General features: G+C 73.4%; 85 protein-coding genes and 1 pseudogene (2 of these 86 cut by a window edge). 43 read left to right on the top strand and 43 right to left on the bottom strand.

Going from position 1 to position 115,343, the window contains the following annotated elements; translation table 11 throughout:
• The 3 genes from B056_RS39705 to B056_RS0125590 form a co-directional block, all read left to right on the top strand.
• Positions 1 to 501, top strand: partial view of a protein kinase domain-containing protein gene (locus B056_RS39705; RefSeq protein ID WP_051105734.1) — the final stretch only. The gene continues 1,302 nt to the left of window position 1, outside the view; the window shows 501 of its 1,803 coding nt (coding positions 1,303–1,803); the start codon falls outside the window, past its left edge; it ends in the stop codon at positions 499 to 501.
• Positions 502 to 709: 208 nt separating this feature from the next.
• On the top strand, positions 710 to 1,651 hold the full coding sequence (locus B056_RS0125595; RefSeq protein WP_026240146.1) for a ParA family protein: 942 nt from the start codon (positions 710 to 712) through the stop codon (positions 1,649 to 1,651).
• 31 nt (positions 1,652 to 1,682) lie between these two features.
• Positions 1,683 to 2,264 (top strand): oxidoreductase, encoded by a 582-nt coding sequence (locus B056_RS0125590; protein WP_230203182.1) that lies wholly within the window; start codon positions 1,683 to 1,685, stop codon positions 2,262 to 2,264.
• A gap of 39 nt (positions 2,265 to 2,303) precedes the next feature.
• On the opposite strand, the gene B056_RS0125585 is transcribed toward B056_RS0125590, so the two are convergent.
• Positions 2,304 to 2,711: a PPOX class F420-dependent oxidoreductase gene (locus B056_RS0125585; protein WP_018504708.1), complete on the bottom strand. Its 408-nt coding sequence runs from the start codon at positions 2,709 to 2,711 to the stop codon at positions 2,304 to 2,306.
• Between the two features lie 713 nt (positions 2,712 to 3,424).
• Between B056_RS0125585 and B056_RS0125580 the strand changes: the two genes are divergently transcribed.
• Positions 3,425 to 4,288 carry a hypothetical protein gene (locus B056_RS0125580; RefSeq protein ID WP_018504707.1) on the top strand — a complete coding sequence of 288 codons (864 nt, stop codon included), beginning with the start codon at positions 3,425 to 3,427 and terminating at the stop codon, positions 4,286 to 4,288.
• A gap of 74 nt (positions 4,289 to 4,362) precedes the next feature.
• Here the strand turns inward: B056_RS0125580 and B056_RS0125575 are convergent, their stop codons facing one another.
• Both B056_RS0125575 and B056_RS0125570 read right to left on the bottom strand, forming a co-directional pair.
• Positions 4,363 to 5,070: a hypothetical protein gene (locus B056_RS0125575; protein WP_020572711.1), complete on the bottom strand. Its 708-nt coding sequence runs from the start codon at positions 5,068 to 5,070 to the stop codon at positions 4,363 to 4,365.
• A 658-nt stretch (positions 5,071 to 5,728) separates the two neighbouring features.
• Complete coding sequence (locus tag B056_RS0125570) at positions 5,729 to 5,965, bottom strand: DUF397 domain-containing protein (RefSeq protein WP_026240144.1); 237 nt, start codon at positions 5,963 to 5,965, stop codon at positions 5,729 to 5,731.
• 1,596 nt (positions 5,966 to 7,561) lie between these two features.
• Between B056_RS0125570 and B056_RS0125565 the strand changes: the two genes are divergently transcribed.
• From B056_RS0125565 to B056_RS0125550, 4 genes are all read left to right on the top strand, one after another.
• Entirely contained in the window at positions 7,562 to 8,428 is an 867-nt protein-coding gene (locus B056_RS0125565; protein WP_018504703.1) for a helix-turn-helix domain-containing protein, read from the top strand.
• Positions 8,429 to 8,736: 308 nt separating this feature from the next.
• Positions 8,737 to 9,201 carry an anthrone oxygenase family protein gene (locus B056_RS0125560; protein ID WP_018504702.1) on the top strand — a complete coding sequence of 155 codons (465 nt, stop codon included), beginning with the start codon at positions 8,737 to 8,739 and terminating at the stop codon, positions 9,199 to 9,201.
• A 350-nt stretch (positions 9,202 to 9,551) separates the two neighbouring features.
• Complete coding sequence (locus B056_RS0125555; protein WP_018504701.1) at positions 9,552 to 13,802, top strand: DUF3418 domain-containing protein; 4,251 nt, start codon at positions 9,552 to 9,554, stop codon at positions 13,800 to 13,802.
• 278 nt (positions 13,803 to 14,080) lie between these two features.
• Positions 14,081 to 14,995: an alpha/beta hydrolase family esterase gene (locus B056_RS0125550; RefSeq protein WP_018504700.1), complete on the top strand. Its 915-nt coding sequence runs from the start codon at positions 14,081 to 14,083 to the stop codon at positions 14,993 to 14,995.
• Between the two features lie 4 nt (positions 14,996 to 14,999).
• On the opposite strand, the gene B056_RS0125545 is transcribed toward B056_RS0125550, so the two are convergent.
• Positions 15,000 to 16,367, bottom strand: a complete 1,368-nt coding sequence (locus tag B056_RS0125545; protein ID WP_018504699.1) for a UDP-glucose--hexose-1-phosphate uridylyltransferase — start codon at positions 16,365 to 16,367, stop codon at positions 15,000 to 15,002.
• 226 nt (positions 16,368 to 16,593) lie between these two features.
• Here B056_RS0125545 and B056_RS43075 point away from each other — a divergent pair, with 226 nt between their 5' ends.
• The 4 genes from B056_RS43075 (at position 16,594) to B056_RS0125525 (ending at position 19,856) form a co-directional block, all read left to right on the top strand.
• Positions 16,594 to 16,776, top strand: a complete 183-nt coding sequence (locus B056_RS43075) for a PD40 domain-containing protein (protein WP_018504698.1) — start codon at positions 16,594 to 16,596, stop codon at positions 16,774 to 16,776.
• Positions 16,777 to 16,828: 52 nt separating this feature from the next.
• Positions 16,829 to 17,296 carry a redox-sensitive transcriptional activator SoxR gene (soxR, locus tag B056_RS0125535; protein ID WP_018504697.1) on the top strand — a complete coding sequence of 156 codons (468 nt, stop codon included), beginning with the start codon at positions 16,829 to 16,831 and terminating at the stop codon, positions 17,294 to 17,296.
• Between the two features lie 224 nt (positions 17,297 to 17,520).
• Positions 17,521 to 18,276 carry an NADPH-dependent FMN reductase gene (locus tag B056_RS0125530; protein WP_018504696.1) on the top strand — a complete coding sequence of 252 codons (756 nt, stop codon included), beginning with the start codon at positions 17,521 to 17,523 and terminating at the stop codon, positions 18,274 to 18,276.
• Positions 18,277 to 18,608: 332 nt separating this feature from the next.
• Positions 18,609 to 19,856 carry an ABC transporter substrate-binding protein gene (locus B056_RS0125525; protein WP_018504695.1) on the top strand — a complete coding sequence of 416 codons (1,248 nt, stop codon included), beginning with the start codon at positions 18,609 to 18,611 and terminating at the stop codon, positions 19,854 to 19,856.
• Positions 19,857 to 19,892: 36 nt separating this feature from the next.
• Here B056_RS0125525 and B056_RS0125520 read toward each other — a convergent pair whose 3' ends face one another.
• The 6 genes from B056_RS0125520 to B056_RS0125495 form a co-directional block, all read right to left on the bottom strand.
• Positions 19,893 to 20,633 (bottom strand): ABC transporter ATP-binding protein, encoded by a 741-nt coding sequence (locus tag B056_RS0125520; protein ID WP_018504694.1) that lies wholly within the window; start codon positions 20,631 to 20,633, stop codon positions 19,893 to 19,895.
• The gene (locus tag B056_RS37930) at positions 20,630 to 23,869 is read right to left on the bottom strand and encodes an ABC transporter permease subunit (RefSeq protein ID WP_018504693.1); all 3,240 of its coding nucleotides are present in this window, start codon (positions 23,867 to 23,869) and stop codon (positions 20,630 to 20,632) included. The genes B056_RS0125520 and B056_RS37930 overlap by 4 nt, the downstream gene beginning before the upstream one ends.
• Positions 23,870 to 24,383: 514 nt before the next feature.
• Positions 24,384 to 25,361 (bottom strand): CAP domain-containing protein, encoded by a 978-nt coding sequence (locus tag B056_RS0125510; protein WP_018504692.1) that lies wholly within the window; start codon positions 25,359 to 25,361, stop codon positions 24,384 to 24,386.
• Positions 25,362 to 25,508: 147 nt separating this feature from the next.
• On the bottom strand, positions 25,509 to 26,612 hold the full coding sequence (locus tag B056_RS0125505) for an amidohydrolase family protein (protein WP_035752710.1): 1,104 nt from the start codon (positions 26,610 to 26,612) through the stop codon (positions 25,509 to 25,511).
• Between the two features lie 70 nt (positions 26,613 to 26,682).
• Positions 26,683 to 27,054 (bottom strand): hypothetical protein, encoded by a 372-nt coding sequence (locus B056_RS0125500; RefSeq protein ID WP_020572709.1) that lies wholly within the window; start codon positions 27,052 to 27,054, stop codon positions 26,683 to 26,685.
• Between the two features lie 619 nt (positions 27,055 to 27,673).
• On the bottom strand, positions 27,674 to 28,606 hold the full coding sequence (locus tag B056_RS0125495; RefSeq protein ID WP_018504689.1) for a LysR family transcriptional regulator: 933 nt from the start codon (positions 28,604 to 28,606) through the stop codon (positions 27,674 to 27,676).
• Between the two features lie 137 nt (positions 28,607 to 28,743).
• Here B056_RS0125495 and B056_RS0125490 point away from each other — a divergent pair, with 137 nt between their 5' ends.
• The 4 genes from B056_RS0125490 (at position 28,744) to B056_RS0125475 (ending at position 33,788) form a co-directional block, all read left to right on the top strand.
• Entirely contained in the window at positions 28,744 to 29,403 is a 660-nt protein-coding gene (locus B056_RS0125490; RefSeq protein WP_407672423.1) for a succinate dehydrogenase cytochrome b subunit, read from the top strand.
• 1 nt (position 29,404) lies between these two features.
• Complete coding sequence (locus B056_RS0125485; protein ID WP_035752707.1) at positions 29,405 to 31,369, top strand: fumarate reductase/succinate dehydrogenase flavoprotein subunit; 1,965 nt, start codon at positions 29,405 to 29,407, stop codon at positions 31,367 to 31,369.
• A gap of 123 nt (positions 31,370 to 31,492) precedes the next feature.
• Positions 31,493 to 32,236 (top strand): succinate dehydrogenase/fumarate reductase iron-sulfur subunit, encoded by a 744-nt coding sequence (locus B056_RS0125480; protein WP_026240141.1) that lies wholly within the window; start codon positions 31,493 to 31,495, stop codon positions 32,234 to 32,236.
• Positions 32,237 to 32,468: 232 nt separating this feature from the next.
• Positions 32,469 to 33,788 carry an NAD(P)/FAD-dependent oxidoreductase gene (locus tag B056_RS0125475; protein WP_018504685.1) on the top strand — a complete coding sequence of 440 codons (1,320 nt, stop codon included), beginning with the start codon at positions 32,469 to 32,471 and terminating at the stop codon, positions 33,786 to 33,788.
• A 173-nt stretch (positions 33,789 to 33,961) separates the two neighbouring features.
• Here the strand turns inward: B056_RS0125475 and B056_RS39700 are convergent, their stop codons facing one another.
• The 3 genes from B056_RS39700 to B056_RS37915 form a co-directional block, all read right to left on the bottom strand.
• Complete coding sequence (locus B056_RS39700; protein WP_018504684.1) at positions 33,962 to 35,326, bottom strand: hypothetical protein; 1,365 nt, start codon at positions 35,324 to 35,326, stop codon at positions 33,962 to 33,964.
• A gap of 98 nt (positions 35,327 to 35,424) precedes the next feature.
• Positions 35,425 to 37,458, bottom strand: a complete 2,034-nt coding sequence (locus B056_RS0125465) for a DUF4012 domain-containing protein (protein WP_018504683.1) — start codon at positions 37,456 to 37,458, stop codon at positions 35,425 to 35,427.
• The gene (locus B056_RS37915) at positions 37,455 to 39,683 is read right to left on the bottom strand and encodes a polysaccharide biosynthesis tyrosine autokinase (RefSeq protein ID WP_018504682.1); all 2,229 of its coding nucleotides are present in this window, start codon (positions 39,681 to 39,683) and stop codon (positions 37,455 to 37,457) included. Before B056_RS37915 ends, B056_RS0125465 begins: the two co-directional genes overlap by 4 nt.
• Positions 39,684 to 39,798: 115 nt before the next feature.
• Here B056_RS37915 and B056_RS0125455 point away from each other — a divergent pair, with 115 nt between their 5' ends.
• Positions 39,799 to 41,796, top strand: a complete 1,998-nt coding sequence (locus tag B056_RS0125455) for a nucleoside-diphosphate sugar epimerase/dehydratase (RefSeq protein WP_230203180.1) — start codon at positions 39,799 to 39,801, stop codon at positions 41,794 to 41,796.
• 46 nt (positions 41,797 to 41,842) lie between these two features.
• Here B056_RS0125455 and B056_RS0125450 read toward each other — a convergent pair whose 3' ends face one another.
• The gene (locus tag B056_RS0125450; RefSeq protein WP_026240138.1) at positions 41,843 to 42,817 is read right to left on the bottom strand and encodes an NAD-dependent epimerase/dehydratase family protein; all 975 of its coding nucleotides are present in this window, start codon (positions 42,815 to 42,817) and stop codon (positions 41,843 to 41,845) included.
• 212 nt (positions 42,818 to 43,029) lie between these two features.
• On the opposite strand from B056_RS0125450, the gene B056_RS0125445 reads away from it, so the two are divergent.
• The 9 genes from B056_RS0125445 (at position 43,030) to B056_RS0125400 (ending at position 52,312) form a co-directional block, all read left to right on the top strand.
• A complete protein-coding gene (locus B056_RS0125445) occupies positions 43,030 to 43,770 on the top strand; it encodes a NeuD/PglB/VioB family sugar acetyltransferase (RefSeq protein ID WP_018504679.1) in 741 nt (246 codons plus the stop codon).
• Between the two features lie 7 nt (positions 43,771 to 43,777).
• Positions 43,778 to 44,533: a tyrosine-protein phosphatase gene (locus B056_RS0125440; protein ID WP_018504678.1), complete on the top strand. Its 756-nt coding sequence runs from the start codon at positions 43,778 to 43,780 to the stop codon at positions 44,531 to 44,533.
• Positions 44,534 to 44,639: 106 nt separating this feature from the next.
• Complete coding sequence (locus B056_RS0125435; protein ID WP_018504677.1) at positions 44,640 to 45,170, top strand: transglycosylase SLT domain-containing protein; 531 nt, start codon at positions 44,640 to 44,642, stop codon at positions 45,168 to 45,170.
• Positions 45,171 to 45,244: 74 nt separating this feature from the next.
• Complete coding sequence (locus B056_RS0125430) at positions 45,245 to 46,903, top strand: helix-turn-helix domain-containing protein (RefSeq protein WP_230203179.1); 1,659 nt, start codon at positions 45,245 to 45,247, stop codon at positions 46,901 to 46,903.
• Positions 46,904 to 47,147: 244 nt separating this feature from the next.
• Positions 47,148 to 48,134: an ACP S-malonyltransferase gene (locus B056_RS0125425; RefSeq protein ID WP_018504676.1), complete on the top strand. Its 987-nt coding sequence runs from the start codon at positions 47,148 to 47,150 to the stop codon at positions 48,132 to 48,134.
• Positions 48,131 to 49,069: a beta-ketoacyl-ACP synthase III gene (locus B056_RS0125420; RefSeq protein ID WP_026240136.1), complete on the top strand. Its 939-nt coding sequence runs from the start codon at positions 48,131 to 48,133 to the stop codon at positions 49,067 to 49,069. The genes B056_RS0125425 and B056_RS0125420 overlap by 4 nt, the downstream gene beginning before the upstream one ends.
• Positions 49,070 to 49,256: 187 nt before the next feature.
• Entirely contained in the window at positions 49,257 to 49,505 is a 249-nt protein-coding gene (locus tag B056_RS0125410; protein WP_018504673.1) for an acyl carrier protein, read from the top strand.
• Positions 49,502 to 50,728 (top strand): beta-ketoacyl-ACP synthase II, encoded by a 1,227-nt coding sequence (gene fabF / locus B056_RS0125405; protein WP_018504672.1) that lies wholly within the window; start codon positions 49,502 to 49,504, stop codon positions 50,726 to 50,728. The genes B056_RS0125410 and fabF overlap by 4 nt, the downstream gene beginning before the upstream one ends.
• 180 nt (positions 50,729 to 50,908) lie before the next feature.
• Positions 50,909 to 52,312, top strand: a complete 1,404-nt coding sequence (locus B056_RS0125400) for an acyl-CoA carboxylase subunit beta (RefSeq protein ID WP_018504671.1) — start codon at positions 50,909 to 50,911, stop codon at positions 52,310 to 52,312.
• 191 nt (positions 52,313 to 52,503) lie between these two features.
• Here B056_RS0125400 and B056_RS0125395 read toward each other — a convergent pair whose 3' ends face one another.
• On the bottom strand, positions 52,504 to 53,124 hold the full coding sequence (locus B056_RS0125395; protein ID WP_230203178.1) for a DUF222 domain-containing protein: 621 nt from the start codon (positions 53,122 to 53,124) through the stop codon (positions 52,504 to 52,506).
• A gap of 207 nt (positions 53,125 to 53,331) precedes the next feature.
• Here B056_RS0125395 and B056_RS0125390 point away from each other — a divergent pair, with 207 nt between their 5' ends.
• Positions 53,332 to 54,816 (top strand): MFS transporter, encoded by a 1,485-nt coding sequence (locus B056_RS0125390; RefSeq protein WP_026240135.1) that lies wholly within the window; start codon positions 53,332 to 53,334, stop codon positions 54,814 to 54,816.
• A 208-nt stretch (positions 54,817 to 55,024) separates the two neighbouring features.
• Here the strand turns inward: B056_RS0125390 and B056_RS0125385 are convergent, their stop codons facing one another.
• Complete coding sequence (locus B056_RS0125385; protein ID WP_018504668.1) at positions 55,025 to 57,448, bottom strand: AAA family ATPase; 2,424 nt, start codon at positions 57,446 to 57,448, stop codon at positions 55,025 to 55,027.
• Positions 57,449 to 57,450: 2 nt separating this feature from the next.
• Positions 57,451 to 58,116, bottom strand: coding sequence for a hypothetical protein (locus B056_RS0125380; protein ID WP_018504667.1), 666 nt, complete (start codon positions 58,114 to 58,116; stop codon positions 57,451 to 57,453).
• Positions 58,117 to 58,521: 405 nt separating this feature from the next.
• On the opposite strand from B056_RS0125380, the gene B056_RS0125375 reads away from it, so the two are divergent.
• On the top strand, positions 58,522 to 58,956 hold the full coding sequence (locus B056_RS0125375; protein WP_026240134.1) for a hypothetical protein: 435 nt from the start codon (positions 58,522 to 58,524) through the stop codon (positions 58,954 to 58,956).
• An 82-nt stretch (positions 58,957 to 59,038) separates the two neighbouring features.
• Here B056_RS0125375 and B056_RS0125370 read toward each other — a convergent pair whose 3' ends face one another.
• The 3 genes from B056_RS0125370 to moaA are packed head-to-tail and all read right to left on the bottom strand — an operon-like array spanning position 59,039 to position 61,067.
• Positions 59,039 to 59,362 (bottom strand): DUF6457 domain-containing protein, encoded by a 324-nt coding sequence (locus B056_RS0125370; protein ID WP_018504665.1) that lies wholly within the window; start codon positions 59,360 to 59,362, stop codon positions 59,039 to 59,041.
• A complete protein-coding gene (mobA, locus tag B056_RS0125365; protein WP_230203177.1) occupies positions 59,362 to 60,015 on the bottom strand; it encodes a molybdenum cofactor guanylyltransferase in 654 nt (217 codons plus the stop codon). The genes B056_RS0125370 and mobA overlap by 1 nt, the downstream gene beginning before the upstream one ends.
• A 56-nt stretch (positions 60,016 to 60,071) precedes the next feature.
• On the bottom strand, positions 60,072 to 61,067 hold the full coding sequence (moaA, locus tag B056_RS0125360; RefSeq protein ID WP_026240133.1) for a GTP 3',8-cyclase MoaA: 996 nt from the start codon (positions 61,065 to 61,067) through the stop codon (positions 60,072 to 60,074).
• A gap of 277 nt (positions 61,068 to 61,344) precedes the next feature.
• On the opposite strand from moaA, the gene ppgK reads away from it, so the two are divergent.
• The 4 genes from ppgK (at position 61,345) to B056_RS0125340 (ending at position 66,468) form a co-directional block, all read left to right on the top strand.
• Positions 61,345 to 62,172 carry a polyphosphate--glucose phosphotransferase gene (gene ppgK, locus B056_RS0125355; protein ID WP_026240132.1) on the top strand — a complete coding sequence of 276 codons (828 nt, stop codon included), beginning with the start codon at positions 61,345 to 61,347 and terminating at the stop codon, positions 62,170 to 62,172.
• A gap of 415 nt (positions 62,173 to 62,587) precedes the next feature.
• Complete coding sequence (gene sepH, locus B056_RS0125350) at positions 62,588 to 64,840, top strand: septation protein SepH (RefSeq protein ID WP_018504661.1); 2,253 nt, start codon at positions 62,588 to 62,590, stop codon at positions 64,838 to 64,840.
• A 156-nt stretch (positions 64,841 to 64,996) separates the two neighbouring features.
• The gene (locus B056_RS0125345) at positions 64,997 to 65,197 is read left to right on the top strand and encodes a DUF7455 domain-containing protein (RefSeq protein WP_020458878.1); all 201 of its coding nucleotides are present in this window, start codon (positions 64,997 to 64,999) and stop codon (positions 65,195 to 65,197) included.
• Positions 65,198 to 65,352: 155 nt separating this feature from the next.
• Positions 65,353 to 66,468 (top strand): YihY/virulence factor BrkB family protein, encoded by a 1,116-nt coding sequence (locus tag B056_RS0125340; RefSeq protein ID WP_407672418.1) that lies wholly within the window; start codon positions 65,353 to 65,355, stop codon positions 66,466 to 66,468.
• 64 nt (positions 66,469 to 66,532) lie between these two features.
• Here B056_RS0125340 and B056_RS37910 read toward each other — a convergent pair whose 3' ends face one another.
• The 3 genes from B056_RS37910 to B056_RS39690 form a co-directional block, all read right to left on the bottom strand.
• Positions 66,533 to 68,188 (bottom strand): LCP family protein, encoded by a 1,656-nt coding sequence (locus B056_RS37910; protein ID WP_230203176.1) that lies wholly within the window; start codon positions 68,186 to 68,188, stop codon positions 66,533 to 66,535.
• A gap of 797 nt (positions 68,189 to 68,985) precedes the next feature.
• On the bottom strand, positions 68,986 to 69,210 hold the full coding sequence (locus B056_RS46190; protein ID WP_018504657.1) for a CoA transferase: 225 nt from the start codon (positions 69,208 to 69,210) through the stop codon (positions 68,986 to 68,988).
• A complete protein-coding gene (locus B056_RS39690; protein ID WP_018504656.1) occupies positions 69,210 to 69,437 on the bottom strand; it encodes a CoA transferase in 228 nt (75 codons plus the stop codon). The genes B056_RS46190 and B056_RS39690 overlap by 1 nt, the downstream gene beginning before the upstream one ends.
• A 524-nt stretch (positions 69,438 to 69,961) precedes the next feature.
• Between B056_RS39690 and B056_RS0125320 the strand changes: the two genes are divergently transcribed.
• Positions 69,962 to 71,368, top strand: coding sequence for an aminopeptidase P family protein (locus tag B056_RS0125320; RefSeq protein ID WP_018504655.1), 1,407 nt, complete (start codon positions 69,962 to 69,964; stop codon positions 71,366 to 71,368).
• A 256-nt stretch (positions 71,369 to 71,624) separates the two neighbouring features.
• Here B056_RS0125320 and B056_RS0125315 read toward each other — a convergent pair whose 3' ends face one another.
• From B056_RS0125315 to B056_RS0125295, 5 genes are all read right to left on the bottom strand, one after another.
• The gene (locus B056_RS0125315; RefSeq protein WP_006542630.1) at positions 71,625 to 71,966 is read right to left on the bottom strand and encodes a histone-like nucleoid-structuring protein Lsr2; all 342 of its coding nucleotides are present in this window, start codon (positions 71,964 to 71,966) and stop codon (positions 71,625 to 71,627) included.
• Between the two features lie 1,822 nt (positions 71,967 to 73,788).
• Positions 73,789 to 74,616 (bottom strand): ABC transporter ATP-binding protein, encoded by an 828-nt coding sequence (locus B056_RS0125310; protein ID WP_020572704.1) that lies wholly within the window; start codon positions 74,614 to 74,616, stop codon positions 73,789 to 73,791.
• A gap of 205 nt (positions 74,617 to 74,821) precedes the next feature.
• Positions 74,822 to 79,024: a SpoIIE family protein phosphatase gene (locus B056_RS0125305; protein ID WP_018504653.1), complete on the bottom strand. Its 4,203-nt coding sequence runs from the start codon at positions 79,022 to 79,024 to the stop codon at positions 74,822 to 74,824.
• Positions 79,021 to 81,789 carry a bifunctional acetate--CoA ligase family protein/GNAT family N-acetyltransferase gene (locus B056_RS0125300; RefSeq protein ID WP_018504652.1) on the bottom strand — a complete coding sequence of 923 codons (2,769 nt, stop codon included), beginning with the start codon at positions 81,787 to 81,789 and terminating at the stop codon, positions 79,021 to 79,023. The genes B056_RS0125305 and B056_RS0125300 overlap by 4 nt, the downstream gene beginning before the upstream one ends.
• Positions 81,786 to 83,300, bottom strand: a complete 1,515-nt coding sequence (locus B056_RS0125295; protein ID WP_018504651.1) for an acetoin utilization protein AcuC — start codon at positions 83,298 to 83,300, stop codon at positions 81,786 to 81,788. Before B056_RS0125295 ends, B056_RS0125300 begins: the two co-directional genes overlap by 4 nt.
• Positions 83,301 to 83,422: 122 nt before the next feature.
• Between B056_RS0125295 and B056_RS0125290 the strand changes: the two genes are divergently transcribed.
• The gene (locus B056_RS0125290) at positions 83,423 to 85,021 is read left to right on the top strand and encodes an AMP-binding protein (RefSeq protein WP_230203174.1); all 1,599 of its coding nucleotides are present in this window, start codon (positions 83,423 to 83,425) and stop codon (positions 85,019 to 85,021) included.
• 241 nt (positions 85,022 to 85,262) lie between these two features.
• Here the strand turns inward: B056_RS0125290 and B056_RS0125285 are convergent, their stop codons facing one another.
• Entirely contained in the window at positions 85,263 to 86,537 is a 1,275-nt protein-coding gene (locus B056_RS0125285) for an RNA polymerase sigma factor (RefSeq protein ID WP_018504649.1), read from the bottom strand.
• Between the two features lie 1,521 nt (positions 86,538 to 88,058).
• Here B056_RS0125285 and B056_RS0125270 point away from each other — a divergent pair.
• Complete coding sequence (locus tag B056_RS0125270; RefSeq protein WP_035752756.1) at positions 88,059 to 89,468, top strand: amylo-alpha-1,6-glucosidase; 1,410 nt, start codon at positions 88,059 to 88,061, stop codon at positions 89,466 to 89,468.
• Positions 89,469 to 89,635: 167 nt separating this feature from the next.
• Here B056_RS0125270 and B056_RS0125265 read toward each other — a convergent pair whose 3' ends face one another.
• Positions 89,636 to 90,118, bottom strand: a complete 483-nt coding sequence (locus tag B056_RS0125265; protein WP_035752753.1) for a GNAT family N-acetyltransferase — start codon at positions 90,116 to 90,118, stop codon at positions 89,636 to 89,638.
• A gap of 186 nt (positions 90,119 to 90,304) precedes the next feature.
• On the opposite strand from B056_RS0125265, the pseudogene B056_RS46185 reads away from it, so the two are divergent.
• Positions 90,305 to 90,415 (top strand): annotated as a pseudogene (locus tag B056_RS46185) (HipA N-terminal domain-containing protein); the annotation flags it as partial.
• A gap of 84 nt (positions 90,416 to 90,499) precedes the next feature.
• Entirely contained in the window at positions 90,500 to 90,868 is a 369-nt protein-coding gene (locus B056_RS40055) for a HipA domain-containing protein (RefSeq protein ID WP_020572701.1), read from the top strand.
• 298 nt (positions 90,869 to 91,166) lie between these two features.
• Here B056_RS40055 and B056_RS0125250 read toward each other — a convergent pair whose 3' ends face one another.
• From B056_RS0125250 to B056_RS44745, 3 genes are all read right to left on the bottom strand, one after another.
• The gene (locus tag B056_RS0125250; protein WP_018504642.1) at positions 91,167 to 94,154 is read right to left on the bottom strand and encodes a vitamin B12-dependent ribonucleotide reductase; all 2,988 of its coding nucleotides are present in this window, start codon (positions 94,152 to 94,154) and stop codon (positions 91,167 to 91,169) included.
• Positions 94,155 to 94,867: 713 nt separating this feature from the next.
• Entirely contained in the window at positions 94,868 to 95,428 is a 561-nt protein-coding gene (nrdR, locus tag B056_RS0125245) for a transcriptional regulator NrdR (RefSeq protein ID WP_018504641.1), read from the bottom strand.
• A 425-nt stretch (positions 95,429 to 95,853) separates the two neighbouring features.
• Positions 95,854 to 96,099 carry a LysM peptidoglycan-binding domain-containing protein gene (locus B056_RS44745; protein ID WP_230203173.1) on the bottom strand — a complete coding sequence of 82 codons (246 nt, stop codon included), beginning with the start codon at positions 96,097 to 96,099 and terminating at the stop codon, positions 95,854 to 95,856.
• A 921-nt stretch (positions 96,100 to 97,020) separates the two neighbouring features.
• Here B056_RS44745 and lexA point away from each other — a divergent pair.
• Positions 97,021 to 97,764 (top strand): transcriptional repressor LexA, encoded by a 744-nt coding sequence (gene lexA / locus B056_RS0125235; RefSeq protein WP_018504639.1) that lies wholly within the window; start codon positions 97,021 to 97,023, stop codon positions 97,762 to 97,764.
• Positions 97,765 to 97,929: 165 nt separating this feature from the next.
• On the opposite strand, the gene hflX is transcribed toward lexA, so the two are convergent.
• The 6 genes from hflX to miaB form a co-directional block, all read right to left on the bottom strand.
• On the bottom strand, positions 97,930 to 99,441 hold the full coding sequence (gene hflX / locus B056_RS0125230) for a GTPase HflX (RefSeq protein ID WP_026240128.1): 1,512 nt from the start codon (positions 99,439 to 99,441) through the stop codon (positions 97,930 to 97,932).
• A gap of 245 nt (positions 99,442 to 99,686) precedes the next feature.
• Positions 99,687 to 100,604 (bottom strand): diaminopimelate epimerase, encoded by a 918-nt coding sequence (gene dapF, locus B056_RS0125225; RefSeq protein ID WP_018504637.1) that lies wholly within the window; start codon positions 100,602 to 100,604, stop codon positions 99,687 to 99,689.
• A 26-nt stretch (positions 100,605 to 100,630) separates the two neighbouring features.
• On the bottom strand, positions 100,631 to 101,647 hold the full coding sequence (locus B056_RS0125220; RefSeq protein WP_018504636.1) for an EAL domain-containing protein: 1,017 nt from the start codon (positions 101,645 to 101,647) through the stop codon (positions 100,631 to 100,633).
• A 153-nt stretch (positions 101,648 to 101,800) separates the two neighbouring features.
• Positions 101,801 to 102,724, bottom strand: coding sequence for a tRNA (adenosine(37)-N6)-dimethylallyltransferase MiaA (miaA, locus tag B056_RS0125215; protein WP_018504635.1), 924 nt, complete (start codon positions 102,722 to 102,724; stop codon positions 101,801 to 101,803).
• A complete protein-coding gene (locus B056_RS0125210; RefSeq protein WP_018504634.1) occupies positions 102,721 to 103,566 on the bottom strand; it encodes a class III extradiol ring-cleavage dioxygenase family protein in 846 nt (281 codons plus the stop codon). The genes miaA and B056_RS0125210 overlap by 4 nt, the downstream gene beginning before the upstream one ends.
• Positions 103,563 to 105,092, bottom strand: coding sequence for a tRNA (N6-isopentenyl adenosine(37)-C2)-methylthiotransferase MiaB (gene miaB, locus B056_RS0125205; RefSeq protein WP_018504633.1), 1,530 nt, complete (start codon positions 105,090 to 105,092; stop codon positions 103,563 to 103,565). Before miaB ends, B056_RS0125210 begins: the two co-directional genes overlap by 4 nt.
• A 528-nt stretch (positions 105,093 to 105,620) precedes the next feature.
• Here miaB and B056_RS0125200 point away from each other — a divergent pair.
• From B056_RS0125200 to B056_RS0125185, 4 genes are all read left to right on the top strand, one after another.
• The gene (locus B056_RS0125200) at positions 105,621 to 106,355 is read left to right on the top strand and encodes an amino acid ABC transporter ATP-binding protein (protein ID WP_018504632.1); all 735 of its coding nucleotides are present in this window, start codon (positions 105,621 to 105,623) and stop codon (positions 106,353 to 106,355) included.
• 255 nt (positions 106,356 to 106,610) lie between these two features.
• Complete coding sequence (locus B056_RS0125195) at positions 106,611 to 107,591, top strand: glutamate ABC transporter substrate-binding protein (protein ID WP_018504631.1); 981 nt, start codon at positions 106,611 to 106,613, stop codon at positions 107,589 to 107,591.
• Between the two features lie 150 nt (positions 107,592 to 107,741).
• Entirely contained in the window at positions 107,742 to 108,392 is a 651-nt protein-coding gene (locus B056_RS0125190) for an amino acid ABC transporter permease (RefSeq protein WP_051105733.1), read from the top strand.
• A complete protein-coding gene (locus B056_RS0125185) occupies positions 108,389 to 109,261 on the top strand; it encodes an amino acid ABC transporter permease (protein WP_018504629.1) in 873 nt (290 codons plus the stop codon). The genes B056_RS0125190 and B056_RS0125185 overlap by 4 nt, the downstream gene beginning before the upstream one ends.
• A 75-nt stretch (positions 109,262 to 109,336) precedes the next feature.
• On the opposite strand, the gene rny is transcribed toward B056_RS0125185, so the two are convergent.
• The 4 genes from rny to B056_RS0125165 all read right to left on the bottom strand — a co-directional run bounded on the left by rny (position 109,337) and on the right by B056_RS0125165 (position 114,523).
• Complete coding sequence (rny, locus tag B056_RS45825) at positions 109,337 to 111,886, bottom strand: ribonuclease Y (RefSeq protein WP_018504628.1); 2,550 nt, start codon at positions 111,884 to 111,886, stop codon at positions 109,337 to 109,339.
• A gap of 355 nt (positions 111,887 to 112,241) precedes the next feature.
• On the bottom strand, positions 112,242 to 112,856 hold the full coding sequence (recX, locus tag B056_RS0125175; RefSeq protein ID WP_018504627.1) for a recombination regulator RecX: 615 nt from the start codon (positions 112,854 to 112,856) through the stop codon (positions 112,242 to 112,244).
• A gap of 71 nt (positions 112,857 to 112,927) precedes the next feature.
• On the bottom strand, positions 112,928 to 113,965 hold the full coding sequence (gene recA / locus B056_RS0125170; protein ID WP_018504626.1) for a recombinase RecA: 1,038 nt from the start codon (positions 113,963 to 113,965) through the stop codon (positions 112,928 to 112,930).
• A gap of 363 nt (positions 113,966 to 114,328) precedes the next feature.
• Positions 114,329 to 114,523, bottom strand: a complete 195-nt coding sequence (locus B056_RS0125165; RefSeq protein ID WP_018504625.1) for a DUF3046 domain-containing protein — start codon at positions 114,521 to 114,523, stop codon at positions 114,329 to 114,331.
• A 95-nt stretch (positions 114,524 to 114,618) separates the two neighbouring features.
• Between B056_RS0125165 and B056_RS0125160 the strand changes: the two genes are divergently transcribed.
• Positions 114,619 to 115,343, top strand: partial view of an ATP-dependent helicase gene (locus B056_RS0125160; RefSeq protein ID WP_154677230.1) — the beginning only. 4,078 nt of this gene lie beyond the right edge of the window; only the first 725 of its 4,803 coding nucleotides appear in the window; the start codon lies at positions 114,619 to 114,621; its stop codon lies off the right edge, out of view.

Below are 115,343 nucleotides of genomic sequence, written 5' to 3'. Positions count from 1 at the left end.
GCCCCCGACTCCCCCGGCGCGGCGCCGGACGGCACACCGGGCCCGGGTGGGCCGAGCCCCTCGGCGGGCACACCGGGCGCGCCGGCACCGACCGCCCCGGCACCCGCGCCCGCACCGTCCCAGGCCCCGCGGCTGCCACCGGCCACGCCGCTCTACCGCTACTACAACGGCCAGGACCACGCCACGCTCACGAGCGCGACGCCGGCCGCCGGCTTCCACCTGGAGCAGGTGCTGGGCAACCTGTTCACCAGCGGGGACGTCCCGGGGACGGTCCCCGTCTACACGTGCCTCGACGGGTCGGAGTCGTTCACCTCCCTGGCGTCCTCGTGCGAGAGCCGCACACCCGTGGGCGTGCTGGGCTGGATCTACGCGGCGAAGCCGGCGGAGCCGGCCACCCTGGCGGTGTACCGGTGCCGTATCGGTGCGGATCATTTCGATTCCCCCCGGGCCGACTGCGAGGGCCAGACAGCGGAGGGGCTCATCGGCTACGCGCCGCCCTGACGGCCGGCAGGCCGGTCCGCCACGCTTTCCGTCAGGCGGAACGGCGCACCCGGCGTGGCGAATCCGCCCGGTCCCGGCCCCGCCACGCAAACACTCTCCGCACAAACCCGCTCCGCGCGAATCTCCGCGTGCGCCCCGCCGCACGAATCTCACGCCGGCGTGTGGTTTCCTCTTACCAGCACCGGCGGGATACGGGAGCGAGGATGCCGTGAAAGTCGTGGCAGTCGTCAATTACAAGGGCGGGGTGGGAAAGACGACGCTCACCGCGAACATCGGCGCGGACATCGCCCGCTGGGGAAAGCGCGTCCTGATGATCGACCTCGACCCGCAGGCGAGCCTCACGTTCTCGTTCTACCGCCCGGAGGAGTGGCGGGCGAATCTCGCCGACGACCGGACCATCAAGGAGTGGTTCGAGGCCTGGCGCGGCGAGTCCTACGTTCCGCACCTCTCGCCGTTCGTCACGACCCCGCCGGTCGTCAACGCGGCCATCACCCACAACGGCGGCGGGCTCGGGCTGGTCGCGTCGCACCTCTCGCTCGGTGACGTCGAGATGAACCTGGCGGCGCGGCTCGGCGGGGCGCAGGTCCGCCGCTCGACCCGGTACTACTTCGACGTCTACCAGCGGCTGGCGGCCGGGCTGGCGACGTTCCACCCCGCCGACTACGACCTGGTGCTCATCGACTGCCCGCCGAACTTCGGTGTGATCACCCGCATGGCGGTCGCCGCCTGCGACTTCCTGCTCGTCCCGGCCCGGCCGGACGAGCTGTCGACGCTGGGCATCGAGCACCTGATCACCCGGCTGCGCCGCTTCGCGTGGGAGTACAACCGGGTCGCGGACATGCAGTCGGACCGCTACCCCGGGGTCAAGCGGCTCGACCCGGAGATCCTGGGCATCGTGTTCACCATGGTGCAGTACTACGGCGGCCAGCCGATCGCCGCGATGCAGCCGCACATCGAGCTGGCCAGAGGCCTCGACGCGCCGGTGTTCGAGGCGATGCTCCGGGAGAGCAACAGCTACTTCGCCGGCGCGGCCGGGACCCAGCTCCCCGTCGTGCTCTCCGAGCGCATCCCCCGTGGACTCGCTCTCGAGCTGCGCACACTGGTCGACGAGTTCCTCCGACGGATCGGGGCTGCCAACCGTGGGTACTGACCCGGACACGCCGGGCACAGATTCCGGCGACGTGAACGCCGGCGACACCGCCGCCGGCCCCGTGTGTGCCGGTCCCGTGTGTGCCGGCCCCGTGGATGTCGACTCGACGGGTGCCGGCTCGGCGGGTGCCGGCTCGGCGGGTGCCGACGCCGGCGCGTCACCCGCGGACCTCGGCGCGCTGCTGCTGGGCCAGGTGGCCCGGCTGCTGGCCGGCCTCGACGGCCGCCAGGTCGCCGACCTGGTGGCGGGCCGCGCCCGACTCACGGTGGTGACCACCGCCACCGCACGTCCCGCGGGCCCGGCGACGGACACCGCGGGCCGAGCGGCGAGCGCCGCGGGCCGGGCCCAGGTCGTCGAGGTACCCGGCGGAGCCGACCTGGAGGAGCTGCGCCGATCCCTGCTGGGCGCGCCCAGCCGCGCGGCCGCGGAACAGCTCCTGGACGACCTCGGCCCGCTCCCGGTGACGCGGTTGCGGGAGCTGGCCGCCAACCTGGGGATCAAAGGCGTCGCCAGCCGCGACCCCCGGGCCACCGTCCAGCGGAAGATCGTGGACCAGACGGTCGGCCGACGGCTGCGGTCGGCGGCGATGTCCGGGGGCGTCCACGGCACGTGAGGCCGCCGCCCCGGTACCGGCTGGCGGGTGCCGGCCGGGCTACCAGCCGGGCAGGGTGATCCGGATGGCGGTCTGCGTCTCCGGGGGGCGACGGCGTACCGCGCGCACCGCCTTCGAGACGGTCGAGACCAGCGGCGCCGCGACCCGGTAACGGCGGTGCACCATGGCCCGCGCGGCACCGGTACGTTCCGGGACGACCTCGGCCATCACCTCCACCGGGCTCTCCGCCGCCTTTCCGCGGGCGTCGCACGGGGCGACCGTCGCCCGCGGGGAGTTACGCAGGCGGTGCACCTTTCCGCTTTTCTCGTCGGTGAGAACGAGCAGCTCGGCACCGTTGACCACGAACCACACCGGCGTCGCGACGGATCGCCCGTCACTGCGGAAGGTGGTCAGCGACAGGTACTTCGACGTTTCGGTCCAGGCAGGCAGGGTGACGGCTGACGGCATGCGCGGAACGTAGCCCGGGCCGCGCCGGGCCGCCCGCCGGGTGGCGGAGAAGCCCGAAAGATCCCCGGCGTGAATCCGCGGCCCGGCCGATTCACCACCCCGGCGGGATGATTCCGATATGCCGGAGAAACACCCTCGCGCGCCAGAACGTCCCGGTCGGTACCCCCGATGGGGTCTCGACCGGCCCTCGTCTCCGGCCGTCCACCCGTGCCCACCGACGTCCGGCACGGCCGCGCGGCGGCGACCCGGCACCGGTCGGTCCCCCATGCCACGGGCGGACGTCCGGCCACGGCGCGGGCCCGCGGCCGGTACGGGCGGGAGCGGGTTCACGGAAAGCAGTCGCGGGCCGGACCGGGCGAATACCGATCCCGGGCCGGATGAGCACTTGACAGCGTTCGCCCGCTTGGCAGAATTGGGCCCTCCGGCAGACGACGGCACATCGGATGAGGAATCGGCGTCCTCATCCGTGGGATCGACCGATACCACCGTGTGCCTTTGCCCCGGAGGCGAATATCCCGGAGGCGGAACCCCACCTCCCACATCCCGCACGGTGTCAGACCCACCTCACCGCGGGTGCCGCCGAACAGCCAGAGAATAATCCTCTACATAAATTTTTTGCTCGATTCGGCCGCGGGACGACCCTCGCGGCGACCGGGCCGGCCTGGAGGCGGCATCCGATCCGGAGCCCAGGGAAGGGCACACAGATGAGCCAGATGACCAGAAAGGAACGATCCGACAAGGGCAGCATCCGCATCAACGCGCGTGACTTCCGGTGTCTGAGCTGGTTGCTGGAGATGAGCTCGGCCTACGAGGAGGATCTCGCCATCGTGCTCGACCCGGCGCGGCTGACCTCCCCGAACGCGGCGAAGGCGGTCCTGCGGCGCTGGAGGCAGGCGGATCTCGTCCAGGCGGAGGGGCTTTTCGCCAACCGGGGCCGGATCGTGCGCCTCACCGACGACGGCGCGCGCCTGGTCGGCGAGGTCGATCACAGCGCCGCGGGCCCGGTGACCGCCGCCGTGCACACCGCCGAGGTGGCTCGTACCCGGCTGCTGCTGGAACACCGGCCGCCGCTGGCCGGCATCCCGGTGGTGGGGTGGGTGGGCGCGCGCCACTGGCGGGACGAGCACGAACCGGCGGTGCTGGCCGGCGCGCATGTTCCGGACGGGGTCGCCCGGCTCGCCGACGGCTCCTGCGCCGCCGTGCAGGTCGAGCGGGTCAACCACGGGATCAGCGCGGCGATCGACGTCGCCACCGACCTGCTGCGCAGGTTCCCCCGGGTGGTCTACGCCGTCCCGGCGATGAGCGGCGGGGTGGCGGCGGTGATCGAGTCGGCCGTCGCGGCGGCGGCGCGGGAGATCCGCTTCGCGGGGGCGGAGCCGGCCACGGCGCTGGTGATCAGCATCCCCGACCGGCTCCGCGGGGCGTTGGAGGACCAGCCGGACGGCGGCTGGTCGGCCCGGGCCGGCGGCTGCCACGACCCTGCCGGTGACACGAAAGCCGGTGACATGAAAAGGCCGCCCGGGGTACGGGGGGATCCCCGGGCAGCTAGTACATGTTTGCACCGCCCCACCGGGTGATGCAACGGTCTGCGGACGACGAGATGGTCACACGTGGTCGAGCGCCTGTGCCAGACCGTTCGCGGTGCGTGGCCTCAGGCTGCCGCGGCCGCGGCGAGTGGCAGCACGACCCGGGGGCAGCGGTGGATCAGCCGGGTCGACAGCGTCCCGCCTTCGAGGACGTCCAGCAGGGCACCGGCCCGCCGGCGGTCGAGCCGACCGGACCGGTGCAGCCCGCGCAGGCGGAGCAGGCCGGGGAGGTGGGCCTCGATCGCGTGCTGGTCCGGCCGGGGGGCCCCGTCGAGCCACACGTCGAACTGGACGTCGGTCATGACCTCCCAGACCACGGTGTCGGCGATCGCGCCGGTGGCGTCGGTGACGGTGACCAGGTGCGGAATGCGCACCAGGTCCGCGAGGCCGGTCAGGTCTGGGCGGACACCGGCGGTGACCACATGGGTCTCCCGCCCGCTGCGCAGCAGCATCGACCGCAGGTGGGAAGCGAACGCGAGGGCCAGCGCGCTGCGGCCGGGCAGCCCACCCTGCACATGCATCACGACCGCGTCGATCCCGGGGCCGCGGACCCGCTCGGCGGCAGCCCGGGCCAGCCAGCTCGGCTCCACCATCACGAAGCCCACCTGTGCACGCCGCCGCTCGCCGACGGAGTCACCGCCGTCCTCGGCCAGTGCCCGCACCACGACAGGCTCGTGGAACCATCTACAGGTGATCAGCCCGTCGGCCTGTGGGAGGGACAGGAGCGGGAGATCCCCGGACGTGAAGATCCGATCCATGGTCAGGGTCGTCATTCGGCTCTCCGGTGCGCGTACAGGGCATGGCAGCGCTCGCGTCAGCCCCGGGGGTCGGTGTCGCATCGGTACGTGGTGCGGCGGGTCTTCCGGGTCTCGCGTCGGCGGTCGGGCGCTTCGGTGCTGCGGGTGCACGGGCGTGGATCCGGCGGTCCACAGGCCGTCCTGCGACCTGGCAGGTGCTGCCGAGGCTCTTGGGGGGGTGCCGCCCACCCCCGTGTCGGCGCCTGGCGACGGGCCGCGGCCCGCGCAGGGCGTCACGGAGACGGTCTGGCGGAATCTCCCAGCCACACATCTCACCTTGCGATCATGACCGGACGCCGGTGTCCGGTCGTGATCCGGAGCGAGACGGACTACAGCGGGATCCGTCTAGCTCGTCCTGGTGCTGATCGAGCGGCCGGCGCCGGTGGGCCCGGTGCCTCGTTCGTCAGCGGTGATGGTGCGGCCGGGCACTAGTCGCCCAGGCGGAGGTTCGTGGCGCCGGTGGTGCGTGGCGCGGAGTCCCGTTCGTGCGCCGCCTGGAGATCGCTTGGTGCGTTTACCAGTTCACTGTCCGTTAGTTCACACGTGCCGTACGACACCCCGACGGATGCCTGGTCACCACCCCCGAGGGCGACCACAACGCCACGTGCTGGGGACCCCCGTGAGACCGCCCCGCTCAGATGAGCAGGTTGTCGAAATCCCCATCCTTCGCGCCCAGGATCAGCGCCTCAATCTCAGCCCGCGTGTAAACCAGCGCGGGCCCGTCGGGATGCCTGGAGTTTCTAACGGCCACCTCGTCCCCAGGAAGCCGCGCCATCTCGACGCAGTTGCCCTGCGAATTGCTCCGTCGACTCTTCTGCCAGGTAACCCGTTGTAGGGCCGTGGCAGGCATACCACTGTAGATCTTGGACAAGGTCGGTCTCCTGAAGATTCGTCCGGAGCCAGGCGATCGCTACCGCGGTCGGGGCACCTTTCCGCTCGAGCAGCTCGCGGCTCGTCCGCGGCCACAGAACCGCTCCGCCACAGGGAAGCCTCGGCCGATGAGAGGCCTCGTCCCACCTCCCTCCGGGGGTCGGCGCGTGCGCTTGCACGGACTTCGGCTCACGATACAGCACGCGCGTGTGCACGTGCATCCGACCTGCGCCCGCGTGCACACGACTTTCGACCGGCACGGATCACCCCTTTCGGGCAGCACTCACAACCAACGATGTGGCCACACGACATCCACACCAGGACACACGGAACGCCCTACGGAATACCGCCCACCGAACGTCGATCCCATGTTCCATCCACATTTCGTCGTCGTTACGTGCACGGATCATCCCGGGATCCTCGGTGGTGTAGGACTTTCTCCGGCAGCGAAGAAGATCGGAAGGAAGAGAGTCCGCCACGGACCCACAGCCCACCGGCCGCGCCCCGGCGCGCCCGGCCCCGCCAGACCAGCCGGACCCGGCTGGCCCCGGCCCTGCCGACCCCGACCCGGCGCCCGCCCGATCGGCACCCGACCGACCGGTCCTCAGCCAGCCCGGCCCGACTCGACCCGGTCGACGCCGGTCCAGCCGCCCAGCGCGAGTCGGCCGAGTCGGCCGAGTCGGCCGCCCGAAGGATCCATTGCGACGATCACCCGATCGTGCCCACTCGCAGGCGCCGGGGGTGGTGGTGAACGGCCCGTCCGACTCCGGCCGCGGCGGCACTCGTCCGGCCTGCCGACAGCCCGCCCGCGCCTGCCCCGAGCAGCGTTTCCACCTGAATCCCGGCGCGCGCGAACCGGGCTCCGGGCCGCGGCGCCGGACCGCCCTACATGTCGAGGCGAAGGTCCCGATCACGCCCGGCGGCCCCGCGGGGACGCTGTACGGTCGACCCGACGCCCGATTCCGGCCCGCCGAAGCGGATCCCGGACCGAACGCGGCGGCACCGTGGGCGAGCACCGTGGGCGAGCGGAGAAATGATGCGTGCTCCGCGCCGCCAACAGGCGCTGTCGCGGTCCCGGCGACGGGATCACCGGTGAGGAGATCAGAGGTGCACTCCGACGGCCGGCAACTGCTCGACCCTGCGTGGTCTTTCTGCCACAGTGGCGACCGAGCAAGGCTGATCCGGTCAAGGGGGATCCGGATGGAAGCAGGCGCTACCAGACCTCCTCCGGTAGTTCCACCGCGGGGGATGCCCGATGGCGGGGGGTAACGGCAGCCGACCCAGGGGCCGGCCGGGCTGACACGGGTTACCGCCCGCTAACCGGGCTTCGCCGGACCCGGCCGCGCCCGCACGACCTCGGAATGCATACCCAGCGTGGGATGCAATGACCGGGCAGTATGCGGAACGGCCGCACCGGGTCCCGTACCCCACCGTAATTGGGAGTCGGTCGCGAGCGCTCTCCGTCAACCGTGTATACGTATCTCGTTCGCACCGAGAGACGTGACTGAGTTGAACGGGGCGGAGAAGGCGCGAGGTGAACGAGGGTAGAAGATCGAATGCCGTACTCTTGCATTGACCTATGGCGAGGGGGCCGACAGTGACGACCACTCAGCTGGGTGGCGGTCCGACCGTACGTCGGATCCTGCTCGGCTCACAGCTCCGTCGGCTTCGGGAGGAAAAGGGCATAAGCCGCGAGGACGCCGGTTACCACATCCGGGCCTCGGAGTCGAAGATCAGCCGCATGGAACTAGGGCGGGTGAGCTTCAAGGAACGCGACGTCGACGATCTCCTCACCCTGTACGGGGTGACGGACAGCGCCGAGCGCGCGCCGCTGCTCTCGCTCGTCCGGGAGGCCAACCGGCCCGGCTGGTGGCACAGCTTCGGCGACGTGCTCCCGAACTGGTTCCAGCCCTACATCGGGCTGGAGGAGGCGGCGCAGCTCATCCGGACCTACGAGCTCCAGTTCATCCCCGGGCTTCTCCAGACGGAGGAGTACGCCAGGGCCGTGATCACGCAGGGTAACATCGGCGTACCCGCGGAGATCATCGAGCGTCGGGTCAACGTGCGCATGAACCGGCAGAAGGTCCTCCACCGCGAGAACGCGCCCCGGCTGTGGGTGGTGGTCGACGAGGCCGCCCTGCGGCGCCCGATCGGCGGCCCCAAGGTGATGCGCAGCCAGCTCGAGCAGCTGATCGCCCTGTGCGACCTGCCGAACCTGACCCTGCAGATCATGCCGTTCGCCTTCGGCGGCCACGCGGCCGAGGGCGGCGCTTTCAGCATCCTGCGTTTTCCGGAGTCGGACCTCCCCGATGTGGTCTACCTGGAGCAGCTCACCGGCGCCGTCTACATGGATAAAAGAGAAGATGTGGACATTTACGCCGAAGCGATGAACCGGCTGACGGTGGACAGCCCGCCGCCGGCCACCACGCCCGAGCTTCTCAGCCAAATCATCGCCGAGCTCTGAAGTCGGCCGGGCGTACCACAACGAGATTCACCCCAACGCCGGAGAGGCCAGCCAGTCATACGGTGCCGCCCGGCGGCACGAGGCAGGCCCCGGCTCGGAGGGACCAGGCCGCCCGGCCACCTCGCGCCCACGGCGCGAGCGGCTCCGGCCGCCGCGCCGTTCCGGCCGCCGCGGCGCTCCGGCGGCCCCGGCGCTCCGGCGGGCGTCAGCAACCGGCCTTCATTCGGGCAACGGCTTCCGGGCACTCCTCCAACTTGGTATGAATGCACCCATTCAGCCATGCCCAAAGGATGGAGAGCCGGAAAACCATGGTCTCGGCGCTTGTCGTGATCTCCCTCGTCCTGACCGGGCTCGTCGCGGGAACCATGGCCGTCGGCCTGGTCGCCGTCCGGCCCGCGATGCACTCCCTGCCCCCGACTTCGTATGTGCTGGTCAAGCAGGCGTTCGACGTCAGCTACCCGAAGCTGATGAAGCCGCTCCAGATCAGCAGTCTGCTGTCGACGGTCGTGCTGGCCGTCGCGGCCGCGGTGGACGGAGCGTCCACCTGCGCGATCATCGCCGCCGTCGCAGCCGTCGCCGTGTTCACCAACATTCTCGTCACGGTGCGGGGCGACCTCCCGATCAACAACGCGATGGCCACCTGGCGACCGGAGGCCCCACCCGCGGACTGGGAATCCCAGCGGGCCCGCTGGGACTTCTTCAACTCGATCCGCACCACCGCCGCCGTCGGCGCGCTGGTGCTGCTCGCGCTGGCGGCGACCACGAGCTACTGACCTCGGCACCCACCGATCCCGGCCGGCGCCCCCCGGGAATGCGGGCGGCCGGTCCGGTGCTGCAGAAAACCAGGTGCCGGCGCGCGGCGGCGCGGGCACAATGCTGCCCCGAGGGGCCGTCCCGAAAGACTGCCTGACGGGGCTGCCTCGAAGGCCTCGCCGCGCGACGGCGGCCGCCGCGGTCCGGGCCGGAGTGCGGCCGCGCTCGTAGCGTGGTCCGTGCCCAGCTCGACCGGGGTACCACGAACCGACAACCACCCGGGAATACGCCGTCCGTGATCTCTCCTGCTGAAACGCCGCCGCCGGCACCGCCGCCGCTGGCGGAGCTGCGTGCCTGCCTGCCTCAGCTCATGGCACGCGACGCCCACCGCCTGAGCCGGCACCTCGACCGGGCCCGCCGGATGCGCGACCCGGCGGCGCGCGACTCCTCGATCGCACGGCTGGCGGCGGACGTCGAGGCCGCGCGCCTGCGGGTGGAGACGCGCCGGGCGAGCGTCCCGGTGATCGGCTACCCGGAGGAGCTGCCGGTCAGCCAGCGCCGGGACGAGATCCTGACCGCCATCCGGGACAACCAGGTGGTGGTGATCGCCGGCGAGACCGGCTCGGGCAAGACCACGCAGCTGCCGAAGCTGTGCCTGGAGCTGGGCCGGGGCGTACGCGGCATGATCGGGCACACCCAGCCGCGGCGGATCGCCGCGCGCACCGTGGCGGAGCGGATCGCCGAGGAGCTCGGCAGCGTGATCCCCGAGACCGGCCGCGACCGGGCCCAGGCCGGCCCGGACGGAAGCGACACCGGGAACAACGCCGGCCGTGGGAACAGCGGCGGGGGCGGCGGGGGCGGCCTGGTCGGCTACCAGATGCGCTTCACCGACCGGGTCGGGCCGACCACGCTGATCAAGCTGATGACCGACGGCATCCTGCTCAACGAGCTGACCGCCGACCGGCTGCTCCGCCAGTACGACACCCTGATCATCGACGAGGCGCACGAGCGCAGCCTCAACATCGACTTCATCCTCGGCTACCTGCACGGGCTGCTCCCCCGCCGCCCGGACCTCAAGGTGGTCATCACCTCGGCGACGATCGACCCGCACCGGTTCGCCCACCACTTCCACGACGCGCCGGTGATCGAGGTCTCCGGCCGCACCTACCCGGTCGAGACCCGTTACCGCCCCATGGTCGACACCGGCCCGGGCGCCGACGACGACTCCGACTCCGACTCCGGTGCCGCTCCCGCGGCACGGAGCGGGCCACGTGCCGACGGTCGCAGGGGGACCGGCGGCAACGGCCGGAGAGGCAGCAACGAGGCCCGCCGGGGAGCCGGTGGCGACCCACGGACCGGGGCCGCGGGCGCCGACACCGAACGCGACCAGGTCTCGGCGATCTGCGACGCGGTGGACGAGCTGTACACCGAGGGGCCGGGCGACATCCTGGTGTTCCTCAGCGGGGAACGCGAGATCCGGGACACTGCCGACGCGCTGGCCCGCCGCGACCTCCCGCTGACCGAGATCGTCCCGCTCTACGCCCGGCTGTCCTCGGCCGAGCAGCACCGGGTCTTCACCCCGCACACCGGACGCCGGATCGTCCTGGCCACCAACGTCGCGGAGACGTCGCTGACCGTCCCGGGCATCCGCTACGTGATCGACCCGGGGCTGGCGCGGATCTCCCGGTACAGCCACCGGACGAAGGTGCAGCGCCTGCCGATCGAGCCGGTCTCGCAGGCCTCGGCCAACCAGCGGGCCGGCCGGTGCGGCCGGACGTCCGACGGCATCTGCGTCCGGCTGTACTCGGAGGAGGACTTCGCCGGCCGGCCCGCCTTCACCGATCCCGAGATCCTGCGCACCAACCTGGCCTCGGTGATCCTGCAGATGGAGGCGCTCGGCCTCGGCGAGATGGCGGACTTCCCGTTCCTCGACCCGCCGGAGTCACGCCAGGTCACCGACGGCATGCGGCTGCTGACCGAGCTGGGCGCGTTCGTCGAGGACGCCGAGCCCGGCAGGCGGCTGACCCCGATCGGGCGCAGCCTCGCCCAGCTGCCGGTGGATCCCCGGCTGGGCCGGATGGTGCTCGCGGCCGGCGAGCTGGGCTGCCTGTCCGAGGTGCTGGTGATCGCCTCCGCGCTGGCCATCCAGGACCCGCGGGAGCGGCCCGTCGAGCAGCGGGCCGCCGCCGACGAGCGGCATGCCCGGTTCACCGACCCGACGTCGGACTTCCTGTCGATCCTGAACCTGTGGCGGCATCTGCGTACCGCGCGCGAGGAACGGTCGTCCAACCAGTTCCGCCGGATGTGCCGCACCGAGTTCCTGAACTACCTGCGGATCCGGGAGTGGCAGGACGTCCACGGCCAGCTGCGCGCGATCGCCCGGAACCTGGGGCTGGAGCCGAACGACAGCCCGGCCGACGCCCGGTCGGTGCACCAGGCGCTGCTCACCGGGCTGCTCTCTCATCTCGGCCGCTACGAGCCGGAGAAGAAGGACTACCTCGGGGCCCGCGGGGCGCGTTTCGCGATCTTCCCGGGTTCCGGGCTCGCGCGGCGGCGGCCGTCCCGGCCCGAAGCCGGCGACGGGGGCCGGGAGACGCCGGCGGAAGCGGAGGCGGAGGCGGGCGGGCGACGCGGACCGGGCATCCCGACCTGGGTCGTCGCGGCCGAGCTGGTCGAGACGTCCCGGCTGTGGGCGCGCACGGTGGCGCGGGTGGAGCCCGAGTGGGTCGAGCCGCTCGCCGAGCACCTGCTGCGGCGCAGCTACAGCGAGCCGCACTGGTCTCGCAAGCAGGCCGCGGCACTGGCCTACGAGAAGGTCACGCTGTACGGGATCCCGCTGGTGACGTCCCGGCTGGTCCAGTACGGGCGGATCGACCCGGTCGTCAGCCGGGACCTGTTCATCCGGCACGCGCTCGTCGAGGGCGACTGGCACACCCGGCACGCCTTCTTCCACGCGAACCGGGAGCTGCTCGCCGGGGTGGAGGAGCTGGAGCACCGGGCCCGCCGCCGCGACATCGTCGTCGACGACGAGACGCTGTTCGAGTTCTACGACCGGCGGATCCCCGCCGACGTCGTCTCCGGCCGCCATTTCGACACCTGGTGGAAGGCGACCCGTCGGACCGAGCCGGACCTGCTCGACTTCTCCGCGTCAATGCTGGTCAACGACCGCGCGGGCGCGATCCGCCAGCAGGACTACCCGGACATCTGGGTCGCCGACGGCATCGAGCTGGCCCTCACCTACCAGTTCACGCCCGGGGAGGCCGCCGACGGGGTGACCGTGCGGGTGCCGCTGCCAGTCCTCGGCACGCTGCGCGCGGAGCCGTTCACCTGGCAGGTGCCCGGGCTGCGGGAGGAGCTCGTCACGGCGCTGATCCGGGCGCTGCCCAAGGTGGTGCGGCGCGGTTTCGTCCCGGCGCCGAACTACGCCCGTGCCGTCCTGGACCGCCTGGCCCCCGCTGACCGCCCGGCCCCCGGCGGTTCCCCGGCCGACGGCGGCGGGCCGCCGGTCGACGACCGCCCGCTGGCCGACGCCGTCGCCGGTGAGCTGCACCGGATGAGCGGCTCGGCGCTCCCCTCCGGCGTCTGGTCACCGCCGCGGCTGGCCGAACTGCTGCCACCGCACCTGCGGATGACCTTCCGGGTCGTCGACGACGGCGGGAAGACGCTCGCCGAGGGCAAGGACCTGGCCGAGCTCCGGGCCCGGCTGCGGCCCCGGACGAAGGCGGTCGTCACGGCCGCGGCCGCCGGCGTGGAACGCGCCGGCCTGCGCACCTGGGACGTCGGCACGCTGCCCGCGGTGATCGAGCGCAGCCGCGGCGGCCATGTCGTGCGCGCCCACCCGGCACTGGTCGACGAGGGCGGCTCGGTCGCGGTCCGGGTCTTCGACGACCGGGCGGAGGCCGACCGCGCGATGTGGGCCGGCACCCGCCGGCTGCTGCTCCTCAACGTCTCCTCCCCCGTCCGGGGGATCATCGGCCGGCTGCCCAACGCGGCGAAGCTGGCCCTGAGCAACAACCCGCACCGCGACGTCACCGACCTGTTGGACGACTGCGTCGCCGCCGCCGTGGACACGCTGCTGCGCCGCGCCGGCGGGCCCGCCCGGGACGAGGCGGGTTTCGCCACGCTGCTCGAGACGGTGCGCGCGGAGCTGGCGGACACCGCGTGGACGGTGGTCCGCGGCACCGAGCGGGTGCTCGCCGCCGCCCACGAGATCAGCCTCGGGGTGCGGGCGCTGAGCAGCCCGGCGCTGCTGGTGACCGCGACCGACCTGCGCACCCAGCTCGACGCGCTGATCCACCGGGGCTTCGTGACCGAGGCGGGTACCGAGCGCCTGCCCGATCTGGAGCGCTACCTCACCGCCGCCCGGCGGCGCCTGGACCGGCTGCCCGGCGACGCCGCCCGGGACCGCCAGCTCACCCTCCGGGTGCGCAACGTCGTCGAGGCCTTCCAGGAGCTGCTCGACGAGGTGGGCCCGGCGCGCGCCGGGTCCGAACCGGTCCAGGCGATCCGCTGGATGATCGAGGAGCTGCGGGTCAGCCTGTTCGCCCAGGCGCTGCGCACGCCGTACCCGGTCTCCGAGGAGCGCGTCTACCGGGCGATCGACCAGCTGCGCCCCGGCTGACCTCGCCGCGCGCGCCCGTCACCCGCCGGGCCCGCCGCCCACCGACAGCCGACCGCCGGTTGCGGCTCGCGTGCGGGAGGGCACGGCCGGTCAGCCGCCTCGCCCATGGGACGACCGGCCGGCGGCGCCCATTACGATGACACCCCCGGCGAGAAGCCTGTGTCGATCACAACGACGTACGAACATCTCCCGGATCCACCCGATCTCACCTCCTCGTGAGCAGGGTCGTTTCTTCTTGTCTTCGGTGGCCTCAGGTCGCGCTGGGCCGGGGGTTGGGGGTGCGGGTGACGGCCGGCGGCAGGCTCCTGGCGGCGCTGTTCGTGATCGTCGGCATTCCGCTGGCCGCCGTGCCGGTGGCCCTGATGTACGACGGTGGATCACCTCCCGCGGTAACAACGGCCACATCCACATCCACGCCCTCGCCCTCGTCTCCGGCCACCGCGTCCACCATGCACCGGGCCACCGACAGAACCACCGACCGGACCGCGGTCGAGGCCGCCACCGGGGGTCCGGCCTACACCAGGGAGATCACGCTCCGATCGGGGCGTAGCTACGACCTGCACACGACCGTCCGTTCCGGGCCGCCCAGGCCGCTCGTCGTGCTGTTGCACGCCTACGCCCACACCGCGGCCGACATGCGCGACATCAGCGGGGCCACCCCGTTCGCGGACGAGCACGGGTTCGTGCTCGCCTACGGGCACGCCGTGGACGGAGCCTGGAACGCCGGCACCTGCTGCGCCGGGACGAACGGGCAGGACGACATCGCCTACCTGCGCGAGCTCGTGGCCGACGTGGCCCGGCGGACCCCGGTGGACCGCGGCCGCGTCTATGTCTGGGGCTACTCCAACGGCGGGATGCTGGCGGCCCGCGCGGTCTGCGAGGCACCGGACGTCTTCGCGGCGGCCGGCGTCGTCGCGGGCCACCTGCTCGTCCCCTGCGACCAGGCACGTGTCCGGATGATGCACATCCACGGCACGGCGGACACCACCGTGCCCTGGCGGGGAGGCTGGTCGGACTACGTCCACGTCACGTTCCCGGACGCCCGCACGGAGTCGGAGCGGGTCACCAGCTCGTCGACGGTGGTGGGGATCCCCTGGGACGGCGGGCACGCCTGGCCGTGGTGGGCCACGGGCACCCTGTGGGGCTTCTCCGAGCAGTGGTCCGGGACGACGGCCCTCCCCGGCACCCGCTGACCCGTCAGCCCTGGTGTGAGCTCCGCTGTCGGCTCTCCGCGCGCGCCCCGGCGGCCCGCAGCCGGTCGGCGGCGTCCTCCGGGGTGATGTCACGCAGCACGCCCGCGAACATCTCGTAGCCCACCAGGTGCTTGCGGACGGTCGGTGACCGCAGCAGCGGCGGGTGGAAGTGGGCGTGCAGCTGCCAGTGCGCGGGCACTGGCGCGGCGGGATCCGGTCGCACGCCCGGCGCCGCGTGCCAGCCCATCGAATAGGGGAAGGGCGAGTCGAACAACGCGTCGTAGCAGCCGAGCAGGGAGCGCAGCGCCTGCGCCAGCGCGTCCCGTTCGGCGTCGGTCAGGTGCTGGAGCAGACCGACCGGGCGACGCGGGAGCACCAGCGTCTCGAACGGCCAGAACGCCCAGTAGGGGACGACGACGAGCCAGTGGTCGTTCGCCACGACCACCCGGTTCGCGGCCCGGCCGGGGCCGTCCACGCCGTCCACGCCGTCGGCGACTCGGCCCGGGGTGACTCGGCCCGCCACGGGCCGGCCCGCGGCGGCGAGCTCGGCCTCGAGCTCGGCGTAGTCGACGAGCAGCGAGGTGCCCCTGGAACGCAGATGGTCGCGCTGCGTGCGGTCCTCGACGGCGGCGAGGTCGGGCAGGAACGACGACGCCCAGATCTGCCCGTGCGGGTGCGGGCTGGAGGCCCCCATCGCGGCGCCGCGGTTCTCGAAGATCTGCACCCAGTTCCAGGTCCGGCCGAGCTCACGTTCCTGGTCGGCCCAGGTGTCGACCACCGCCCGCACCCGGTCCGGCCCCAGGCTCGCCAGCGACTGGTCATGGCCCGGGTCGAAGCAGACGACCCGGCAGGTGCCGATGCCCGGTTCGGCGTGCAGCAGCCCCGCCGTCCGCGCCCCCAGCCCGGACGGATCAGCGGGCACCGCGTGGTCGGCGGGCCCGGCCGACTCCACGGGCCCAGCCGGCTCCACGGGCCCGGCCGGGCCGGCGGGTTCGGGGCGCAGCGCCGGGAAGTCGTTGTCGAACACGTACACGCCGGCGTAGTCGGGATTGGCCGCGCCGGAGGCGCGCACGTTTCCCGGGCAGAGGTGGCACTCGGGGTCGTAGGTCCCCACGGCGCTGGCGACCACCTCCTGGCCGCCACGCCACGGGCGCGACACCCGGCCCGCCGAGACGATGACCCAGCGATCGCCCAGCGGGTCGTGCCGCCGGTGCGCCGCGGGCCCGTTCGCCGGCGGCGCGGCGGCGGGCAACCCGGCCGCGGCCGGGTTGCCCGACGGGTGCGCCGCACCGCGCCAGTCGTCCTCGCCAGCCGGCCCGGACTGATCGTCCGGACCAGGAACGTCATCGGACGGGAAAACCGAGACCAGCACCGACGAACCGTATCAACGCCCTACCGGCGCCTCCGGTGCCAGAGACATGCGTCACCGCCGCCGGCAAACGACCCGTCATCACATCTCTCACTACGCTCAGTATTGGAGCTATCACTTCAAGGTCGAGTGGCTGACCGCCACGAGGTGGCGACAACCGTGGACCGCCGTGCCGTGCTGCGCCTGGCGCTCGCGAGCGCCGGAGCGGCCACCCTGTCCGGCGCTGCACATGATCACAGGCGACGGCACCCTCTCCCGCTTCCTGCACCTGCCGGACCACCTCGACTCCGAGATCACCGGCCCGGCCTTCAGCCCCGACGGACGCCGGCTGTACTTCTCCTCCCAGCGGGGGAGGGACGGCCGCAGCCGGGCCGGGATGGCTTTTGAGGTGTCCGGCCCGTTCCGTCGGTGAGCCGCCCACATTAGCTTTACCTGACTTCAGGTTCAGGTAGTACCGTCGGGCGATGCGCTCCACGGATCTTCTGACTCTCGGCGAGGTCGTGCACCGCAGCGGGTTCACCCCGTCGGCGCTGCGCTTCTACGAGCGGGAGGGCCTGCTCACGGCGAGCCGGACCAGCGGCGGCCAGCGGCGCTACGCCCGCCACGTGCTGCGCCGGCTGGCGTTCATCCGGGCCGCGCGCAACATCGGTCTGAGCCTGGAGGAGGTCCGCGCGGCGCTGCGCCGGCTGCCCGACGAGCGGACCCCGACCCGCGCGGACTGGACGGCGATCTCCCGCGACTGGCGCACCCGCCTCGACGAGCGGATCGAGGCGCTGGAACGGCTGCGTGACGGTCTCGACTCCTGCATCGGCTGCGGCTGTCTGTCCCTGCAGCACTGCCACATGTCCAACCCGGACGACCGGGTCGCCGCGTTCGGCCCGGGCGCGGTCGCGCTGCCCGCCACGCTGCGGCGCAGCCCCGACCACTCCTGACACACCGACCACCCGTGACACGCCGATCGGCCACTATCCGTCGCATCCGACCTGGTCTTTGCGGTAATGAGATGAGAAGTCATGCAACACATCCGACCGATGTCCGGCGCCCGGCGCCCGGGCCTCGGCGGGGGCCCGGTCGCGGGCGGTGGCCGGTCGCGGACCGGCGCCGCGCCGTGGGCGGCCCACAGGGGAACCGCACGAGGTCTGGCGAGGAGGGGTCGATGGACGACCTGCACGGCGCGTTCGCGACGAACGGCGAGGGACACAACTCCGAGGGCCTGCTGGCCCGGCGCCGGGTACGCCCCGGTCAGGAGCTACCCGCTCGGTCGGGGGGTGACCCGCTGGGCGGCCTCGACGCGCTCAGCGGGCTGAGCGGGTTCACGGGCCCGGCCGCCCGGCACGAGCGGAGGCGCCGCCCGACCATCGTCGGCATCGGAGGGACGACCCGGCCGGACTCGACGACGCTGCGCGCGCTGGACACCGTCCTGCGGACGATGGCCGGCGCGGGAGCGGAGACCGTCCTGCTCGGCTCGGCCGACCTGGACCTGCCGATGTACGTCCCGGACCGGCGTGAGCGGACGCCGGCGGCCCGGCGGCTGATCAGCGAGGTCGCCCGGGCGGACGGGCTCGTCATCGCCACACCGGGCTACCACGGTGGCATGTCGGGCCTGGTCAAGAACGCCCTGGACTACCTGGAGGATCTGCGGGACGCGCCCCGCCCCTACCTCGACGGCCGCGCGGTCGGGCTGATCGTCTGCGCGGACGGCCCGCAGACCGCCGGCACCGCGCTCGCGACGCTGCGCTCGTCCGTGCACGCGCTACGCGGCTGGCCGACCCCGCTCGGCGTCTCGATCGACACCTCGACGCCGCCCTTCGGGCCGGACGGCGAGGTGCTCGACAATCGGACGGCGAGCCACCTGGAGACACTGACCGACCACATCATGGGCTTCGCCTACGCGTGGTCCCAGGTGATCTGACCGTGCTCCGGGGGGCGTCCCGGATGAGGCGACGTCCCGGATGATCTGAACGGCGCCGCCCGACGACACCTTCCGGCACCCGCGCCCTGACCTTCGGGCACCGCGTCCGGCCTGGTCAGGGCGAGTGTGCGCGGTCTCGCCACGGCCCGTTGGCGCCAGGTCCCGCGACGCTTCGTAGCGTCACCCGGGAGACACACTGGGAGATTCCCGGCTCACCCTGCCGTAGGGATCGCGTACGGACGGGTCTACCGTGGCGAGGCCTGTGGCGCCGTGCGGGTGAACGACCCCGCCGCGCCACCGGCACGCCAGGAGCATTCAGGAGGGACGAACCGGTGAGACGACGTCTGGGTCTGCGGCTCGGGGCCGCCTGCGCCGGGGCCGCGCTGGCGCTCGCCGCGTGCGGCGGCGACGGCGGCGAGCAGGGCGGTGGCCCGGCCACCGGTTCCGGCGACCCGGTCAAGCTGATGATCATCGCGCCCGTCGGCACCACCGGCGCCAACCACCCCGAGATGGTGGCGGCGGTCCGGGCCGCCGCCCGCGGCGTGAACGAACGCGGCGGCATCAAGGGCCATCCGGTGGAGATCCTGCACTGCAACGAGAAGAACGACGCCACCGCGGCGAAGGAATGCGCCCAGCGGGCGGTGGACGAGCACGTCCTGGCCGTGGTCTCCACCGTCAACGGCTCGGGCGGGATCATGCCGATCCTCGAGGAGGCCGGCATCCCGGCGATCGGGTCGGCCGGGATCGCCGCCGACGGTTCGGAACTCAGCTCGGACGTCAGCTTCGTCGTCAGCCCGCTCACGTTCTACCCGGCGGTCTGCCCGTCGCTGCTGCGCAAGGCGGGAGCGTCCAAGGTCGGGCTGGTCGGCTACGACCTGAGCGCGAGTGACCGCCTGATCACGATGGCCCAGGCCGGCGGGCGCGCGGCCGGGACGCCGATCGACCCCGAGCTGCGCATCCCGATCACCAGCAGCGACCTCACCCCGACCGTCTCGCAGCTGAGCAGGGCGGGCGCGGACGGCGCCGTCCTGGTGGTGTTCGACCAGGCCGCCTACGCGGTGATCGGCGGCGGGGACCCGAACCTGCGTACCTGCCACGCGGCCGGCACCCTCTCCAAGGAGTACCTCGCCACACTCGGGCCGGCCGCCGACAACCTCGTCGTCGCCAGCGCGTTCCCCGAGCTCAGCCAGGCCGCCGAGTTCCCCGAGCTCAAGCGGATGCTCTCCGAGCTGGACGCCGAGGCGGCCGGGGGCGACGCCGACGCGCGCGCCGAGCTCCGGGACTCCACGGAGACCACCGGGGCGTGGCTGTCCGTCCAGATCGCCGAGAAGGTCGGCAACGCCGTCTCGGACGACCTGACGGCGAAGAGCCTGCTCGAGCAGCTCCGCGCGACCAGGGGGCTCGACCTCGGCGTGATCCCGCCGCTGGACTTCACCACGCCCAACCCCATCCCGGGCGTGCAGCGCGTCTTCAACACGACGATGCGCGGTGCCCGCTGGGACAGCGCCACGCACACCTTCGTCCCGCTCGGGCCGGAGACGTACCCGGCGCTCGACCTGCTGGCCCGCGGCGCCTCCTGAACCGCGGCGCGGCCTGACGTCGCCGGGCCGGCGGTGTCAGGCCAGGGGGAGGTACGCGCCCAGGAGCAGGTCGGGATCGGCCCGCACCCCCGCCGCCGGGCCCGCCCACGCGACCTGGCCGTGCCGCAGGACGATCACCCGGTCGGCCACCGCCAGCGCGCTGCGCACGTGCTGCTCGACGAGCAGCACGGCGAGGCCGCCGTCGGCCGCGGCCCGGACGGCACCGAGCAGCCGTTCGACCAGCTGGGGTGCGAGACCGAGCGAGAGCTCGTCGGCGAGCAGCGCCGCCGGCCGGCGGGCGAGCGCCCGGGCGAGCGCGACCATCTGCTGCTGGCCGCCGGAGAGCAGCCCCGCCCGCCGGTCGAGATGCCCGGCGAGCTCGGGGAACGTCTCCAGGGCGACCTCGGTGTCGGCGCGGCCGAGCCGCAGGTTCTCCCGCACGGTCAGGTCCATGATCACGGACCGGTCCTCGGGGACGAAGGCCAGGCCGGCCCGGGCCCGCTGGTGCAGCGGGGCGGTCGTCACCCGGCCGTTCCACGAGACGGTGCCGCCGCTGGGCGGCAACGCCCCGCTCAGCGCGAGCAGCGTCGTCGTCTTGCCGGCGCCGTTCGGCCCGAGCAGGGTGACCACCTCCCCCGACCGCAGGTCCAGGTCGAGCCCCCGGACCACCGGGCCGCCCTCGCCGTAGCCGGCCGACAGCCCGCGCGCGCTGAGCACCGGCGCGACGGGCCCCGTCCGGGGCCGCGGGACACCGCGGACCGGCGGGTTCGGGCTCACCGGCCGGCCGAGCCGGTCGAGCCGGCCGTGCCCGCCGCTGCCACGCGGCCGGTGCCGGTGGCGTCACCCAGGTAGGCCCGGCGCACCCGTGGGTCGACCCGGACCTGGCCCGGGGTGCCCTGCGCGATCACCTCGCCGCCGTCGAGGACGACCACCTGGTCGCAGATCCGCATCACCACGTCCATGTCATGCTCGTTGAGCAGGATCCCCAGCCCCCAGTTGTCCGCCAGCCGCCGCAGCAACGTGGCCACCCCGGCGCTCTCGTTCTCGTCGAGTCCCGCGCACGGCTCGTCCAGCAGCAGCACGGATGGGCAGGTCGCCACCGCGCGGGCGATCGCCAGCAGCCGGCGGCGGCCGTAGGAGAGCTCCGAGACCGTGCGGAGCAGGTCGTCGCGCAGGCCGAAGGCCTCCACGGCGGCGGCGGCCGCGGCGGGCAGCGGCCGGGAGCGGGGCAGCACCAGGTCACCGGCGTAGGCGCGGGCGTCCCGCGGGTCACAGGCGGCCTGGATGTTCTCGATGACCGTGAGATCCTCGAAGAGCTCCAGGTTCTGGAACGACCGGCTGATCCCGGCGCGGGCGCGCAGGTGGGCCGGCAGCCGGTCGAGCCGGGTGTCGCCGAGCATCAGGGACCGCGACACCGACGAGGTGTAGCCGGTGATCGCGTCAATCACCGTCGTCTTGCCCGCGCCGTTCGGACCGATGACGCCGACGACCCGTCCCGGCTCGACCCGCAGGTCGACCGAGCTGACCGCGGCCACCGACCCGAAGCTCACCGACAGTCCCCACACCGACAGGGTGGCCGGCCGGCCCGGGTAGGCGACCGTGCCGACCCGGCGGATCGGTCCCGTCGCCGGTCCCGTCCCTGGGCCTGTCGCCGGGCTCACCGGCGGTCCGGCCGGCGGGCCCGCCGGGCCCGCCGGTGCGGTGGCGACCGGTTCGAGGGCCGGAACGGGGCCGAGCAGGCGGACGACCCGGGCCGTGTCGGCGGCCATCCGCCGCTCGACGGCCTTCGGGAAGTGGCGCTCCAGGATCCGGCGGGCGGTGCGGGCGTTCTCCGGCGCCATACCGCCCCCGGACCGGGAGAGAACCGTGACCAGCACCAGGCCGCCGATCAGCGGGACGTAGCGGTCGAGGTCGGCCAGCCAGTCGACGACCCGGCCCCCGGCCGCGAAGGCGGCTCCGGCGAAGGCCGCGGTGACCACCCACGGCACCGCCCGCCGCGGCCACGCGCCCCGCGCCGCGACCGACGGCCCCGCGGCACCCGCCGCCGCACCGGACGGCACCGCGGGGCCGGGCGCGCCCGGCCCCGCGGCACCCGCCGCCGGCCCGGGTGCCGGCACGACGGCGCGGCCGACCGCGAGGCCCAGCGAACCGGCGACCGCGGCGAAGAGCAGGCGGAGCAGCAGCCCGAGCTGGCCGAGGACGCTGCCCACCCAGGCCCCGGCCCTCGTCGCCAGCGCCTCGGCGGCCATCGTCGCGCCGGCGAAGGAACCGCTGATCCAGCCGACTCCCCCGACGACCGCGTAGGCGATCAGCAGAATGGACGCGAACGGCGAGAACAGGCCGCCGCCGTAGTCGATGTTGCCGCGCTCGCCGTAGGTGTAGAACGCGTACAGCACTCCCCCGAAGCCGGCGATCGCGGCGGACAGCGCGAAGGCGTACAGCTTCGCCCCGACCACGCTGATGCCCAGCGCCGCCGCGGCCCGCTCGTTCGTCCGGACGGCGATCAGCCGCCGCCCCGCGCGCCCCCGCCGCAGGTTCGCCACCGCCAGCCCGAGCAGGACGAACGCGAGCAGCGACAGGGTCGCGAACCCGCGCGGGTGGGTCACCTTGTCCAGGCTGATCCCGAACAGGGTCGCGTCGCCGACCTCCGTCCCCTCCAGCGTGCCGAGATCACCGAAGAGGGCACTGAGCGGGCTCGCCGCCGGCGAGTGGTACCCGCGCTGGAACAGCAGCGCGTCCACGGCGGCGCCGAGGCCGAGGGTCACGACGGCCAGTTGCAGGCCCCGGGTGCGCAGCGCCGGCAGCGCGAACAGCACGCCGACGACGGCCGTCCCGGCGACGCCCACCACGAGAGCCGCCTCCAGTGGCCAGCCCCGGGTGGCGACCAGCCGGCCGGCGATCAGGGCCGCGATCCCGGAGAAGGCGAGCTGCGCCAGCGAGAGCTGCCCGGTGAACCCGACCAGCACCACGACCGACAGGATGATCGTCGCCCAGATGGCGTTCGCGTTCAGCGCGTTCACCCAGGACGCCGGCAGCAGCCACCACACGGCGACAAGCGCGCCGGCCACCGTGATCCCCAGCGCCCGCCAGTGCACCCGGCCGCTGCCGAGCACCGGATGGCGCTCGGCGACATGGCCGCGGTCGGGGATGCCCCGCCCGCGCACCGCCAGGTAGAACACGATCACCGCCAGCGGGACGGCCCGGTCGACACCACGCCAGGCCGGATGGTCCGCGATCAGGTGGACCTGGGTCTCCAGCTCCACGACACCCAGCGCCAGCGCCCCGGCCAGCACCGCCGGCAGCGACCGGAACCGGGCGACCAGCGCCACCGCCAGCCCCGGGACGATCAGCAGCATCAGACCACCGGCCGACAACGGATTCTGCAGCGGCGCGAGCAGCACACCGCCCAGCCCCGCCAGTGCCGACCCGGCCAGCCACGCCCAGCTCGCCACCGCGTCCGGCGACCAGCCCAGCGACGCGGCGGCGCGCGGGTTCTCGGTCACCGCGGTCGCCGCGAGCCCGAGCGCGGTGAACCGGAACACCGCCCACAGCCCGGCCACGACCGCGGCCACCACGGCGAGCCGCACCAGGACGTCCACCCCGACCGCGGTGTCGAACAGGATCACCTTGCCGGTCGGCAGCACGGTGGGTGAACGCCGGACGTCCCCGCCGTACATCAGGGTGAGCAGCGACTGGATGACGATCAGCAGCCCGAGCGTGGCCATCAGCCGCAGCACGGCGGTGGCCTGGCGCATCGGGCGGAGCACCAGCTGGTGGAACACCAGGCCGACGGCCATCGTCGACCCGACGGCGAGCACCGCCGCCGGCGCCGCCGGCAGGCCCCACGCCTCACGCGCCCCGTGGAACGCGTACGCGGCCCACGCCAGCAGCGCGCCCTGCGCCATGTTCAGCACGCCGGCCCCGCGCTGGATCACGACCACGCCGGTGGCGACGAGCGCGTACAGCGCCCCGACACCCAGGCTCAACAGGGCGTAGCCCATGACGTCGTCCACGGCCGCCCACCTCACATGGCACCGGTGACCGGTGCCCGCCTGCGCTCGGGATGGCCACGGAGGACCCCCGGAGGCCCGCGAGACGATACGCGGAACCATACGATCACTGCGAGAATACTGATCACGGTGACCGGAGCGAATTTAAGGTCGCGAATGGTCACCGGACAAGCAAACCAGCCACAATTCGCCACCTCCAGGTAGCCGCCGCTCCGCTTCGAGGGGCCCGGACCAGCGCATTCAGCCCTCGGCCGGTGCCCGGCGACCCCTACGTCACACCGGCCGCCGGCGAATCGTCACGTTTCGCACCGGCCACCGACGGCAATGAACGGCCACCCCAATTCCACCCGCACGGGGGCGCACCAAAGTGGCGGTCACCCTGGGCACCCGCCGGTGGACCGGCCGGCGGGGCGGTATGTGGAGCGGCCGGCGGGCCCGGTGTGCGTGCGCCGGCGGACAGGCGGGCCGGAGGGCCGCCCGTGTTCCGCGGAACCGCCGCGGGGGCGGGTCACGGCGGTCAGCGGGGCGTGCCGAAGACCTGGGTCCAGTAGACGCCGTACTCGCCGCCGTCGAAGCGGGCCACGCCGATCTGGCGGACCTCGGGGCGCAGGATGTTCGCCCGGTGCGGCGGGCTGTTCATCCAGCCGGCGACGACCTCGGCTGCGGTGCGCTGGCCGGCCGCGATGTTCTCGGCCACCACGGCGTAGGAGTAGCCGGCGGCCAGCACCCGGTCGGCCACGGTGATGCCGTCCGGGGTGTCGTGGGCGAAGAATCCCCGGGTCGCCATGTCGGCGCTGTGGCGGTGCGCCGCCGCGGCCAGCCGCGGCTCGGTGACCAGCGCGGCCAGACCGCCGCGGGCCCGTTCCGCGTTCGTCAGCGCCACGACCTCGGCGAGGTGCCCGCCGCCGGGCGCGCGGGAGACATTCCGAGCCGGCACGGCATCGGCACCAGAATTGACACCAGCGCCGGAATTGTCGCCAGCGCCAGCGTCGACGTCGACGCCGAAGTCGCGGGCGAGACCGGCGAGGCCGTCCGCGTAGCCAAGGCCGAGCGCACGGATCTTCCATCGTCGGTCCCGGCGGTAGAACTCGGCGAGTTGCAGAGCCGTCTGCGCCGAGAGGCCGGGTGGGCGCAGCGTCGCGATCGTGCGGCCGGCGGCGCGCAGGGTGGCCAGCGGCGGCGGCAGCCGGCCGAAGGGGGTGGAGCCGTCGGCCGGGCTGGCGACCAGGACGACCCGCTCGCCGCCGGAGCGCAGGGCGTCCAGGTTCAGCTCGATCGACGAGACACCGGCGGTGCCGGCGGTGCCGCGCAACGTGACGCCGGGGCCGGTCGGCTGGTTGTAGAAGATCATGTCCCGGTCGCCGGAGACCTGGCCGTCCGGCCCGAGGACCAGGGCGGTCAGGTCGAAGGGGCCAGGGAGTGACAACGAAACCACGGGGCCGGGCAGGTTCAGGTTCGCGCCGGACACCAGCTCCACCATCCGGTCCCCCGCCATCCGGTCCCCCGCGTCGCCCGGCCCACTTGATAGGCCCAGCTCACCAAAGTGGAACGAGCGGCGCCCGAAGAGGTTCCTTCGGGCCGCGCGGCCCGAAGGGATGCTTCGACGCCCGCCGGCCCGACGAGCCTCGCCTGGATCCGCCTCCTAGACCGCGCGGCCGCGCAGGACGATGAGGTCGGGGGCGGCCAGGACGCGGACGTCCACCGTCGGGTCCTCGGGGTAGACCACGAGGTCGGCGGGCGCGGCCTCCTCCAGGCCGGGCCGGCCGAGCCAGCGGCGGGCGTCCCAGCAGGCGGCGCTCAGGGCGGTCCGCGGCGGGAGCCCGGCGGTGACCAGCTCGGCCACCTCGTCGGCCACCAGGCCGTGTGGCAGGGAGCCGCCGGCGTCCGTGCCGACGTAGATCGGGACGCCGGCCTCGTGCGCGGCGGCCACGGTGTCGTACCGGCGGGCGTGCAGGTCGCGCATGTGGCGGGCGTAGGCGGGGAACTTCGCCTCGGCACCGGCGGCGATCCCCTCGAAGGTCGCGATGTTCACCAGGGTCGGGACGATCGCGACGCCGCGCTCGGCGAACAGCGTGATGGTGTCGGCGGTGAGCCCGGTGGCGTGCTCGACGCAGTCGATGCCGGCGCGGGCCAGGTCGGCGAGGGAGTTCTCGGCGAAGCAGTGGGCCGTCACCCGGGCGCCGTGGGCGTGCGCGGCGTCGATCGCGGCGCGGGCCGCGTCCGCCGGCCAGCAGGGGGCGAGGTCGCCGACGGAGCGGTCGATCCAGTCACCGACGAGCTTGATCCAGCCGTCGCCGCGGCCGGCCTGCCGGGTGACCTCGGCGACGAGGTCGCCCGGGTCCACCTCGGCCGCGTAGCCGCGCAGGTAACGCTTCGGCCGGGCGATGTGCCGGCCGGCGCGGATCAGGCGCGGCAGGTCCGGGCGGTCGTCGATCCACCGGGTGTCGGACGGCGATCCGGCATCGCGCAGCAGGAGGGCGCCGGTGTCCCGGTCGGCGCGGATCTGCTCCTCGGCGGTCGCGGCGTCGGTGGCCCCGGTGTGGACTAGGCCCACGTGGCAGTGCGCGTCGACGAGGCCGGGGATCACCCACCCGGACACGGTACGCACGTCGCGCGCGGCGGCCCCGGTCGGGGCGGCGAAGCTCACCCTGCCGTCGACCACCCAGATCTCGTCCCGGATGTCGTCGGGCCCCACCAGGACGTGGCCGGTGATCCGCAGCGTCGGCGTGGTCGTCACAGGGTCCATCCTCCTCGCCGGCGTACCCGTCCCCCGGGGTCCCGCCGGATCGGCGGCCCCGGGGGCCCGGCGGCGTGACTCAGAGGTCGAGCTGTGCCTCGATGGTGCGCAGGCGGTGCCGGGACAGCGCGAGGTTCGCCCGCGACTTGTCGAGCACCAGGTAGAGGAACAGACCCCGCCCGGAGTGGCTCTGCAGCAGGCGGATCAGGTGGTACTGGCGGCCCAGGGTGATCAGGATGTCCTCGATGGAGTCCGCCAGGCCCAGGCTGTCCATGGTACGGATCTTCGCCCGGATCACCTCTGTGTTACCGGCCGCCGCCACCTCCAGGTCCAGAGTGTGGCTGCTGCCCAGCGTGCCGAGCGTCATCCCACTGGTGAAGTCGACGAGCGCGACCCCGGTCGCACCATCGATCTCCATCGCTTCTTTGAGAGCGATGTCGACGCTGTTCATATTGCCTCCCGCACGAATCTCCTGAGTATCCGGAACGCCGGGTTCCGAACGCTCCGACGAGTTCTCCTGCTGCTCAGTCGCAGCTTCTTTCGACCGTTCGAACCAGGTGTTCTCGGCCCGTCTACGCATCTCGCCCCACTGGCCTAGGCGCCCCGCCCGATCACCGAGCGCGGTCAAGACTCCGCGCCCCCTCCCAGGCCGGGACACCCACGAAGCTCCGGGAACATGTGCCGGTCAGCTGGGTGGGTGGGCCACAGGCAGCGAGCGAGGGCGACCACTGACCCTCCTTGGCGCCAGCGCGGCACCGGCCGGCTCCCAGCCGGCAGGAAAGATCGAGAAAAGGCTCCGCGAACATGGTCCACCACAGCACCGACCCCCCGTTCCCGGCACCGGGACCCGCCAACGGAATCGCCTGCACCGCAACAACTTCGGCGCCAGCCACCCGGCACCATCACCCCAATCCCACCCTGGCTCCGAATTGCTTCGAACAGCCGGTTAGGGACATTACGGAGTGCTCGTGGCCAACGCTAACCAGGAATTACAAATTCATAAACGTGATGTATATCACATTCGCGAGGGTAATACTCTCCGTGACAGAATCGGTCACGCGAAACACACGTCATCCGGGCAGGAGATCCGTGCCCGGCGGGAGTGTTCCGGCCTCGGCCGTGCGCTTCAGGTAGGCCCGCAGACTGCGCCGCAGCTCCTGGGCCGCGCGGGGCGGCTCGACGTCGCGGCGATGGGCCAGTCCGATCGTCCGGTGCAGGCCGGGCGGAGCGAAGGCGGTGGTACGCAACCGCTGCCGCCGGGCGACCATGCTCGGGATCACCGCGGCACCCAGCCCGGCCTCGACGAAGCCGACGACCGCGTCCATCTCCCCGCCCTCGATGGCGAAGGTCGGCTCGAAGCCGGCGATCCGGCAGGCACTCACGGTGAACTCCCGCAGGTCGTAACCCCGGCGGAACATCACCAGCGGGCGGTGGCGCAGGTCGGACACCTGGAGGTGGCCGTCGCGCGCCGGCGGCGGCGAGTTCTCCGACGTGACGACCACCAGGTCCTCGCGCAGCAGCGGCGTGGTCGACAGCGCCGGGTCCGAGCTGTGCAGCGGAAGGATGATGAGCGCCAGGTCGAGGTGGCCCTGTGCCAGGTCGCGGATGAGATCACGCGAGCCGCCCTCCTCGACGAGCAGCCGGATGCCCGGGTAGTCGAGGTGGAAGGCGTACAGGACCTCGGGCAGGAACCCGGTGCACAGACTCGGGGTCGCACCCAGCCGCACGGTGCCGTGCCGCAGGTCGAGCAGCTCCTGGACCTGGCGGCGGGCCGTCTCGGTGTCGGCGAGGATCCTTCGTGCCAGTGGGAGCAGGGTCTCCCCTGCCGGAGTGAGTGTGATGTTGCCCCGCATTCGGTTGAACAGGGGACTACCGAGCTCCTGTTCCAGGGCACGGATCTGTTGCGAGAGGGACGGCTGCGCTACGTGCTCACGCTCGGCCGCACGGGTGAAGTGCCTGGTCTCGGCCACGGCCACGAAATACGCGAGCTGATGAAGCTGCACACCTTAGGGTAGCCGACGATAGCTACTGCCTATCGAGACCAGGCCCATCATGTCTTGGACCACTTGGAGACTTGTCCTTAGGGTTTCCCAACGTGGCTGTAACGAACGACGCGCGGCCTACGTCCCCCGTAGGCATCATCTGGCGGTCCAGCATCGGCAAGAAGGCCGTGATGGCCGTCACCGGGGCGGTGATGCTCCTCTATCTCCTCGCCCACATGCTCGGGAACCTGAAGATCTTCTTCGGCCGCGAGAGCTTCGACGAGTACGCGCACTGGCTGCGCTCGATCGGAGTGCCGGCGCTCCACGGAGCCTGGTTCCTCTGGATCATGCGAGCCCTGTTGCTCGTGGCGGTGGTTCTGCATGCCACGTCGGCGTACCAGCTCAGCCGGCGCGACCTGAAGGCCCGGCCGCAGAAGTACTCGCACCGGCAGCGGCTCGAGGCGAGCTACGCCGTGAACACGATGCGCTACGGCGGCATCATCATCGGCCTGTTCATCATCTACCACCTCCTCGATTTCACGGCCCTGACGCTCAACCGCAACGGGGTCGAGGGCGCCGCCTACGACAACGTGGTGTCCAGCTTCTCCGTGTGGTGGGTCACACTTTTCTACATCATCGCCATGCTGGCGCTCGGACTCCACATCCATCACGGATTCTGGAGCGCCGCTCGTACCCTCGGCGTGCACAGTGCGGCCCGGGAAAAGAACCTGAAGGCCGTCGCGACCGTGCTGGCGGTTGTCATCTCGGCGGGCTTCATGGTCGTTCCCATCGCCGTGCTGGCCGGATTGGTGGACTGAGATGCCCGAGACGACCTCCCTCGGCTCTGGCGGAGGCTCCTACTGGTCGGTGGGCGACGACATCGTCGACACCGCCGCGCCGGACGGGCCGATCGAGACCCGCTGGGACCGCCGCAAGTTCGCCGCCAAGCTGGTCAACCCCGCCAACCGCCGCCGCCACACCGTGATCGTGGTCGGTACCGGCCTCGCCGGCGGCGCGGCCGGCGCGACCCTGGCCGAGCAGGGCTACAAGGTCATCCAGTTCTGCTTCCAGGACTCGCCCCGGCGCGCGCACTCGATCGCCGCGCAGGGCGGCATCAACGCGGCGAAGAACTACCGCAACGACGGCGACTCCGTCTACCGGCTGTTCTACGACACGGTCAAGGGCGGCGACTTCCGCGCCCGCGAGTCCAACGTCTACCGGCTCGCCCAGATCTCGACGCAGATCATCGACCAGTGCGTAGCGCAGGGCGTGCCGTTCGCCCGCGAGTACTCCGGCCTGCTCGACACCCGCTCCTTCGGCGGCGTGCAGGTCCAGCGCACCTTCTACGCGCGGGGCCAGACGGGCCAGCAGCTGCTGATCGGCGCCTACCAGGCGCTGTCCCGCCAGATCGACGCCGGCGGCGTGGAGATCCACCCCCGCACCGAGATGCTCGACCTGATCGTCATCGACGGCAGGGCCCGCGGCATCGTCGCCCGCGACCTGGTCACCGGCAAGATCACTCCGTACCTGGCGGACGCGGTCGTGCTCGCCACCGGCGGCTACGGCAACGTCTTCTTCCTCTCCACGAACGCCAAGGGCTCCAACACCACGGCGACGTGGCGGGCCCACCGGCGCGGGGCGCTGTTCGCGAACCCCTGCTACACGCAGATCCACCCGACCTGCATCCCCCGTTCCGGGGAGTATCAGGGCAAGCTCACGCTGATGAGCGAGTCGCTGCGCAACGACGGCCGCATCTGGGTGCCCAAGCAGAAGGGCGACACCCGCTCGCCGGACCAGATCCCCGAGGCCGAGCGCGACTACTACCTGGAGCGGATCTACCCGGCCTTCGGCAACCTGGTCCCGCGCGACATCGCGTCGCGCGCGGCGAAGTACCAGTGCGACGACGGCCGCGGCGTCGGCCCCGGTGGGCTCGGCGTGTACCTCGACTTCGCCGACGCCATCAAGCGCCTGGGCGAGGACAAGGTCCGCGAGAAGTACGGCAACCTGTTCGAGATGTACGACCGGATCACCGGCGAGAACCCGTACAAGGTCCCGATGCGGATCTACCCGGCCGTCCACTACACGATGGGCGGGCTGTGGGTCGACTACGACCTGCAGAGCTCCATCCCCGGGATGTTCGTGATCGGTGAGGCCAACTTCTCCGACCACGGCGCGAACCGGCTCGGCGCCAGCGCCCTCATGCAGGGCCTGGCCGACGGCTACTTCGTCCTGCCGCCCATGATCGGCAACTACATCGCCAGCACCAAGCTGGGCTCGGTCAGCCTGGACGACCCGACGGTGACGTCCGTGGTCGGCGAGGTCACCGGCCGGCTCGGCCGGCTGCTGGAGATCAACGGCGACCGCACGCCCGACTCGTTCCACCGCGAGCTCGGCGAGCTCATCTGGGACGAGTGCGGCATGGGCCGCACCGAGGCGGGCCTGCGCAAGGCGCTCGCCCGCATCCCGGAGCTGCGCGAGGAGTTCTGGCGGCGGGTGAAGGTGCCGGGCGACTCCGGCGAGCTGAACCAGTCGTTGGAGAAGGCGAACCGGATCGCGGACTTCCTCGAGTTCGGCGAGCTGCTGTGCATCGACGCCCTGCACCGCGCCGAGTCCTGCGGCGGCCACTTCCGCGAGGAGAGCCAGACTCCGGACGGCGAGGCGCTGCGCGACGACGAGAACTTCGCCTACGCGGCGGCGTGGGAGTACACCGGCGGGGCCCCGGTGCTGCACCGGGAGCCGCTGCAGTTCGACTACGTCCACCTGGCCCAGCGCAACTACTCGTGATCTTCCTGGTCGGCCGCCGCCTGTCGCCCCGTGCGGGCGGTACGGTGGCGGCCGGCAGTCGGCGCGATCATGGACGTCCGCGCGCCGCGCGACGAGCCCACAGCACTCGAAGGAGCCCCGACCGTGAACCTCACCCTTCGGATCTGGCGGCAGCGCGGCCCGGAGGACCGCGGTGCCATGGTCACCTACGACCTGCCTGACGTCAGCCCGGACATGTCCTTCCTCGAGATGCTCGACGTACTGAACGAGCGGCTCATCCTCGAGGGCGACGACCCGGTGGCCTTCGACCACGACTGTCGCGAGGGCATCTGTGGCGCGTGCGGGGTGGTCATCAACGGCCAGGCCCACGGCCCCATGGACCGCACCACGACCTGCCAGCTCCACATGCGTTCGTTCAACGACGGCGACGTCATCGACGTCGAGCCGTGGCGGGCCGCCGCCTTCCCGGTCGTGCGGGACCTGGTCGTCGACCGCTCCGGGTTCGACCGCATCATCGGCGCCGGCGGCTACATCTCGGTGGTCACCGGCAGTGCGCCGGAGGCGCACTCGACGCCGGTCCCCAAGCCGGTCGCCGACGCCGCGTTCGACAACGCGACCTGCATCGGCTGCGGCGCCTGCGTGGCGGCGTGCCCGAACGGGTCGTCGATGCTGTTCACCTCGGCCAAGGTGACCCACCTCAACCTGCTCCCGCAGGGCGCCCCGGAGCGCGAGAGCCGGGTCCGCGGCATGGTCGAGGCCATGGACGACGAGGGCTTCGGCGGCTGCACCAACACCGGTGAGTGCACCGTCGCCTGCCCGAAGGGCATCCCGCTGACGAGCATCGGGAACCTGAACCGCGAGTTCCTGCGGGCCGTCACCCGGCGATAGCCCGGCGACGGCTCCGCCGCCGGCCCGCCCACGCGGCGTCCCGCCCCGCTCGGACGCCGGCCGCCCCGCCCACGTGGCGGGGTGGCCCGTGGGTGCCCGGTTGGTGGGTGTCTCGGCGGCCGGAGGGCTGAACCGTCCGCGGGCGGGAACATCTCCGGTCGTGGACCCTCGTCCCGTGCACGTCATCGCCTCGGTCCCCGGGGCGCGCTCCCCGGGGCCACGCCCCGACCACGTGGCCGTCGTCGGCGGCGGCATGGTCGGGCTCTGCGTGGCCTGGTTCCTGCAGGAACGCGGGGTCGGTGTCACCGTCCTCGAACGCGACCGGGTGACGCCCGGGCCGGTCTGGGGCGGGGCCGGCGCGTCCTGGGGCAGCGCCGGCTGGCTCACCCCGGGGCTGGCCACGCCGCTGCCGGAACCGGCCGTGCTGCGCTACGGCCTGCGGATGCTGCTCCGGCCGGACAGCCCCGTCTACCTGCCGCCGGCGGCCGACCCGGCACTCGCCCGTTTCCTCGCCGGTTTCGTCGCGCACAGTACGCACGACCGGTGGCGGGCGGCGATGCGGGCGCTGTCCCCGCTGACCCGGCGCAGCCTGGACGCCTTCGACGACCTCGCCGACGGCGGGGTGGCCGCGCCGACCCGGGCCGCCGCCCCGTTCCTGGCCTGTTACCGCGACCGGCGCGGCGCCGACGCGCTGCTCGCCGAGCTCGACGACGTCCGGGCCTGCGGCCAGCCGGTCGACGCGGTCGCGCTCGACCCGCTGACCGCCCGGGACCTCGCTCCCCTGCTCTCCGAGCGGATCACCCACGTCGTCCAGGTGCACGGGCAGCGCTACTGCGACCCGGGCCGGTTCGTCGCCGCGCTGGCCGACGCGGTACGCGAGCGCGGCGGGATCATCCGGGAGGGCGTCGGCGTCGACAAGGTCATCGACATCGGTTCCCGGGTGGTGCTCGCACTGGCCGACCACACCCAGCCACCCGTGCACTTCGACGCGGTGGTGCTGGCGACCGGCGCCTGGCTGCCCCGGCTGGCGGCCCGCTACGGGGTGCGTTCGACGGTGCAGGCCGGCCGCGGCTACTCGTTCACCGCCGCGGTGCGGGAGCCGCCCACCGGGCCGATCTACTTCCCGGACTCCCGGGTGGCCTGCACCCCGATCGGGGACGGCCTGCGGATCGCCGGGATGATGGAGTTCCGCCGTCCCGACGCCCCGCCCGACCCGCGGCGCGTCGACGCGATCGCCGCGGCCGCGGGCGACCTGCTGCGCGGGGTCGACCTGCGCTCCCGGACCCTGGAATGGGTCGGCCCGCGCCCGTGCACACCCGACGGGCTGCCGCTCGTCGGGCCGACGTCCTCACCGCGGGTGCACGTCGCCGGCGGCCACGGGATGTGGGGCATCACCCTGGGCCCGATCACCGGGCGGCTGGTGGCCGAGGCGCTGGTCGACGGGCGGACACCGCCCGAGCTGGCCCCGTTCGACCCGCTGCGCCGCCCGACCCGCTGGCCCCGCCCGGTCGGCCGGGCCCGTCCCATCGGTTCGGCCCGGCCGCACCGGTAGCGCCCGGGCCCGGCCGTGGCGCCCGGCCGCAGGTGGCGCCCGGCTGAGGTTCGCGGCGCGACGGCGACGGGCCGCCCGCGCGAGAATCGCGCGAGCGGCCCGAGCCGTTCACAGATGGTGCCGGATCACCTCTTCCCCATGGTGCCGGATCGCGCTTCCGCTGCCTGGACGGGTCAGCCCTGCACCCGGCCGGTCAGGCGGCGACGACGAGCGGCCACCCGCAGCAGCACACCGCCACCGAGCAGCGCGATGGCGATGGAGGCCATGGCACCGGTCTCGACACCGGTGAAGGGCAGCGCCCCACCGGCCGTGCCACCGGCGGCACCCGCACCGACACCACCGACACCACCGACACCGACTCCGACCACGCCGCCGGCGATGACGCAGTCGCCGCCGCGGTCCTTGTCGTCCTTGTCGTCCCAGCCGTCCTTGTCGTCCCAGCCGTTCTTGTCATCCCAGCCGTCGGCGAGCGGCGCGGCCACCGGGGCGGCGAGACCGCCGCGGTTCTCACCGAACTTGTCGTCCTTGACGCCGTCGATCTTGTCGTCCTTGACGCGGTCGAACTTGTCGTCCTTGACGCGGTCGAACTTGTCGTCCTTGACGCGGTCGTCGCCGAAGCAGGATCCGTCCTTGTCGTGATCCTTGTCGTGGTCGAAGCCCCAGTTGCCCCAGTTGCCGATCCAGCTCGCGACCAGGGCCGGGTCGATCGGCAGGCCGGTGATGCCGCCCTCGCCGATGCCGATCACGACAACCGTCGCGCTGACCGCACGCGGGCCCTGGAGGGCGATCCGCGGCGGCGCGATCTGGGCGGCGAGGCCGACCTGAGGCAGGTCGGCGGTCACCGGCGGGATCGGGGTGACGGCGACCTCGTCCGACGCGCCCGGCACCGGAGCGGCCGGAACGGCGGGAACCGCGGGAACGATCGGAGCCGCCGGGTCCACGACCGTGGGGTCAGGAAGGATCGAAGCCGGTACGCCCGCCGCCGGCCCGGTCACCTCGGCCTGCGACCTGTCACCGAAGATCGAGTCCGGGAGGAGCCCCTCCGGCTCGACGTCCCCCTCGGTCAGCTCCTTGTCGGGGAAGATCGAGTCCTCGCCGGGGAGGCTCGACTCCTTGTCGGGGAAGATAGAACCGTCGAAGATCCCGTCCGGCTCGGCCACCACGGGCGCGGTGGCGGCGGCGTCGTGCTCCGCCTGGCCGAGGCCGGTGAGTGTGTGCGTGCCGGCCTCGTCGAACGTGATCGGCATGTTGAAGTTACCGAGCGTGTCCGCGACCGTGGTCGTCTCCAGGATGCCGTCCAGCTCGATCTGCACCGACGATCCGGGCAGGAATCCGCACCCGCTGAAGAAGGTGGCCTCGCCAACCAGGAGCAGTGACTTGCTGACGGAGCCTTCTCCGGTGGGTCCGGAGCAGGCGACAGGCGGGTATGCGGGATCTATCGGCTTGTCGTCAAATGCCGCCGCTGGAGAAGCCGGCAGCGCGGCGAGCGCCAGCCCGCCGCCCGCCACCAGCGCGACGCCGAGAGTTCGGAACTTCATTCAGACACTCCCCCTGCATGTGATCCGTTCAAGCAGTCGAATGATTGACTACAGGGAGACTACTGAGAGTCACTGTCCGTGTCTAGAACGTTCCGCACTCACCTATCAACTCTGCGTGACCATGGCGAGCTGGCGGGCAGCCCCTCTACCACCAGCCGCTCCGGAAACGGCAGAGGCTGCTTCCGAACGACGAGTGTCGGGCCGGCCACCGGTTCGAGGACGCGCACCTCCAGCGTCCGCGTCTGGCCCCGGTCGATCGTCAGATATGTCGACAGGATCGGATGGCCGCGTTCCTCACCCGAGGTCAGCGAGACGGGGCTGCCGTCGAGGCGCGCGCCGGCGAACCAGCCGCCGCGCCCGGTGTAGAGGGAGAACCACACCTTGTTCTGGGCTTCCTCGTTCCCCTGATCAGGGCCGGGCAGGTCCTTGCGGGCCCGGACGTAGTCACTCAGACCCGTCGGCGCGGCGTTCGTCAGCCGGACCGTGATCGTCGCCTGTCCGGTCCCGTCGGGCTGCCGCTCCATTCGGTAGCTGGTGCTACGCCGCAGCCAGTAGTCGAGTTTGGTCGCCGACGCGTTCTGCGTGACAACCCCGAGGAAAGGGCCGGGCGCCGTCGGCAGCGCCCCACCGAGCGCGGTCGAGGAAAGCGCGCTCTGTTCGGCGGCGTGGTTACTTGACACCAGGAGTCGACCCTCCTGGGCGGCCCGGGCCATGACCCGGAGCAGGTTCTCCGTACCGCCCGCGGCGCCCGCGTCCGACACGACCGCCGCATAGACGGCCTCGCCGACCGCGGCGAAGAAGTCGTCCCGGGCCGCGACATCGTCGATCTCCTGGTAGACCCGGGACTCGACCAGATCGACCAGGTCGCCCGCGGTGATCACCCGGCCGTCGGGCAGCACGGCCGGGCGGGTGGCCGCCAGCAGGTAGGACAGTGTGGTGGGGTCCAGGCTGATCGTCCCGTCGACCGCCGTCCCGGTGCCGGCCCGGTACAGCTGGGAGTAGAGCCGCCCCGCGACCGGATAGTCCGGGGTGAGGTTGGCGTTCGCCCACACGCTGGCCGGCCAGAACGCCCCGTAGCGCGCCGCGAGCTCCGGCGTCAGCGAGGCCGCCGGCCGGGCCAGGGTCGGCCCGCCGGGCAGCGTGCCGTTGCCCGTGACGTCGTCGAGCTCCAGTCGGCCGTCGGTGACCGTCAGCACGCCGAACCCGCCGATGATGCCGCCGTTCGCCCGGGACTCGGCCGGGTTCTGCACCACCAGCAGGTAGCGGCGCGGGCCCCCCGCGCCGAGCATCCCCGGGCCCAGCCGGGTGGCGAGGACCAGCGTGTCGAGCGCACCGTGCAGCCGGGAGCCGGTGTCGACCACCTGCCCCCGGGCGTCGTCGAGGCCGATCGCGCCGCCGAGCCACCCGCAGTCGGCGGCCCGCCCGGCCGCCGACTCGAACGATTCGACGGCCGCCATGGCCCGCTCGGCGGGTTCCCGCGCCGCGGCGAGCGCCCCGACGTTCACCGCCGTCCCCGACCGCAGGTGGGACGGGGCCAGCCGGTCCCCCAGCTCGACGACCGATGGCAGCGCGCCCGCGGCCACGTCGTCGAGCGCGGCGGCGAGGTCCGCGCTCGAGCGCAGCGGGCAGCCCGCGATCGGCATTCGCCCGGCCAGCGACCACAGCGGGTCACCGGTGAGCGCTCGGGCCGACCTGGTCTGCGCGGTGATCTCGTCGACGGCCCGGCGCAGCTCGGCCCCCTCGGGAACGGCCCCGCTCGCGACGACGGCCCGTAGCCGGGAGATCTCAGCTCGGGCCGCCTCCAGGTGCGACCGCGCGAGCAGGCCGCGCACGACGATCCAGGTGCCGGCCAGCAGCAGGACGACCAGCAGCAGCGCGGCGCCTGCCACGACCCGCCGGTCCGGTCGCCACTCCCGCCGCGGCGACAGGCTCGGGCCGTCACCGCCGCCCCGCCGGGTCCCTCCCGCCGCCGGTCCCCGCACCGCGGCCGACTCCTGCGCCGCCGACTCCCGCACCGCGGCCGACTCCTGCGCCGCCGCCGACTCCCGCACCGCGGCCGACTTCCTCGTCCCGGCCGGCTGTCGTGCCTGCCCGGCCAGGCCCCTCGTCTCCCCGGTCGGCCGCCGGGTCACCGGCCTGTCGAACGGTCGGACCCGCGCTCGGAGCCACGCTCGGACGAACCGGTGCCATAGGCGAGCGGCGCGGTGTGGTCCCCGGGCTCGCGCTGCGCGGCGATCTCGACGGTCGGTGGGTTCGCCCCGGCCTCGCCGACCTGATCAGGCGCCTGCCGCGCGGCGTCCGCGGGCCCCGGCGAATTGGGACCGGGCGCCGCGGCGCCCTGCCGCCGCCGCGCGCCCAGCCGTCCGACGGCCGATCGCTTCGCGGCCGGGGCGGCGGGCGTCGACGCCGCGACGTCAGACGGAGCACCGGTGGCGGGTGGGGTCGCGGCGGATGCCTGTGCCGGGACGGAAAGACCCGACCCGTCATCGGCGGACACCGCGCCCCCGGAAGCCGCGCCGGCCGCGCCCGGACCGGCGTTCGCGCCGGCGGCGGTCAGGCTGGCGTTCGCGCCGGCGGGGTTCCGGGGGCCGGACCTCGATCCCAGCTGGCGCCCGGCCCGTGAACCCGTCCGGCCGCCGGGCTCGGCCCCGGTCGCGGTCGCGGCCTGGCGGGCGCCCGGGGCGGGCTTCGCCGGCGCCGCCGACGCGGCGCCGCCCGGGGCCGGGGATCCGCTCGACGGGGTGGCCCCCGCACGGGACGCCGAGCGTCGTCCCGCCGACCGGCCGGAGGACGACGTCCCGGCGGAGGCCGCGGAGGCGGCGGCGGAAGAGGAGGCGGTGGACGAGGAAGGGGAAGGGGAAGGGGCTGGAACGGCGGCCTTGCCGGCGGTCGCCGCGGATCGGCTGCCGGCCGGACGCAGGCCGCGGTCGGGGGCGGCTGGCGTGCGGGCCCGGTTCGCCGCGGGCACGCGCGCGTGCCGGGCGCGCGGCGCGTAGCTCTCGTACCGCCCGTAGTAGTGGGCGTTCAGCCCCTTCATCGGCACCATGTTGAGGACGGTTCCGATCATCCGCGCGTCGACCGCCCGCAGCGCCTCCGCGGCCCGGCGGAGCTGCTCGCGCCGGGTCCGGCCGACCCGGGCGACCAGCAGGGTGCCGTCCACCCGGGTGGACAGCACCGCGGCGTCGGTGACGGGCAACAGCGGCGGCGCGTCGATGAGGACGATGTCGAAGCGGGAGTAGAGCACCTCGATCAGGTCGGACATGTTGCGGGAGCCGAGCAGCTCGCTCGGGTTGGGCGGAATCGGCCCGCTCGGCAGCACCTCGATCCGGCCGTCGCCGACCCGGCCCTCACCCCAGGGCTGGAGCACGTCGTCGAGGTCGGCCGCGCCGATCAGCACCGACGTCAGCCCGGCCGCGGACTCGATGCCCAGGTACTCGCCGAAGGACGGCCGGCGCAGGTCGCCCTCGACCAGGCACACCCGGGCACCACCCTGCGCCAGCGTGATGGAAAGATTGCAGACGGTACTGGTTTTGCCCTCCCCCGGCACCGAGCTGCTGACGAGGATCGACCGGGGAGCGGTGTCGACGTCCACGAACTGCAGGTTGGTGCGGAGCTGGCGGAACGACTCGGCGCGCGGCGTATGCGGGCCGGTGTGCAGGATCAGCGGTCGCCGCCCGGAGCTCGAGTCAAAATTGATCATCGCCAGGTTCGGCAGGCCGGTGACGCCGGCGGCGTCCACCTCGCCGGAGATGCTGGTGTCCAGCCGGTGCCGCAGGAAGGCGGCGCCGATGCTGATCAGCAGGCCGAGCAGCACGCCGAGCGCGATGTTGCGCACCGGCTGCGGCGAGACCGGAACGGTGGGGAGCTTGGCGTGCTCCCAGACGCTGACCCGCACCGTCGGCGGCTCGTCCGCGGCCGGCCGCTCGATGCGGGCCACCGCCTCGGAGAACGTCTCGCCGACCGCGTCCGCGATCGACTGCGCCCGGCGCGGGTCGACGTCCCGCACGACGGCGCGCAGCAGGACGGTGTCCGGGACGGCCTGCGCCTGGATGCGCCCGCGCAGCTCGGACGGGCTGACGTCGAGCTTCAGCTGGTCGATCACCGCCTCGGCGACCCGGTCGCTCGCCACGAGGTTGGCGTAGGACTTCACCCGTTGCGCGGAGAGCAGGCTGCCCTGGTACGCCGAGGCCGCGTCCGCACCGTTGTCGGACGACGACACCACCATGGTCACCGTGGCCGCGTAGACCCGGTCCGCCCGCCAGTTCAGGCCGGCCGCGAGCAGACCTCCCAACACGACGCAGGTCAGTACGAGCAACCAGCTTCGACGCAGGACGCGCATATAGTCGCGCAGTTCCACTCGTCGACCACCCTCCCGGACCCTCGCCCGAACACTCACCGTGACACTCGACAGACGCAACGTACCTCAGCGGTAGTCGGTCATTTACTCACAGTGGCAATTACTCTATGGCCTCATGTGGAGACGTAGAGTAGACGGACGACGTCACGGTCTGTGGACGGCGGCGGTTGCGCGGCGCGTGTCGCGACTCGACCTCCGACAGCGGGTCGGTCTGCAGATAGCACTGGACGTCTGCGCGCTCGCGCTCGGGTTCATCGCCGCCCAGGTCGGCCGGCTCGACCTGGACCCGGCCGCGCTCGCCGAGCCCGGCTTCTGGGTCATCGTCTTCCTCGCCGTGTGTCTGCTCCACTTCCTGGGCACGGCGCTGCACCTCTACCTGGGCCGGTACCGGTTCGGCGGGTTCGAGGAGGTCTTCGGCATCCTGGTCGCGGTCACGCTCACCGTTCTCGGGGTGCTCGTGGTGGTGCTGGCGTTCGGCGCGCCGCGGCCGGTGCCGCTCAGCGTGCCGCCGCTGGGCGGGGCGGTGACCCTGGTGCTGATGCTCGGCGTCCGCTATCTGTGGCGGCTGACCGAGGAGCGGCTGCGCCGGCCGGCCCCCGACGCCGCCGAGCCACTGATCGTCTTCGGCGCGGGCGACGGCGGGCAGCGGGTGCTCACCGCGATGCTGCGCACACCGAGCAGCCCCTACTACCCGGTCGCCCTGCTCGACGACGACCCACGGACCTGGAACCTGCAGCTTTCCGGGGTGCGGGTCCGCGGCGGCCGGGCCGCGATCGCCGGCGTCGCCGCCTCCACCGGCGCACGCACCCTGCTCGTCGCGATCCCGAGCGCGGACGCGGCGCTGCTGCGGGAGATCAGCACACTGGCCGAACCGGCCGGGCTCGCCGTCAAGGTGCTCCCCCGCGTCGCGGACCTGGTGGACGGCACCGTCGGCGTCGCGGACATCCGCGATCTCGACCTCGCCGACCTGCTCGGCCGCCGGCAGATCCAGACCGACATGACGGCCGCCGAGCGCTATCTCACCGGCCGCCGGGTCCTCGTCACCGGCGCCGGCGGGTCGATCGGTTCGGAGCTGTGCCGGCAGATCCACACCTTCGGGCCGGCCGAGCTGATCATGCTCGACCGGGACGAGTCGGCGCTGCGCGCCGTCCAGCTCTCACTGCACGGCCGGGCGATGCTCGACGACGACTCGATCGTCCTCGGCGACATCCGCGACACCGAGCTGATGGCCACGCTGTTCGCCGCGCGCCGGCCCGAGGTGGTCTTCCATGCCGCGGCGCTCAAGCACCTCCCGCTGTTGGAGCGTTTCCCGGGCGAGTCGGTGAAGACGAACCTGTGGGGGACGCTGACCGTCCTGGAGGCCGCGGCCGCCTGTGGGGTGCGGCGCCTGGTGAACATCTCGACCGACAAGGCGGCCAACCCGAGCAGCGTGCTCGGCCACTCCAAGCGGATCACCGAGCGCCTCACCGCGCACGTCGCGGGCCGGGCGCCGGGGGTGCTGGTCAGCGTCCGGTTCGGCAACGTGCTCGGCAGCAACGGCTCGGTGCTGACCGTCTTCGCCGGCCAGCTGGCCGCGGGCGGGCCGCTGACGGTCACCCACCCGGAGGTGACCCGCTACTTCATGACCATCCAGGAGGCCGTCCAGCTCGTCCTGCAGGCCGCGGCCCTGGGCTCGGCCGGCGAGGCGCTGGTCCTCGACATGGGGGAACCGGTGCGCATCGCGGACGTCGCCCGCCGCATCGCGGCCCACGCCCCCGGGCCGGTGGACATCGTCTACACCGGGCTCGGCGCGGGCGAGAAGCTGCACGAGGAGCTGCTGGGCGCCGGCGAGCGGGACTCCCGGCCGCGGCACCCGCTGATCTCGCAGGTACCGGTGCCGCCGCTGGACCCGACTGCCGTCCGGGACGTCGACCCGTACGCGGCACCGGCCCTGATCCGGGCCACCCTGGCCCGGCTGGCCGCCGACCAGCCCATGCCGAGCGTGCCGCACCAGGCCGGACCGAACCGGAGGGAGCCGAGCCAGCCGGGGCCGAACCAGATCGAGCCGGGCCAGGCGGGATCGGGCCGGGCTGGGCAGCGCCGGACCGGGCCGGCCGAGGTGCGGATCGGTTGAGCCGGCGGCGGCGGCCGCCGCCGCCGCGGTCAGCGGTGCGGGGTGGTCAGCGGTGCGGGGTGGTGCCCGCGGATCTGGGTGCCGCGCCGGGGGAATCGCCGAGGCGCTCCCGGTACCAGTGCACCGTCTCCTCCAGGGTCGCCCGCAGGTCCGGGCGCTCGACGGAGCCGAACAGCGCGTACATGGCGTCCGGGCGGGCCCGCGAGTCGCGGACGTCCCCCGCGCGCGGCGCGCCGTGCGCGACGTCGAGCCGGTGGCCGAGGATGTCCTCGAGGTGGGCGACCAGCGCCAGCAGGTCGGTGCTCGTCCCGAACGCCAGGTTCACCGGCCCGGGGTGGGCCAGCCGGCGGCAGGCCGCGTCGGCCAGCAGCCCGGCGACCGCCTCGACGTAGGTGAAGTCCCTGGTCTGCCGGCCGTCGCCGTGTACCGGCAGCGGACGTCCACGCAGCGCGGCGTCGATGAACGACGGCACGACGGCGGCCTGGACGTGCCGGGCCGGCTGGTACGGGCCGTAGACGTTGAACAGCCGGGTGACCAGCACCGGCAGCCCGAAGCTCGCCTGGTGCGCCAGGGCGTAGCCCTCGGCCGCCGCCGCGCTGGCCGCGTACGGGCTGGTCGGGCGCGGCGGATCATCCTCGGTCTGGGGCCGGCCGTCGGACGTCCCGTACACCAGCGCCGACGAGACGACCACGACGTGGGTCTCGCCGCGCTGCGCCACGTCGAGCACGGTCAGGGTGCCGGTCGCGTTGACATGGTGGGTGGCCAGCGGGTCGAGCAGCGAGCGCTCGACGGAGGGCCGCGCCGCCAGGTGGACGACGCTGTCCGCCCCGGTGCAGGCGTCCTCGAGCAGCTCGCGGTCGGTGACGCTGCCGAGGACGAGGCGCACGGGCAGGCCGAGCAGGTTCGACCGGGCTCCGGTGCTGAGGTCGTCGACGACGATCACCTCACAGCCACGGGCCAGCAGGGCACGGGTCAGGTGGGCGCCTATGAACCCGGCGCCCCCGGTCACCACGACCCTCATCGTCTGATCACTCTCCCTGAGCAGGTTAAGCGACGATATGCAATCGATCAGACACCCATAGTAATCGAGATGAGAGGGCTGGGCGGTGATACCACGCATCCCGGGGCGCGCCCCCCGAGATACCGCCCACCCCACAGGGGCACCCCCAGTCGGGGTCGACTACTCAGAGTGTCCAATTGAACGTGGGTCGTCATCGCTCTACGGTCGGCCCCGTGCCAGACCTCGGACGCCAGCTCGTCATCGTGGGAGCCGGCGGCCACGGCCGCGAGCTCCTCGACCTCGTCGAGGCGGTCAACGCCGCCGGCGACCGGGACATCTACCGGTTCCTCGGGTTCCTCGACGACGGTGAGGTCGACCCCGACCCGCTCGCCCGGCGCGGAAGCACCGTGCTGGGCGGGCTCGACCTGCTGGCCGGCCTCGATGCCGACTACCTGATCGGGGTCGGCGCGGCGGCCTCACGGGCCCGCATCGACCGGTACGCCAGCGCCTGCGGGCGGCGCCCGGCCACCATCGTCCATCCCCGCGCCTACCTGGGCGGCGATGTGAAGCTCGGGCCGGGCACCGTGGTCTGCGCGCTCGCGAGCCTCACCACCAACATCGAGACGGGCCGGCACGTCCTGGTGAACATCGGCGCCGGTGTCGCGCACGACTGCCGGCTCGGCGACTACGCGACGCTCGCCCCCGGCGCCCGGATCGGCGGCGCCGTCGAGGTCGGCCCCGGCGCCTGGGTGGGGATGCAGGCGAGCGTCGTGCGCAGCAGGCGGATCGGCGCCGGCGCGGTGGTCGGCGCCGGGGCGGTCGTCACCGGAGACGTGCGTCCCGGACTCGTCGTGGCCGGGGTGCCGGCCCGCCCGATCGACCCCTCCGACGCCGGCGCGGACGCCGCCCGACCGCCGATCGTGGAACCGAGGACGCCGGAACCCCAGACCGGGGCACCACGCGCCGACCTATGATCGGAAGGTGCACCGGTGGTTCGACCTCGCAGGCACCGACAACACCCGTGACCTCGGCGGGCTGCCGACATCCGACGGGCGCCTGACCCGGTCGGGTGTCCTGCTGCGCAGCGACACCCTCCAGGAGCTGACCGCCGCCGACGTGGCCCGGCTGCGCGAGGTGTTCGGCCTGCGGGCGGTGCTCGACCTGCGGGCCCCGGTGGAGGCGGCCCGGGAGGGCCGCGGCCCGCTGGAGTACGAGGACGTGGCCTACCACAACCTCTCGTTCCTGCCCGGCGAATGGATCATGCCGGACGATCCCCGGTTCCCCGCGATCGTGAAGGACCTCGACTCGGTCGACCGGGTCGAGCACTACCTGGACTACCTCCGCCTGGCCGGGAACGCCGTGGCCGGATCCGTCCGCCTGCTCGCCCAGCCGGCGACGGGGCCGGCGCTGTTCCACTGCGCCGCGGGCAAGGACCGCACCGGGGTGCTCTCGGCGCTCCTGCTCGGGATCGTCGGCGTCGTCGACGAGGCGATCATCGAGGACTACGCCCTGACCAACGAGCGGATCGCCCGGGTCGACGCCCGGCTCGCCCGCCGGCCGTCCTACAACCGGCCCGAGGACCCGTTGACCATCGACAAGATGAGCTGCCGGCCGGAGGTCATGCGCGGTTTCCTCGGCGGCGTCGCCGAGATCTGGGGCGGTCCGGCCGCCTGGGCGCGCGCGGCGGGCGTCCCCGAGGAGGACCTTCGCTCGCTGCGGTCACTGCTCGTCGGTTGAGACACGAACCGTTGAGACACGAACCGATGAGACGAGAACCTAGCGGCCGCGGTGAAGACCACGACCGCGCGGACACATCCCCCGTACGGAACGGACAATAGGAGGCATGATCCGGCGCGCGCCCGTCACCGCGGTCCTGGCCGTGATCATCGTGATCGCGCTGCTGTCCGGATGCAGTCACATCTTCGAACGGCCCTTCGCCGACGTCCCCGCGGACCTGATCCCCGTGTTCCAGGCCGCGGCCAGCACCTACGGGGTCCTCAGCGCGGCGCAGCTCGCCGCCCAGGCCAGGGTCGAGAGCCGTTTCGATCCCTCGGCCGTCTCGCACGCCGGCGCCCGCGGCATGATGCAGTTCCTCCCCACCACCTGGGCGGAGTTCGGCATCGACGGCGACGGAGACGGCCTCGCCGATCCACTCGAACCCCGCGACGCGATCATCTCGGCGGCCAACTACGAGGCACACCTGGCCGAGGCCGTGGCCGACCTGCCCGGAGACCGCATCTCCCTCGTGCTCGCCGCCTACAACGCGGGGCCGGACGCCGTCCGCACCGCGGGGGGAATCCCGGACTTCGACGAGACCCGTTCCTACGTGGCCAGGGTGCATGACTGGGCCGCCACCTATCGGGACCAGCTCTGACGAGCTGACCTCCTCACCCGGGTGTTCCCCGGGTGAGCCGACGGTCGGGGCGCCCCGCGGGGAGCTCTGGTGACATGCTCGACGCCGTGGCAGCAGACCCGTCCGGCGAGGCACCCGCGCACGAGCCGGCGGAGGGCACCCCACTGCCCCCGTCCCTCTCCCCGGCCACCGTGGCCTCCTTCTCCTCCTCCACCCCCGTCTCGTCGACGTCGGGCCCCGGCCATGTCGTGCCGCCGGCCCGGACCGCGCCCGCCGCCCGAGACGCCTCCCCCGACGACGCGCCGGCCGGCCGGCCGCTCCCGCCCCGCGGCTCCACCGACGAGGTGATCCGCCGGGTCGAACTGGCCAGCGGCCGGCTCGCCGCGCGGGCCGTCACCCGGATGACGGAGGTGCTCCCCTGGTACCCGGCGATGTCCGCCCGGCACCGGGCCGACATCCAGCTCGTGGTGCAGGCCGGGATCTCGTCGTTCGTCGAGTGGTGCCGCCGCCCCGAGCACGCCCGGGAACTGTCCGGCGACGTCTTCCGGGTCGCGCCCCGCGAGCTGGTGCGGGCGGTGACCTTCCGGCGGCTGGTCGATCTCGTCCGGGTCGCCGTCGAGGCCATCGAGGCCGAGGTTTCGACCCTGGCCGGCCCGGAACACGAACAGCGCCTGCTCGCCGACGTGCTGCGTTACTCCCGGGACATCGCGTTCGCGGGCGCGGTGGTGTACGCGCGCGCCGCCGAGGAGCGCGGCGCGTGGGATGCCCGGCTGGAGGCGCTGGTCGTCGACCACGTGGTGCGCGGCGAGGTCGACCGCGGCCTGCCGTCACGGGCCGCCGCGGTCGGCTGGCGCAACCCGCCGTCGGTCACCGTCGTCGTCGGCGCGGCGCCGCCGACCTCGCCCGAGGTCGCCGTCGACGAGGTGCACCGACTGGCCCGGGGCGCCGGCCTCGAGGTGCTCGCCGGGGTCCACCACGACCGGCTCGTGATGGTCGTCGGCGGCGCCTTCGGCCCTGACGACGGTGACCCGCCGGGCTCGCCGGCGAACGCCGGCGGAAGCGGGCCCGGCGGGGCGAACGGGGCCGGGCACGGTGGTTCCGGGCACAGCGGTTCCGGGCACGGGGCGGCCGGGCACGGGGCGGCCGGGCACGGTGGGAGTGGACACGGTGGGGGTGGGCCGGGCGGCGCCGGCGGGTCCGCGTCCGGGTCCGGGTCTCCGGCCGTCGCGGCTGGCGCCGGGGGCGGATCCGGTCGCGGCGACACCCCGCGGCCGTCCGGTGACGCCGACACCGCGCTGGAGGCCGCCCGCGCACTGCTGCCCGCCTGCGGGCCGGGCCCGGTGGTGGTCGGGCCGATCGCGGGCGACCTCACCGGTGCGCCCCGGTGCGCCCGCGCGGCGCTCGCCGCCGCGGATGTCGTCGCCGCCTGGCGGGCGGCGCCGCGCCCGGTCTCGGCGAGCGCGCTGCTGCCGGAACTGGCGCTGGCCGGTGATCCGGACGCGCGGCAGAGCCTGATCAGGGAGGTCTACCTCCCGCTGCGCCACGCCGGCACCCCGCTTCTGGAGACAGCTGGCGCATACCTCGACTTCGGCGCGTCGCTGGAGGCGACCGCCCGGGCGCTCTACCTTCATCCGAACACGGTGCGTTACCGGCTGCGCAAGGTCGCGGACGTCTGTGGTCTTGATCCAGCCGATCACCGCGAGCGGTTCATCCTGCACATCGCTCTGGTGCTCGGTCGCCTGGACGGTGCGTAACCTACAGGTCAGATCGGACCGGACCCCCGTCCGCGACCTGCCCGCACGGCCCTTCCCGTCGGTGCGAGAACCATCACACCAAGCAAATTTACTGCCCTGTCGCCGGATTCCGGTCCAGAGGCACGGAGGGGCACTAACGTACCGTCGGAGCCTGCCGCTTTGTAGGACACCGACAACGAGCCGACGAGACATCGGTGACTCGCCGCCAGCGACAACGACCGGCCACACGGGGTTAGGTGGATACGTGCTCGCGATCCTCGCACCAGGACAGGGTGCTCAGACGCCGGGACAGCTCCGTCCCTGGCTGGAACTCGACGGCGTCGAGGCCCGGCTGCGCTGGTGGTCGGCGGCGGCCGGTTTGGACCTGGTCGACATCGGCTGTGAGGCACCGGCGGAGAGCATTCGGGACACCGCGATCGCCCAGCCGCTCATCGTCGCGAACGGGTTGCTGGCCGCCGAGCAGCTGGGCCTGCTGCCGGCGGCCCCCGCCGGCGGTGCCCGCACGGTCGTGGCCGGGCACAGCGTCGGCGAGATCACCGGCGCCGCGATCACCGGCTCACTCACCCCGGAGTCGGCGCTGCTGTTCGTCGGCCTGCGAGGCCGGGCGATGGCCGAGGCGTCCGCGCGGACCCCCACGGGGATGACCGCGCTGCTCGGCGGCGACCCGGACGAGATCGCCACGGTGCTGGCGGAAATGGGCCTCACCGCCGCGAACCGCAACGGCGCGGGGCAGATCGTCGCCGCGGGCACACTCGAGGATCTCGCGAAGCTCGCCGACTCCCCCCCACCGAAGACGAAGCTGCGGCCGCTGTCCGTGGCCGGGGCGTTCCACACCCACCACATGGCCTCGGCCGGCGACGTGCTGCGGGCCGTCGCGGGTGGCATCCGGCCCGGGGCTCCGGCCCTCGGCCAGCTCTCCAACGCCGACGGCGCCGCGGTGCACGACGGCGCCGACCTGGTCACCCGGCTGGTGGCCCAGGTGGCGGCACCGGTGCGCTGGGATCTGTGCCTGGCCGCCATGCGCGAGGCCGGGGTGAGCGCCGTGATCGAGCTGCCGCCCGCCGGCACACTCGCCGGCATCGCCCGGCGCGAGCTGCGCGGAGCGAAGATCGTCGCGGTGAAGACACCCGACGACCTGGACGCCGCCCGCGAACTCGTCGCCGAGTACCTGCCCACCGCCGGGGTTGCCGTACCGCCCCAGGCCGAGCCCCTGGTCGGGGCGGCCTCATGACGGGGGCGCGGATGCTGGGGCTGGGCACCTACCGGCCGGCCCGACTGGTCACCAACGACGAGATCATCCGGCAGGTCGACACCTCGGACCTCTGGATCCGCAGCCGGACCGGCATCTCGACCCGGCGGATCGCCGACGACGACGAGACCACGGTCGCGATGGGGGTCAGCGCGGCGGACAAGGCACTGGCCGCCGCCGGGCTCGACGCCCGCGACGTGGAGGCCGTGATCGGGGCGACCTGCACGGCGCCATCCCAGATCCCGGGCACCGCGCCGCAGGTCGCCGCCCGGCTCGGTGCCTCGGCCGCGGGAACCTTCGACATCAACGGCGGCTGCGCCGGCTTCTGCTACGCCGTCTCCACCGCGGCGGACATGGTCCGGGCCGGTAGTGCCCGGCACGTGCTGGTCGTCGCGACCGAGCGGCTCTCCGACTACACCGACTGGAGCGACCGCTCCACCTGCATCCTGCTCGCGGACGGGGCCGGCGCGGTCGTGATCGGCGCCGCCGAGACCGAGCAGATCGGCCCGGCGGTCTGGGGCCACGACGGGTCGCGGCCCGAGGCGATCCAGGTTCCCGGGCGTGGCGACAACTCGTTCCGCATGGAGGGCCCGGCCGTGTTCCGCTGGGCCATCTCGCTCGTACCCACCTTGCGGACGGTCTGCGAGCGGGCCGGTGTCGCGCCGGCCGAGCTGGCCGCGATCGTGCCGCACCAGGCGAATCTGCGCATCGTCGAGGCGCTCGCGGGTGGCCTCGGTGTCCCCGACGTGCCGATCGCCCGCGATGTGGTGGACTCCGGCAACACGTCCGCGGCAAGCATCCCGCTCGCGCTCGACCGGATGATGGAAGCCGGCGAGGTCGTCTCGGGCGATCCGGTGCTGCTGTTCGGTTTCGGCGCCGGCCTGACCTACTGCGGACAGGTCGTCCGATGCCCCTGAGCACCGCCCCCGAGCACCGCGTTTCTCCCCGGTACTCCGCTGCCCCCGAGTACCCCGGCCCAGGCCGCGGCCACCCGTGCCGCGGCCGGGCCCCGCACCACCGCCGTGCGGAGCTGCCCGCGCGGGCCGCCCGCGCGGCCACCGGCCCGGCCGGAACGCTGATCCCGTAACGCACAGGAGGAAAACAATGTCGCAAACCGATATCCTCGCCGGCCTCGCCGAGATCCTCGAGGAGGTCGCCGGAGTGGACCCGGCCGACGTCACCGCGGACAAGACCTTCATCGACGACCTGGACGTCGACTCGCTCTCCATGGTCGAGGTCGTCGTCGCGGCCGAGGAGAAGTTCGGTGTGAAGATCCCGGACGAGGACGTCAAGACCCTCAAGACCGTCGGCGACGCCGTCTCGTACATCCAGCGGGCGGGTGTCGCCGCGTGACCCCGACCCCCAGGCAGGTCGTCGTCACCGGCCTCGGGGCTACCACTCCCCTCGGCGGCGACGTGCCGTCCACGTGGGAGGGGCTGCTCTCCGGCCGCTCCGGCGCGCGTCGCCTGACCGAGGACTGGGTCGAACAGCTCCCCGTCCACATCGCCGCCCCGCTCGCCGTCGAACCACCGCTGGGCCGTGTCGAGGCCAGAACCCTCGACCGCAGCCAGCAGATGGCGCTGGTCGCCGCGCGGGAGGCATGGGCCCACGCGGGCTCCCCGGAGGTCGACTCCGAGCGCCTCGCCGTCTGCGTGGCGTCCGGGATCGGCGGGGTGCTGACCCTGCTCAACCAGCACGACGTGCTGCGGGAGCGTGGGGCGCGGCGGGTGTCGCCGCACGTCGTGCCGATGCTGATGCCGAACGGCCCGGCGAGCACGGTCGGTCTGGCGTTCGGCGCCAAGGCCGGTGTGCACGCGCCGGTCAGCGCGTGCGCGTCCGGCTCGGAGGCGATCGCGCTGGCGCTGGACATCATCCGCGCCGGCCGGGCGGACATCGTGATCGCCGGCGGCACGGAGGCGGCGATCGCCGCCCTGCCGATCGCCGGGTTCGCGCAGATGCAGGCGCTCTCCCGGCGCAACGACGCACCCGAGACCGCCTCGCGCCCGTTCGACAAGGCCCGGGACGGCTTCGTGCTCGGTGAGGGCGCGGCGGTCATCGTGGTGGAGTCGGCGGAGCACGCGCAGGCCCGCGGCGCGCGGGTCCTCGGGACCCTCGCTGGCGCCGGCATCAGCTCGGACGCCTACCACGTGGCCGCGACGGATCCGACCGGGGCCGGCGCGGCCCGGGCGATCCGGACGGCGCTGCGCTCGGCCTCTTTGGAGCCCGAGGACGTCATCCACGTCAACGCGCACGCGACGTCGACCCCGACCGGGGACGTCGCCGAGTCGATCGCGCTTCGGTTGGCGCTGGGCTCCGCGATCGACTCGATCGCGGTGACCTCGACCAAGTCGATGACCGGCCACCTGCTCGGGGCGGCCGGCGCGCTGGAGGCCGTGGTCACGCTGCTCTCGCTGCGCGAGCGTGTCGTCCCCGCGACGCGCAACCTCGACGCGCTCGACGACGAGATCGCTCTGGATGTCGTGAGCATCGACAACCGGGAGCTCGGCACCGGCGCTGGCCTGTCGAACTCGTTCGGGTTCGGTGGGCACGACGTCTGTCTCGCGTTCACGGTGTAGGACACGCGCCCGGCGCCCCCGGGAAAGACCGTGCCACCCGCTACGACGGCGGCACACCTGGGGGCGCCGGGGCGGTTCGCCGGGTTCCACCCTCCGGCCAGGAAGTACCTCACGGTGGCCGCACCGGGGCCGCCATCTGCGCAGGAGCAGACTGATACCGCTCAACCAAGGAGACCTACGGTGAGTCTGTCCACCATCGACCGCACCGATTCCCGCACTCCCGTCTCGCGGCTGAGCCGCTTCTTCGACCCGGACACGCTCTCGCTGTTCGCCTCCGCCGACGGTTCGGGTGTCGTGGCGGGCCAGGGGCTCGTCGACGGCAACGAGGTCGTCGCGTTCGCCACCGACCCCACGGTCCAGGGCGGCGCGATGGGCCGGGACGGCTGCGCGCGCATCGTGCACGCGATCGAGTCGGCCGTCCGGATGAGCTGCCCCGTGATCGGTATCTGGCACTCCGGGGGCGCCCGCCTGCAGGAGGGCGTGGCCTCGCTCGACGGCGTCGGCCGGGTCTTCGCGGCGACTGTCCGCGCCTCGGGACGGGTGCCGCAGCTCTCGCTGGTCCTCGGGGCCGCGGCCGGCGGCGCCGCCTACGGACCGGCGCTCACCGACCTGGTCATCACCGGGCCCGACGCGAAGGTCTTCGTCACCGGCCCGGACGTCGTCCGCTCGGTGACCGGCGAGGAGTGCACGGCCGACAGCCTCGGCGGCCCCGAGGTTCACTCGACCCGCAGCGGGGTCGTCCACCTCGCCTGCGACACCGACGACGCCGCGTTCGACCGGACCCGCGCGATCACCGCGCTGCTGGCCGACCAGGGCTCCATCGGCCACGTCGCCGAGCGTGAGCTCGGCGATCTGCTGCCGGAGAACCCCCGCCGCGCCTACGACGTGCGGCCGCTCGTCGCCGGCCTGCTCGACGACGAGGTCGTCGAGCTGCACCCCAAGTGGGCGCGCAACATCGTCACGGCCCTCGGCCGCCTCGGCGGGCGGACGGTCGGCGTGGTGGCGAACAACCCGCTGCGCCGCGGCGGCTGCCTCGACGCGCTCTCGGCGGAGAAGGCCTCGCGCTTCGTGCGGATGTGCGACTCGTTCGGGGTTCCGCTCGTGGTGCTCGTCGACGTTCCCGGCTACCTGCCCGGCGTGGGCCAGGAGTGGGAAGGTGTGGTGCGGCGCGGCGCGAAGCTGCTCTACGCGTTCTCCGAGTGCACCGTGCCCCGGGTCACCGTCGTCACCCGTAAGGCCTACGGCGGCGCGTACATCGCGATGAACGCCCGCTGCCTGGGCGCCACCGCGGTCTACGCCTGGCCGACGGCTCAGCTCGCGGTCATGGGGGCGGAGGCCGCGGTCGGCATCCTGCACCGCCGGCAGCTGGCCGAGGTGCCCGTCCAGCGCCGCCCGGACGTGATGGCCGAGCTGGCCGAGGAGCACGTCCGGACCGTCGGCGGGATCGACCGCGCGGTGGAACTGGGCGTGGTGGACGCGGTCGTCACACCCGCGACGACCCGCGGAGCGGTCGCGGCCGCGCTCGCCGACGCGGCCGCCGAGGCCCGGGTGGACAAGAACGTTCACGGCAACATCCCTCTGTAGTCCCTCTCGCTCCAGCCAGGCGACGGCTCAGGCCCGCGATGACTCAGGCCTTCGGCAGCACCGACCGTCGAGATGTGGCGGCCGGGCGAGTCTCCGGACTCCCCGGCCGCCACGTTCCTGTCGGGACTGCCGCCCGCCGGCCCGCGCTTCCGGGTCCCGCCACCGGACGGCGGCCCCGTCACGGCGTCTCGTCACGGCACAGGGGGCTTGGGCCTGCCCGAGGGACGTGAGCTCTCGGATTCGGCCAGGCGGATCCACGTCCGGACGACGTTGCCCATCTGTCGGGGGTTCATCCACAGGGCGGCCCGGGCGAAGATCGGGTCGGCGCTGCGCGCGAGCTCGCCACGCGCGGCCTCCAGCGCCGGGGCGATGGCGCGGACGTGGTCGAAGCTGATCGTGCCCGTCCGGAAAGCCTCCGCGGTCACCGGCAGGGATCGCAGCGCGCGCGCCACCGTGAGCGCCGAGGTCGTCGTCGGGTGGACGAGCCGGCACTCCCGGCGCAGCCAGGCGGCCGCCGACCGGGCTCCGGCGAGGTTCCACAGCTCACGCCGGTCGAACTCGGCGAGCAGGCGGACCCAGCAGGCGTCGGTGGCGTCGACGAGCCGGCGCATGTCCGCCACCAGCAGGGCGAGCTCAGTGTCCGGCACCTCGCCGGGGTCGAGGGCCGCCAGCCGGGCCACCTGCGCGTCGAGGTCCTTCACCGCCACCTCCCGCCCCACACCCGTACTCCACTCACCGGGCGCCCCGCACCCACCCGCGGGCACCACCTGCCCGGTCGGTGACACCGGTGGGACCTGCCCGGTCGGCCCCACCGAAGAGATTATCGAACACATGTTCGAATGTTAGGGCATCGCCACCCCATCGCCAAGCCGCGGTCCGGATGCGTGACCGACCCGCGACCCCGAGCCGCCGGTCCCGCCACACCCCCACCCGAACGTCCGCCGACCTGGCCGCGAAATACTTAGCTGCGCGAAATAAATATCGGCGGAGGCATGTTGTCCACGTCGGAGGTGCGCCGCATGAGTGGTTCGGACCAGGTCACGTCAAGGAGGAGCGCAGGAGGCGCGGAGAGCACGGGTAGCCGGTCACCGTCGTCCACCGGCACCTTCGCCGCCCTGCAGGTACCGAACTTCCGCCTCTTCCTCGGTGGTCAGGTGGTCTCGCTCTGCGGGACCTGGATGCAGATGATCGCCCTGGGCTGGCTGGTGCTGTCGCTCGGCGCGTCCGGCACCGAGCTCGGGCTCGTCACCGCGGCCCAGTTCCTGCCCGTGCTGCTGTTCGGCGCCTACGGCGGGCTGATCGCCGACCGCTCGAACACCCGCAGGCTCCTGATCACCACCCAGATCATTCTCGGTTCCCTCGCCGTCCTGCTCGGCGTCCTGGACCTGACGGGCACAGCCCAGCTGTGGATGGTCGCCGCCGTCGCGGCGGCGATCGGGATGACCAGCGCGGTCGACAACCCGGCGCGGCAGAGCTTCGTCCAGGAGATGGTGGGGTCGGAGTTCCTGCCCAACGCGGTCACGCTGAACTCGGTGACCATGAACGCGGCCCGGGTCGTCGGGCCGGGCATCGCCGGCGTCCTCATCAGCCTGGTCGGCACCAGCGGCTGTTTCCTGCTGAACGGCGTCTCGTTCATCGCCGTGGTCATCGCGCTGCAGCGGATCGACACCACGGCGCTGATGCGTCGCCGCCCCGTGCCGCGAGCGCCAAGGCAGGTGCGCTCCGGGCTCGCCTACGCGATGCGGACGCCGAGTCTGCGGATCCCGCTGCTCATGATGGCCGTGATCGGAGCGTTGTCCTACGAGTTCCAGGTCGTGCTGCCGCTCGTGGCACGTGAGACCTTTGACGGGTCGGCCACGACGTACAGCCTCCTCACCGGCGCGATGGGTGCGGGGGCCGTGGCCGGCGGCCTGGTCGTCGCCCGGCACCGGCGGGTGGGGGTGCCGGCCCTCGCGGTCACCTCCGGGGTGTTCGGCGTGGTCACCCTGGTGGCGGCCGCGGCCCCGGTGCTGGCTCTGGAGGTCGCCGCGCTCGTGGTGGTCGGCGCGGCGAGCGTCGCGTTCATCTCCACCGGCAACGCGACCGTGCAGCTCTCCGCCGCGCCGGAGATGCGCGGCCGGGTGATGGCGCTGTGGTCGGTGGCGTTCCTCGGCTCGACCCCGGTCGGCGGCCCGATCGCGGGCTGGGTGTCCGAGACGTTCGGTGCGCGGGCCGGCCTGGCGATGGCCGGCGCGGCGGCGCTGGCCGGATCCGCCTTCGCGGCGGCGTCCCTGCGCGGCCGGGCCACGCGCGCCCAGGCGGTTCCGGCGGCGGCCGTCCCCCAGCCACCGGCCGCGCCGTCCGGCGACCCGATACCCTCCGCCAGCGCCAGCACCGCCACCAGCACCAGCGCGAGCGACCCGACGGCCGCCACGACGACCGACACCACGCTCGGCAACCCGGTCGAGGCGGTGCTCAGCACCGCTGCCACACCGCAACGCGGACCTGCTCTGCAGGACGTCTGACCCCGGCTCGGGGCAATCAGCACGCGTCAGCCGCGCTCCGAACGACTTGTCGAAGTGTGTTGCCTGAGCTGGCCTGTCCGCTGGAGGGCAACTCGGTTCGCGGTCCCGTGCCAAGCCGCCGTGACCCGCCCGGCCCGACCCGACCCAGCCTGGCCCAGCCCGGCCCGTGCGGCTCGCGCGGGTTGCGGGCTGTTGGGTGTGGGCGGCGTCAGCTGGCGGTGGAGGGGCCCTCCGGCAGTGCCTGTGCCACGGGGGTGGCCCCGCGGGCGGCGGCCCGGCCGAGCTCGGGAAGCTCCCGGAGATCGTCGTGGTGCATCCCGCGGTGGGCCTGGACCGCGGAGCGGTGGTAGTCCTCCGCGACGGCCAGGAAGCCCGGTTCCAGGTAGCGGCGGCCGTCGAGCGTCGGGCCGACCGTCCCCTCCATGATGGCCTCGACGTCCTCGCCGGTGATCGTCTTGTGGGTCTCCAGCGCGTGGGTGAGGGCCAGCACCTCGCGCCGGTTCGCCGACAGGACGGCCTCGGTGCGGGTGTAGATCTCCCGCAGCTTGGCCTCGACCTGCTCGCCGAAGGGCCGGTCGGAGTCGATGGACGCCTGGCCCATCTGATGTTCGATCATGCTCAGCCGGGAGGCGAGCGTCTCGCCCATGGCGGCCGAGGAGATGTTGCTCGACACCAGCAGGGTGGCGCTGCGCAGGTCCCCGCCGACGCCCACCGTGTTGTCACCGTCGAAGAACATCCGCTCGCCGGCCAGGGAGGCGAGGGAGACCATCACCTGGACCTCGATCTCCGACTTCCACATGAACATGCGGTCCTCGACCGCCACGTGCGCGACGAACCCGCCGACTCCCCCGCGCCGTTCGATGGTCGCCAGGTCGATGACCCGTCCACGCTGGGTGCGGTAGGCGACGACGGCGTGGCAGGCCTCGTGCAGGGCGATGCTGTGCCGCTCCCCGGCGATGTGCTCGTGGTCGTCGGCGAGGCCGTACTCCTTGACCACCCGGGCGCGGAGCATGTCCTGCCAGGTGATGACCTCGCGGCCGTCCTTGACAGCCTGCACGAGCGCCTCGTTGACCGTGTCCTTGATCGTGGCGCCGGTGGCCTCGGGGCTCATGATGGCGAGCCGCTCGACCTGGTCCGGGGTCAGCTGGTGGCGCACCTTGGCCAGGTAGCCCTCGAAGGTCCGGATCCGGCCCTCCTTGCTGGGGTAGCCGACCTTGTAGATGCGGTCGATGCGGCCGGGCCGCAGCAGCGCCTCGTCCAGCGACTGGGGCATGTTCGTCGCCATCATCACCAGGATGCGGTACTTCGGCGGCGGCTTGGGACGCATGCCGAGGGTCCGCCGGACGATCCGGTTGAGGAAGCCGCGCGGCTTCTTCAGACCGGACATCTCGGTGAGCAGGGCCTGCAGCGTGCCGTCCGCGCTGGATCCGCCCATTCCGCCGCCCATGACGAAGTTCTCGCGCTGGGCGTGGTCGCGGGCGATCTGGGCCCGGGCGAACGAGTCCAGGTAGGAGAAGCCGTTGCAGGCGTCGAACGACTCCCCGCCCGCCGGCACGCCGAACGGGCTGTGCCCGGTGGAGAAAGCCGCCGCCCCGGTGCCGAGACCGCCCGCGCCGAGCTTGCCCCCGCCGGTGAAGCCGCTGGCGAGCTGGCCGCGGTTGCCGAGGGTGTCGGCCTCGTCGAAGAAGACGATGACACCGCCGTACCGCAGCGCCAGCTTGCGCAGCTTGCGGAACAGCGACTTCACCTTCATGATGCCGACGCCCATGAACATCGCCGAGAAGGCTCCCGGGTCGACGAAGACGTACGGCTTGCCGGTCTCGCCGGCCACCGCCTCGGCGATGAGCGTCTTGCCGGTGCCGGGCGGGCCCCACAGCAGGATCCCGCCGGGTACGTAGCCGCCCCTGTCCTCGATCTCCTCGGGGCGTTCCAGGTAGAAGACGTTCTCCTGGACGCGGCTCACGACGTGGTCCTGGCCCCAGACGTCGGCGAAGCGGGTCTTGATGTCCTCGGGGAAGTAGACCTCGACGCCGCCCTTGGACAGGAACCAGAAGATGGCGACGAACTGCCCGACGACGACGACCAGCAGCAGCACCATCTGCAGGACGAGCGGGATGGCCTTCCACGCCGCGCCCGGCAGGCCGACCGTCGCCTCGAAGATGGACTGGTCGACGATGCGGGCGTAGACGAACAGGAACAGCGCGAACGCGGCCACGATCTTCAGCGCCCGGCTGGCCCGGTACCGGTTCCAGTCGTTGAGGCGCAGCAGCCGGCGCTCGGCGCGGCCGAAGACCTTGTCGGTCCAGAACACGTAGTACCGCGACGACCGCTCGCCGAGGAAGACGTGGATCTGGTGGACCACCTCGAGCCCGAACAGGGCGAGGATCCACCAACTCGACCGCGACTGGATGCGGAACGCGTCGCCCCAGGTCATCAGCGGGTTGCCGGAGACGTCCGCCGCGACCACGAAGGCGAAGAGCGCGCCGAGCAGGAACAGGAACTTCGTTCTGTCCCACAGCGCCGCGGGACGTCGGCGCGGCGCGGTCGAGGAGTCGGAAGCGGCGTCGCCCGCGGTGGTCTCCCCCGCGGGCGCGGAGGAACCCGAACTGGTCGCCCGGTCGGTTGCGCTCATGCCTACTGCCCTCGGTCCGTCGGCTTGATGGTGAACGAGCCCGTGACCTCGCCGATCTGCCCGCCGTGCTGGGCGTAGCAGAACGCGGAGCAGGCCAGGACGAGCTGGTAGAGCACGGTCTGGTTCTGGTCCAGCAGGCTGGTCTGGTCGATGGTGACCAGTCCGGCCGCGGTGGCCACCTGGTAGATCAGGTGCACCCCGTGGACGCCGCTGTCCTGCGTCACCTTCTGGTCGGTCAGGAGCAGGAAGCTGGGCGCGAGGCGCGCGCCGTACGGGTCCTGGCGGACGGCCTCCTCCTGCGCCGCGACCGCGTCGTCGACGGTGACCACGAAGTTGCGCAGGTCGTTGGTGGAGACCGCATTGGCCTCCTCCGGGAGAAGATGCCTAACCTGGACGAAACCCTTCGGCAACGGCGCATCGGGAACAAACAGACTGGTTTCGTCGAACTTCTCGGCGGCGTCCAGCCCGACGACCCACTCGCGGGACATCAGGCCGGTCAGCATCTCGGGGCTCACATTGCGGGCGTCGATGCCGAACAGGGCCGGCCCGGGCATCTCCTGATGCGTCCAGGCGGCCGGCACCTTCAGGAACGCGCCGTCATCTTTGTTCGTCACATAGTCGTAACTGGACGACCCGCATCCGGAGATCGACACGAGCAGCACCGCCACCGCGGCGACGACCAGTACCGGGGCTGACCTCGGCCTCGACCCTGGCCGGGGTCGTGGCAGCGGTCGCGGCCAACGGCCACGACTTGTAACCTCCACGGCGATCCTCCAGCCTCGCGAGGTCGATCCCATGGTGCGACGCCGGGCCCTGGATACACCGTTGACCGGTCGGTCGGCCCATGGATCTCTCATTTCCCACGGTAAGTGTGACTCATTCCGGCGCACTGTCGAAGTGCCTTCACCGGAAAGAGGCATTCCAGATACCCTCCGCTGTCGCGGTCGGCTCCCCCGCCGGTGGCTTCCGACGTCGCGTCCCACCCTGCGTCGCGCCTCTGCGGGCCGCCAGTCGGGGGGCTGACAACACCCCACCGCCTGGACAGTTCCGACGACGGGGGCACACTGTGGTGCATGGCGCATTACCGGCGCGGCCGTAAGGTTCCAGCGCTACCCCCGGTGCGCAGGCACATCGTCGGCGGCCTGACCGTGGTGGCCGTGTTCGTGATGGTTGGCCTGACGGTGTGGCGTCCGCTCGCGGCGCTGCCGGCCCTCGTCGTGATCGCCGCCCTCGGCGTGCTGGACTATGTGATCGTCACAACGTCACCGGCCGCCCGCAAGCTGCCCTCCGGCCCGCTGAGCGGCCGCGAGCTCGACTGGGAGTCCGGGCTGATCGAGGCCGCGCCCGGGCTCGTCGACGCACCCACCCAGATGCTGCCGCGCCTGACCTTCGGCTACCCCCGCGACGACGCCGAGGACATCCCCGAACCGGACGCCGAGGACGTGCACACGATGGCCATCGACATGCGCGGCTACCTGGACGAGACCGGCCCCGTCCGCATGCACTAGGCGTCGCCTGACCGCCCGGGCGGTCAGGCGACGCGCCCGGGCACGAGGTGTCAGGTGTCAGGCCTCAGGCGTCTGTCAGACGTCAGGCGTCGTGTTCCGGCAGCAGGGCCAGCACCGTGTCCACGGCGGCCCGGACGTCGGCGGCGCTGCCACCGCCACGGCCCGCCGCGAGCCCGACCAGGAAGGCCGTCAGCGGCGCCGCGGGCCGCGCGACCTGGTGGGCGACGTCCCGGGTGAGGTCGAGGACGAGCGTGGCGTCCACCGACCCGGGCGCCAGACCGAGCGCGGCGCCGGCCCGGCTCACCCACTCGGCCAGCGCGTCGCCCAGCGGTGGGGCGCCGGTACCCGCGGTGCCCGCAGTGCCCTCGGCGGCCGTGGGCCCGTCCGTCTCGTCCTCAGCGGTCATCAGCGCATCGTGCCCCAGCCGTGCGGTCCGGGGACGGCCCGTGCCCGGGCCGCCGCCAGCGAGGCCGGGTCGTCGCAGTCGAGGCAGGCCTGGTCGGTGGCCGGAACGGTCCGCACCTCCCGGCCGGCCAGCAGCGAGCGCACCGAGCGGCCCGCCGGGTCCGCCGGCAGGGCGGCGCGGAGCGCGGCGGCGCGCCAGGCCGCCGCGAGGTACTGCGCCCGGCCAGCCGGGTCGGCGAGCACCGCCACGTCCACCGCCACGTCGGCGGCACCGTGACCCGGTGACGCGCCCCCCAGCGATCCGAGCAGGCCGGTGATCTCCGCGACGCCGACGAAGGGCAGGTCGACCGCGAGCACGACGACCAGCGGGGCCGCGACAAGCCGCATCCCGGCGGCGATGGCGGCGACCGGCCCGCCGCCCGGCGGGTCCTCGCGGGTCCAGCGGACCGGCCGGGAACCGGGCCGGGCCGGGCGCGGCGGCCCGACGACGATGATCCGCTCGGCCGCGCGGGTGGCGTCGAGCACCCTGTCCAGCAGCCGCAGGCCGCCGACGACGACGCTGGCCTTGTCCTGACCGCCGAGCCGCCGGGAGTGTCCGCCGGCGAGGACCAGCGCGTCCCACGGTTCACCCGGGCCGGCCACGCGCCGCGCCACCGCCACCGCCGGCGCGGCCGGCAGCGAAGACGGCGGCGACGATGACGAGGGCGGTGTCACCCGCCGATCGCCGACATCGGCCGGTCCGGCTGGTGGAAGCCCGGAGCGTCGATTCCGTGGCCGGCGTGTTTCCCCCACACCGCGCGGACCCACCGGTCGGCGAGGTCGTCGTCAGTGGCGCCGGCCCGCAGCGGGCCGCGGAGATCGGATTCCTCCCGGGCGAACAGGCAGTTCCGGACCTGCCCGTCCGCGGTGAGCCGGACCCGGTCGCAGGCCGCGCAGAACGGCGCGGACACCGAGCCGATCACCCCGACGGTGCCGGACCCCCCGTCGACGGCGAACAGCTCGGCGGGCGCGCTCCCCCGCCCCGGCAACGGGGTCAGGGCGAACTCCGCCGCCAGCCGGGCCAGGATCTCGCCGGCCGTGACCATCTCGGCGCGCCGCCAGCCGTGCTGGGCGTCGAGCGGCATCTGCTCGATGAAGCGCAGCTGGTAGCCACGCGCCAGGCACCAGCGCAGCAGCGGTGCGGCCTCGTCGTCGTTGCGGCCACGCAGGAGCACCGCGTTCACCTTCACCGGACCCAGCCCGGCGTCGGCCGCGGCGGCGAGACCGGCCAGGACGTCGGCGAGCCGGTCGCGGCGGGTGATCCGGGCGAAGCGCTCGGGGCGCAGCGTGTCCAGCGAGATGTTGACCCGGTCCAGGCCGGCGGCGGCGAGCGGGCCGGCCAGGCCGGCCCGGCCGGCCAGGCGCAGACCGTTGGTGGTGAGCGAGAGCTCCGGCCGGGGCGAGAGCGCCGCCATCCGCTCGACCAGGCGCACCAGGCCCGGGCGGAGTGTGGGCTCGCCGCCGGTCAGCCGGATCTCGGTGACGCCCAGCCGGGCCACCGCGATCGTGACCAGCCGCAGGATCTCGTCGTCGGTGAGCAGCAGCGGACCGGGCAGCCAGTCCAGGCCGTCGGCGGGCATGCAGTAGGCGCAGCGCAGGTTGCACCGGTCGGTCAGCGACACCCGTAGGTCGGTGGCGACCCGCCCGTAGGAATCGGTTAACCGCATCTCCTCACAGTAGGTGCCCCCGGAACAGGACACACGCGTTGTCCGGCCCACTCCGGGCGATCCCGACCCCACGTCGAGCGGGGTGGACGTCCACCGGAGACCGGGCCCACCACCGAAAGCGCCCGCCGCCGCCACGGCGTCGGGCGGGCCTGCGAAACTACGACAGGCACAGCCAGGCCAGCCAGGCCAGGCAGGGTCAGGCACGGCTCGGCACGACGCGGCACCCGGGTCCGGGGGACGACCGCTCGGCCAGCGACACATGCGGGAGGACGGCGCGATGCGGGTCTTCGGGGTCGACATCGGTGGGACGGGCATCAAGGGCGCCCCGGTCGACATCGAGGACGGCACGCTGGCGGCGCCGCGGTTCCGGGTGCCGACACCGCAGCCCGCGGACCCGGAGTCGGTCGCGCGGACCGTCGCGGAGGTCGTCGCGCACTTCGAGTGGACCGGCCCGGTCGGCGCCACCTTCCCGGCGGTGATCAAATCCGGGGTGGCCCGCACCGCCGCGAACGTCGACGAGGGCTGGATCGACACCGACGTCTCCGCGGTGCTCGGCGGGGCGCTCGGGCCGGCCCTGGCCGGTTCGGAGGTCGCCGTCGTCAACGACGCCGACGCCGCCGGAGTGGCCGAGATGGCGTTCGGCGCCGGCCGTGACACCTCCGGCCTCGTCGTCATGACGACGTTCGGCACCGGCATCGGGACCGCCCTGTTCCTGCACGGCCAGCTCGTGCCGAACACCGAGCTGGGACATCTGGAGATCCACGGCCACGACGCGGAGACTCGGGCGTCCGAGGCCGTCCGGGAACGCGAGGACCTCTCCTGGGAGAAGTGGGCCAAGCGGGTCAACCGCTACCTGAGCACCCTCGAGGCCCTGCTGTGGCCGGATCTGATCATCGTCGGCGGCGGCGCCAGCCGAAAGGCGGAGAAGTTCTTCGACCATCTCGAACTGCGGACTAAGGTGGTGCCCGCCCAGCTCCAGAACGAGGCCGGCATCGTCGGGGCGGCGCTGTACGCCGGCGGTGACCAGACCCGTGCCCGGCCCGCTCCACGCCCGGCCCGCCGGCGCGGGCCGGCGACCCGGCCCCCCGGCGGTCGCCGTCCCTGAGCGCTGCCGCTGAACTCCGTCCCCGAGCGCCGTCGCTCCGTCCCTGAGCGCCGCCACCGGCCCCGGCCCGGCTCCCGGCCGGTGGGCGTGATCACGCCGCCCGGCCGGGTGGGCACCGGGGCGGTGATACGTCACACCCGGGCCCGGGACGGGCCCCCGACGTGTTCAGAACCGTCAGCGGGGGTCAGACTGTGCGTGTCGCCCGCCGCAATGCGACCGTCCGGCGCCATCGATGGCAGGCTGTCACCTACCGGGACGCATGGCGGCGAGGCGGTTTCGCGCGCACTCGTGCGCCGGTGCGCCCTGGGGGTGTCCGACAGGGCACCCCGCACGCTCGGCTGCCGTGCGGGCGCCCGGCACGGTGTCCGTGCCGCGCCGGCCGCACGTCAGGAGATCGACGGGAGGAGAAGGCGCCATGCGCGAGCTGCGGGCGGTCGCACTCAGCGAGGACGGCGGTTATCTCGTGCTCGCCGACGCCGCCGGGCGCTCGGACGCGGAACAGTTCCGTGTCGCGGTGGACGATCGGCTGCGCGCGGCGTTGCGCGGAGCCCGACGTAGTGAAGTACGCGCGGAAAGCGCGCTGACCCCCCGTGAGATCCAGGCCCGACTCCGGGCCGGCGAGACCGCCGCCGACGTCGCCCGGGCCGCGGGCATCCCGGTGGAGCGGGTCGAGCGCTACGAGGGGCCGGTGCTGGCCGAGCGCGCCCGGGTGGTCCAGGAGGCGCGCGCCGCGCTGCTGCCCAAGGACCCCGGCGGGGTGCCCGGCCGTCCGCTCGGCGAGGTGGTCGACGCGCGACTGCTCAGCGTTCAGGACAATCCGGACACCGCCCAGTGGGACGCCTGGCGCCGGGTGGACGGGATCTGGCTGGTCCAGCTCACCTCGGACAGCAGATGCGCCCGCTGGACGTGGGACCCGGTGGTGCGCCGGGTGCGCCCGCACGACGACGCCGCCCGGGCGCTGGTCGCCCCCGAATCCGCGGAGCCGCCGGCGCCGCAGCCGGCGCAGCCACCCGTGCGCGCCGCCGGGCCGGCCCTGACCCTGGTGCACGACCAGGGCGCGGCGGCCTACCCGACGCAGTCCACGGCCGGTGGTCCCGGCCAGCAGCTTTCCGGGGCGCAGCCCGCGACGGCTCCCCCGACTACCTTCCCCGCTCCGGCGGCTGTCAACGGGACGGGCTACCTCCCGGGCGCGGCGCCGGGCTACGGGCCGTCACCGGCCCAGGTGCCCGCGGGCACCTCCCCGGACCACCGCCCGGCCGAGCGGGCCGGCGACGGCGACGACTACGCCCCGGACCACCCCGCTCCCGGCTACGGAGCGCCCGACTACGCGGCCCCCGGTCAGGGGGCGGCCGGCCGCGAAGGCCCCGCAGGCGCCGCCCAGGACAGCTCCGCCCGGGACATCACCGGCCAGGACGGCGCGACGCGGGCGGACGGCACGGACCAGGCCGGCCGGGACGAACCCCAGGGCCCGGTGTCCGCCCCGGCCCAGTCCTCCTCCGCGAGCCGTACGGCCGGCGCCGCGCGCCGCAGCATGCCCGGCGCGTGGCCGGCGGCCCAGGGTGGGGCCCCGGGCCTCTCCGGGCGGCACGGTGGCACTGGCGGCCGGCGCGCGGCCACCGCGCCGAGCCGGTTCGGTTCCCGGGAACGCGCCGTCCCGCCGGCCGCACCGGCGGACGAGCCGAGGTCCCTGCCGCGCCCGGGAGCCGAGTACCCCGAGGAGACCACCGCCGTCGACGCTGGGCCGGCCAACGAGCCGCGGTTCACCCACGCCGGCCCGGCCAGCCCGGAGCTCACCCAGGCGGACCTGGTCGCGGCGGCCGAGGCGGCCTTCGCCCCGGAGTCGGCCGCGGCCGACATCCCGAGTGCCGACATCCCGGGTGAGGCCGCTCGCACCGCCGGCCTCGACGAGCACGACGAGGACGAGGACGAGTTCGACGAGGACGGCGACGGCGACCGGCCGGTGCGCGGGACCGCGCCCGCCGGGACCGGTCGGTCCCCGGCTCCCGCACCGGCGGGCCGGCCGGAGCTCCGGCCGGCCGCGATCGTTCCGCCCGCCGCGGAGCAGGCACAGGAGCCCGCCACGCCGGTGGAGCGGGAGCCGCGCCGTCCCGCCGCCGCTGCCGCCCGCCGGCCAGCTGTCGCGCGCACCACGGGCGGCGCCCGTTCACTCGGAGCGCTCGCGGCGGCCGCGGAGGACCTGGACGGCCGCGCGGCGGCCTCGGCGGCTCCGGCCGTCGGCGGCCGGGGCGCCGGGGCACCGGGGCGCGGTGGGGCACCGCGCCGACCGGCGGCGGTCCGGGCCACACCGGCCCGGGCCGAGGACGGGCCGGCGGACCGCCCCGCGCGCTCCGGCCCCGCCGCGGCGGAGCAGCCCGCCCAGCCGGCCACCGCGGCCGACAGCGAGCTCGAGAGCACGGCGCGGGCAACGGCCGCCACGGCCGACGACAGCGCCGCCGAAGCCTCCGCGGAGGCCGCGGCCGACGCGACCGCCGAGGCCGCCACGGAGGCGGCCCAGCAGGCCACACGGACCGCTCAGCAGGCCGCCGCGGGCAACCGCGGACGGCAGCCGGCGGCAGGTCGTGGCGGCGAACGTCCCGCAGGCGGTCGACGTGGACGCAAGTCGGTGCCAGCATGGGACGACATCGTGTTCGGCGCCCGCCGGCCCTAGGAGGGGGTCGAACCCGAGATTCGTCACCGGTCCGCCACGAGGAGGCACCGGGGGCGGAGGCCGCTCTGGATGCAACGACGCCGAGAGAGCCGGCTGTGAGTAAACCGTCACATGGCCAGGCGGAACGTCTGGCCGCTCAACACAGTTGGAGAAGGTGTGACAGGGACTACCACGATGCCGACGCTGACCAACCTCGACCGTTGCGACAGGTGTGGCGCCCAGGCCTACGTCCGGGTCGTACTGCCTGGAGGCGGAGATCTGCTCTTCTGCCGCCATCACGCGAAGTCTCACGACTCCAAGCTCCGCTCGGTCGCAGTCGAGTACCACGACGAGACCGACAAGCTGAGCGTCTCCTGACACGACTGACTCCCGAGGGCATGCCATGATCACATGGCATGCCCTCGACTCGTCACCGGCCCGGTGCCGTGGCCACCGGGCCGGTACGACGAGCATCGTCCGGCGAAAGGACACCCTCACCGGAACCGCGGGCCGATAGTCATACGGTGGGGCGCGTGTCCACCACGGGGAACGACGCGGTGCCGGCCATGGCCCCCCCAGCGGGTGGACCTGGTCCGACCCGCCCCGGCCCGCGCTACCCGACCCGACGGGCGCTACTGGCGCTGCGCGGGTTAGGGGCATGTCTCGGTCCCGGGGGGCACGATCGCGGCGCGACGGTGCGTGATCTCGCCCGACGGCTGCTGCGACCGAGGTCATGGGTCCCCTGGGGAGCCCTGCGCCTGGCGCGGACGACCGTCGCGAACGCCTGGCGACACCGTGTTCTGGGTCTCGCCGCCGAAGCCGGTTTCTGGCAGCTGCTGTCGATGCCCCCGCTGCTCCTGGCGCTGCTGGGCACGATCGGCTACATCGGGGACCTCCTGGGCGGTGACGCCCTCGACAACGTCCGCCAGAGCATCCTGGACGGCGCCGACAACCTGCTGACGGCGTCGGTGGTCGACGACACCGTCCGGCCGACGATCGACGAGATCCTCTCCCGCGGCCGCCCGGACGTCATCTCCATCGGCTTCGTGCTGTCGCTGTGGACCGGGTCCACGGCGATGGCGACGTTCGTGAACACCATCACGATCGCCTACGGGCAGCGGGAGCTCCGCTCGGCGGTCCGCAGCCGGCTGCTCGCCCTCGGGCTGTTCCTGGCCCAGGTGGCGACGGGCGTCCTGCTGCTGCCCGCGCTCGTCCTCGGGCCCGGCCTGCTTTCGGACCTGCTCAACTCCGGCCGACATCCGGTGGTCGACGACCTGCTCAAGGTTCTCTTCTGGCCGGTGGTCGGGGTGGTGTCGCTGGCGATGCTGACGACGCTCTACCACCTGGCACTGCCCGTGCGGCGGTCCTGGCGCCGGGCGCTGCCCGGCGCCGCGCTCGCCCTCTTCCTGTGGCTCGTGGGGAGCTACCTGCTCCGGATGTACCTGGAGCTGGTCTTCAGCAACGAGCTGGTCTACGGCTCGCTCGGCGCGCCCGTCGCCGCGCTGCTGTTCTTCTACATCACGGCGCTGGCCGTGCTGCTCGGCGCCGAGCTGAACGCGGCGATCGACGAGCGCCCGCCACGCCGACGCCGCGGCCCGCGGCACGCCAGGGCCCGGCCGGGCGGGCCGGACCAGGCTCCCCCGCCGTAGCAGCCGCTGTAGCAGCCCCTCGTAGGAGCCGGCTCCCCACCCGCGGGGAGCCGGCTCCTACGCGTCAGTAGGTGCAGCCCACCCCGCCGGACGGCGCGGGGGCGGCCTGGGCCAGGCGCACCGCGCCACCCGCGGACCGCCCGCCGGTGGCGGCGAGGTTCGCGGTGACCACCGAACCGTGGCCGGCGCCGGACGCCGGCACGGCGGCGCCGCGGGCGGGAGGCCCGGCGGCCTGCGGCGGGGAGCCGCCGATCCCGGCGAGCAGCGTCGTCAGCTCGTCGGTCTTCGCCAGGAGCACGGACTGCCCGCCAGCCTGGGACGGCGTCGCCGGGACGGTGGCGAAGGTGACCCCGCCGGTGCTGATGCCCTGCATCCTGACGGCGAGCAGGCGCAGATCGGTGAGCGAGGTGTGCTCGTCGAGGGTCAGCGCGGAGGTGGCCGCGTCCACGACGTCGAGCAGCTTGCGCGGGTTGAGCAGGGTCCCGGTGGAGGCGACCTCGCGGAAGACCGCGCCGAGGAACTGCTGCTGGCGGTGGATCCGGTCGAGGTCGCTGCCGGGCAGGCCGTACCGCTGTCGGACGAAGGCCAGCGCCTGCTCGCCGGTGAGCGTGTTGTCGCCGACCTGGCCGTGCCAGCCGGAGTACCGGTCGTTGAGGTTGTCGAAGCCCTGCGCCTTGAGCTCGGGGGTCAGCTCGTTCACGCAGACGGTGACGCCGCCGAGGGCGTCCGTCATCGCCTGGAAGCCCAGGAAGTCGATCTCGAGGTAGTGGTCGATCCGGATGTTGGTGAGCGTCTCGATCGTCCGGACCAGTAGGGACGGCCCGCCGTAGGCGAACGCCGCGTTGAGCTTGGACTTCTGCGCGTCGTGCTGGGTGCCGTCGGAGTCGGTGTAGCCCGGGATCTGTACCCACAGGTCACGGGGGAAGGACACCAGGGTCGTCGAGCCGTCGGAGTCGAGGTGGGCGAGGATCGTGGTGTCCGAGCGCTGTCCCTCGGCCTGGCCGAACTCGCCCTCGGTGCCCGCGCGGGTGTCCGAGCCGACCAGCAGGATGTTCTGGGTGCCCCCGCCGGCGGCGGAGGGCCGGGCGGCGGAGTCGGAGAACGTGAGCTCGATGTGGTTGACCTTGCCGTCGTAGTGGCGCAGCACGGCCCAGCCGCTGGTGGCGACGACCAGGACGGCCACCGAGACGATGGCGGCCACCAGGGTCACCGTCCGGCGTACGCCGCTCACCGGGCGGCGGGGCTCCTCGGCGGGCAGGTCCTCGCCCGGTGTGTCGTACGGCCCGCGCGGGCCGCCGTACCCGGGCGCCGGGCCGCCCGGCGCGCGGTACCCGCCGGGCCCGCCGTTCGGGCCGGGGCGGGACCGCCCGCCTTCCGCGCCGCCCGGCGGGGGCAGCCGGCGGGTGGGCGGGATCGGCGCCGGAGCCGCCCGGGGCTCGTGGCGCGGCCATGCCCCGGCCGGCCAGTTCTCCTCGCCGGACGCCGGACGGCCCCGCGCCGGACGGCCCGCCGGCGGGCGCCCCTGCGCCTGGCGGTCGCGGCTGTCCCGCGCCGGGCGCTCCTGCGGCGGGCGGCCCTGCGGCGGGCGGCCGGGAACCGGTGGGCGGCCCTGGCCCTGACCTGGGTACCCGGGGCGGCCGGATCCCGCGCCGGGCGGTGGACGGCGGCGGTCGCGCGGGTCCCGGCCGTCCGGATCGCCACTGTTCGGAGGCCAGGTCATGGCCACGTTCCCCTCGCTCACCCGCCGGGTACGAGGATCATCGTTCCCGACGGTCCCGACAGGTTCACGCCGCAGACCGCCTGCCCGCCGCGCCACCGGCCGCCGCGAGGCGGCAGCGAGGGCGGTGGTCGGGATCTCGTCCGACGCTCACACCGGGTTGGCCGGTGCTGTACCGCTCGGTACCCATCGGACCGCCGCGGCCGGCCCCCGGGCGCCGCCTGGGCGAACCCGCGGACCTCCACGTCGGCCCATCACTGTTCTACCGGTGTTCCGCCGGCTTGCTCCGTTGTACCGGTATCTCTGCCGACATCCAGTGGTGTCGTCTGTAGTCCGGCAGTCCGGTCGGTGCCGGCACCGCTTGTTTCGAGCCGTCCACGCCGCCGGAAACCGGGCTGCCCGTTCTGCCCCAGCCTCGCACGCTCCGGCGGGACGCGGTAGCTACGGCCAACCAGCCGGCCACGCCGGTCGGGTGGATGGGTAGCCGCGCACGGGCCGGGTCAGCCGGCGGCGGGGCCCGCGAACTCCGTCCGTGCCGTGGCGTCCTCCGTGTCGAGCGCGGCCGCGGCCGGGTGTTCAGACGGGTCCGGATTCCGGTGTCACCACCCGCGAACGCGAACGCGACAAAGGGGGCGATGGAGTGACGGCCGTTTCCGATCCGTGGCGTCCCGTGGCTCGGTGACCTCCGTGACACAGTGGCGTCCGTGGCGCAGTGGCATCTGTGGCGCAGTGGCGCCGGTCGCGGGATAGACCGCCCGGTCCCCGCCAGCAGGCGGACCGAAGAGTCGAACAGAACAATATCAAGATGAGTTCCGGGGGCGGACCACGATCGGAACACCCGGTTTGACGGGCTCCTCACCCGGGTGTCCGGTGATCGACATCAGGTCCGCGGCCGCCGGCCCGCCAGAGTCGTATGCCGACCGCTCCCCGCACGGACCCGTTTGCCCGAAGCCGGAGATGCTGACGTATATGAGGCGGGGATTGCGCGCCGTGAGCACATCGACGACGCGGTCCGGCCGATCCATCACCCCGCGAGGCGGAAGTTCTCGACCAGAACATCGACCCGGTCGACGATCCGCAACAGAAAGTCACGGTCCGTCGTCTCCCCGAGATCCGGGACGACGGATTGCTCGCCATGGTTGACCCGCGCGAAGTACAGCGACCGACCGTCCATGAACGGACCGTGGGTACGGGGGTCGTCCGCGCCACCGGGTCGTTCGGCCTTGATGACCCGGGGACCGGAGATCGGCACACATCATCGTCGCGAACGGGCCGGCCAAAATTCGGATCAGATCGACGATGAGAAGACCTGCCATCCGGCCGGTCGTGGTCGCCACGGCGAACGGCGCTACCCGACCACCGCGGAAGCGGCCTACCGTTAGCGGCATGAGTGCCCAGTCCCACCAAACACCAGCTTCACGCCCGGTCGCGGAGCGATCCCCCGACGGTACGGCCGACGACGTCGCACACCGGACGACTCCCGCTTCGGACGGCGCGGAAGTGGAACGCGTCGCATCTTCGCCGGACACCGGCACACCGGGGCTCCAGGAGGCCACCGCGGCACCACCAGGGAAATCGATCCAGCCGGACGCGGAATCCTCGGAACCGACCATCGGGACAACCCGGGCACAGGAGCCGGCGGGGGTAACCATCACACCGGGGGCTCCCCCCACCACCACGGACCGTCCGACGACGGAGGAACAAGCTGCGGACGAACTGGGCAGGACCGGACAGGCTAAGCACGACGAGGAACCACACGCGGCCTTCAGGCGTTTCATGGCGAGCGGCTGGGCCCCGGTGGATGACACCGTCGCGGTGCGTGACGACTGTGCCCCCTACACCACGAAACGGCGCTCGCTTCTGGCCACCCGATTCCCCACCGAAGCGCTTGTCATACCGAGCGGCGGGCTACACGTCCGGGCGAACGACACTGATTACCCGTTCCGCCCCGGCAGTGACTTCTTCTGGCTCACCGGATGTCACGAACCGGACGCCGTCCTGATCCTGCATCCCACCGCCGCCGGCGACCATGACGCCGTGCTCTATCTCGCTGACCGATCCGACCGATCGAGTTCCGCGTTCTACACGGACCGCCGTTACGGCGAACTGTGGGTGGGCCCCCGGCCCGGTGTCCGGGAGACGACCACGGCTCTCGACATCGAATGCCGGCCGCTACCGGAACTCCCCGAAGCCCTGGCCCGTCTCGCGCCCGCCAGGACCCGTGTCGTACGCGGGCTGGACGCCCGGGTGGACCGCGCGGTGAGCCGGTGGTCGCCGACCGGCTCGTCCGCCGACCGGGACGCCGCGCTGGCCGAGACCCTCTCCGAGCTCCGGCTGGTCAAGGACGACTTCGAGATCGCCCGGCTGGACGAGGCGGTCGCGGCCACCGCGCTCGGTTTCACCGAGTGCGTGGGCGAGCTCGGCCGCGCGGCCACGCTGCCCAACGGGGAGCGCTGGCTGGAGGGAACCTTCTGGCGACGGGCCCGCGTCGACGGCAACGACGTCGGATACGGCTCCATCGTGGCCTGCGGCCCGCACGCGACGACCCTGCACTGGGTCCGCGACGACGGCCCGGTACGGCCCGGTGACCTGGCACTTCTCGACATGGGAGTCGAGGGTCGCTCGCTGTACACCGCCGATGTGACGCGGACGCTGCCGGTGAGCGGACGCTTCAGCCCGCTGCAACGCCAGGTCCACGAGGTCGTCTACCGGGCTCAGCAGGCCGGGATAGACGCGGTCCGTCCCGGCGCCGCGTTCCTGGATCCGCACCGGGCCGCGATGCGCGTGATCGCGCAGGCACTGCACGACTGGGGATTGCTGCCGTCCACGGTCGACGAGTCGCTCAGCGAGGATCCGAAAGCGCCCGGGGCCGGTCTGCACCGGCGCTACACACTGCACTCCACGTCGCACATGCTCGGGCTGGACGTGCACGACTGCGCGCAGGCGCGCGACGAGACCTACCGCGACGCCGCGCTGGAGGCCGGGATGGTACTGACGGTCGAACCGGGGCTGTACTTCCAGCCGGACGACCTCACTGTTCCACCGGAGCTGCGCGGGATCGGCGTCCGGATAGAGGACGACATCCTGGTCACGCCAGGCGGAAGTCGTAACATGTCAGCCGCGCTCGCGCGCTCGGCCGACGATGTCGAAAAGTGGATGGCCGGCGAGGCCGCCAGGCACTGAAACCACGCGGGATCCAGCCGGCCGGCCGCCCATTTGACTGCCCCGAGCGTAGTACGGTCGTCGGCCGGCAATCGGCGATCCGTGGTCCGGTTCCTGCCCATCGGCCGATCGATGGGCAGGAACCGGGACGCGATAAGATGATCACGTCTTCTTCGGCCGCCGGCCCGAGGAGGCCCACCGACTATCACGGTGGTACTCGGGTAGTACCAGGGTCAACCGCTCGGCGCGTCGACCCGGAAAGCAGTCGGGACCCGACTCAGTGAGCCTTGTCGTACGCCTCTACGATGTTCGACGCGATACGACCCCGGTCACTCACCGTGTAGCCGTTGCTGCGCGCCCACTCGCGAATGTCGGCGGTGCGGTCGGTTCCACCGGTACGCCGCGAAGCGGCCCGCGCGCCGCGACGGCCACTGGCCGCCCGGCCACCGGAACGGCGGGCAGCGGTGACGAACGGCGCCAACGACTCCCGCAACTTGGTGGCGTTCTTCTCCGACAGGTCGATCTCATACTGCGCGCCGTCCAGTCCGAACCGGACCGTCTCGTCGGCCTCTTCTCCGCTGAGATCGTCAATCAACGAGACGATGGTCTTCTGAGCCATGCCACTCTCCTTCAGGTCAGCGGACCGCAGAAACTTACGGGTCTAGTATTACCACGAGAAGACGGTGAACTGTCACGCCTGGTTCGTCGGACGCGCGAGGCAACCGTGACGATGGCGCAAGTCGGTGGGCTCGTGGTGGGGTGTCGACCGCACCCAAAGGAGCGGATCGACATCGACATGATAGAAGGATGATCATGTTCTTCGAATCACACCTTCCGGTTCGAAACGTCGACCCACGAACGCCTCCACCGCGCCGCCCGCCAACCCGACGGCGGCCCACCTCGGGGCGCAGACGCCGGTACGCGGACGAGCGGCGACCTTCGTACCCCTGGCGGACCGTTCGATTGGCAGCCAAACGAGGAGCCGTGCCGGCTCGACTTTGGCCGTGCTCCGGCACCGGGAACCCACCGCCGTGTTTGGCAAAGCCGACCCCGGACGCCTGGTGAGTACGCCGGATTCCGCCCCTGACGCTATGCACCCGACCGGAGCGGACTACCGGCTCACCTGGGTGGTGGACGCGGCGAACGTGATTGGCGCACGACCGGACGGGTGGTGGCGGGACCGCGCGGCCGCGGCCGACCGACTACACAGGGACATTCTCACCTTGCTCGCCCGGACCGTTGGACACCGTGATCGGGCCGATGGGCCGGCACGCGTCCTTCTTGTTCTGGAGGGGGCCGCCCGAGCCGGTGTACCGGCCGGCCCGAGCACACCGAAGTTCGTACCCCCCGCGGTCGGTACGGGCGGTATATCCACCGGGCGGCCGGAAGACCCGGCTCCGCCCATGCCACCGGAACTGAAGAGCCCGTTACCCGGAATGGCCGGCGAACCCCCATGGCTCGTGGTGATCCATGCTCCCGCCGATGGGGACGACGCCATCGTGGATGCCGTACGAGCCACGGCCGGACCAGCTCTGGTTGTCACATCGGATCGGGCGCTGGGGGATCGTGTTCGAGCCCTGGGCGCGCGGGTTGCCGGCTCCCGGTGGCTTCGGGATCGCCTCGACGCGGCCACCACACCGAATCACGAAAAATAACTATGTCAGGAATCACACCTATCTGAGCAGGAAGTCCGGCCCGGCGAGCGGGCACTCCGCACGGATGGTGTCCGCCCCGTACCGCGTGCCGGAACTTCCCCGGTCAGAACTCCCGACCAGCCCGGAACTCCCGACCAGCCCGGAACTCCCCCCGGACGCCGGCCGGAACACCTGGCAGAGCTGTGTCGCCCAGGAGACACGCTCCCCGGCCGGGGAGTCCCGTAGGAGATACGCCGCCGACCAGGGGACCCCCCGGAGATACGCCCACGAACGACGCGCCCCTCGGGAGTTGAACCCAACGGGCCGCCGGGTCCCCCGGTGAACGGGGCCGACCAGTCGCCGGCGGGGCCGCCCGACCGGCCCCGGCGGAGCCACCCGGACCCGCCCGCGGGGAGCGAACTCAGCCGGAACGGAAGCAGCCCGATCGGGGGTACCGGCGGGGAACAACCTCGGAAAGCGGCCGTAAGGCCCGTAGAGACACGCTGAGGGCCACTATCGGCCCGCTGGAGACAGGCCCCCCCGCGCAGCCGACCCGGAACGACGCGGGCACGGGTGCCGCTGAACAGCGCCGGCGTGGGTGTCCTCAACGGCGCGGGCATGGATGTCTCTCAGCCACGGGGCGCGCGGGTCTCCTCCGGCCGGGCGCGGCGGACCCGGCCGGCCTCGCCCGGCCGGTGCGGCCTGGGACGGATCAGCAGGCGGAACGGGCGGAACGAAGTCCGGCACGGAGGTGTCCCGCCGTACTCCCGCTCTCGCGCCTCGGCTGTCGGTGGTGCCGGAACGGGCTCAGGCCGGCGCCGGAGCCGGCGGTCGCGGCCGGGGCGCCGGGGCCGCCAGGCGGGCGGCGTAGCGGCCGGCCGCGGACGTTATCTCCAGCGGAATCCCGAAACAGGCCGAGAGCCGGTCGGAGAGCATGACCTCCTCGACCGGTCCGGCGGCGAGAACCTGGCCGCGGCGCAGGAGCAGCGCGTGCGTCACGCCGACCGGGATCTCCTCGACGTGATGGCTGACCAGCACGGTGACCGGGGCGACCGGATCGGCGGCGAACCGGGTCAGCAGCCGCAGCAGGGCCTCCCGCGCGCCCAGGTCCAGCCCGCCGGCCGGCTCGTCCAGCAGCAGGAGCTCGGGGTCGGTCATCAGCGCCCGGGCGATCTGGACCCGCTTGCGCTCCCCCTCGGAAAGGGTGCCGAAGGTGCGCTCGACCAGGCCCCGGCAGCCGAACTGACCGAGCAGGTCGGCGGCACGGCGAAGGTCGACGTCGTCGTACGCCTCGTCGGCCCGACCGAGCACGGACCAGCCCGCGGTGACGACGGCGTCGAGGACCCGTTCGTCGGGCGGCGGCGCGTCGGTGAGGACCGGGCTGACGACTCCGATCCGGTAACGCAGATCGTGCAGGTTCACCCGGCCCAGGCGCGCGCCGAGAAGGTCGACCGCGCCGGAGGTGGGGAACAGCCGGGAGGAGGCGATCTGCAGCAGCGTGGTCTTGCCCGCGCCGTTCGGCCCGAGCACCACCCAGCGCTCGCCCTGATTCACCACCCAGCTCACGTCCCGCAACAGGTCAACCCCGTCGCGCCTGACCGTGACCTTGTCGAGGCGCAGCACCGCGTCCGGCATGGCGCTCACGTTACGCGAGGCGCCGCCCCGGCAGACGGCGGGTGGACGTGCCCGTGCGCACGCACCACGGTGCCCCCACCGGATCCCACCTGCCGGGCACGGATCCGTCGCCCGTTGGGCGGAGATCCCTCCAGGCACCCGGCCGGCACGAAGCCGGACCCGCCCGAGCGCCCGGACCCCGCTGGACGTCAGACCCGGCTGGACGTCAGACCCGGCTCGGGTCGATCTCCGCCCACACCAGCTTGCCGTCGCCGACGGGCCGCACGCCCCAGCGCAGCGCCAGCCGGCCGACCAGGTCGAGCCCGCGGCCCGTCTCGTCGTCGGGACCGGCCCGCCGGCGGCGGGGCATCCGGCCGCCGGCGTCCCCGACCTCGACCAGGATGCGCCGGACGCCGCCACCCACCGCACCGACACCCACCGCACCGGCGGCCGCCAGCCGCCGGACCCGGACCGACAGCGGGGCCCGCCCGTGCAGCAGCGCGTTGCCGACGAGCTCGGAGAGCACGAGCACGACGGTGTCGATCACCGGCGGCTCGATCAGGGCGTTCTCCAACGCCACCCGGACCTGGGCGCGGACCTGGCTGAGCCCCACCGAGGGATCGGCGGAGACGTCCAGCGGCTCGGCCAGCGGGTCCGGCACGGGCAGCCGGGCGAGCAGCAGCGCGACGTCGTCGCCGGGCGGCGGGCCGCCCACGCCCACCCGGGCCGCGCAGGCGGCCCGGGCCAGGTCGTCGAGCCGGCCGTCCCACTCCTCGGCCGGACGGGCCAGGACGGCGGCCAGGTTCGAGACCCCGGCGTCGATGTCCAGGTCGCGCCCGCGCACGAGGCCGTCGGTGAACAGGGCCAGCAGCGACCCGGGCCCGAGCGCGACGGTGTACTCGGTCATCGCGTCGCAGGCCAGGCCGAGCGGGGTCGCGGCCGCCATGTAGAGGCGGGAGACGAGGCCGTCCGGGGCGACCACCAGGGGCGGCGGGTGCCCGGCGCTGGCCAGGGTCAGCTGCCCGGTGTCGGTCTCCACGACGGCGTAGATGCAGGTGGCGATCAGATCCTCGGCCAGGTCGGCGACCAGCCCGTCGAGCTGGATGAGGACCTCCGCCGGTGGCAGGTCCAGCCGGGCGCAGGTACGCGCGGCGCTGCGCAGCTGCCCCATGAGCGCGGCGGCACGCACGCCGCGCCCCATCACGTCGCCGATGACCAGCGCGACCCGACCGGCGCCGAGGTCGATGACGTCGAACCAGTCGCCGCCGACCTGGTCGTCCTCGCCCGCGGGCAGGTACCGGGTGGCCAGGTCGAGTCCGGCCGGGGCCGGCGTGCGCGGCAGCAGTGCCCGCTGCAGCGCCAGCGCGTCGCCACCGTCGCGCCCACCGGCCTCGGCGCGTTCCAGGGCGGGCGCCGTACGGGCCGCGACCTCGGTCAGGAAGGGCAGGTCGTCCGCGGTGAACGCGGGGCGCTCACCGGCGGCGATGACGGTCAGCACGCCGGCCGGGCGGCCCCGGAAGGTGATCGGCACCGCCGCGGCGCTGTGTCCTTCGACCCCCCGCACCCAGCGGGCCAGTTCGGGGGTCAGCGCGCCGTCCAGGAAGCCGTCCAGGAAGGGGAGGTCGGTGCGGGCGGGCAGGAGCACGGGATCGGCGCCCGCGGCGACCTCGGCGAGCGGGCCCGCCCCGGGCAGGACGAGCGCGGGCGCACCGGGCGGCGCCGCGGCGGTGAGCCCGTCGCGGGCCGCGAACACCGCCGGACGCGCGCCGGGCAACGCGAGCGCCGTGGGCGACGCGGGCCGCCCGGACGCCCCGGACGCCGCTGAAGTCTCGGCCTCGTCGGCGGGCGGCAGCAGGTGGATGACACAGACGTCGGCGATCTCCCCGGCGACCGCCGTGGCCAGCGCCACCAGGGCTCGCTCCGGGCTGGTGGCCGAGGCCACCGCCTCGCCCGCGCGGGCGAGCTGCTCCAGCCGCCGCCGCGCGGCACCCGCCGCCGACTGCTGGACGTCCGCCGCCGCCAGCGCCGCCGTCAGCTCGGCCTCGGCCTCGTCGCGGTCCCGCCGGCTGCGCGCGGTGTCGGCGGCCAGCCGCTCGAACAGGGTCGCGCGTTCCAGGGCCTGCGCGCACTGCTCGGCCATCGCCATCAGGAATGCCTGATCGTCGGGGTCGAACTCACGCGGCGACGGGAATCCGAGGTGGAGCACGCCGAAGGGCACGTCGGTGGTCGCGAGCGGCAGCAGCGCCCAGGCGTGCTCCGGCCCCGGCTCGACCGCGCCGAGCAGGTCCGCGACGGGCCAGCGCCCGCTGAGCTCGTCGCGGCTGCGCAGGAACAGCGCCCGCCGGCCGCGGATGACCTCGGCGAGCGGGTGGATGGCGCCGAGGCCGACCTCCGACCAGCGTTCGGCGTACTGGGCCGAGGTGCCGACCAGGGAGCGGAACCGGAGCCGGTCGTCGCTCTCGTCGATCAGCGCCACGCCGCGGCCCACGGCGCGCGCGGCCCGCCCGCCGCTGTCGAGCACCACCGCGACGACGTCGTCGACGGTCACCGCCCGCCCGAGGGCCGAGGTCAGCCGCCATGACTGCTCGCGGCGCCAGGTGGCCTCGTCAGCCGGGTCGCCCTGCGCGGCCCGCGGCTCGCGGACGGAGCGAGCGTCGGTGACGTCGGCCAGCACGCCGATCCACTCGACCTGCGGCCCGTCCACCACGGGCACCAACCGGGCCGTGATCGTCCGGTGCGCGCCGGTGACGTCCGGGACGCCGAACTCGGTGTCGAACGGCTCGCGGCGCTCGATCGCGCCGTGCCAGGCGCGGGCGACCCGCTCGCGGTCGTCCGGCCCGATCGCGTCGAGCCAGCCGAAACCGGCGGCCTGCGCGCCGCTCTGGCCGGTGGCCGCCCGCCAGCGGGGCAGGTCGGTGTCGAGCGCGCCGTCCCCGCCGGCGTGGAAGACGTCCGCCGCGGTGGCCTCGCCCAGCGCCCGCTCCCGGGCGACGGCGCGGGTGTGGTCCCGCTCGGCGGTCTTCGCGCGGGTCGCGTCGAGGGCGACGAGGACCGCGCCCGCGCGGGCACCGAGCCGGTCGGTGGCCGGATACCAGCTCGCCGACCAGGTCTGGTTCGGGCCGGCACCGCCGGTGGCGACCCCGATCTCGAGGTCGGTCACCGCCTCGCCGGTGCGCAGGACGCGGGACAGCAGGCCGTCCATCTCCTGGCCGATCTCCCCGAGGAGCTCGGCCATCGTGCGGCCCAGGTGCTCGGCGGCCGGGCGGCCGTTGAGCCGCGCGAGGACGTCGTTCACCCGGAGGTAACGGCCGGCGGCGTCGTACAGGGCGAGCCCGACGGGGGCCTGGTCGAACAGGGCCTCCCGCAGCGCCGCCCCGGCGGCGTCCGCGTCCTCCGGCGCCCCGCCACCGCCCGGGTGGGACGACCCGACCGGAACCGGCCCGTCGGGGCCCGCCCCACTGGCACCGGCAGCACCCGCACCACCGGCGCCACCCGCATCACCGGCGCCACCCGGGCCCGGACCGGCCCCGGAATCGGGTTCGAGGGGCGGGACTCCCCAGGGCGTACCGAAGTCAGACGACGCCGGCCCGTGCGGCGGCCGCCCGGGTGGGAAGCCGGGCGTGACCGCGAAACCCGGCCCGAGGTCGCCGGGGAAACCGCGCTCGCCGTCGGACGACGCGGACGCCATGGACCCGGGCTGCCCCGGCCCGCCGGATTCCTGCCCGGTAGCGGCCTGCCCTCCGGGGAAGGGCACCGGCGGCGGGAACTCGGACGACGGGAACTCGGACGACGGCGGGGCGGCCACGGTCGGCGGCGGGGCCGGCGCGGTGGACTCCCCCGGCGGGGGCACCGGCGGCGGGGTGTTCCCGCCCGCGGGCGGGGCCACCGCCGGCGGCGGCCCCGGGATCAGTCCGGCGAGCGGCACGATGTCCGGCGGTGCCCCGACGGGGGCGCCCGCGTCGGAGGACTGCCCGCCTCCCCCGGGCCCGGGGGACGGTGGCTCAGCCGGCGGCGGCCCCCCGGGCGGCGGGAAGCCTGGCGGCGGCAGGCCGACCGAGGACATCGGCGGCGGCGCGTCGTCGCCTCCCACGAGCGGCTCCCATCCGGAGGGCGTCCCCCGCGGGCCGGTGGGCATCGCCCCGCCGGTGACGTCGGTGTACGAGGGCCAGCCGACCGGCCCGCCGGCCCAGCCGCTGTTCCCACCCGCCCACTCGGAACCGGGAGCACCGAGCCCGCCCAGGCCGCCCAGCGCGCCCGGACCGGCCAGACCGTCGAGACCGCCGGAACCGTTGTGACCGTTGAGACCGCCGGGACCGGTCGGGTCCGGACCACCGGCTCCGGCCGGCCCGTCGCCGGTGGCTTCGTGGGCCTGCGCCTCTGGGCCGGCGGACGGCCGGCCGGCGGGCTGCGCGGAGTACGGCGTGGTCATGGCAGACGATTGTGGACGGTGGGGACACGTTGTGCCGAACCGGCCCGGGGCTCCGGCCCGGCCGGCAGGTCCACGACGGGGCGCCAGAACCTGCGCGGACCGGCGTCCGCGCGCGGGGTCGGCGGTGCCAGGACGATGTCCGTGGACAGCACGCTTACCCCGTCCACCGAGACGATCACGGGTTCGAGTGTGAGGTGCTTCACCCCGCCGATGTCGTCCACGAGGCGGGCCAGTCGCAGGAGCAGATCCTCGAGCGCGGCCACGTCCACCGGCGCGGCGCCGCGGTAGCCGAACAGCAGCGGCGCCGCGCGCACCGAGCGGACGAGGCGGGCGGCGTCGGCGTCGGTCAGCGGCAGGATGTGGTGCACCCGGTCGCCCAGCAGTTCGGTGGCCGGGCCGGCCAGCCCGAAGGACACCAGCGGGCCGAATCGGGGATGCTGCTCGGCCCCGGCGACCACCGCGACCCCGCCGGGGACCATCCGCTGCGCGACGATCGGCGCGTCCGGCCCGAGCCGTTCGGTCAGGGCACGCCACGCCGCGCGCACGGCCGCCGGGTCGGGCAGGTCCAGGCGCTGCCCGCCGAGGTCCGGCCGGTGCCGGTACCCGTCGGACAGTGCCTTGAGCGCCACCGGCCAGCCGAGCAGGTCGGCGGCCGCGACCGCCTCGTCAGCGCCGCCGACGACCCGGCGGGGCACCACCTCGATGCCGTAGCAGGCCAGGAGCTCGCCGGCCGCGCCGTCGGTGAGGTGGCCGGTCGTCCCCGCCACGAGCCGGCGGGCATCCTCGGCCCGCACCGGGATGGCCGGCACCGCCCCGGAGGGCAGCGCCCGCCAGTGGGCGTACCCGACGGCCCGGCGCAGCGCCGCGACCGCGCCCTCGGGCGAGGGATAGGCCGGTATCGCGCCGAGTTCCGGCGGCGCCTGCGGGCCCCGCACCGTCGCCAGCAGGGGCACCCGCACCAGCGGCGCGGCGGCGGCCGCGCCGACTCCGGCGGCCACGCCGATCCCCCCGGCTCCCCCGGCCGCACCGGCTCCTCCGGCTCTCCCGGCCGCGCCGGCTCCCCCGGTTCCCCCGGCCGCGTGGCCGGGCGACGACGACGGCAGCCGCACCGCGATCACAAGCAGGGCGTCCACCTCGGTCGAGGCCGACACCAGGGCGTCGCGGAACGCCTCGGCGGTGCTGTCGACCGGCAGCAGCACCTCCCGCACGGCGAGTCCGGCCGCGTCGGCCGCGCGGGCGGTGAACCGCACCAGGGCACGTGAGTCGCCGACCACGGCGACCCGGTTGCCCGCCGGCAGCGGCTGGTTGGCCAGCAGGAGCGCCACGTCCAGGCCCTGCGAGACCCGGTCGACGCCGATCACGCCGGCCTGGCGCAGCAGGGCCTCGTCCAGCGGGGTGCGCTCGGCGAGCACGACCACGACCGGGGTGTCCCGGCCGAGCCGGCGCGCCAGTCGGGCGAACTTGCGCGGGTTCCCGAAGGTCTCCAGGTGCATCAACGCCACACCCGTCGACGGGTCCTCCTCCCAGTACTGCAGAAGATCGTTGCCGCTGACGTCGGCGCGGTCACCGGCGGAGACGAAGACCGAGAACCCCAGCCGGCGGCCCGCGGCCGCCTCCAGCAGCGCCCCGCCGAGCGGCCCGGACTGCGAGTAGCAGCCGATCCGGCCGGCCGGCGGCATCCGCTCGACCAGCGAGGCGTTCAGCCCCACCGCCGGGTTCTGTATCCCGAGGCTGGCCGGGCCGACCACCCGCATGCCGTGCGCGCGGGCGGCGGAGGCGAGCCGCGCGTCGGCGGCGTCGTCCCGCTGGTCGGTCACCACGACCAGGCCGCGCACGCCGTGCCGGCCGCAGGCGGCGACGGCCGCCGGGACCACCTCGGCGGGCACGCAGAGCACCGCGAGGTCGACGGGCCGCGGCGTGTCCGCCACCGAGGCGTACGCCCGGACCGAGGCGACGGCGCCCTCCCCCGCGGCCGCGGCCGGGTTCACCGGGTAAACCGGGCCGTCGAAGCCGCCGGCGAGCAGGTTGCGCAGGACGATGTTGCCCAGCGAGGCGCGGTCCCGGCCGGCGCCGACGACCGCGATGGCCCGGGGGTGCAGCAGTCGGCTCATGGACGCGGCCTCGGCCCGGTGCTCCCGGGCGCGCATGACGTCCACCGAGCGGGCCGTCGGCGCGATGCCGAACGACAGCCGCACCCCGCCGGACTCCCAGGTGCGCGCCACGGTGTAGCCGGCGTCGAGGAACACCCGGATCATCTGCTGGTTCTCGCTGAGGACGTCGGCGTCGAAACGGCGCACCCCGCGCTCGGCCGCGGCGGCGGCCAGGTGCTCCAGCAGCACCGAGCCGAGCCCGCGGCCCTGCTGTGCGTCCTCGACGAGGAAGGCGACCTCCGCATCCGGCGCTGGACGGCCGACGCCGCCGACGGCCTCGGCTGTGTCGACCGCGGCCTCGGCGGCGGCCGGGCGGCCCTCCCAGTGCGCGAGGGCGACGATCTCGCCGCCGATCAGCGCCACCAGGGCGCCGCGGACCCACTGGTCGACGTTGGTCGTCCGGGCGATGTCCTCGTCGCTGAGCCCGCGCCGGACATTGAAGTACCGGAAGTAGATCGTCCGCTGGGACAGCCGGGACCAGAACGGCCGCAGCAGTGCCGCGTCCGACGGCCGGATCGGGCGGATGTGCGCCGTCCCGCCGTCCGACAGGATGACGTCGGCCTCCCAGTGGGCGGGATAGTCGCGCGGCAGGCCGGGATCGGGGCCGGCGTTCACCGGTCCACGAGCGGGTCGAGCCCGTGCAGCGGGAGCACCGCGGCGCGGGTCTGCGCGACCGAGCGGTCCAGCGGGTCGTCGGGGTCGCCCTCGCCGGCGTCCCACGGGTGATAGGCGGCCGAGGCGCCGTCACCGAAGGTCGACGGCATCCCGGCGGCACCGACCGAGTCGTGGCCGGTCGCCGCGCGGACCCGGGCCGGGGCCCCCGCGACCCACTCCTCGGGCAGCGCCCGGGCCGCGTCCAGCGGGGTGTGGGCGGCGATCGCGACGAGCTGCGTCCAGGCCCGCGGCACGACGGCGTCCAGGGCGTAGCCGCCGCCGCCGCAGGCGAGCCAGCGCCCGCCGCACACCTCGTGGGCGAGCTGGTGCAGCGCCTCGTAGGAGGCGCGCTGGCCGTCGAGAGAGAGCCGCAGGTCGGCCAGCGGGTCGAGCGCGTGCGTGTCGCACCCGTGCTGGGTGACCAGGACCTGCGGGCGGAACGCGCGCAGCAGCACCGGGACCACCCCGGAGAAGGCGCGCAGCCAGCCGGCGTCGCCCGTCCCGGGGGGCAGCGCGACGTTCGCCGCCGTGCCCTCGGCGTCGCCCGAGCCGACCTCCCGGGCGAAACCGGTGCCGGGGAACAGCGACCGCCCGCTCTGGTGCAGCGAGATCGTGAGCACCCGCGGATCGTCGTAGAAGGCCGCCTGGACGCCGTCGCCATGGTGCACGTCGACGTCGACGTAGGCGACCCGGCTCGCGCCGGCCGACAGCAGCCAGGCGATGGCGACGGCCGGATCGTTGTAGACGCAGAACCCGCTGGCCGAGCCGCGCATCGCGTGGTGCAGGCCCCCGGCCAGCGACACCGCGTGCCGGTGGGTGCCCGTCCACACCGCCTCGGCGGCGGCGAGCGTCCCGCCGGTCACCAGCGCGGCGGCGGCGTGCATCCGGTCGAAGACCGGGTTGTCGGCGGTGCCCAGCCCGAAGCGGCCCGCCAGCAGGGCGCCGGCCCGCGACCCCGGCGACGCCGCGCGCACCGCGCCGAGGTAGGCGGGATCATGGACGAGCTCGATCAGGTCGTCGCCGGCCATCCCGGCCGGGGCGACGGTGACCCCCGGGGCGTCGAGAAGCCCGACGGCGCCGGCGAGATCCATCGTCAGCTCGAGCCGCACCGGGTGCAGCGGGTGGGTCGGGCCGAAGTCGTAGTCGAGCATCGCCCTGTCCCAGACGATGAGGGCCGACCCACCCGCTCCGGACGCCGCCGGCGCGGGCTCGGCGCCCGCGGAGGGTCCGGCGTTCACGGAGGACCCGGCGTTCACGGAGGACCCGATGTCTGCGGAGGACCCGATGTCTGCGGAGGGCTCGGCGTTCGCGGACGTGCTCACACGATGACGGTAGCTCCGTACCTCCCCCCGCACGACCGTCCCGACGACACCCGCCGTGGCCGGAACAACCGTCCCGGCGGCACCACCGGGGGTCGGCACCGGAGCCGGCGCACCGGCGACGCTGTGGACGGACGTCCCACCCCGACGCATTAGGGTCAGATCACGTGGCCGCAGACGAAGGACCGAAACACGACGAACCACGCGATGGGCGGGACGGCGGTGCGGGCCCGAGCGGACCGGGTGGCCCCCCGCGTCGGGTCGGCGAGGGCACCGTGCTGTGGGAGCCCTCACCGCGACGGGTGGCCGAGGCCTCGGTGACGAGGTACCGGGAGTGGCTGGCCGACGAGCACCAGCTGCGCATCGCCGACTCCACACGGCTACGACTGTGGGCCGAGGCCGAACCCGGCCGGTTCTGGGACTCGGTCTGGGAGTTCTGCGCCGTCGAGGGCGACCGGGGCGACGGGCCGGCGCTGACCGGCACGGCCGTGCCGGACGCCCGCTGGTTCCCGACGGCCCGGGTCAACTACGCGGAGAACGCCCTCACCCGCCGCGGCCCGGCCGCGGCGATCATCGCCGTCCGGGAGGACGGCGCGACCGCGGTGGTGAGCTGGGACGAACTGCGCCGGCAGGTCGCGCGGGCCGCCGCCGGGCTGCGCCGGCTCGGGGTCCGGCCCGGCGACCGGGTCGGCGCGCTACTGCCGAACACGGTGCACGCGGTGGTGGCGATGCTGGCGACGGCGAGCATCGGGGCGGTGTGGGCGTCGTGCTCACCGGATCTCGAGCCGGCCGCGCTCGTCGAACGGTTCACCCAGATCACCCCGCGGGTGCTTCTCGGCGTCGACGGGTACACCCGCGGCGGCCGGGGCTACGACGCGATCCCGCCGCTGGCCGATCTGGCCCGGCGCCTGCCCAACCTGGCGGCCACGGTGCTGGTCCCCTACCTGTCGGCCGACGCCTACCCGCGAGCGGCCGGCGCCGACCTGCCGGGCCTGCTCACCTGGGACGACCTGCTCGCCGCCGAGGAGGAGCCGGCCTTCACCCGGCTGCCGTTCGACGCGCCGCTGTGGATCCTGTTCACCGACGAGACCGCCGGCCCGGCCAGGCCGGTCGTCCACGGGCACGGCGGGATCCTGCTGGAGCACCTGAAGTCGCTGGTGCTGCACCTGGACCTCGGCCCGGACGACCGTTTCTGCTGGCACGGCACGACCAGCGGCATGATGTGGAACTACCAGGTCTCCGGGCTGCTGGCCGGCGCGACGATCGTGCTCTACGACGGCAGCCCGGCCCACCCGGACGTGTCGATCCTCTGGCGGCTCGCCGAGGCCGTCGACGTCACCTGCCTGGGCGTCCCCGTGGCCCTGATCGAGGCCTGCCGGCGTGCCGGGGTGGTGCCGGGCCACATCGCGGACCTCTCGCTGCTGCGCACGGTCGGTGCCTTCGGGGCCCCGTTCACCCCCGAGGCCGGGGCCTGGGTCTACGAGGCGGTGAGCCCGTCGGTCGCCTTCGCCGCCATGAGCGGTGGCACCGAGGTCTGCACCGCGCTGGTCGCGGGGCTGCCGACCGACCCGGTGCGGGCCGGCGAGGCGGGCCCCGCGCTGGGATGCTCGGTCGCCGTCGTCGACCCGTCCGGTCGGGAGGTGGCCGGCGGCGGTACCGGGGAGCTGGTCGTCACCGCGCCGATGCCGTCGGCGCCCCTGTTCGTGTGGGGCGACCCGGCTGGCTCCTGGCTGCTCCAGAAGCACCTGGCGAGGTTCCCGGGCTGGTGGTGGCAGGGCGAGCGCGCGCGGGTGACCAGGGCCGGCGGGATCGTCACCGAAGGCCCGTTGGACGCCGTGGCCGCGCCCACCGGCGCCCGCTCCGCGAACGCATAGGCCCGCGACCACACAGGCCGCAACGCACAGGCCGCAACGCACAGGCGAGAGGCACGCCAAGACGACCGGGTCAACGCGCCGAGGAGCCAAAGGGAAAAGCCGGATCCTCGCCCTCAGGCGAAGATCCGGCCTCCGACCACCCCTGCCGAAGCGGGACCGTACGGCCCACACCCCGGGCGGTCATGGGTGCCGGCCCGCGATGCCGGCGCCCATAGACGACCTCGTCCCAGACGCCGGCTCCTCAGTCGAGGAACTCGCGCAGCCTTCCGGCCACGGCCGGCTTGCGCAGCTCCCGCAGCGTGTCCCGCTCGATCTGGCGGATGCGCTCACGGGTGAGCCCGAGCCGGTTGCCGACCTCGGCGAGGGTGTGCTGCTTCCCGTCGGCGAGCCCGAAACGCAGCCGCATGACCTCGCGCTCACGAGGATTCAGCGCACCGAGGACGTTGTCGATCTCGTCCTGCATGGCGCCGTAGGAGGCGGCGTCGGCGGGCGACGTCGCGTCCGAGTCCTCGATGAAGTCGCCGAGCACGGAGTCGCCGTCGTCGCCGACGGACGTCTCCAGGCTGACCGTGTCCTGCGCGTAACGGCGCAGTTCGACGACCTGTTCGATCGGCATGTCCAGCTCGAGCGCGAGCTCCTCGTCCGTCGGCTCACGGCCGAGGGTCGAGACGAGCTGGCGCTGCAACCGGGTGATCTTGTTGATCTGCTCGACCACGTGCACCGGGATGCGGATCGTGCGGGCCTGGTCGGCCAGAGCGCGGCCGATCGCCTGCCGGATCCACCAGGTGGCGTAGGTGGAGAACTTGTAGCCCTTCGCGTAGTCGAACTTCTCGACCGCGCGGATCAGGCCCAGGTTCCCCTCCTGGACGAGGTCCAGCAGCGTCATACCCCGGCCGCTGTACTTCTTGGCGACCGACACCACGAGGCGCAGGTTGGCCGAGACCAGCTGCTGCTTGGCAGCCTGGCCGTCGGTGACCAGCACGCCCAGGTCCCGACGGAGGCCGTCGGCCAGGTCGTGGTCGGTGTCGAGCTTGTGCTCGGCGAACAGGCCCGCCTCGACGCGCTTGGAGAGTTCGACCTCCTGGGCGGCGTTGAGCAGCGGGACCTTGCCGATCTCCCGCAGGTACATGCGGACGAGGTCGGCGGTGCCGGCGTGGTCGGCGACCGTACGGCCGGCGGCCGGGGTGCCGGGGGTGACACGCCCCTCTTCCTCTTCTTCGACGAGGTCGATTCCCGCGGCACCCAGGCGGGAGATCAGCGCGGGCAGCAGCTCGACGCCGATGTCGGCGGCCTCGAGAGCCTCCCGGAGCTCGGAACGGCTGAGCTCGCCGGTCTCGCGGCCACGCGCGATGAGTTCCGCGACGGCGGAGACGTCGAGCTCGTCGAGCTCGTCGGGGACCGCGGCCAGCGTGCGGCTTGGAGTGTTACGGACAGGAGAAGCGGAGCGACGGGTACGCCGCGGACGCGGGCGTGACTCGTCGGTGCGCTCGGCTAGTTCCAGGGCAGGCAGCGTCATCAGTGGCAGATCCGATGGTCGGTGCGGGTGGGTCGTCTAGTTGCTTGCACGAGAGGTAACGACTGAACAGACGCAACCATTCCCCGTGAAGGCACAGCCGGACGTCAGCGATCGCCGGGCCTACTGGGAAGTGTAGACCCCTGCCATCGGGCCGCTGAACCCGCTGTCGCGAAGACTACCTGGCAGATCGTGTGCTGTGGCGGGAACGAGCAACTATCTCGACGACCCGCGACGTTCACCCTCGACTATCGGTGACCTTTAGTAACGGAGAGTGGTTGCCATGACACCTTAGGGAGCACAATCCAGAGATCGGCGTCACCTTCACGGTGTTCGCGCGAGGGTACGACGCCTCGCACGGTCACGCGACGGACTCCTTTCTCGACCCGGCCGAACGGCGCGGGGACGAATCGGATTACCAGCAGACCACGGCAGTACCCGGTGGGCGCCCCTTCACGCACCCCCGTGTGGTCCGGTTCGCCGATGTGGCACGTGCCACGAGAGGCGATGGCCGCCGACGGGCGAGCCCGGCTCACCCACGGACCGACGCCGTGCCGACGCCCCCCGCGGCGAACGCGCGACGCGCACCGACCTCACCACCCCTCACCCCACCCGGGCCCACCGCACGGCCCGCGCCGAGCACCGCGCGCGACCCACGTCGGGCACCGCGCCCGGTGCCGCGTGTGGCACGCGCCGGGCCTTCTCGCCGACCGCGCCCGCAACACCGGTCGCGCCGACCCCGACATCCACCCGCTCGCCACCGAACGGGATTTCCTCCCGTGGCCGGCGGGCCCTCCCGGAGCCGCCGGCCACGCAGCCGACCGACGATGAAGATCTTTCCGCCGACCGACCAATGATTACCCTACGTAGCGAACCGCCGATCGCCCCGGAACGACTCGAAGAAGTTCGGGACGCGCGTGTCGGGCCGGGCCTGACCGCCGCCGGCGATCGGGACAGGGCCTCCGAACCGGACTTTTCCTACGCCACCGGCCCGGGAACCGCGCGGAGCACCAGCTCGGTAACCCCGCGACAACGGCCTCCCGTTAGCCGGGCCACACCGGGCACCCCCACCAGGCGAGTACGCCGCGTGACCGCTACTCTCTCACGATGTCGGTCTCCCCGATGCCCGCCCCAGCCACCTCGAGCTCCAACCCATCCGCCACCACGCCTGGCACCGCGACCGGCGCCGCGACCGTGACCGTGCCCGACCCCGCCGCGGCCACCGTGTCCGGCGGCACGGCCGTCACGGCGCCACGGCAGACACCGGCGGACCATCCGGGCGCACCACCTTCCGTGGTGGGCACGGGCACCAACCGGCCACCCGCGGACCACGCGGCGACCGCTCCGCCGGTCGCCGCCGCCGCGCCCGCCGGCACCACCGACCTGATCGACGCCGTCGATGTGACCCCCACCACGGCGAACTCCAGCGGTCCCGGTACCCACACCAACGGGCCTGACGGGCCAGGCCGGCCCGGCGCGGTCTCCTCGCCGGCAGCGGAGATCCCGCGGCCGGCGAGCACCCCCCTGCCGGCGGACCTCCCCCTGCCGGCGGACATCCCGCTGCCGGCGGACATCGCCGCGGTGCGCGAGACCGCCGTCTCGGTGCTGCGCGCCAACGACCTGGGTGACATCACCCGGCCGTCCCCGACGCTCTACCCGCACCAGTGGCTGTGGGACAGCTGCTTCATCGCCATCGGCCTGCGCCACCTCGACCCGGCGCGCGCCGCGACCGAGCTGCTCTCGCTGCTGCGCGGCCAGTGGCCCGGCGGCATGATCCCGCACGTGATCTTCGCCGAGACGACCGACTACTACCACGCGGGTCCGCAGCGCTGGCGCTGCGACCGGGTCTGCACGACCGCCGGCGGGGTCCAGTCGACCGGGGTGACCCAGCCACCCATGATCGCCGAGGCGGCGGTCCGGGTGGGCCAGGCGATGAGCCGGGAGGACCGGGTCGACTTCTACCGGCGCCTGGCCCCGGGGCTGGTGCGCTTCCACGAGTGGCTCTACCGCGAGCGCGACCCCGACGACACCGGCCTGGTGGCACTGGTCCACTCCTGGGAGTCCGGGATGGACAACACCCCCACCTGGATGGAGATGACGAAGCCGGTCGCCCCGCGGTCGGTACGCGCGCTGCGCCGGATCAACGGTGACGACGCGCTCGACGCCCTGCGCCGCGACTCCAAGGAGGTGCCGCCGGACGAGCGGCTGACCTCGGCGGACCTGTTCACGCTCTACCGGATCGTCCGCGAGCTGCGCCGCAGCCGGTATGACTTCCGGACGATCCGCTCCACCTTCGTCCCGCTCGTGCAGGACGTGGCCTTCAACGCGATCCTGGCCCGGGCCAACGAGCATCTCGAGGCGATCGCGGCCGAGGCCGGGGTGCGCATCCCGCGCTGGCTGTCCCGATCGATGCGCCGGACCCGCTCGGCGCTGAACGAGCTGTGCTCGGACGGTGTCTACTACAGCCGGAACTTCCGCACCGGTGAGCTGCTGGAATACCACACCATCGCCGGCTTCCTCCCGCTGTACGCGGGTGTCGTGCCGGAATCCCAGGTGGACGGCATGGTCGACGCCCTCATGTCACCGCGGTACTGGGCCCGGTACGGCATCGCCAGCGTGCCGACCGACGACCCCGCCTTCCTGCCACGCTGCTACTGGCAGGGCCCCGTGTGGGTGAACATGAACTGGCTGATCGCGGACGGGCTGGACCGCTACGGCCGGACCGAGGCCGCCGCCGCGATCCGCCGCAACACCCTCGACGTCATCATGTCGTCGGGATCGATGTTCGAGTACTACTCACCACTCGACGGTTCCGGCGCCGGCAGCAACCGCTTCTCCTGGACGGCCGCCCTGCTGGTGGACATGCTCGACAACGGCGCCCGCCCGACCCCCCGCGCCCAGGCGACCATCCCCACCACCCGCACCCCCGCCTGACGGCCGCTCCCCGGGTCCCGGGCCCCGGGTGGGCTCGCCTCCGGGCCGGACGGAGGCCCCGAAGCGAAAGCGAGTTGCGTCAGCCCCTCTATTCGCCGGTCAGGCAACTCGCATCGCGCTCCCACCCCGCCGGACCGCCCAAAGCGGGCACCACACACCGTGGTCGATCAATCCTTGGGGAACGGGCTGTACGAGTCGTCGGCCAGCAACCGCCGGAAGATCGCCATGGGTCGCCCTGGGCCGTTGTAGTCCGGGAGGGGACCGTCAACGGCGAACCCAAGGCGGCGGTGGAACGCGATGGAGTCGATGTTACCCGGCCCGGTGATCGCGTGGACCTCTCGGCAGCCCACCGCCCGCGCGCGGTGAAAGAAGTCCTCGTAGAGGTGGCGGGCCAGACCGAAACCGCGCTGGTCGGGCCGCACGCCGACGAAGTGGATGTAGGCGACGTGAGGCCGGGACGGCGAGGGGAAGGCAACGAGGAAGGCCGCCAGGCCGTGATCATCCTCGATGACCCGACTTGAAGCACAGAAGTGATCAAGGAAAAGTCGTGGGAGCGCGGCGCCGATGGACCGGCCCCACCAGTCGTCCGCGACCGCCGCGATGGCGTCGTAGTCGTCCGGCCGAGCGACCCGCACCGCAAAGGCGTTCACCCGCCCAGGATCCCCGATGTGGCCGGTCTGGCGGAGGAACGTGACGGGACAACACACCGTCGATTGGTCATCTGTACCCGGCGCCTGCCAATGCCGGCGACGCCTCAACCAAACTGCCGGGTCACGACTTCGATGTCGACGTCACGAGGACCGACTTCGACATAGTAGTGCCGACAGAACTTCTTCCGCGAACTGCTGCCCGAGGCCCGGACGCTCTCCCGTCTCGCGCAGCAGGCCAACGTCTCCGAACCGGACGTCATCGGCCTGCTTCGCCGGTACGGCCGTCACGTCGCCGGAGCCCTACGGATCTGGGACCCGGACGTCCCTGGCGAGCCCAGGCAGCCTGCGCTCGAGCCGATTTCCGCCTCCGGGGTGGCGGACATGCTCACCCATGTCCAGCGCGACCCGCTCGGAAACAGGCCTGCCACGGGCAAGACCTCCCTGGCCGGCGTCCAGGGCAAGATCGTGCTGGCGCAGACCGGCGAGGGCTGGAACAGGGTCGTCGACGGCTGGCCGTCGACCCACATCCTCAAACCACGGTCGCGGGACTACCCGACAACGATCTACGACGAGGAGTTCGGGGCACGCGTCGCGCGGGCCACCGGGCTCACCTCCCACTCCACGTGGGTCGAGGAGTTCGAGGGCGCGCCAGCCGTGACGATCGAACGCTACGACCGATCGCCCGACGCCCCGCAGGGCCGCATCCACCAGGGGGTTGGACGGGTCGATGACGCTCGGCCCCGCCTGTGACCTCGTGCCCAGTCACACCTGCCCGTCGACGGCGAGGTCGCCCTCGTCGGGGCGGCAGAGCTCGCTGAGGAAACCCTGACCACAGTGCTCAGTCTGGTGAGAACCCAGGCTCCCCGTCCGCAGGCTCACCCCGGGCTCGCCCAGGACATCGCCCGGCTCACTGCCAACCTGCTCGCGGGGCGCGCGATCGGCGACGAGTGACCGCGCGGACCGCCGGGCGGCCGGCGGGTGAAGCCGTGGGGCCGGTGGGTGACCACCGGCCCCACGGCAGGCGCACCTGACGCGGTACCGCTCGTTGTCAGCTGCAGCCGCTGGTGGAGCCGCACTGCTCGCAGACGTAGCAGCTCCCGGCCGGGCGCATGTTCACGCCGCAGGTGAAGCACAGCGGCGCGTCGACCACCGTCTGCGCGGTCAGCGAACCGCCCGGCATGGCCAGCCGTAGCTCCTGCGCGACCAGCTCCGGCCCGCCGCCCACACCCGGCCCGGCTCCCGCCGACCCGGCCGACCCGGCCGACCCCGCACCGGCGCTGGCCGCCGGGACCGAGGCGCCCTCGACCGGGGCGGACGCCCGCAGCGACTCGATGTCGATCTCCGGCTCGGCCGCCGCGACCGGGCCGCCGCCGGTCTGCTCGGACAGCCGCCGTGTCCGCTCCGAGGCGGACAGGATGCCCAGCTCGGCGCGCTGCTCCTCGGTCAGGTAGTCCAGCGCCAGCCGACGGAACAGATAGTCCATGATCGACTGGGCGATCCGTACGTCCGGGTCGTCGGTCATGCCGGCCGGTTCGAACCGCATGTTGATGAACTTGCTGGTGTAGGCCTCCAGCGGCACGCCGTACTGCAACGCGATGGAGATCGCGATCGAGAACGCGTCCATCACGCCGGCGAGCGTGGAGCCCTGCTTGGACATCTTGATGAAGACCTCGCCGAGGCCGTCGTCCGGGTAGGAGCCGGCGGTCATGTACCCCTCGGCGCCACCGACGCTGAACGAGACGGTCTGCGACGGGCGCGTCTTCGGCAGCCGGCGGCGTACGGGCCGGTGCTCACCGGGGTCGGCCGCGGGCTGCACCACGGGCTGCGTCGCCACGGCGGACTGCGCCGCGACCGCGGCCGCCCCGGCGGCGGCCCGGGCGGCCACGTCGGAGGCCACCTCGGCCGCCGCGTCGGCGTCCCGCTTCGCGCCCTTCACGTCCGTCAACGGCTGACCGACCTTGCAGTTGTCCCGGTAGATCGCGAGGGCCTTGAGGCCGAGCCGCCAGCCCTCGAGGTAGATCTCCTCGACTTCGGCGACGGTGGCCGTCGCCGGCATGTTCACCGTCTTGGAGATGGCACCGGAGAGGAACGGCTGGACGGCGGCCATCATCCGGACGTGGCCCATCGGGCTGATCGCGCGGTCCCCGATGGCGCAGTCGAAGACCTCGTAGTGCTCGGTGCGCAGGCCGGGGGCGTCGACCACGTGGCCGTGCTCGGCGATGTACTCGACGATCGCCTCGATCGTCTCCTCTGCGTAGCCCAGCGCGCGCAGCGCCGCCGGCACCGTCTGGTTCACGATCTTCATACTGGCCCCGCCGACCAGCTTCTTCATCTTCACCAGGGCCAGGTCCGGCTCGATCCCGGTGGTGTCACAGTCCATCGCCAGGCCGATCGTGCCGGTCGGGGCCAGCAGGCTGACCTGCGCGTTGCGCCAGCCGTGCTTCTCCCCCACCGACAGCGCCCGCTCCCACTCCTTGGAAGCCGCGGTGATCAGGCGTGCCTCCTCGGCGTGCACGGTGCGGACGGCGTCGTTCGCCGCCGAGTGCTTGCGCACGACCCGCCGGTGGGCGTCGGCGTTGCGGGCGAAGCCGTCGTAGGCGCCGACGGTGCCGGCGAGCTCCGCCGAGCGGCGGTAGGCGGTGGCGGTCATCAGCGAGGTGATCGCGGCGGCGAGCGCCCGGCCCCCGTCCGAGTCGTACGCGCGGGCGCTGGCCATGAGCAGCGCGCCCAGGTTCGCGTACCCGATGCCGAGCTGTCGGTACGCCCGGGTCACCTTGGTGATCTCCGGGGTCGGGAAGTCCGCGAAGCAGATCGAGATGTCCATCGCCGTGATGATCAGCTCGACGGACGCGACGAACGTCTCGGTGTCGAAGGTGCGGTCCGGCCGCAGGAACTTCATCAGGTTCAGCGAGGCCAGGTTGCAGCTCGAGTTGTCCAGGTGGACGTACTCCGAGCACGGGTTCGACGCGGAGATCCGGCCGGACTCCGGGCAGGTGTGCCAGTCGTTGATCGTGCCGTCGTACTGGATGCCCGGGTCGGCGCACGCCCAGGCGGCCTGGGAGATCGTGCGGAACAGCCCGCGGGCGTCCACCGACTCGATCACCCGGTTGTCGAGACGGGCCCGCAGGTCGAAGGACGTCCCGTCGACCACGGCGCGCATGAACTCGTCGTTGACCCGCACGGAGTTGTTGGCGTTCTGGTACTGCACCGAGGCGATGTCCCGCCCGCCGAGGTCCATGTCGAACCCGGCGTCGCGCAGCGCGCGGATCTTGTCCTCCTCGCGCGCCTTCGTCTCGACGAACTCGACGACGTCGGGGTGGTCGACGTCGAGGACGACCATCTTCGCCGCCCGTCGGGTCGCCCCGCCCGACTTGATGGTGCCCGCCGAGGCGTCCGCGCCGCGCATGAAGCTGACCGGGCCGGAGGCGGTGCCGCCGGAGGAGAGGAGCTCCTTCGAGGACCGGATCCGGGAGAGGTTGAGGCCGGCGCCGGAGCCGCCCTTGAAGATCAGGCCCTCCTCCCGGTACCAGTTGAGGATCGACTCCATGGTGTCGTCCACCGCGAGGATGAAGCACGCCGACACCTGCTGCGGCGCGGCCGTCCCGACGTTGAACCAGACCGGGGAGTTGAAGCTGAAGACCTGGTGCAGCAGCATCCAGGTCAGCTCGTGCTCGAAGGCCTCGGCGTCGGCCTCCGACGCGAAGTAGCCGTGCTCACGGCCGGCCGCGCCGTAGCGGTGCACCACCCGGTCGATGAGCTGGCGCAGTGACGACTCCCGCTCGGGCGAGCCGAGCGCGCCGCGGAAGTACTTGCTGGCGACGATGTTGGAGGCGTTGACCGACCAGGCGGTCGGGAACTCCACCCCACGCTGCTCGAAGTTGATCGATCCGTCCCGCCAGTTCGTCATGACGACGTCCCGGGACTCCCACTCCACCTCGTCGTAGGGGTGGACTCCGGGCGTGGTGCGAACCCGCCGGATCTTCAGCCCGGCCACCTTCGCGGCCGATCTGTTCCCCTTGCCGCGGGTCTCGGTCATAGCGCTCCTCGTGTTCGCGTTCGACGGGTTCAAACAGCGGCCACCGGGCTTACGTGCCCGGAGCAGGCCTGGTCAGGCATGGTCCGGGCCAGATCCGGCCCGGCGCCGGCAGTGCAGGGTGGGATGGCCGGACCAGCTGTTCCGCTGATCGGCCGGGTGCGTGTGGTCTGAGACGGTGTGTATGGCTTGAGGCCGTGCCGGACCTGGCCGGGCCCTGACAGGCACAGCGGGCACCGCGGCGTACCCGGGGGCCGGTCCGGCTGGTGGCGCTCGATGCCCGTGGCCGCGCCGGACGGGATCGGGTCGGGGGCGGGCGGGGGCACTGGTGGTCGGGTCCGAACATCAGGTGCGAAGGTGCTGGCCGCGGCGCGTGCGCCGATGCCTGTAATACGTGCGCCGTGGGCGGCTCCCGTGACCTCAGGCAGTACACGGACCACCGCCGCCCGAAACCGTCACGACTCCGGGACCGGTGGGGCTCCGAGGCGGGTGGGGCTCCGGTTCCGCACCGACACGGCTCCAGGCCGGTTCCGTTCCAGGCCGGTACACGGGCCTGGAGGCTCACCGGAGCGCGCCGCGGGCCTTTCTCGCGACCGGCCCCCGTGATGCCGGAGTCGGCAGGCGGCCCACCGGCCCGGGTTCGTGGGGCCGGCGCGAATCGGGCTGGATGACTGGTGGGACGCCCGGATCCCGGTTCCGGGACCTCGGGCCGGCCGTCAGGGGCCGGCCGCCGCCCGTGGGCCCGTGGTCACCGGAACGACGACGGCTGAGGCCCGGGTGGCCGCCGACACCGCGGTCGGCTTCCCGGCGGCGGGCGGCTCGCCGCTGCCAGCCGACTCGGCGCGCAGGGCCGCGATCGCCGCCTCGAAGTCGCCGAGCGACTCGAACGCCAGATAGACGGAGGCGAAGCGGAGATAGGCCACCTCGTCCAGCTCCCGGAGGGGGCCGAGGATCGCTCGGCCGACATCCTCGGCGGCCACCTCCGCGGAACCCGAGGAGCGCACCGTCTCCTCGACCCGCTCCGCCAGCAGCGCCAGATCGTCCGACCGGACGGGGCGGCCCTGGCACGCCTTGCGCACTCCCACGATCACCTTCGCGCGGCTGAAGGGCTCGGTGGCCCCGCTGCGCTTACGGACCCGCAAGGAGGCCTCCTCCATGGTCGTGAACCGACGGCCACAGGCCGGACACGACCGCCGGCGCCGGATCGCGGCGCCTTCCTCGGCCTCCCTGCTGTCGACGACACGGCTGTCGGGATGCCGGCAGAAAGGGCACCGCATGGTCCGCTCCCCTCAACCCCGGGCAGGCTGGCCCTGCCGCCCGCGGGGTGCGTCCGACTGGGTTCCGTCACTTCGACCGACGGCCCTGTGGACAGACGGTCAAGGCTCTGTGGATTACCTGTGCAACAACCTGTGGATGACTTGCGGTGCTGCAACTACAAGATGTTGTGTCCACCGTAGCGCACACCACCGACAGATCCGACACCGGCCCCTCCGGCGCGTGTGGTCCTCGGGTGTGTTTTCGCCAGCCCGCGCCGACGCCACGACAGGCCGTGACACCGGCCCGACACACCCTCGGCGGCGACAGCCGGACGTGCCCCCGGCAGGGGCCATCCGCGACATCTGGCACGCCGAGCGCACCGGGCACGCCGAACCGCCGCGCTGTCGAGCCCTCGGGGCCCAGGGGCCGCGGCAGGGGAGCCGGGTCAGGGCAGCCGGAGCTCCTGACCGGGCATGAGCGTCACCGTGTCGAGGCCGTTCAGGGTCATGAGCCCGCGGACGGTGTCGCGGGCGTCCGCCTCGGGGGCGACGTCGTGGGCGATCTCCCAGAGCGTCTCCCCGGACCGGACGACGTGCGTCCGGTAGCTCACCGGGACGCCGGTGAACGCCTGTGACGTGGTCACCAGCGCCAGAGAGAAGACCAGGCCGAGCAGGGTGCTCGCCAGCGCCACCACGACGATCCGGCCGCGCCTGGTCAGCCGCAGCGGCGGCCGGGCGCCCGGCCTCCCCCGCCGGCCGGCCCGCGACCCGGGTCGCGGACGGGGCCGCGGACGAGGCGGACGAGGTTGTGGGCGAGGTCGCGGGCCGGGGGCCGGCTCGGCCGGGGCCAACCCGACGGCGGCCACACGCCACCACATCCCGGGCATCTCTATGACGCTGGCCCCGCGTCCTCCGGCCCCCTCGGACCTCGACTCACCGCGCCGCCCGGACTCGCCAGGCGGGGCCGTGGCGACGGGAGCCGCCACCGGCAGACCACACCGGGCGCCACGAGAGCGGACCGGGTGCCCTACCGGCACGCGACCCACACCGCGCACCGCCACCCCCCGCACCCCGCGACCACGAACGGCGACTCCGCCCACCGCGGCCCCGCGCACACCGCGCGCTCCGCGCACGCCCCGCGCACCCGTCGCCACCCGCGGACCCTGCCGCGCCGCGCAGCCGCGGGACACCGGGTGACCCCGTCGAACCGACGCATTCCCACCGGCCGCACCGCCACCGTCGGTCATGCCAACCTCCCAGGCACGAACACTTGTTCGATCGAACGCCTGAGCGATTCTTGCACGGCCGCCACGCACACTTCCCCCGACACGCTCGAACAGACGTTTGAGATTCGGCGATCGGCCGACTACCGTCAAGGACGATCAGTTGTGGACGATCGTGCGAGATCGACCGCGAGATGGACCGCGAGATGGACCGAGCACGAAGGACCCCACCAAACCGATCAGCCGAACCGATAAAAAGTTACTAATCGGACAAAGCATTGGAACGACCGGGTGGGTGTTGGCGGAGCCGGGCCGTCGACCACCCGGTCCGCGGCAGCCGCCGGTGGCATCATCCACCAGGCGGAAGCATCGACAGGAGAGCGGTAGGCGATGACCAGCCAGGAACGGGGTACCCGCCGAGGTGACACCCGTGGCAACGTGCGGGACTTCCCCGACAGCCCCGCGGACGCCTCGGGCCTGACGCAACGGCAGAAGAAGGTACTCGAGGTCATCCGGTCCGCGGTGGAGCGGCGCGGATACCCGCCGAGCGTCCGGGAGATCGGCGAGGCCGTCGGCCTGACCAGCACCAGCAGCGTGGCGCACCAGCTCAAGGTGCTGCAGGAGAAGGGGTTCCTCCGGCGCGACCCGAACCGGCCGCGGGCGATGGAGGTGCTTCCGATCGGCGGGGCGAAGACCGGCGGGCGCTCCCGCGCGGGTGCCGCGGCGGCACCCGCCGGGGCCACGGCGCTGGAGGCCGGCACGCCGACCTACGTCCCGCTGGTGGGGCGGATCGCGGCCGGCGGGCCGATCCTCGCCGAGCAGGCGATCGAGGACATCTACCCGCTGCCGAAGGAGATCGTCGGCGAGGGCACCCTGTTCCTGCTCAGGGTGGTCGGCCAGTCGATGATCAACGCCGCCATCTGTGACGGTGACTTCGTCGTCGTCCGGCAGCAGCCGGTGGCCGACAACGGCGAGATCGTCGCGGCGATGATCGACGGAGAGGCCACGGTCAAGCGGTTCCGGCAGCGGGACGGCCGGGTGTGGCTGGCGCCGGAGAACCCCACCTTCTCGGACATCCCGGCCGAGGACGCGACCATCCTCGGCCGGATCGTGGCGGTGATGCGCCGGGTCTGATCCCGGCGCGCGGCCGGCCGGGCAGGGCGTGACAGGCACCGGTCAGACGTCGGACGTCTGACCGGTGCGGTGTTCAGGCCGGGCGGCGGTGTTCAGCCGGCTGGTCCAGCCACCAGCCGCCCAGCGAGGCTGGCTGGCAGGGCCGGGCGGCTGTCAGGGCCGGTGTCAGGCGCGGAACGGCTCCAGCTCGGCCGCCAGGCCCACCGGCACACGTGCGGCGACCTCGGTGCCCCTGCCGGTGTGCTCGACCCGGAGCACCTCGCCGATCTGGTGGATGCGGGAGACGAGATCGCCCCTGGTGTAGGGGACCAGCAGCGACATCTCGACCTCCGGGTGCGGTATCCGCGCCGAGAGCGCGTCCACCAGCTCCTGCAGCCCCGCCCCGGACCGGGCCGAGACGAAGACGGCGTCCGGCACCGCCTGGCGCAGGACGGCGAGCGTGGTCGGGTCGACCGCGTCCGTCTTGTTGACCACGATGAGCTCGGGGACCCCGGCCGCGTCGATCTCGGCGAGCACCTCGCGCACGGCCGAGATCTGCCCCATCGGGTCCGGGGCCGAGCCGTCGACGACGTGCAGGACGAGGTCGGCGTCCACCACCTCCTCGAGCGTCGAGCGGAACGCCTCGACGATCTGGTGCGGCAGGTGGCGCACGAAGCCGACCGTGTCGGCCAGGGTGAACACCCGGCCGTCGGGCAGCGTGGCCCGGCGCACCGTCGGGTCGAGGGTCGCGAACAGCGCGTCCTCGACCAGGACACCCGCCCCGGTCAGCCGGTTGAGCAGCGACGACTTCCCGGCGTTGGTGTAGCCGGCGATCGCGACGGCGGGAACGGCGCCGCGGCGGCGCGACGACCGCTTCGTCGCCCGGACGGTGGCCATCCCGGTGAGCTCACGGCGCAGCCTGGTGATGCGCGCGCGCAGCCGCCGACGGTCGGTCTCGATCTTCGTCTCACCGGGGCCGCGGGTACCGATCGGTGCCCGGCCGCCGCTGGCGGCCTGCCGGGACATCGACTCACCCCAGCCACGCAGCCGCGGCAGCATGTACTGCAGCTGGGCGAGCTCGACCTGCGCCTTGCCCTCGCGCGAGGTCGCGTGCTGGGCGAAGATGTCGAGGATCAGCGCCGTCCGGTCGATCACCTTGACCTTGACGACCTCCTCGAGCTGGCGCAGCTGGCCGGGGGTCAGCTCGCCGTCGCAGATCACCGTGTCCGCGCCGGTCGCCAGCACGATCTCGGCCAGCTCCTTGGCCTTGCCGGAGCCGACGAAGGTCGCCGCGTCGGGCCGGTCCCGGCGCTGCACGAGCGCGTCGAGCACCACCGACCCGGCGGTGGTCGCGAGCGCGGCCAGCTCCGCCATGGACGCCTCGGCCTCGACCTGCGAGCCCGACGTCCACACCCCGATCAGAACGACCTGTTCCAGGCGGAGCTGGCGGTACTCGACCTCGGTGACGTCCTCGAGCTCGGTGGTGAGGCCCGGGACGCGGCGCAGCGCGCCACGGTCCGCCAGGTCGAGCCCGTCGCCCTCCTCGTCGAAGAACGAGAACCCGTCGGTCTCGGCCAGGGCGAGCGCGGTGACGTCACGACCCTCGTGACCCTCGTGGTCGTCGTGACCGTCGCTTCCGTCGGAACGCAGTTTCAGATGCCGGGTGGACGCCACAGCGGCGTCAGCGCGAAGACTCATACCATCCGTTCTCAACGCGGCACGGTGACCGCGTCATTCCAGTCCGCCCCGGCCGGGACGGCACTGCCTCGCCCCGCCGGCCGGGCGAACCCGGCCGACGGAACACCGTCGCCCTCAGCGTGACACGGCGTACCCACGATCGCGAGCCCTTTACCAGGCGGCGCCCGCCACGGGCGACATCGGCGGATCCGCACCGGACACCCGGCGGTCCACACCCGACCCCGCCCGGCCGCTCCCGGCCCCGCTCAGCCGGCGCCGACAGCGCTCGGACGCCGCTCGCCGCCGGGAGCCACCGGGACGGGACCACCCGCCGCGCGCAGCCAGTCGGGACGAAGGACACCGTCCGACACCAGCACGGCCGGGCCACTGAGCAGGACGGTCGACTCCCGCCAGCCGACGGTCAACCGCCCGCCGGGCAGATCGACCGCGACCCGCGCGGGCGGCCCGACGTCGTTGCGGGTCGCCCAGGCCACGGCGACGGCACAGGCGCCGGTGCCGCAGGACGCGGTCTCACCGACGCCCCGCTCGAAGACCCGCATGGCGACCCCGTCCGGGGCCGGTACGACCACCTCGACGTTCACGCCCTCGGGGAAGGCGGCGGCCGGGTAGGCCGGGGCGCGCAGGTCGAGACGCGCCAGGCCGGCCGGGTCGAGGTCGTCGGCGAAGCAGACCGCGTGCGGATTCCCCATCGAAACCGGTACGGCGGCGAACTCCCGCCCGGCGACCGTGACCGGCACCGGGCCGGCGGCGAGCTCGGGCGGCCCCATCTCGACGGTGACGTCGCCGTCCGCCGGCACCTCGACCGCCCGCAGGCCGGCCCGGGTGGCGATGACGAGACGGCCGGGCGCGGCGTAGCCGGCGTCGACGAGATAACGGGCGAACACCCGGATCCCGTTGCCGCACATCTCGGCGATCGACCCGTCGGCGTTCCGGTAGTCCATGAACCAGCGGGCCGCCGCGCGCTCACCGCCGCCGGCGGTGAGCGCGGCGGCACCAGCGGGCTCGGCGGCGGTCAGCACGACCCGCAGCACGCCGTCAGCACCGATGCCGGTGCCCCGGTGGCACAGCGCCCGCACCAGCGCGGGGCTGAGGTCGAGCTCGCCGTCGGCATCCGGCAGGATGACGAAGTCGTTGCCCGTTCCGTGTCCCTTGACGAAGCGCACGCCGCGATCGTACGGCCGGGGCCCACTCACCCCGCGGCACCCGCCCAGGATCTGTCCCCTCGCCCGGAACCACCCGGATGCCCGGTGGGCCGGCCCGGCCGGGTGGCGACACGCGGGTGGCCGGAGGGACCCGAAGGAGCCGGAGGAGCCGCCGGTTCACGACGCGGACCGGGTTCGCTCGCCGGCCGGAAGCCGGTCTCGGCGCGAGGCTCGGCCCGGGTCTCGGCGGACGGCTTGTACCACCTGTCCGGCCGGCCCCGGCCGAGCGCGATCATCCGGGCGTCCTCCACCGGCACCGGCGGGCAGAACAGCGGCCCGGACACCCGGTCGCAGTCCAACCGGCCGACCCGGTCCGCCAGCCCCGCGGTGTCGACGTCCTCGGCGACGACGACCATGCGCCGGCGGTGCGCCACCCCCACCAGGGAGGCGAAGGCCGCCTCGCCCTCCAGGTCGCGGATCGTCGCCCGCAGGAACCGACCGTCGATCCGCACCAGGTCCAGTGGGAGCACGTCCAGAGTGGACAACGAGCCGTACCACGTCCCGAACGCGTCGACGCCCACCGCGACGCCGAGATCCCGCAGCCGCGTCAGCAGCCGGGGCAGCGCGGGTGGCGCGAACGCCAGTGTGTCCTCGGTGAACTGCAGGCCGACGGCGCCCGGCGGCAGCGACCGACCCAGCACCAGTCGCTCCACCTCGGCGAGGAACTCGGGGCGGGCAAGGTGGCGGCCGTCGATGCGCACCCACAGCCGCGGGGGGCGGACCGAGGTGCCCGCGGCCATCCGATGCCAGGTGCGGGCCTCGGTCACCGCCATCCGCAGCACCCACTGGTGCACCTGGCCGACCAGTCCGGCGGCCTCGGCGACACGCATGAAGTCCGCCGGGCCGAGCAGGCCGAACTCGGCGTGCGCCCAGCGGGGCCGCGCCTGCATCCCCGGAACGGACCCGTTACGCAGGTCGACGTCCGGCTGGTAGTGCAGGCGCAGCGAACCGTCGTCGAACGAGGCGTACAGCGCGGGAACCAGGGCAAGGTCGAGCGCGGTCACGTCGGACTCTCCAGACGCCGGGATGGGCCGGCACCCGGGCCGACGGGTCAGGCGGAGCTCCCGCGGCGCTGGGCCGGCCACACGTCAGAGCGAACCCGCTGTCAGAGTGAACTCACTGTCAGAGCCAACCCACTGTCAGAGTGAACTCACTGTTCAGCGCGAACCCACCAGACGTCGTACCTCGGCGAGCGCCGCGGCGACGTCTGGAAATTCCAGCCAGGATATCCGCGGATCACGCCGGAACCAGGACCTTTGCCGACGGGCGAAGCGCCTGGTGGCCGTTGTTGTGGCCTGTTTGGCCGTGTCCATGGAGTCCATTGCGCCGTCGAGAACGGCCAGGATCTGCGCGTACCCGAGGGCCCGCGAGGCGGTCCGCCCGTCGCGCAGCCCGGCCCGCGCGAGCGCCACGACCTCGTCGACGAAGCCCGCGCGCCACATCAGCTCCACCCGCTCGGCGAGCCTCAGGTCCAGGTCCGGGCGGTCCAGACCGAGCTGGACGACGTCATATACCGCTTGATATTCGGGCAAAGTTGCCTCGAAGGTACCGGTGAGTTCGACGACCTCGAGGGCCCGCACGATCCGCCGCCCGTTGCCGGGCAGGATCGCCGCCGCGGCGGTCGGCGCCAGCCCGGTCAGGCGCTCGTGCAGCGGCCCCGGCCCGACCTCGGCGAGCTCGCGTTCGAGCCGGGCCCGGACGGCCGGGTCGGTACCGGGAAATGACAGATTGTCCAGGACCGCCCGCACGTACAGGCCGGATCCGCCGACGAGGATCGGCACCCGGCCGGCGGCGAGCAGGCCGTCGACGACCCGCCGGGCGTCGGTCTGGTAGCTGGCGACGTCCGCGGTGCGGGTGATCTCCCAGACGTCCAGCAGGTGGTGGGGCACGCCGCGGCGCTCGACCAGCGGGATCTTCGCCGTGCCGATGTCCATCCCCCGGTAGAGCTGCATCGAGTCGGCGTTGACGATCTCTCCGTCGAGCTCGCGGGCGATCTCGACCGCCAGATCGCTCTTGCCGACGCCGGTCGGGCCGACGACGGCGATGACCGGCCCGGCCCGGCCGTCGCGGGCTGCGGTCACCGGCCGCTCCGCGCGGTGGCACGCCCCTCCCGCCCGTCGGCGTGGCTTCCCGCCGCGCGGTTTTCCTCGGCGCGGTTTTCCTCGGCGTGCTTTTCCACAGCGTGGTCGCCGTCCACCCGCTCCCACCCGGCGACCAGGTAGCCGACCCCGAACGGGGCGTCGTCGTAGCGGAGCAGGCTCGTCCAGGACCGGGCCGGGTCCCCCGGCGTCGCGCGGCGCACCGCGCCGGCGAGGACCTGCCAGGACGCGCGGCCCGGCACGAGCAGGTCGGCCGCGAGCGCGGGATCCAGGGCGAGCAGCGCGGCGACGTCCAGTGTGGCGAGCGCGGCGGAGACCGCGGCGTCGTACGCGGCGGCCCGCGGGTCCAGGCTGCCGGGGGCCTTCACCGTCCGCCGGGCACTGCCGTCACCCATGATCAGCAAGGCGAGCCGGAATCCGTCCGCCGCCGCGGCGGCGACGAGGTCGGCGCCGAGCGCGGCGGCGGCCGCCGGCCGGGTCGTCGCCGGCACGCCGCGGGCCGAGCACCGCCCGGTCCAGCCCGCCTCGCGCAGCAGCCAGGCACCGATGGTGAGCGACAGCGGGAGCACAGCCGGACCCACGCCGGACGTCCCGAGCGGGAAGCTCAGACCCACCCCGAACCCGGCCAGCGTGCCGACGGCCGATCCGTCGTAGCTGGCGTCCGAGGCGTCGTCGCCGACGACCACGATGTGGTCGGGCGCCAGGGCGCACAGCCGGGCGACGGCCGCGCGGGCATGATCCCGGACCTCGATCGGGTCGACCCCGGCGACCTGCGGAACGAGCAGCGGCGGATGCGGGCAGACGGCCGCGGCGACCAGGGTCACCGCGCGGCGGGGGCGCTCGGGCGCAGCTGCGGCATCCCCAGGGAGACCGCGGGACCGCCCGGACGCCCGGTGTCGCCGGCACCGGTGTCACCGGCACCAGTGCCGGCGGGCCCGGTGTCACCGGCGATGGCGCGGCCGGCGGCCCAGGCGTCGCCGGCGCGGGTGCGGCGGTGGGCGAGCAGCGGGCCGTCCGCCGTCAGGTGGTGCGGCGCGCCCCTGGTCACCACGGTCTCGACGACATCGCCCGGCCGGACGAGCCCGTCCTGCGCGTGCGGCCCGGTCACCAGCAGGTGGACGAGGCGGCCGTCGCGGGCGCGGCCGGAGAGCCGGCCGGTGGCGGAGTCCTTGCGGCCCTCCCCCTCGGCCACGACGATCTCGACCCGACGCCCGACCTGCGCCCGGTTCTCCGCCCACGACATCTCGTCCTGCAGGCTCGCGAGCCGCCCGTAGCGCTCGGAGACCACGGCGGGATCGACCGCGCCGTCCATCTCGGCCGCGGGCGTGCCGGGACGGGGGGAGTACTTGAAGGTGAACGCCCCGGCGAAACGCGCGGTGCGGACGACGTCCAGGGTGTCGGCGAAGTCGGCCTCGGTCTCCCCCGGGAACCCGACGATGATGTCGGTGCTGATCGCGGCGTCCGGCATGGCCGCGCGGACCCGCTCGACGATGCCGAGGAAACGCTCCCGGCGGTAGCTGCGCCGCATCCGGCGCAGCACCGCGTCCGACCCCGACTGCAGCGGCATGTGCAGCTGTGGGCAGACGTTCGGCGTCTGCGCCATGGCCTCGATGACGTCATCGGTGAAGTCGCGGGGATGCGGCGAGGTGAAACGGACCCGTTCCAGCCCGTCGACCCGCCCGCACGCGCGCAGCAGCTTCGCGAACGCCCCCGGGTCGCCCAGTGAGCGCCCGTAGGAGTTCACGTTCTGGCCGAGCAGCGTTATCTCCAGCGCGCCCTCGGCGACCAGCGCCTCCACCTCGGCCAGGACGTCGCCGGGGCGCCGGTCGCGCTCGCCGCCGCGCAGGCTCGGCACGATGCAGAAGGTGCAGGTGTTGTCGCAGCCCACACTGATGCTGACCCACGCCGAGTGATGGCTGGCCCGGCGGGCCGGCAGGCTACTCGGGAAGACCTCGAGCGCCTCGGCGATCTCCACCTGGGCGGCGGAGTTGTGCCGGGCCCGTTCGAGCAGCACCGGCAGCCGGTGGATGTTGTGGGTGCCGAACACGACGTCGACCCAGGGCGCGCGGTCCAGGATCACCGACCGGTCCTTCTGCGCCAGACAGCCACCCACCGCGATCTGCATCGCCGGGTTGCTCTTCTTCGCCGGGTACAGATGACCGAGGTTTCCGTACAACCGGTTGTCGGCGTTCTCCCGGACGGCGCAGGTGTTGAACACGACGACGTCGGCGTCGGACCCCTCCGGGGCCGGAACGTAGCCGGCGGACTCGAGGAGGCCGGCCAGCCGTTCGGAGTCGTGCACGTTCATCTGACAGCCGAAGGTCCGGACCTGGTAGCTACGGCCACTCACCCGCCCAGCCTACGGCCCGCGTCCGGACACCGTTCGACACGCCGGGACCGACCCCTGCGAACCGTGCCATCGGCCGACGAGACGACAGGGCGACAGGGCGACAGGGCGACAGGGCGACAGGGCGACAGGGCGACAGGGCAGGCTGGCGCCTGTCGCACGTCCGCGGCGCATCGACGCTTCGCCCCGGAACGTGCCGGGTGCGTCAGGACCGCCACCGGGCGTGCCGCACCCGTGGTACATCCTGTTCCCGACAGGTAAAACCACCGAGCGGACACCGCCAGCGCGGATGATCGGGGCGTAGCATTCGAAAATGTTCACGACCATGATGCGATGGCCGGAACCCGTTCAGGCCCGTCCGTCCCGCGATTCCGGTCGGTCGTGCACTCCAGGTCGGTCACGCGCTTCCGGTCAGCCGTGCTCCTCAGGCCGTCCACTCGCCGCCGCCTATCCAGGTGCCGTGATTTCCGGCGTCTCCGTCGCGGCCGCATCCGCCCGCCTCCCGTCGACCACAAGAGCCGGGAGGGCCGCATGCCACTGGTGACCTTGGAAGGTGTCAGTAAGTCGTTCGGGAAGAACCGTGTCCTGAACGACATCAACCTGGCGGTCGACGCCGGTGAGGTCGTGTGCGTCATCGGCCCCTCCGGCTCGGGAAAGTCCACGCTGTGCCGGTGCGTCAACCGCCTGGAGACCATCGACGAGGGCCGCATCACGTTCGACGGCCACCCACTGCCCGCCGAGGGCCGGGAGCTGGCCCGCATGCGCGCCCAGGTCGGCATGGTGTTCCAGTCGTTCAACCTGTTCGCGCACCGCACGATCCTGGACAACATCACGCTCGGCCCGCGCAGGGTGAACGGTGTCCGGCGCGCCGAGGCCGAGGAGAAGGCCCGGGCGCTGTTGGAGCGCGTCGGCATCGCGGACAAGGCCGACCGGCTCCCACGCCAGCTCTCCGGCGGCCAGCAGCAGCGGGCGGCCATCGCCCGGGCGCTGGCGATGGAGCCGAAGCTGATGCTCTTCGACGAGCCGACCTCGGCGCTCGACCCGGAGATGATCCAGGAGGTTCTGGACGTCATGCGGTCGCTGGCGGCGTCCGGTATGACGATGATCGTGGTGACGCACGAGATGGGGTTCGCCCGCTCGGCGGCCGACCGCGTGGTGTTCATGGCCGACGGCCGACTGCTCGAGGTGGCCCCACCGAAGACCTTTTTCGCCGCGCCGGCGAGTGAGCGCGCCGCCGACTTCCTGGCAAAGGTCCTCACTCATTGACCCGGTGGGATCCGACCCGGTGGGATCCGCCCGACGCGACCCGACCCGACGGAAACGGGCTCGTCGCCGGGGTCTGGCGTGATCCGGAGCCGACCCGGCCGGTTCGTGATCGGATTCGGCGGCCTGTCGCGGAGCCGATACTCGCCGGCCACATCCGCTGGAATCGTGGGACCGAACACCCCTACGGCGATGCGGTCGGTAGCCGCGGAAAGCGCTATCTGAATCCCGACGTCACACTTCTGGAAAGGATCGCCCATGCGCATGTCGCTTACCCGTAGCAAACGGCGAACGGCCCCCACGGACGCCATCGACACAACCGAGTCCACCACCCGCGCGGCCGCGGGTTCCCGCCCGCGGCGGCCGTTGCGCGGCGCGGCTCTGCTACTGGCCGCGGCACTGGCCGGCTCGCTCGCGCTGGCCGCCTGCGGCGACGACGACAGCTCCGACGAGCCGGCCGCCGCCACCGCCACCACGTTCCCGGCGGGGAGCACGATGGCCAAGCTCCAGGCGGCGGGCACGATCACCGTCGGCACGAAGTTCGACCAGCCGCTGTTCGGCCTGAAGAACCTGCGCGGCGAGCCGGAGGGCTTCGACGTCGAGATCGCCAAGATCATCACCGACGCGCTGGGTATCCCCGCGGACAAGGTCAAGTTCGTCGAGACGGTCTCGGCCAACCGTGAGCCGTTCATCGAGCAGCACCGCGTTGACCTGGTGGTGGCCACCTACACCATCAACGACAAGCGCAAGCAGGTCGTCGACTTCGCCGGCCCGTACTACGTGGCCGGTCAGACGCTTATGGTGCGGGCCGGGGAGACCGCCATCACCGGGAAGGACACGCTCGCGGGCAAGAAGGTCTGCTCGGTGAGCGGCTCCACCCCGGCCGAGCGCATCCGCACGGAGGCGCCGGACGCCGAGCTGACCCTGTTCGACGTCTACAGCAAGTGCGCCGAGGCGCTCAAGGCCGGCCAGGTGGACGCGGTCACCACCGACAACGCGATCCTGCTCGGCCTGATGAACTCCGACCCGGGCGCCTTCAAGCTGGTCGGCGAGCCGTTCAGCACGGAGCCCTACGGCATCGGCCTCGCCAAGGGCGACGACCAGTTCCGCGCGTTCATCAACGACACGCTCACGGCGGCGTACACCGACGGTCGGTACGAGGCCGCCTACAAGGACACGATCGGCAAGGTCGAGCCGGACATGCCCACGCCTCCCGTGGTGGACCGCTACACCTCCTGATCTCCCGCGTCTCCTGCTCCTCAGACTGATCATCAGAGCCCGGCACGCCGGGCGCTGACGCTGGGCGCCCGGCCTCCCACCGAGACCGCGTGGCTGGCCGGGTGCCCGGAGCAACGATCCGAACATCGAGCTGACTACGGGTGGTCGCACATCGACGCCGTCCTCGACAACCTCGACATCTTCCGCGAGGGGTTCATCCAGACGCTTCGGCTGAGCCTGTTCGCAGCCGTGGCCGCGCTGATCCTCGGGACCGCCCTCGCGGCCATGCGGGTCAGCCCGGTCCCGCCGCTGCGCTGGGCGGGGACGGCCTACGTGGAGACCGTCCGCAACACGCCGCTGACCATCGTGTTCTTCTTCGTGGTCTTCGTACTGCCGCAGGTCGACATCGTCTTCAGCTACTTCACGTTCGCCGTCATGGCGCTGACGATCTACCACACCGCGCTGGTCTGCGAGGCCGTGCGCTCCGGGGTGAACGGCGTCGACGCGGGCCAGGCGGAGGCCGCGCGGGCCCTGGGCCTGACCTTCTCGCAGACGCTGCGGCTCGTCGTGCTGCCACAGGCGTTCCGCAACGTGGTCCAGCCGCTGGGCAGCGTCGGCAGCGCGCTGATCCGCAACACCTCCATCGCCGCCGCGTTCGGCGTCCAGGAGCTGACCGGGATCAGTCAGCGGCTGACCACCGCGAACCCCGGTGACGTCATCGCCGTCCTGCTCGCCGGCATCGTCTGCTACCTGGTGCTGACGCTGTCCCTGGCCTGGGCGGTCGGCCTCACCGAACGACGGCTGACGAGGACCCCGCGATGAGCATCGTGCTGTCGGATCCCCCCGGCCCGCGGGGCCGGCGCCGCATTCTGATCGCGAGCGTGGTGGCGGTCGCCGCGGTGGCGGCACTCGTCGTCCTCGCCGTGCTCCGCCTGTCGGACAAGGGCCAGCTCGACGGCGAGGTGTGGAGCGTCTTCTTCGACGAGCCCGACCTGCGGACGCTGCTGTGGGAGGGCCTGCTCGACACGCTGCGCGCCGCCGCGACCGGCATGGTGCTCGCCGTCGCGGTGGGAACCACGCTCGCGTTCGCCCGCCAGTCGGACCGCCGGCTGGTCAGCGTCCCGGCCGCGGCGGTCGTGGAGATGCTGCGCGGCCTGCCGCTGCTGATGCTGATCTTCTTCGCCTACCTGGGCCTGCCGCAGCTCGGCGTCAACCTCTCGGCGTTCTGGGCGCTCGTGATCGGCCTGACCGCCTACAACGGAGCCGTGCTCAGCGAGATCTTCCGCGCGGGCATCCAGTCCATCGACAAGGGCCAGACGGAGGCCGCGGCGGCGCTCGGCCTGCGCGGCACCCAGATCTTCACTCTGATCCAGTTCCCGCAGGCCGTGCGCCGGATGAGCCCGACGCTGGTCAGCCAGCTCGTCACGCTGCTGAAGGACACCTCGCTGGGCTTCGTCATCGGGTACACCGAGCTGCTGCGGCAGGGCCGGTCCGCGGTCGAGTTCCTGGGCGGCCGCTACGCCCTGCCCGTGTACACCGTGCTGGCCGTCATGTACATCATCGTGAACCTGTCGCTGTCGCTGACCGCGCGTTGGCTGGAGCGGCGCCAGGCCCACCGCCTCGGCAGCTCCGCGCCCATCCTGCTGGACGCCGCCGACGCCGCCGGCCCCGTCGCGGCCAGCCGGAGCTGACCCGGGCCGGCCGACCGCCCGACGCCCGATGCCCAATGCCGATGCCCGACCAACCCACCGCCGCGACGGCGGTGGCTAGCGTGCCATGCCGACGGCGCGGGTCTCGCGGACCACGGTGACCCGGATCTGGCCCGGGTAGGTGAGCTCGTCCTCGATCTGCTTGGCGACGTCCCGGGCGAGCAGGTGGGCGGCCACGTCGTCGACCAGCTCGGGCACGACCATCACCCGCACCTCCCGGCCGGCCTGCATGGCGAAGACCTTCTCCACCCCGGGACGCTCGGCGGCGATCTGCTCGATGCGCTCCAGGCGCTTGACGTAGGACTCGAGGCTGTCCCGACGCGCCCCGGGACGCCCGCCGGAGATCTGGTCCGCGGCCTGGGTCAGCACCGCCCCGATGGAGCGCGGCTCGACCTCGTTGTGATGCGCCTCGATGGCGTGGACGACGTCCTCGTGCTCGCCGTAGCGGCGGGCGATCTCCGCGCCGACGATCGCGTGCGAGCCTTCCACCTCATGTGTCAACGCCTTGCCGAGATCGTGCAGGAGCGTGCCGCGCTTCGCGATCGCCGGGGGCAGCCGCAGCTCGGCCGCCATGATCCCGGCCAGGTGGGCGCTCTCGACGAGGTGCGCGAGCACGTTCTGCCCGTAGCTGGTGCGGTAGCGGAGCCGGCCCAACAAATTGATCAGCTCGGGATGCATCTCGGCGATGCCGACGTCGATCAGAGCGTCCTCGCCGGCGCGCACGCACTTCGCGGCGACCTCACGCTCGGCCCGGGCGTACTCCTCCTCGATCCGGTGCGGGTGGATGCGACCGTCCGACACCAGCGCCGCCAGCGTGATCCGCCCCATCTCCCGCCGCACGGGATCGAAGCAGCTCAGCAGCACCGCCTCCGGGGTGTCGTCGATGAGCACGTTGACGCCGGTCACGGACTCGAAGGCGCGGATGTTACGGCCCTCGCGCCCGATGATGCGGCCCTTCATCTCGTCGCTGGGCAGGTGCAGCACCGACACCACGGACTCGGCGGTCTGGTCCGAGGCGACCCGCTGGATGGCCAGGGTGACGATCCGGCGCGCCCGGTCCTCGGCCTCCTCCTCCGCCCGGGCCTCGATGTCACGCACCCGGACGGCGGCGTCCAACCTGGCCTGGTCCTCGACCACCTTGACCAGCTCGGTCCGGGCCTCCGTCGAGGTCAGGCCCGCCACCCGCTCCAGCTCGCGCCGCCGGGCCTCCTCCAGCTCGCCGAGATCCGACTCACGGCTGTCCAGACCGGCCTCGCGGACGGCCATCTCGGTCTCCCGGGTCTCCAGCCGGCGCAGCCGCTCCTCCACGCCGGTGGCCTGGTCGGCGACCCGCTGCTCGCGCTGGGTGAGCCGGCTGTCCCAACCACGCAGCTCGGTCCGCTGGGTGCGCAGGTCCTCGTCGAGCTCGGCGCGGATCTGCTCGCGCTCCGCGTGGATCACCTCGCGGGCGGCCGCCTCCGCCCGCGACGCCCGCAGCTCCGCGTCCGCGACCGCCCGTTCCCTGATCGCCGCGGCGGCCTCCTCTGCGTGCCGGCGGATCTGCTCGGCCTCCCGCCGCACCCGCGCCGTCTGCTCCACGGCGTCCTGCTCGGCCCGGCGCCGGATCCGCTCGGCCTCCTCCTCGACGTCGCGTGCCTCCCGGCGGAGGTCCGCGACCATCGTCGAGATCCGCGCGAGCTCGACCCGGGCGGCACCGACCGCGGCACCGCCGATCAAACCGGGATCAGCACCGGCGATCGCCGGCTCCGGCCGCACATCGTCGGCACCGGTTCCGGTGGTTCCGGCGTCAGCCGTCACATCTCGGACGGTCCCGGCTTCGATAGTCCCGCCGCCCGTCGTCCCGGGCGCGGAAATCGCCGACGTGATCTCGGACTCGGGCGTTTCGATCGCAGTGGCCGCGTGGGCGGCGGGGCCGTCGGTGCCCGGGGTCGTTCCCTTCCGAACCGGTGAGGTCGAGCCCGGTTCCGCGGACGGACCGGATGTCGCCGGTGGGGTCGGTACCTTCGCCCCGGTCACCGTCACGGTCGCGGAAGGCGTCGCTGTCACGGTCGGCGTCGGCGTCGGGTCCGCGCCGGCCAGTTCGCCGGACCCGGTGCCGGAACCCACGGCCGCGGGTCTCCCCGACTCGGAAGTCCCGGAAGCACCGTGCTCGAAACCGCTCAGCTCGGAACCGCTCAGCTCGGAGCCAGCCAGCTCGGCACCAGTACCGGCCAGCTCAGCGCCGGCCGCGGCGGAGCCCTCGGGCCCGGACGCGACCGGCCCGGGTGTGCCCGGGGCCGGGCTGCTCGATCCGGGATCCGCGGGACCTGTCGCGGCCGGAGAGTCGACGGTCGGCTCCGGAACGGCCTCCGAAGCCGGCACGGCCGGCTCCGGCCCGCTGTGTGGGACCGGGGAAGCCAACGGGCTCGGCGCGAGTGGCCTCGGGTCTCCCCCAGGGCCGCCGTCCGGTGACGACTCGCCGTCGCGGGAGGACCGAACCTCGGTGAGATCGTCGACGCGGGCTCTCACGCCCAGCCCACCGGCCCGTACCAGGCGCAGCAGAACCAGTGTCAGACCGCTGACGGCGAGGAGAAGCAGGACGAGAAGCGTGATGAGGGCGGCACCCACGGTTGCTCCTCCCGCCTCCGTCTGCACCTGTCAGGACAGGCGTGAGCGGCGCGGGACCGGACCAGGCACTGGACGAGCACATGCATCGACGGATCCCTGAAAAACAGGCCGTGAGCAGCACGCACGGGTAGAAAGCCGTGGCCGTGCCGGCACGCGACGCCCGAGTTCCGCAGGAACGCTCGCCCTGATGTGAAGTTGTGCCAGCTATCTGGACCGCATACGCGCGGTAGTCCTCGCACCTTTGTGGAAGGGTAGATCTGCCGCTTTCATGCGGTCAAGAAAAACATCAGCGAGCCCCGGGGGCCTCGGACCAGAACCGCCACCCTTTCGGCGGCGCGGCGGCCCCGGGCCCAGATCAGACGCTCCGATGCTGGTCCAGGCTGTGCGCGTCGCCGTCCGCGTCGTCGTCCGCGTCCGGTACCGCGGCCGTGACCACCCGGCGCGCGAGCTCGAGATCGTAGCCCTTCCGAGCGAGCAACGCGATGAGGCGACGGACCCGCACCGGGGCGGGCAGGCCGTCCATCGCGCGCAGGCGGCGGGCGACCAGGGCGCGAGCGGTCTCCTCCTCGTCCTCGGCGCCCACTGCCGCCAGGGCGGTCTCCGAGGCCTCGGGCGCGACACCGCGCCGCCGCAGCTCGGTCGCCAGGGCCCGGCGGCCCAGACCCCGACCCGCCCGAGCCGAGGAGACGAACGCGGCCGCGAACGCCTCGTCGTCGATCAGGCCGACCTCCACCAGACGGTCGAGCACCTGCTCTGCCACATCGTCCGCGACGCCGCGCCGCCGCAGCACGGTGGCGAGCTCGGCCCGGCTGCGAGGCCGCGCCGCGAGCTGACTCAGGCAGATCTCCCGCGCGACGGCGACAGCATCATCGCCCGCGGCCCCCGCGGCGGCCGTGGATCGAGCCGCCCGCGCCTGCCGGGCCGGCGACGCACCCGCGCCGCCAGGCCCGGTGGACTCCTCACCCGCCACGGGCCAGCCCGTCGTGGTCCCCCATGGCTCAGCCGCCGGGAACGGCTCCTGCCGGGACACCGCTCCCCCGGTCAGAGGTCCACCGGAACCGGTGCGGGAGCGTCAGCGTCCAGCGTCGGGGAGAGACCGAGCTTCTCCTTGATCCGCTTTTCGATCTCGTTGGCCAGATCCGGGTTGTCGCGGAGGAATGACCGCGCGTTCTCCTTGCCCTGGCCGAGCTGGTCGCCGTCATAGGTGTACCAGGCACCGGACTTGCGGATGATGCCGTGCTCGACGCCCATATCGATCAGGGAGCCCTCGCGGCTGATACCGCCGCCGTAGACGATGTCGAACTCGGCGGTCCGGAACGGCGGGGCCATCTTGTTCTTGACCACCTTGATCCTGGTCCGGTTACCGACCGCCTCGGCACCGTCCTTCAGCGTCTCGATGCGGCGTACGTCGAGCCGGACGGAGGCGTAGAACTTCAACGCCTTTCCGCCGGTGGTGGTCTCCGGCGAGCCGAACATGACGCCGACCTTCTCGCGGAGCTGGTTGATGAAGACGGCGGTGGTGCCGGAGTTCGCGAGCGCCCCGGTGATCTTCCGCAGCGCCTGCGACATCAGCCGGGCCTGCAGACCCACGTGGCTGTCGCCCATCTCCCCCTCGATCTCGGCCCGCGGTACCAGCGCCGCGACCGAGTCGATGACGATGATGTCCAGCGCGCCGGAACGGATCAGCATGTCGGCGATCTCCAGCGCCTGCTCCCCCGTGTCGGGCTGGGAGATGAGCAGCGCGTCGGTGTCGACGCCGAGCTTCCCCGCGTACTCCGGATCAAGCGCGTGCTCGGCGTCGATGAAGGCCGCGATGCCGCCGGCCGCCTGCGCGTTCGCCACCGCGTGCAGCGCGACCGTGGTTTTTCCGGATGACTCCGGCCCATAGATCTCGATGACACGCCCGCGAGGGTAGCCCCCGATACCGAGCGCGACATCCAGGGCGATGGATCCAGTCGGGATGACCTGGATCGGCGGGCGGGTGTCGTCACCCAGCCGCATGATCGAGCCCTTGCCGAACTGCTTGTCGATCTGCGCAAGGGCGTTCTCCAACGCCTTCTCGCGGTCGGGTCCTACCATTTGGGTTACTCCCGGCTGAGGTCCTCGAGTCTTGGCCACGATCCGACGCTAGGGGGTGGGTCCGACAGTTTCGATAGCCGGGTGGCCTCTGTGGACAACTGAGCGCATGTGGACAACACTAGCCGAACATCCGTTCGAAGCCGCAGCGACACGCCGGTGCCCACCCGAACGGGTGGTTCCGGCACACCACGCGCATACCCCCGGCACGGCGGGTGGCCGCACCGGGCCGCCCGACGCCGAGCGTCGCCGCCCGAACGAGCCCGACCGACGGCCGAGCCGGCAAGGGTGCCGGCAGGGTGGCTGGCGAGGGGCCTGTGACCGAGCCGGCAGCCAGGCCACGGGCGGGCCTCGGCGGTCGCCGCGTCAGCGGTCGCGGGCCGGCACGTTGAACTCGTCGCAGACGGCACGCCACACCCGTTTGAGGTCGTCGCCCCGGCCCAGCGCGCCCTCGACGGTCGCCCCACCCAGCCCGGCGATCACGTGATCGCGGGCCAGCGAGTCCGCGTACGCCGCGCCGAACTGCTTGTTCATGTTCGCCCAGAACTCGGTCAGTCGCACGGGACCAGTGTGCACGGACCGCCCGCCCGCTCTCCCGGCGCGGGACGTCCCGCGCCGGAGCCGCGCAGCCGGCGAGTTGTGTGGTGGGGCCAGTTGTGTCGGTGGCAGGACGCAGACTGGTGCACGTGACCGCATCGGACCCGCTCGCCGCCTTCTCGGCCCCGACCCGGGAATGGTTCGCGTCCTCCTTCGCGGCTCCGACGCCGGCCCAGGCCGGCGCGTGGGCGGCCGTCGCCGGCGGGGAGAGCGCCCTGGTCGTCGCCCCGACGGGGTCGGGCAAGACCCTCGCCGCGTTCCTCTGGTCGCTGGACTCGCTGGCGCGCTCGGCGCCGCCGGCCGATCCGACCCGCCGCTGCCGGGTGCTCTACGTCAGCCCGCTCAAGGCGCTGGCGGTCGACGTGGAGCGCAACCTGCGCGCGCCGCTCACCGGCATCCGGGCCGCCGCCACCCGGCTCGGCCTGCCCGTGCCGGACGTGTCGGTGGGTGTCCGCTCCGGCGACACCCCGGCGGCCGAGCGCCGGGCGTTCGGCCGCACCCCGCCGGACATTCTGATCACCACGCCGGAGTCGCTGTTCCTGATCCTCACCAGCGCCGCGCGGGAGGCGCTGCGCGGCGTGGAGACGGTGATCTTGGACGAGGTGCACGCGGTGGCGGGCACCAAGCGCGGCGCCCACCTGGCGCTCAGCCTCGAGCGCCTCGACGACCTGTTGGACGTCCCCGCCCAGCGGGTCGGCCTGTCCGCGACGGTGCGCCCGGTCGACGAGGTCGCCCGGTTCCTCGGCGGGCCACGTCCGGTCACCGTGGTGCGCCCGCCGGCGGC

Source organism: Parafrankia discariae, from assembly GCF_000373365.1.
GTDB lineage: Bacteria > Actinomycetota > Actinomycetes > Frankiales > Frankiaceae > Parafrankia > Parafrankia discariae.
Note: the sequence above shows the minus strand (reverse complement) of the source record. Positions and strands in the feature narration are given on the sequence as shown.

What these genes read in the sequence shown, in the direction of transcription:
- B056_RS0125585 (WP_018504708.1), bottom strand. Translation starts at nt 2,711, where the DNA reads ATGCCGTCAGCCGTCACCCTGCCTGCCTGGACCGAAACGTCGAAGTAC.
- B056_RS0125580 (WP_018504707.1), top strand. Translation starts at nt 3,425, where the DNA reads ATGACCAGAAAGGAACGATCCGACAAGGGCAGCATCCGCATCAACGCG.
- B056_RS0125575 (WP_020572711.1), bottom strand. Translation starts at nt 5,070, where the DNA reads ATGACGACCCTGACCATGGATCGGATCTTCACGTCCGGGGATCTCCCG.
- B056_RS0125560 (WP_018504702.1), top strand. Translation starts at nt 8,737, where the DNA reads ATGGTCTCGGCGCTTGTCGTGATCTCCCTCGTCCTGACCGGGCTCGTC.
- B056_RS0125555 (WP_018504701.1), top strand. Translation starts at nt 9,552, where the DNA reads ATGGCACGCGACGCCCACCGCCTGAGCCGGCACCTCGACCGGGCCCGC.
- B056_RS43075 (WP_018504698.1), top strand. Translation starts at nt 16,594, where the DNA reads ATGATCACAGGCGACGGCACCCTCTCCCGCTTCCTGCACCTGCCGGAC.
- soxR (WP_018504697.1), top strand. Translation starts at nt 16,829, where the DNA reads ATGCGCTCCACGGATCTTCTGACTCTCGGCGAGGTCGTGCACCGCAGC.
- B056_RS0125530 (WP_018504696.1), top strand. Translation starts at nt 17,521, where the DNA reads ATGGACGACCTGCACGGCGCGTTCGCGACGAACGGCGAGGGACACAAC.
- B056_RS0125510 (WP_018504692.1), bottom strand. Translation starts at nt 25,361, where the DNA reads ATGGCGGGGGACCGGATGGTGGAGCTGGTGTCCGGCGCGAACCTGAAC.
- B056_RS0125505 (WP_035752710.1), bottom strand. Translation starts at nt 26,612, where the DNA reads ATGGACCCTGTGACGACCACGCCGACGCTGCGGATCACCGGCCACGTC.
- B056_RS0125500 (WP_020572709.1), bottom strand. Translation starts at nt 27,054, where the DNA reads ATGAACAGCGTCGACATCGCTCTCAAAGAAGCGATGGAGATCGATGGT.
- B056_RS0125485 (WP_035752707.1), top strand. Translation starts at nt 29,405, where the DNA reads ATGCCCGAGACGACCTCCCTCGGCTCTGGCGGAGGCTCCTACTGGTCG.
- B056_RS39700 (WP_018504684.1), bottom strand. Translation starts at nt 35,326, where the DNA reads ATGAAGTTCCGAACTCTCGGCGTCGCGCTGGTGGCGGGCGGCGGGCTG.
- B056_RS0125455 (WP_230203180.1), top strand. Translation starts at nt 39,799, where the DNA reads ATGTGGAGACGTAGAGTAGACGGACGACGTCACGGTCTGTGGACGGCG.
- B056_RS0125450 (WP_026240138.1), bottom strand. Translation starts at nt 42,817, where the DNA reads ATGAGGGTCGTGGTGACCGGGGGCGCCGGGTTCATAGGCGCCCACCTG.
- B056_RS0125435 (WP_018504677.1), top strand. Translation starts at nt 44,640, where the DNA reads ATGATCCGGCGCGCGCCCGTCACCGCGGTCCTGGCCGTGATCATCGTG.
- B056_RS0125430 (WP_230203179.1), top strand. Translation starts at nt 45,245, where the DNA reads ATGCTCGACGCCGTGGCAGCAGACCCGTCCGGCGAGGCACCCGCGCAC.
- B056_RS0125420 (WP_026240136.1), top strand. Translation starts at nt 48,131, where the DNA reads ATGACGGGGGCGCGGATGCTGGGGCTGGGCACCTACCGGCCGGCCCGA.
- B056_RS0125410 (WP_018504673.1), top strand. Translation starts at nt 49,257, where the DNA reads ATGTCGCAAACCGATATCCTCGCCGGCCTCGCCGAGATCCTCGAGGAG.
- B056_RS0125390 (WP_026240135.1), top strand. Translation starts at nt 53,332, where the DNA reads ATGAGTGGTTCGGACCAGGTCACGTCAAGGAGGAGCGCAGGAGGCGCG.
- B056_RS0125385 (WP_018504668.1), bottom strand. Translation starts at nt 57,448, where the DNA reads ATGAGCGCAACCGACCGGGCGACCAGTTCGGGTTCCTCCGCGCCCGCG.
- B056_RS0125375 (WP_026240134.1), top strand. Translation starts at nt 58,522, where the DNA reads ATGGCGCATTACCGGCGCGGCCGTAAGGTTCCAGCGCTACCCCCGGTG.
- B056_RS0125370 (WP_018504665.1), bottom strand. Translation starts at nt 59,362, where the DNA reads ATGACCGCTGAGGACGAGACGGACGGGCCCACGGCCGCCGAGGGCACT.
- moaA (WP_026240133.1), bottom strand. Translation starts at nt 61,067, where the DNA reads ATGCGGTTAACCGATTCCTACGGGCGGGTCGCCACCGACCTACGGGTG.
- ppgK (WP_026240132.1), top strand. Translation starts at nt 61,345, where the DNA reads ATGCGGGTCTTCGGGGTCGACATCGGTGGGACGGGCATCAAGGGCGCC.
- sepH (WP_018504661.1), top strand. Translation starts at nt 62,588, where the DNA reads ATGCGCGAGCTGCGGGCGGTCGCACTCAGCGAGGACGGCGGTTATCTC.
- B056_RS37910 (WP_230203176.1), bottom strand. Translation starts at nt 68,188, where the DNA reads ATGACCTGGCCTCCGAACAGTGGCGATCCGGACGGCCGGGACCCGCGC.
- B056_RS46190 (WP_018504657.1), bottom strand. Translation starts at nt 69,210, where the DNA reads ATGGATCGGCCGGACCGCGTCGTCGATGTGCTCACGGCGCGCAATCCC.
- B056_RS0125320 (WP_018504655.1), top strand. Translation starts at nt 69,962, where the DNA reads ATGGCGAGCGGCTGGGCCCCGGTGGATGACACCGTCGCGGTGCGTGAC.
- B056_RS0125315 (WP_006542630.1), bottom strand. Translation starts at nt 71,966, where the DNA reads ATGGCTCAGAAGACCATCGTCTCGTTGATTGACGATCTCAGCGGAGAA.
- B056_RS0125310 (WP_020572704.1), bottom strand. Translation starts at nt 74,616, where the DNA reads ATGCCGGACGCGGTGCTGCGCCTCGACAAGGTCACGGTCAGGCGCGAC.
- B056_RS0125305 (WP_018504653.1), bottom strand. Translation starts at nt 79,024, where the DNA reads ATGACCACGCCGTACTCCGCGCAGCCCGCCGGCCGGCCGTCCGCCGGC.
- B056_RS0125295 (WP_018504651.1), bottom strand. Translation starts at nt 83,300, where the DNA reads ATGCGTCGGGGTGGGACGTCCGTCCACAGCGTCGCCGGTGCGCCGGCT.
- B056_RS0125285 (WP_018504649.1), bottom strand. Translation starts at nt 86,537, where the DNA reads ATGACGCTGCCTGCCCTGGAACTAGCCGAGCGCACCGACGAGTCACGC.
- B056_RS40055 (WP_020572701.1), top strand. Translation starts at nt 90,500, where the DNA reads ATGCTCACCCATGTCCAGCGCGACCCGCTCGGAAACAGGCCTGCCACG.
- B056_RS0125250 (WP_018504642.1), bottom strand. Translation starts at nt 94,154, where the DNA reads ATGACCGAGACCCGCGGCAAGGGGAACAGATCGGCCGCGAAGGTGGCC.
- nrdR (WP_018504641.1), bottom strand. Translation starts at nt 95,428, where the DNA reads ATGCGGTGCCCTTTCTGCCGGCATCCCGACAGCCGTGTCGTCGACAGC.
- lexA (WP_018504639.1), top strand. Translation starts at nt 97,021, where the DNA reads ATGACCAGCCAGGAACGGGGTACCCGCCGAGGTGACACCCGTGGCAAC.
- hflX (WP_026240128.1), bottom strand. Translation starts at nt 99,441, where the DNA reads ATGAGTCTTCGCGCTGACGCCGCTGTGGCGTCCACCCGGCATCTGAAA.
- B056_RS0125200 (WP_018504632.1), top strand. Translation starts at nt 105,621, where the DNA reads ATGCCACTGGTGACCTTGGAAGGTGTCAGTAAGTCGTTCGGGAAGAAC.
- B056_RS0125195 (WP_018504631.1), top strand. Translation starts at nt 106,611, where the DNA reads ATGCGCATGTCGCTTACCCGTAGCAAACGGCGAACGGCCCCCACGGAC.
- B056_RS0125185 (WP_018504629.1), top strand. Translation starts at nt 108,389, where the DNA reads ATGAGCATCGTGCTGTCGGATCCCCCCGGCCCGCGGGGCCGGCGCCGC.
- recA (WP_018504626.1), bottom strand. Translation starts at nt 113,965, where the DNA reads ATGGTAGGACCCGACCGCGAGAAGGCGTTGGAGAACGCCCTTGCGCAG.